We start from the raw sequence: 114633 nt of genomic DNA on the forward strand, positions 1-114633 counted from the left end.
GGGCCTCGTGGGCGCTGGCCGACCAGCTCTTCCACCGCAAGGCGAACGCCCTCGCCGGAAACGTGCTCGTGGCCGAGACGGTGCGCGAGACGCGTCGCCGCATCCAGCGCTTCTGGCTGCGCGCGGCCTCGCTGCAGAGCCGGCTGCTCTCCTGCGCCGAGGAGTACGACGAGCTCTACCAGGCCATCGTCGCCCACGACTACGCGGGCATCGAGCCGGCGGTCAAGAAGCACATCGGTCACATGAGAGAGCGGATGCTCGAGATGATCGCCGCGGCCGCCATCCTCCTCGGCGACGACTGACCGCGGTCGCGCATCCGCTCTGTTCAGTCAACCGCTGTTGACCCAACCGTGGTAGGCAGGACCCGAGGCTGCTTCGGCCCATGAGGTCGGACGGCGAGAGGGCGGTGCCATGACGACGCTGAGGTCGGGACGCATCGCCGCCTGGAACGAGAAGTTCGTCGTCGAGGAGCGCTACCTCCCGGCAGCCACCCGGCGGCAGCTCTACGTCACGGCGGCCGTGCTGATGGTCGTCGGCGCGATCGCGTTCGTCGCCCTGCTCGTCGGCGTGCTGACCCAGAGCGGCTTCGAACGCCTCGACCAGCCCGTCGAGGACTGGTTCGACGCCACGGTTCGCGAGTCGACGACGGCGTTCATGATCGTGCTCGCAGTCGTGTTCGGGCCGGTGGCGCTGCCGATCATCATCCTCGTGGTGCTGATCGGCTGGATCGTCGTCGCCCGGCACCTCTGGCGGCCCTTCCTGCTGGCCATCGGCATGGTCACGGGAGTGGTGCTGGCGCAGGTGATCGCGCCGATCGTGCAGCACCCGAGACCGCCGATCGGTGAGATGCTCTTCGGGCCCGACCGCTCCTTCTCCTTCCCCTCGGGGCATGTGCTGGGCACCTGCGACTTCCTCTTCATCACCGCGTACCTCCTGGCGAGCCGGCTGCAGCGCACCTGGTTCACCGTGGCCGCCTTCTCGGTGGCGGTCGTGGCGATCGCCGCACAGATCGTGAGCCGGCTCTACCTCGGCTACCACTGGATCAGCGACACCACCGCCTCGGTCGCACTCTCCCTCGTCATCCTCGGCGCGATCATCGCCGTCGACACCCACCGCACCGTGCGCATCGCGGGCGAACCCGTCACCGGGCCCGCCTCGCAGCCGCAGCGCGACGGAACCTGACCCGACCCTCCCCGAAAGGACCTCCACCCATGAGCACACGAGCCGGCTCCTCAGCCCGCCGCGCCGCCTCGAGCGCCGGCAACAGCCGGGCCCTGCAGATCCTGGCCCGCGTCGGTTTCGCGGCCAGCGCGCTGGTGCACATCCTGCTCGGCTACCTCGCCATCCGGGTGGCGGTGAACCAGGGCGGCGAGTCGTCCGACCAGTCGGGCGCGATGGCCGAGATCACCAAGCTGCCGGGCGGTGCCATCGTGATCTGGGTGGTCGTCGTCGGGCTGTTCGCGCTCGGCCTCTGGCTGATCGTGCAGGCCGTGCTCGGCATCGGCTCCACCTCGGACAAGCGCTGGGTTCGCAGCCTCATCCCCGCCGGAAAGGCCGTGGCGTACATCGCGCTCGGGGTGACCGCGCTGACGTTCGCGCAGGGCGGCTCGACGAGCAACAGCGACTCGACGCAGCAGGCGAGTGCGAGCATCCTGTCGCTGCCCGGCGGGCCGTTCCTGCTCGGCGTGGTCGGTGCGGGCGCCGCGGCGATCGGTGGATACTTCGTGTTCAAGGGCGTGACGCGCAAGTTCGAGGAGGACCTGCGCATGCCGTCGGGCACGACCGGCAAGGCCGTGCGGGTGCTCGGCGTCGTCGGCTACGTCGCCAAGGGCGTCGCGGTGTTCGTGATGGGCGTCTTGATCGTGGTGGCGGCCGTGACCGTCGACCCGAGCAGCTCGACCGGGCTCGACGGGGCGCTGAAGTCGCTGGCGTCGCTGCCGTTCGGGGTGGTCATCCTCGTGGCGGTGGGCGTGGGGCTGATCGCCTACGGCGTCTACACCTTCGTGCGGGCGCGGTTCGCCCGGCTCTGAGCCACGGCGACGTGCGGGGGGGTGATCGCGTGACAGCGCCGCAGATCGGTTAGGCGCCTCGGCCGTCGAATCCCTCCGGTGCCGAGGCGAGGGCCGCCGCGGCCGCCACGGCGAGAGCGTCGGCCGGCTCGCGCCCGAGCAGCTCGGCCAGGTCAGGACCGGTGCGGGCGAGGAACCCGTGCGCCACCGCGGTGTGGATCGACATCAGCATGGCCGGCTGGAACGGCTTCAGCCCCGCCCCGTCCAGCTGCACGCGCCGCTCGGCCAGCGTGATGTCGCTCAGCGTCGCGCCCAGGCGCTCGGCGACCTCATGCGCCGTGATCGGCCGGCCGACGAGGTCGTAGCTCCGGCCGGCGTGCACCTCGGGTACCGCCGCGACGATGGCGGCGGCCTCCGCGAGGTCGTCGCGCGTCACGGCGGCCAGGGCTCCGTCGCCGAACGCCGACGTCAGCCGCTGCCCCGACCACGGCAGCAACGAGCCGAACAGCTCGGCGTACAGACCATTGCGGAGGATCGTCCACGACGGCGTGCTCCGGCGCAGCCGCCGCTCCGTCCACCGGTGGGCCAGCGCGAAGGCGAGATGGTCGCCGTCACCCGCGAGGCTCGTGTAGACGACGTGGGTCACTCCGTCGCGCTCGGCGGCGGCGATCACCGCCTCGTGCCGGGCGATCACCACGTCGTCCTCCGCCTCGCCGGCCGAGACGAGCAGGAGGGTGTCGACGCCGGTCAGCGTCAGGCCGGCCGGGTCGTCGAAGTCCAGGATGCGCGTGCCGCCCGCGCCGCTGCGGCTGCTCCCGATCGCCGGGGCGCCGCGGCCCGAGAGCTGCGAGAGGATCGCGCGGCCGAGCTGGCCGGTGCTGCCGGTGACGAGGATCATGGTCATGCCTTCCGTGGTTCTCTTCGGTAACTAGGCTGATCGTGTCCCAGCCGCCCGGCACCCCACAAGAAGGCACTCTCATGTCACTCACGCACACGGAGGTAACCGCCGAGCTCGAGCCGTGCGGCGCCGAGGGCCACCCCGACTGCGGCATCCGCGACGTGCTCGACCGCATCGGTGACACCTGGTCGGTGCTCGTCGTCGTCGAGCTGGCCTCGGGCCCCCGCCGCTTCAGCGAGCTGCAGCGCGCCATCGACGGTGTCTCCCAGCGGATGCTCACCCTCACCCTGCGCCGCCTCGAACGCGACGGTCTGCTCTCCCGCTCGGTGCACCCGAGCATCCCGCCGCAGGTGACGTACACGCTCACCGGCCCGGGCCGCAGCCTCACCCACCTCGTCAAGGCGCTCGCGGACTGGTCGCTCGCCCACCGCCCCCTCATCGCGGACGCCCGCGCCGCCTACGACGCCGCGCACCCCGCCCACACCATCCGCTGACCCCTCACCCGCCCCGTCCCACCCCGCCCCGCCCCGCTCCCACCCCGCCCACTTCGCTCGGTCGCGGCAAAGTGTCGCGTTTGGCGCTGAGTCGCGGCAGAACGCCGCCGTTCGCCGCGACTCACCGCCGCCGAGCGCGGGGCGCGACCGACGCGAGCTGCAACAGCAGCGGTCGCGGCGCGCTCAAGTCGCTCGCCGTCACGCGCAGCACTCGCCACCCGAGGTGCTCCAGCTCGCGCGTGCGGCCGATGTCACGACGCCACTGCTGCGCTTGCACCCGGTGGTGGTCGCCCTCGTACTCGATCGCGAGCCGCCGTTCGGGGTAGGCGAGGTCGACCCGCGCGACGAACCGCCCCCGGGCATCCCGCACCTCGTGCTGCAGCTGAGGCGTCGCGAAGCCGGCCTCGACCAGCAGCACCCTGAGGCGCGACTCCTGCGGCGACTCGGCCGGTCCATCCGCGAGTTCGAGGGCGCGCCGCAGCAGTGGCCGCCCCCGCCGCCCCGGCCAGGCGGCCAACGCGTCATCGAGCTCTGAGGGGCCGGCCATCGGCGCGGCCGACACTCGACCGTCCGAGGGCGAATGGATGCGCATCCCCAAGCTCGCGTCGGCCACCCGTGAGGCAGACTCCCAGTCGTCGTCGAAGGGCGAGCGGATGCTCATCCCCTGCATCGCGTCGGCGGGCGGGGCAGACTCCCAGTCGTCGTCGAAGGGCGAGCGGATGCCCGCCCCCAGGATCGCGTCGGCCACCGCCACGAGGTCCCGCAGCTCGAACTGTCCCGACCCCCCGAGGTCGCACAGCGTGGGGGGAGGGCTCGTCACCCGCAGCCCGTTCGCGTGCACGACCTCGGACGGCCCGAGCCGCTGCTGGTGCCCCGACACCCCGGCCGCTTCGAGAGCGCGCCGGGGCCGGGTGACGTGCAGAGTCGTGGCGGGCAGCAGCGCCGCGGGCACCGGCAATCCGTGCAGCAGCGCCGCCGTGACGTGGCTGAAGGCCGCGTCGGACGGCATGATCTGGGCGTACGCACGACACAGCGCCTCGAGCCCGGTCGGCACGACGCGTGCCCGCACCCCGTGGAACGGTCGCGCCAATCCGGGATTGCGCAGCCGCCCGACCGAGACCCCGGAGGCCCGCGCCCGCGCGACGGAGAACTCGGGCCCGAGTGACGCATCCTGACTCATGGGCGACATGCTCGCATCCGCTCGCCCGCTCAGGGCGTTATCCCCAGCCCACCTCGGTGGGTCGCGGCAGAGCGCTGCGTTTTGCCGCGACTCAGCCCGAAACGCGACCCTTTGGCGCGACTCATCGGGCCGCGGCGAGGGTTGGGCGGGAGAGCAGGGGCGCGGCGGGCTACTGCGGCTCGGTGACGAAGTCGATCAGCTGCTCGACGCGGCCGAGCAGCACCGGCTCGAGGTCGGTGTACGTCGACACCTGCGACAGGATGCGCTTCCAGGCCCGCGCGATGTCGGCCTGCGAGTCGTGCGGCCAGCCGAAGGCCTCGCAGATGCCGTGCTTCCACTCGATCGACCGCGGCACCGTCGGCCACGCGCGGATGCCCATCGCCTTCGGCGTCACCGACTGCCAGATGTCGACGAACGGGTGCCCGACCACCAGCACGTGCGCCCCGAACGGCCCGCGCTGCACGGCCTGGGCGATGCGGCTCTCCTTCGACCCGTCCACGAGGTGGTCGACCAGCACGCCGACCCGCCGCTCGCGGTTGGGGGCGAACTCGCGCACGATCGCGTCGAGGTCGTCGACGCCCTCGAGGTACTCCACCACGACGCCCTCGCCGCGCAGGTCGTCGCCCCAGACCTTCTCGACGAGTTCGGCGTCGTGCCGTCCCTCGACGTAGATGCGGCTCGGCCGGGCCACCCGCGCGCGCTCCTCCGGTCCGGCGATGCTCCCCGAGGCGGTGCGCTTCGGGGCGGATGCGCGGCTCGCCACCACCGGATGCACCAGCTCGATCGCCCGCCCCTCGAGCAGGAACCCGGCGCCGAGGGGGAAGACGCGGCGCTTGCCGTGCCGGTCCTCGAGCTCGACCGTGCGGCCCTCGACCCGGGTGACGCTGCCGCAGAAGTCGGTGGCGACCTCCTCCACGACGAGGTCGAACTCGGCCGGCACCGTGGGCAGCACCACGGGCTTCGCGCGGCGCTTGTAGTCGGCGAGAACGTCGGATCCGTAGCGGTCGTAGTCGGGCACCGCCCAAGGCTACGTGCCCGCCTGGCCGCCGCCACGCATCCGCTCAGCGCGCCGCCGGTCTGAGCGTGCCGTCGTCTGAGCGCGCCGCCGGTCTCAGCGGGCTTCGCGCTCGCGCAGCGCCACGGCGACCTCGTCGAGGAAGTCGTCGACCTGATCCTGGTCGTACCCCGCACGGAACTTCGTCTGATCGAAGCGCGAGCGAACCACCTCGTCGGCGGTCACGATCCCACCCGACGCGGCGCGCCCCTCCTCGTAGGCGACCAGCGTCTGCTGCACCCGCGCGAGCAGCGAATCGACCTGGTCGATCTCGTACCCCTCACGCCATTTGGTACCCACGAACGTCTTCTCCTGCACATCCTGCGACTTCATGCGATCCCTCCCCAAGGCCTCGATCCTCCCACGCGGGGCGCTGCAGGAGCGCCCTAGACTGGCGGCGATCGGCGCGAGCGACCGCCTGTCAGAGAGGCCCGCATGTGCGACATTCCGCGTTCCGACGAGACCCCGCAGTCCACCGAGACCCCGCAGTCCACCGAGCAGATCGCCGGTTCGACCGAGATCGTCGCGATCGGCGAGGCCCTGGTCGACGTCGTCGCGCGCCCGGGCGCCGATCCGGTCGAGCATCCGGGCGGCTCGCCGATGAACATCGCCTTCGGGCTGGCCCGCCTGGGGCGTCCGGTGACACTCGTCACCGAGATCGGCACGGATGCCCGGGGTGCCGCCATCGCGGAGCACCTGCGCTCCGCCGGGGTGTCGCTCGCGCCCGGGTCGATCCGCGAGGAGCCGACGTCCTCGGCGACGGCCCACCTCGGTGTGGATGGCTCCGCCTCCTACACGTTCGACCTCCGCTGGTCCCTCCCCGCCGGCCTCACGGCCGCCGACCCCGCGCTGGCCTCCGCGGGCATCGTGCACGCCGGCTCGATCGCGGCCTTCCTCGAGCCCGGCGGCTCGGAGGTGGCTGCGCTGCTCGCCGCGCTCGCCGCGGGCGAGACGCCGCCGCTGGTCACGTTCGACCCGAACATCCGCCCCTCGATCGTGTCCGACCACGCGGCGGTGCTCGCCCGCTTCGAGGAGCTCGCGGCGCTCGCCGCCGTGCTGAAGCTCAGCGACGAGGACGCCTCCTGGCTCTACCCGGGTGCCGACGCCGACGAGGCGGCCGACCGCATCCTGGCGCTCGGTCCGGGGCTCGTGGCGGTCACCCGAGGCGGCGACGGCGCGCTGCTCGCGGCGGCCGAGCACCGGCGCGCGGTCGCGGGCATCGCGGTCGAGGTCGCCGACACCATCGGCGCCGGTGACTCCTTCATGAGCGCGCTGATCGACCGCCTGGCGAGCCTCGTCGACGAGGGCGTCCCCCTCGACTCGCTCCGGGACGGCCACGCCTTCGACTCGGGCCGCCTCGGCCTCCTCGGCGACTTCGCGGTGCGCTGCGCCGCCATCACGGTCTCCCGCCCCGGCGCGAACCCCCCGACCCGCGCCGACATCGCCGACTGACCCGACCCGCGCCGACATCGCCGACTGACCCGACCCGCGCCGACATCGCCGACTGACCCCGCCGCCGCACGCGCCACTGCCCGGCGGGCGGCAACGCCATGCCGCCGTGCGAACGGCTCAGGTGCGCGCCAGCGCCCGACCCATGATCGCCGAGGTGAGCGCCGCGACCGCGTCGGCCGGCGCCGAGGGGTTCGAGAGCAGCGTGAAGTCCACCTCGCCGAGGTCGGGCAGCGAGAACCGGTTGCTCACTTTCACGAGATCGTCGGGGATGAGGGTGTGCGGGTGCGCGGCGACCCCGAGCCCGGCACGCACGGCGGCGAGCATCCCGTTCACCTCGCGGGTGTTGCAGGTGATGCGCCAGGTGCGGCCCGCCGCCTCGAGCGCCTCGATCGCGAGGCGGCGGCTGATCGACGGCGTCTGGTACGTGATCAGCGGCACGGGCTCGCCCGGCTCGATCAGGGTGCGCTCCTCCGCGAGCCAGACGAGGGTGTCCCGGCGCACGATCGTTCCCGTCTCCGGGATGAGGTCGTCGCGCGCATCCGGGATCTTCTTGATGAAGATCAGGTCGAGGTGCCCCGACTTCAGCCGCCGGTACAGCGGCAGGCTCTGGTTCACGGTGAGCTCGAGGTTCACCTGGGGGTGCAGCTGCCGGAAATGCCTCAGGATGCGCGGCAGCTGCGTCGCGGCCAGGTCGTCGGCGGCGCCGAACCGCAGGCGCCCCCGCATCGCGGAGCCCGAGAAGTAGCTCGTGGCCGCCGCTTCGGCCGCGAGGATCGTGCGGGCGAACCCCGCCATCGCGTCGCCGTTGTCGGTGAGCGAGACCCCGTGGGTGTCGCGCGAGAGCAGGATGCGCCCGGCCGCCGTCTCGAGCCGGCGCACCTGCTGGCTCACCGTCGGCTGGCTGAGCCCCAACTGCTCGGCCGCACGGGTGAAGCTGCGGGTCTCGGCGACGGCGAGGAAGGTGGCGAGCAGGGCGGGGTCGAACACGGGGCTCCTGACGACGGCTATTCGAAGAACCAATGGCAGTCATAGCGCTGATCGGCTCGATCAATGACTCTGCCGAGCGTACCGTCGAAGAAGACCCACGACCACAGGAATCTTCATACGTGACTTCGACGCTCGCTTCACCCGCTCCCGCCACCGAACCCATCACCGTCCTCAGCGCCCCGCCGCCCTGGCGCCACACGCTCCTCTCGCTGAGCGTGCGCAACTACCGCATCTTCGCCGGCACCTCGCTGGTCGCCCTCACAGCGCTCTGGATGCAGCGCATCGCTCAGGACTGGCTCGTGCTGCAGCTCTCGGGCAGCGTCGTGACAGTCGGCATCACGACGGCGCTGCAGTTCGCGCCGATGCTCGTGCTCGGTCTCTTCGGGGGGCTGATCGTCGACCGCTACCCCAAGCGGGTGCTGCTGATGATCACGCAGAGCGCCTCGGTGCTGACCAGTGCGGCGCTCGCGATCCTCGCGCTCACGGGCTGGATCGAGGTGTGGCACGTCTACGTCGTCGCCGTGGTGCTCGGGCTGATCACGGTCGTCGACAACCCGGCGCGCCAGGTGTTCACGAACGAGCTCGTCGGTCCGTCGATGCTGCGGAACGCGATCAGCCTCAACTCCTCGACGTTCCAGATCGGGGCGCTGATCGGCCCGGCGCTCAGCGGGGCGCTGCTCGTCGCAGTCGGCGCGGGCTGGTCGTTCGCGATCAACGCGCTGGCCTGCGCGCTCGTGGTCGTGGCCCTCACCCGGATGAACCCGGCCGAGCTGCACCGCGCCCCGCGCTCGCCGCGGGCCAGGGGGCAGCTGCGCGAGGGGGTGCGCTACGCGATCGGGAAGCCGGCCATCCTGTACACGCTCGTGCTGCTGGCCGTGATCGCCGTGTTCGCCCAGAACCTGCCGGTGCTGCTCGCCGCGTACGCCGACGACGTCTTCGCCACCGGGGCGGGCGGCTACGGGCTGTTCAACTCGCTGGTGGCGGTGGGGGCGCTGACGGGAGCGCTGCTGTCGACGCGGCGGCGGGCGGTGCAGCTGCGCACGGTCGTCGTCGCGGCGATCGGGTACAGCGTCGTGCAGGCGCTCTGCGGGCTTATGCCCGGTCAGCTGCCGTTCTCGATCGCGCTGGTGCTGCTCGGATTCGGCTGGCTGCTGTTCATCACGGCGGCGAACTCGCTGGTGCAGATGTCCACGAACATGGGCGTGCGCGGCCGGGTGATGGCGCTGTACATGCTCGTGCTGCTTGGCGGCCAGGCCGTGGGCGGGCCGCTGATGGGCGCCTTCGTCGAGCACGTCGGCCCGCAGCTCGGCATGCTCGTCTCGGGCGGGGTGCCGGCGCTCGTGGCGCTCGCGGTCGCGGCGCTGCTCTGGCGTCGCGGCCTTCTCGCGCCCGCCGCCTGACCCGTCGGCTCGATCCCCGGCCAGGCTCGACGCCGGGCCGGCTCGCCGCCGGGCCGGGCCCGCTCCCGGGCCGGACCCGCTCCCCGGTCAGGGGGCGAGCGTTCGCGCCAGACGGGCGCCGGCCTCGGTGAGCCAGCGCAGGGGGTCGGCGAGCGAGGCGGCGGGGCTGCCCGCGAGCTCGGGGTCGACGAGGGCAGCGGATGCGGCGAAGCCCGCAGGCTCCGCGTCGATCAGACCGGCCACGAGAGCGGGGCGGGCACCGGCCGCCGCGGCGAGATCCCGCACGTGGGTGGGCACCTTGCCGGCCTCCGACTGCCCGTCGAAGCGGCCCTCGCCCGTGATCACGACGTCGGCGCCCGCGATCGCGTCGGCCAGCCCCAGCTCGCGGGCGACGGCCGCGGCGCCGGGCTCGAGGGTCGCGCCCCACACGAGCAGCCCGAACCCGGCGCCGCCCGCGGCCCCGCTCCCGGGGACATCCGCCGCCCCGGCGTGGGTGCCTGCCGCTGAGTCGCGCCGATCGGTCGCACTCTGCCGCGACTCAGCGTCCACAGCGACAGTTTGCCGCGACTCGGCGGCCACGGCGACGGATTGCCGCGAGTGAGCGGCGGTGAGGGCGGGTGCGAGGAGCGCGGGGGCGAGGAGCGCCGCGTAGCGCGCGAGGGAGGCCTCGACCGCGGGGGAGGCGGCGGGGGTGAGGCCCTTCTGGGGGCCGAAGACCGCGACGGCGCCGGCGGGGCCGAGGAGCGGCGAGGTGACGTCGGTGAGCACGACCGCGCCGCCGGGCGGGAGCGGGCGCAGGCCCGAGAGGTCGGCCCGGGAGAGCGACGCGAGACCGCGGGCGCCGGCGGGGATCGGGGTGCCGGCGGCATCCGTCAGCCGGGCGCCGAGTGCGGTGAGCAGCCCGCTGCCGCCGTCGGTGGAGGCGCTGCCGCCGATCGCGAGCACCAGACGGTCGACCCCGGCGTCGAGGGCGGCCGCGATGGCCTCGCCGAAGCCGCGGGTGTGGGCGTCGAGGGGGCGGAGGGTCGTGAGCAGCTCGATCCCACTCGTGCCCGCGAGTTCGACGATGCCGGTGCGGGTGCCGTCGGACGCCGTGACGAGCAGCCAGTGCGCCGCCACCGGGGCGTCGGCGGGGCCGAGCACGGTGACGGGCATCCGCTGGGCTGTCGGGTGCGCGATCGCCAGGGCGTCGAGCGTGCCCTCGCCGCCGTCGGCCATCGGGCGCAGCACCAGGTCGTCGCCCGGGCGCACCGAGCGCCAGCCCGCGGCGAGGGCCGAGGCGACCGCGACCGCGCTCGCCGACCCCTTGAAGGAGTCCGGGGCGATCACGACCCGCAGGGTGCCCCCGCCCGAGACGAGGTGCGGATGCGCGTCGCCCTCCCCGGCCGACAGCACGCCACCTGCCCCGCCGGCCTCGATGGGGTGCGGATGCGCGACACCCTCCGGGGCCGGCGCCATGTGACCTGCCCCGCCGGCATCGACGAGGTGCGGATGCGCGTCGCCCTGACGGGCCGGCACCACGTCACCCGCCGACCCGTCGGGCCCCGACCTCATCAGGCGTCGGCGCCGGTCGCGGCCTCGGCGGCCGTCACGGGCTTCGCCGGCTTGCGCGCGGTGTTCGTGGTCGAGGTGGCGGGCTTCGAGGCTGCCGCCGAAGCGCCCGAGCCCGAGGCGCCAGCACCCGAGGCGCCAGAGCCCGAGGAGCCGGCACTCGAGGCGCCAGCACCAGCACCCGCGGCACCCGACCGCGCCTTGACCGCCCGCGCCCGCTCGGGCGCCGCCGAAGCCGCCGCCGCCACAGCCGGCGACACCGCCCGCGGCGCCAGCCGCTCGAGCTGCGTCACGTGCGACGGGTTCAGCTCCTCGAGCGAGTTCACGCCCAGCAGTCGCATGGTGCGCGAGATCTGCTCGCCGAGGATGCCGATCATCCGGTCGACGCCCTCGCGCCCACCGGCCATCAGCCCGTAGAGGTAGGCCCGCCCCACGAGCGTGAACCGCGCACCGAGCGCCACCGACGCCACGATGTCGGCGCCCGACATGATGCCCGTGTCCAGGTGCACCTCGTACTCCGAGCCGAACTCGCGGGCGACGTCGGGCAGCAGGTGGAACGGGATCGGCGCCCGGTCGAGCTGCCGCCCGCCGTGGTTCGACAGCGTGATGGCGTCGACGCCGAGCTCGGCCAGGCGCTGCGCGTCGCCCATCGACTGCACGCCCTTGACGACGATCTTGCCCGGCCACTGCTCCTTGATCCACTCGAGGTCCTCGAAGGTGACCGTCGGGTCGAACATGGTGTCGAGCAGCTCGCCGACCGTGCCCGACCAGCGGTCGAGCGAGGCGAACGAGAGCGGCTCGGTGGTGAGGAAGTTGATCCACCACTCGGGGCGGGGCAGCGCGTTGATCACGGTGCCGGGCGTCAGCTGCGGAGGGATCGAGAAGCCGTTCCGCTTGTCCCGCAGCCGCGCGCCGGCCACGGGAACGTCGACCGTGACGAGCAGGGTGTCGAAGCCCGCGGCGGCGGCGCGCTCGACGAGCGCCATCGACCGCGGCCGGTCCTTCCACATGTAGAGCTGGAACCAGTTGCGCCCGGTCGGGTTCGCCTTCTTCACGTCCTCGATGGCCGTGGTGCCCATGGTCGACAGCGAGAACGGGATGCCCGCCGCCCCGGCCGCGCCGGCCCCCGCGATCTCGCCCTCGGTCTGCATCATGCGCGTGAACCCGGTGGGCGCGATGCCGAACGGCAGCGACACGGGCGCGCCGAGCACGTCCCACCCGGTCGACACCGTCGACACGTCGCGCAGGATCGCGGGGTTGAACTGGATGTCCTGGAAGGCCTGACGCGCCCGCTGCAGGCTGATCTCCGCCTCGGCCGCGCCCTCGGTGTAGTCGAAGGCGGCCTTCGGCGTGCGGCGCTTCGCGATGGTGCGCAGGTCGTCGATGGTGAGCGCGGCGTTCAGCCGGCGGCGCTTGGCCTGCAGGTCGGGCGCCTTGAACTGCATGAGCGGCGCGAGGTCGCGGACTTTGGGGATGCGGCGCTGGACCATGGGTTTCGCTTTCCTTCGTTCTCGGTGGGCCGGTGTCAGTGGGCCGCGTCAGTGGTCGTGGATGCTCGAGACGTTCGTCTCGGCGTGATAGGTCTCGATGTGGTTCCGGATGCGCGTCCGCGCCCCCTCGGCGTCACCCTCGTCGATGGCGCCGACGATGGCGCGGTGCTCCCGGGCCAGCCGCTGCTGCGTCGCCGCCCAGTCGGGCAGCACCGAGGCGCCGACGCGGATGTACTGCTCGATCGAGTCGCGGAGCCCCGACATCATCGCGGCGATCACCGCGTTGCCCGAGGCGGCGGCGAGGGCGAGGTGGAAGGCCTGGTCGAGGGTGAGGAACTCGTTGCGGCCCATCGGCGCTCCGTCGGCTCCCTCCAGCTCCATCGCGTCGAGCAGCTCGCGCGCCTCCGTGAGGGCCGCCCGGCCGGCGCTCAGCTCGGTGACCACGGCCGACTCCAGCACCACACGGGTCGCCACGACGTCGGGCACGGCGAAGCCCTGCGCGGCTACCTGCAGCCGCACCAGCGCGCTCATGCCGCCGGTCGGCCGGGCGATGATGACGGCGCCCGACTGCGGCCCCGACCCCGCCCGGGTGCTGATCAGCCCGAGCACCTCCAGCACCCGGATGGCCTCGCGCACGCTCGAACGCCCGACTCCGAGCTCCGCGGCGAGGGCCCGTTCGGCCGGCAGGTGGTCGCCCGGCTTCAGGATGCCCGCCACGAGGTCGCCCTCGATCCGACGCAGCACGACCTCCCACGCCCGCCCGCTGTCGGCGGCGGGAGTGACCTCGGCGACGGCGCTCACGCTGTCCTCCTCGACGGCTCGTGTGGTCAGACCATGTGGTCAGACCACACGGTACCAGATGGCGGCGGACCTGTCAGCCCGTGCGGCCAGCCCGCGTTCTCGACTCGCGCCGTCAGCCCGCGCTGTCGGCCGAACCCGCCGAGCCGAGGAGCGCCCGCAGCCGCTCGTCGACCGCCGTCGCGAGCACCCGCTGCCCCGCGGCCGTCGGATGCGTGTCGTCGAACTGCATCAGGTCGAACCGGCCGGCGAGCGGCTCGCCGACGTCGACCCAGCTCGCGCCCTCCGCCTCGGCGGCCGAGTGCACCGCGTCGTTGATCTCGGCGAGCTCGGGTGGCGGCTCCTGGTCGCCCCAGATCGCGCCGAGGCCGACCAGCGCCGTGCCGGGGAAGGCCCGGTGCAGTGCCGTGAACGCCTTCGTCGCGGCGTGCTCGACCTTCCCGGGGTCCCGGCCGAGGTCGTTGCTGCTGGCGGACACGACGATCAGGGCGGGCGCATCCGGGTCGTCGGGGGCGTCGGCGATCGCCTGCGTCACCTGCTCGGCGAAGGTGTGGCCGTCGTCGCCCGGCTGCACGAAGCCCGCCCCGTCCTCGGCGAGGTTCGTGACCTGCCAGCTGTTCGCCCGGGCGAGCACGTCGGGCCAGGCCTGCTCGGCGTCGAGGCCGTTGCCCGACATGATCGAGTCGCCGATCGTGACGATCTCCTGTCGCGCGCCGGGCTGCGGGGCGCCGGCGCCGGAGTCGATGGTCCACGGGCCACCGGGTGCGACACCGGCCGCCCCGAAACCGCTCGTGCCCGTGGCGGGGGCCGAGCATCCGGCCAGCAGCATCGCCGAGGTGAGCGCCCCGGCGAGGGCGAGGCGACGGATGCGCGGCCGGCCGCTCGCCCGTCGGCCGCCCCGACCCCGCTGCACCCGCACAGCCCGAAGTCTCGACCCCGGGCCTGGGAACCGGCGCGGAATCACCCGGGAGCGGACCGCGCAGCACCGGCGGCCGCTCGCGCCGATCCGGGTCAGCACCGCTCCGGGTCAGCACCGCTTCGGGTCAGCAGCGTTTGAGGGCCTGCACCTCCGCGCTGAGCGAGACCGTGCCGCCGACGAGGGTGACGTGCTCGGTGTCGAAGCCGTCGAGGGCGGCCAGCACGTCGTTCGGCACGCACGAGGGCGGCACGACGTACAGCGGGGCGCCGAAGCGGGCGGCGACAGGGCCGCCGGCCAGGGCATCCGCGAACCCGGAGCCGCTCGCCAGCAGCACGCGTGCGGTCGGCGCCGTGAAGTAGGCCGCGTTGATCGCCGAGCTCGTGGCGTAGCGGTCGCCGCCGGCCAGGCGGGTGACGCGCTGCATCGTGGGCACCTGGTAGAGCTGGCCCTCGATCTCGGAGGAGACGGTGAGCAGGCCGCCGACGATCGCGGCGTCGGTCGTGCCGAGCTTCGTCAGGAGCGACGCGGTGGCGCCGTCGAGGCCGGCCGGCCCGTTCACGAGCACCACCGGCATCGCCGATCCGGCACCCGCCGCCCCGGCCGAGAGGGCGTCGGGGAAGTTCGCGCCCGTGGCCAGGAACACCGAGGGCGCGGAGGGGAAGGCGCTGGCGACGATGGCCCGGCCCGTGGCGTAGCGGTCGGCGCCGGCCAACCGGGTGACGGGCGCGATCTTCTTCGCCGCGTCGGCGACGGCGGCCGAGACGCTGTTCAGGCCTCCGACGATGACGATCTTCGCGGGATCGAGCCGCTGGAGCTCGGTGCGCACGGCGGCGGGCAGTGCCGTCGGGGTGGTGAGCAGCAGGGGGCCGCCCTGCTTCGCCGCGGCGGGGCCGGCGGCGAGGGCATCCGGGTAGGTGGTGCCGGTGGCCAGGTAGACGACGGGTGCGCCCGACGGGAAGGCGGCCTTGGACAGCGCGATGGCGGTGCCGTAGCGGTCGGCGCCCGAGAGGCGGTCGCGGGTGGTGACGCCCGACAGGTCGACGGCGCCGAGGCTGATCGAGACCGTCGCCGACGAGGAGGTGAGCGACTTCACCGACACCGTGAAGCCGCCGAGATCCGTCGTCAGGCTGTCGCCAGTCGCCAGGAAGCGATGCCGTTCGGAATCGCTCGCCGCCGTGTCGAGGAGCGCGGCCGACGACTCGTCGAAGCGCTGCGTGCCGTCGAAGTCCTCGTACGGATCGAGCCGCAGCCGGAGCACGCGCACCCCGGGGCCGTAGTCGGGGTAGTACGCCCCGACGGTGCTGTAGAAGGCCTGGGCGTCGCGGCCGTTCGCGACCGAGGTGCCCGTGCCCGAGCGGTACTCGAGGTAGTAGCGGCCGCCCGTCCTGGGGTCGGTGACGACGACGCCCCGGGTGCCGGAGGTCGCCGACGCGGCGGCGAGGGTCGCGGTGACGGTCGCCGTCGACTGGCCGCTCGGCAGGGTCACCGTCTGCAGCCCCTTCCCCGGGGCGAGCACCCCGAGGTGCACGCGATGGGTGACGTTCAGCGCGGCCAGGGCCTCGGTCGTCGCGAGTGCGGCTCCCGATCCGTCGACCAGGCGGAAGCCGCCGGACATCACGTCGTAGTAATCGCCGTACACCGCGTCGTAGCAGGGCGGGGACGTCTCGAGCACTCCCGGGTAGCCGTAACAGCTGACGTCGTTCGAGTGGCCGAGCGAGATGTTGTGGCCGAACTCGTGCGCCATGACCTGGTTCTCGTCCACGCCCGGGTCGACCACCGCCCAGATCTCGCCGCCCTCGCCGACCCCGTTGCCGACCGTGCCGTAGCCCGTGCCCGCACCGCAGGCCTTGCTGGCGATCACGACGAGGTGGGTCGGCGTCGACCGGCTCCCGTCCCAGTACGACTGCTCGGAGGAGCCGAACGCCGAGGCGGCCGTCGACCAGGCCGCGGAGCTGTCGCAGCCGTTCTGGGTGATGCGCTTGTATCCGCCGGTGGCGCCGAGCGAGGCGACCTGGCCGCCCGACTGCTGCACCCAGAAGGCGCCGAGGTTGCTCACGATGCGGTTCACGACGGAGTCGGGGAAGACGCCGGACGAGCTCTCGCCGGGCTGGGTGACGACGGCGACGTTCAGCACGTGCGCCTTGGGGGAGGCCGCCACCTGGGCCTTGGCGGCCAGCGGTGTCCACTCGGCGATCGCCGGTGCCGGAGCGCCGTCGCGGGTGGCCGCCACGACCTCGCCGAGCAGCTCGGGGGAGGGCGCGGTGCCGGCGGAGTCGAGCTCGTCGCGCGCCGGCTCCGAGAGCTGCTCGGCGAGGGCGTCGGGCAGCACCAGCTCGACCTGCACCCGGTCGCCGGTGCTCGTGCCCGTGGGAGCGTCGGGCAGCGGCACCGCGACGCCGCCGTCGGTGAGGATCGCGTAGTCGAAGCCCGTCGGCGCCGGCGGCGGGACCGCCGCGGGGTCGTCGGTGACGAACGGCGGCGCCTCCTTCGGCACCACCCGCACGAGGCCCTCGACGGTGACCGAGACCGATCCGTCCGGCAGGGCGGGCGCCGCGGCGGCGGGGCCGACGACCGTGGTCGCGGCGAGGGAGGCACCGAGCACGAGGGCCGTGCCGAGGGCGAGCGAGCGGAGCGACGTTCTCATGGGCGGTCTCCCGGAGGGACGGGTGCGCGGCACGGCCTCGCGGCGACGGCGCAGCGGGCTGACCCGCATCCTATGGCCCGCCCGCCCGATGGCGCCAGACCGGCCGCCTCGCGGAATCCGCTCAGATCTCGGTGAGCATCTGCTCGAATCGCACGGCGGCGGCCAGTGAGGGGGTGAAGGCGCCGGCCGCGACCGTCAGGCGAGGCGGGCGAGCTCCTCGTCGCCGAGCTCGAGGCGGAACGACTGCACGAGGGCCGGCAGCTGCTCGACCGTGCGGGCGCTCGCGATCGGCGCCGCGACCGTCGGCTGCTGACGCAGCCAGGCGAGCGCCACGGCCGCGACCGGCACGGAGCGCTCGGCCGCGATGGCGTCGAGGGTGCCGAGCAGCTCGACGTTGTGGGGGTCGTCGAGATACGCGGATGCTCCGCCGGCCCGTGCCGAGTCGACGACCTGGCCCGGCCGGTACTTGCCGGTGAGGAACCCGCTCGCGAGGCCCGAGTAGGGCAGCTCGACGATGCCGAGGTTCTGGAGGGTTCCCTGCAGCGCCGTCTCGAAGGAGCGGTCGACGAGGTTGTACTGGTCCTGCGCGACCGTGAAGGCGGTGAGCCCGGCCTCGTTCGCGATCGACACGGCCGAGCGCAGGCGATCGGCCGAGAAGTTCGAGGCACCGGCTTCGACGATCTTGCCGGCCTGCACGAGCTCGTCGAAGACGGCGACGTACTCCGCCTGCTCCACCGACTCGTCGTCACGGTGGGCGTAGTAGAGGTCGATGCGGTCGGTCTGCAGGCGGCGCAGGGAGTCGTCGACGGCGGCGCGCACGTTGGCGGCCGAGAGACCCGGGCGCTCGGCGAGCGAGAACACCTTCGTGGCGATGACGACGTCGTCGCGCCGGCCGCGGCTCGCGAACCACTCGCCGATCACCGTCTCGGACTCGCCGCCCGAGTTGCCGGGAACCCAGGCGGAGTAGACGTCGGCGGTGTCGACGGAGCGTCCGCCGGCATCGACGAAGGCGTCGAGCACCGCGAAGGACTCCTCGCGACTCGACGTCCAGCCGAAGGTGTTGCCGCCGAGCACGAGGGGGCCGAAGTCGAGCGAGGTCATGGTGTCCTTTCGAGGGTGAGCAGTCCCTCCACGCTACGCCCGGGGCCCTCCCCTGGTTCGGGGCTACCGCTCAGGGTGCGGCGTCGGGCAGGGTGGCTGCATGAGCTATGACGACGCCCGCACCTCCCACCTCCGCCTGAGCCACGCCGACCGCGACGCCGCGATCGCCGCGCTCGCCCGCGCCGAGGCGGAGGGCCGCCTGACCGCCGACGAACTCGCCGAGCGCACCGCCGCCGCGGGCCGGGCGGTCGTGCGCGGCGACCTCGCCCCGCTCTTCACCGATCTCCCCGACACCGACGCCGGCCCCCTCGCCGACCCGGCCGCCCCGGCCGCACCCTCCGCTTCCGCTCCCGGTGTCGATTCCGCGCCCGCCGGGCCGCCGGCGAACCCCGCCTTCGCCCAGGCGCCCGGCTACGGCGGCCCGGGCTACGGCGCACCCGGCTACGGCGGCCCGGGTTACGGCGCCGGCTACGATTACTCCGGTCGCAGCACCGGTCCCGCTCCCCTCGGCGGCGCGGCCGGCGTCGTGGCCGTGAGCGTCACGCCGCTGATCGCGCTCGGCCTGTTCCTGGCCTGCGGCTTCCTCATCCCGGGCGGCTTCGCCTGGTCGTGGGTCTTCTGGCTCTTCGTGCCGATCGTCGGCATCGTCGTCTGGGGCCCGGCCGGCCGCGGCCACGACCACCGCTAGCCTCGGGAGCACCGCCCGCCGGAGTGTCGCCCACGCGCATCCGCTACCCTCGCCGCATGCCCCTCGCGACGATCGGTCTCATCCCGCACCCGAGCAAGGACGTCACGCGCTCGATCGGCCTGCTGCGGGAGTGGGACGCCGCGCATCCGGCCACGCTGATCGCCCTCGAGAGCGACGCCGGCCGGGTCGGAGACGGCATCGAGCTGGTGACCGAGGCGGCGTTCCTCGACCGCGCCGAGGCGGTGGTCGCCCTGGGCGGCGACGGCACGATGCTCGGCGCGATGCGGCTGGTGGCGGGCCACGAGCCGGCCATCCCGGTGCTCGGCGTCAACTACGGCAACCTCGGTTTCCTCGTCGAGGTCGAGCCGGCCGAGCTGCCCGAGGCGCTCGATCGGCTGGCAGCCGACGACTTCCAGCTCGAGGGCCACCACGCGCTCGAGGTCGTGGTGCGGGGTGCCGACGGGTCGACGCGCGCCGAGTCGCTCGCCTTCAACGACGTGGCGGTGGCCCGGATGCCCGGGGCCGGCGTCGTGACGGCCGACCTCCGCGTCGACGGCCGGCCCTACGGGTACTACCGGGGCGACGCCGTGGTGGTCGCGACCAGTGCCGGCTCCACCGCCTACAACTACGCGGCCGGTGGGCCCGTGATGTCGCCGTCGCTCGTGGCGGCGGTGATCAGCCCGGTGGCTCCGATGACCGGCATCGACCGCGCCCTGGTGCTGAGCGCACGCGAGCCGATGGAGTTCGAGCTGGGCGACGGCACCCGCGGAGCCGCGGTGGAGATCGACGGGAGGGTGGCGGCCGAGGTGTCGGCGAAGGATCTGGTGCAGGTTCGGCTGCGGGCCGACGCGGCCACGGTCATCCGTTTCGACGCCGAGCGGCACGCGAGCCGCGGGCGGGTGAAGCTGAGCCTGCTCGACCTGCCCCTCAGACAGGACCAGCTGCTGCAGCTCGTGCCCGAGGCCGTGCGCGCCGAAGCGGCCCGCCGCCGCCGCTAGGCGGTCAGAACGGCGCGATCAGAAGGGCCGAGGAGTCAGTCCTCGACCCCCGCCACGACCAGGATCGGCAGGTGGTCGGACTCGCCCTGCGGCAGCGTGTCGATCGAGTCGATGCGGGTGTGGGCCGAGGTCACGAAGTCGAAGTGCCCCTTGAAGTACTTGTACCGCGCGTAGGTGGGCTTGTCGCTGAAGGAGAGCAGGTAGCCCGACTCCTCCATGCGCTCGCTCAGGTTGCTGCGGAACCAGGGGTAGTTGTAGTCGCCCACCATGACGGTCGGCAGACCCGGCCCCATCACCCGCAGCGCGCCGTGCGCGGCCGCGATCTGCTTGCGTCGCAGGGAGTTCGTCGCCGTCAGTGGCGCCGCGTGGAACGAGCCCACGAGGATCTCCTTGCCGAGCGAGTGGTCGTAGAGCTTCGCCGCGAGCAGCCGCTCGTGCGCCGGCGCCATCACGCGGTCGTGCATCGACTTGCGCAGCGCGAAGACTCGGGTGGCGCGCAGCTCGAAGCGCTCGGCGCGGAAGTAGATCGCGAGACCGAGCCGGTTCGTCTTGGTCGAGTCGGCCAGCACGAGGTGCTCGATCACCGGGGGCATGTCCTCGGTGTCGCACTCCTGCAGGCAGAGGATGTCGACGTCGTAGAGCTTCGAGAGGTCGATCAGCTCTCCGCTCGCGTGGTGCTTGCGGAGGTTGTAACTGATGATGTTCAGTTCACGTCGCATGGTCGTCGGGCACGCACCTTCTGTCGCCTCAGCCGATCGGATCGGCGAACGGGTCGCCCGGCTGTGGTCACGATTCTGTCACGGCCGGACGACCTCTAGCCTGAGCGCCGCCCCCGAGCGGGCTCGTAGCGCACCGGGCGGAAGGTGCGTGCCACCAGGGACCGCAGCGCCTCGAGCGAGGAGTCCCCGGCGACCAGGCCCTGGGCGCGCGCCTGCACGAGCACGTTGCCGATCGCGGTCGCCTCGACCGGCCCGGCGAGCACCGGCCGCCCGGTGCGGTCGGCGGTCAGCTGGCAGAGCAGGGTGTTCTGCGACCCCCCGCCCACCACGTGGATGGCCGAGACCGTGCGCCCTGACAGGGCGGTGGCCGCCTCGATCGACTGCGCGTACGCGGCGGCGAGGCTCTCCAGGATGCTGCGCACGAACTCCGCCCGGGACTGCGGTGAGGGCATCCCCCGTGAGCCGAACCAGTCGGCGATCCGTGCGGGCATGTCGCCCGGCGCCACGAACACGGCGTCGCCCGCTTCGAACACGGGCACCTCCGTCGTGACCGCCGCGGCCTCGGCGATCAGCGTCGGCAGGTCGATCGGCACCCCGTCGCGCTCCCAGGTGCGCACCGACTCCGACAGCAGCCACAGCCCCGAGACGTTCTGCAGGTAGCGGATGCGCCCGTCCACCCCGCCCTCGTTGGTGAAACCGGCGAGGCGCCCCTCCTCCGAGACGACCGGATGCTCGAGCTCCACCCCCACGAGCGACCACGTCCCGCTGGAGATGTACGCGATGTCCTCGGCCGTCGACGGCACGGCCACCACCGCCGACGCGGTGTCGTGCGAACCGACCGCGCTCACCGGGAGCGACGCCGGAGCGCCGAGCTCGGCGGCGACCGCGGGCAGCAGCGTGCCGACGGTGGCACCGGGCGACACGAGGGGCGGCAGGATGCCCGCCGGCAGCCCGAGGCGCTCCACGAGTTCCGCGTCCCACGCTCCCGAGTGCACGTCGAGCAGCCCGGTCGTCGACGCGTTCGTGACCTCGGCCCGCCGCTGCCCCGTGAGCCAGAAGTTCACCAGGTCGGGCACGAGCAGCATCCCGTCGGCGAGCTCCAGGGTTCCGGATGCGCGGTCGGCGGCCAGCTGGTACAGCGTGTTGAAGGCGAGGAACTGCAGGCCGTTCGCGGCGTACAGCTCGGCGGGGGAGACGAGGGCATGGGTGGCCTCGACACCGCCGGCCGTGCGGTCGTCGCGGTAGTGGTACGGGGTGCCGAGCATCCGCTCACCTCGCAGCAGCGCGTAGTCGACCGCCCACGAGTCGACCGCGATGCTGCGGATGTCGGGCTCCTCGCGCACCGCCGACGCGAGGCCGGCGATGACGCTGCGGTAGAGCTCGAGGATGTTCCAGTGCAGACCGTCGATCACCCGCACGGGGGTGTTCGGGAAGCGCGCGACGGGCACGAGCCGCAACTCGTCGTGCCCGACGTAGCCGAGCATCACCCGCCCGCTGGTCGCCCCGAGGTCGACCGCGGCCACCGCTGCCGTCATGCCCGGAGCCTAACGGAGGAAGGCCGCGGCGACGCCCGCGTCGACCGGGATGTGCAGGCCGGTGGTGTGCGTGAGGTCGCTGCCGGTGAGCACGGCGACCGCGTTGGCCACGTTCTCGGGGAGCACCTCGCGCTTCAGCAGCGTGCGCTGGGCGTAGTAGGCGCCGAGCTCCTCCTCGGGCACGCCGTAGACCGCGGCGCGCTTGGCGCCCCAGCCGCCGGCGAAGATGCCCGAGCCGCGCACGACGCCGTCGGGGTTGATGCCGTTGACCTTCACGCCGTACTCGCCGAGCTCGGCCGCCAGCAGTCGCACCTGGTGGGCCTGGTCGGCCTTCGTCGCCGAGTAGGCGATGTTGTTCGGGCCGGCGAAGACGGAGTTCTTCGACGAGATGTAGATGATGTCGCCGCCCATCTCCTGCTCGATCAGCACCCTCGCAGCCGCCTTCGAGACGAGGAAGGAGCCCTTGGCCATCACGTCGTGCTGCAGGTCCCAGTCCTTCTCGGTGGTCTCGAGCAGCGGCTTCGAGATCGACAGGCCGGCGTTGTTCACGACGAGGTCGAGCCCGCCGAACTGCAGCAGCGCCGCCTCGATGCCGGCCTGGATCTCGGCCTCGCTGGTGACGTTCGCCTGCACGCCGATCGCGACGTCGGTGCCGCCGAGCTCGGCGGCCGCCGCCTCGGCCTTCTCCAGGTCGAGGTCGGCGATCACGACGCAGGCGCCCTCGGCGGCGAGGCGGGTGGCGATGGCCTTGCCGATGCCGGAGGCGGCACCGGTCACGAGGGCCACCCGGGTGGCGTGCGACTTCGGCTCCGGCAGACGCTGCAGCTTGGCCTCCTCGAGCGCCCAGTACTCGATGCGGAACTTCTCGGCCTCGTCGATCGGCGCGTAGGTGCTGAGGGCCTCGGCGCCCCGCATCACGTTGATCGCGTTGATGTAGAACTCACCGGCGACGCGGGCGGTCTGCTTGTTCGCGCCGTAGCTGAACATGCCGACGCCCGGCACCAGCACGATCGCGGGGTCGGCGCCGCGCATGGCGGGGGAGCCCTCGACGGCGTTGCGGTCGTAGTAGGCGGCGTAGTCCTCGCGGTAGGCGGCGTGCAGCTCCTTCAGCCGGGCGATCGAGTCCTCGACGCTCGCGTCGGCGGGCAGGTCGAGCACGAGCGGCTTCACCTTCGTGCGCAGGAAGTGATCGGGGCAGCTGGTGCCCAGGGCGGCGAGGCGCGGGTGCTCGGCGGAGGCCAGGAAGTCGAGCACGACGTCGGCGTCGGTGAAGGAGCCGACCTGCGCCTTGTCGGTCGAGGCGAGGCCGCGGATGGTCGGCGCGAGCGCGGCCGCCTTGGCGCGGCGCTCGGCGGGCTCGAGGGCTCCGTAGCCGTCGAGGGCGGGGCCGAACGGCTCGGGCCGGCCGTTCGCGGCGATGTACTCGGCGGCGGTGTCGATGATCCAGAGCGAGTTGCGCTCGCTCTCCTCGCTGGTGTCGCCCCACGCGGTGATGCCGTGGCCGCCGAGGATGCAGCCGATGGCCTCGGGGTTCTCGGCCTTGATGGCGGCGATGTCGAGGCCGAGCTGGAAGCCGGGGCGGCGCCACGGCACCCAGACCACCTTGTCGCCGAAGATCGTGCGGGTGAGCTCTTCGCCGTCGGCCGCGGTGGCGATCGCGATGCCGGAGTCGGGGTGCAGGTGGTCGACGTGCGCGGCGTCGACCAGGCCGTGCATCGCCGTGTCGATCGAGGGGGCCGCGCCGCCCTTGCCGTGCAGCGTGTAGTCGAAGGCGGCGACCATCTCGTCCTCGCGGTCGACGCCGGGATAGACGTTGACGAGCGCGCGCAGACGGTCGACGCGGAGCACCGCGAGACCCGACTCGGTCAGGGTGCCGAGATCGCCGCCCGAGCCCTTGACCCACATCAGCTCGACGTCCTCGCCCGTCACGGGGTCGACCTCGAGGCCCTTGGCGGAGGTGTTGCCGCCGGCGTAGTTGGTGTTCTTCGGGTCGGAACCGAGTCGGTTCGAGCGCGCGATCAGATCGGCGGCGGCCTGCGAGGTCATGGATGCTCCATCGGATGTCATGGCGTGTGAACTTCACAAAACATAACACCGAGCCGCGCGACGGTCAACGGCTGCCGCAAAGGAGCGACCGGAGAGCCGCCTCAGCGGAGCTCGACGAGGTCGCGGAGCGGGTCGAGCCGCGCATCCGCCGGATCGAGCTCGGTGATGAGGACGGAGATGCCCGACCACGGGATGGCCACCGCCATCGCGCGCCGGTCGAGCTTCGAGGAGTCGAGCAGCAGCACGGTCTCGCGGGCGGCGCGCACGAGCTCCCGCTTGACCTGCGCCTCCTCGATGATCGTCTCGGTGGTGCCGTGCTCGGCGTCGACGGCGCTCGCGCTGGTGAAGAATCTGTCGTAGGTGAGCATGCCGGCCGCCGCGCAGGCGATCGGGCCGACGAAGCTCTCGGTGCGGGGCTCGAGCTCGCCGCCGAGCAGCACCGCGCGCACGCCGCGCACGGTGCGGGCCCGCGCGTGGTTGTGCGCCGAGTTCGTCGCGAGCACGAGCTCGGTGGCCGGGCGCAACTGGGCGAGCAGGTGACCCGAGGTCGACGAGGCGTCGACGGCGATCGACCCGGTCGCCGGCACGAGGTCGAGCGCCTTCTGCGCGATCGTGGTCTTGGCGGCGTCGCCCGTGCCCTGCCGCTCGGTGAACGAGCGGGCCTTCACGGTCGCGACGGCGCCCCCGCGCACCCGGCTCACGATGCCCTCGTGCTCGAGCGCCTCGAGGTCGCGGCGCACCGTCATGGTCGACACGCCGAGCGCCGAGGCCGACTCCTCCAGCCCGATGATGCCGTGCTCCTCGAGCCGGGCCAGCAGCAGTTCGCGGCGCTCGGCCCCGATCACGACGCCACCCCGATCACCGCGACCACCCGGCGCTCACGCCCACATGCCAGCGGGGTCGGCGAGCAGCTGCTCGAACGCGATCTCGGCCGCGCCCACGACGAGCAGGCGCGAGCGCAGCTGGGCCCGCTCGATGGTGAGCTCGTCGGCGAGCTGGGCGAACGACGCGGCGCGCACGCCGTCGACGATGCGCTCCGGATGCGCGGCGAACAGCGACCCGAGGAAGCCCCCGAGCAGGATGCGCGAGGGGTTGAAGACGCTGACGAAATCGGCCAGTGCCAGCGTCAGCACGTCGAGCTGCCGGGTGATCTCGGCTTCGACGGCCGGGTCGGAGCTGGTCAGCAGCAGCTGGTCGAACTCGTCGGCGTCGAGGTGGTCGCGCCCCATGGCGGCGAGCAGCCCCGCGAGGTGCACCTCGGTCTCGAGGCAGCCGACCCGCCCGCAGTGGCAGTCGATGCCGCTGCCGGCGACGCTGATGTGGCCGAGTTCGGCGGCGTAGCCCTGGGCTCCGCGCAGCGGCACCCCGCCGACGAGCACGCCGCCGCCGATTCCGCTGGCGCTGCCGTTGACGTAGACCAGGTCGTCGATGCCGCGGCCCGCGCCGTAGACGCTCTCGGCGATGATGCCCGCCTTCGCGTCGTTGGTGACGGTGGCGGGGTAGCCGAGCGCCTCGGTCACGAGCTCGGCGAGCGGTTCGTCGTGCCAGTCGAGGTGCGGGGCCAGGGTGACCACGCCGGTGTCGGCGCGCACCAGGCCGGGAACCGCGATGCCGACGCCCGCGATGCGGAAGGAGGTGTCGAGTTCGCTGCGCATCCCGTCGATCACGGCCTTGACGATGTTGACCGTCTCGCGCACGGTGGGCACGCCCGCGGTCTCGTAGCGGATGCGCTTGTGCACCACGCCGCCGAGCCCCACGAGGCCGATGATGATGGCGTCGGTGTCGGGGTTCACCGCGATTGCCGCGACCTGCTCGGAGGGCGTCACGGTGGGGCTCGGCCGGCCGACGCCGCCGTGCTCGGTGCTGGCCGTCTCGTGCGCGAGGCCGAGGTCGACGAGCTCGCCGACGAGGGCGGCGATGGTCGAGCGGTTGAGGCCCAGGCGCCGCGTGAGGTCGGCCCGGGTCTGCGCGCCGCCGTGGTGCAGTGTGGTCAGGATGGTCGACAGGTTGTGCCGGCGGGTCTGGTCGTTGCTGTTGCCGACGCCGGCGCTGACCGGGCGCGGGGTACCGAGGACGGACACGGCGACCTCCTCGGACGGCGGCGATTGGGCGGGCGGATGAGCCGGGACGGGCGGCGGACGGCCGCGGGACGGGATGCGAAGGGGGCGGCCGTACGCGACGACCGCCCCCGAAGCTTAACGCCGGGTGACCGGCGCGCGCGTCAGCGGCCCGACCGCCGCTTGTTGATGATGTCGAACGCCACGGCGAGCAGCAGCACCATTCCCTTGATGGCCTGCTGCCAGGCGGCGTCGACCGAGAGGATCGACAGGCCCATGTTCAGCACGCCCATCACGAGACCACCGATGACGGCGCCGACCACGGTTCCGACACCGCCCTGCACGGCCGCTCCACCGATGAACACGGCGGCGATGGCGTCGAGCTCGTAGCTCTGGCCGGCGCTCGCGACGGCCGACCCCGCGCGGGCGGTGGCGACCACGCCGGCGAGGGCGGCGAGCACGCCCATGTTCACGAAGATGAAGAAGTTCACCCACTGCGTCTTCACGCCGCTCATCTGCGCGGCGAACAGGTTGCCGCCCATCGCGTAGACGTGCCGGCCGAACACCGTGCGGTTGAGCACGAAGGTGTACAGCAGGATGAGCACGGCGAGGATGATCAGGATGATCGGCGTGCCCGAGTAGGCACTCAGCTGCCAGGCCAGCGCCATCACGGCGATGACCAGGATGGCGCTCTTGATGATGGCCGACACGGCCGGCTCCCGCGGCAGCTCCAGCTTGCGGAGGGTGGCGCGGGTGCGCACCTGCTGCACGACGAAGGCCGCGGAGGCCAGCACGCCGAGCACGAGGGTGAGCGTGTCGCGGCCGTCGAGCGCCTCACCGAGGAACGGCGGCAGCCAGCCGGCGCCGATCGCGGTGAACTCGTCGGGCAGGCCGGAGATCGTGCCGCCGGTGAGCAGCACGAGGGTCAGGCCGCGGAAGATCAGCATGCCCGCGAGCGTCACGATGAAGGCCGGGATGCCGACGAAGGCGACCCAGAAGCCCTGCCAGGCGCCGATCACGGCGCCGACGACGAGGGCGAGCAGCACGGCGGCCCACCACGGCAGGCCCCAGCTGTTCATCGCGAGGGCCGCGACCGCTCCCACCAGCGCGACGACCGAGCCGACCGAGAGGTCGATGTGGCCGGCGATGATGACGATCACCATGCCGATCGCGAGGATCAGCACGTAGGAGTTCTGCTGGATCAGGTTGTTGATGTTGCCGGGCATCAGCAGGCGCCCGTTGGTGAGCACCTCGAACAGCAGGATGATGATCGCCAGCGCGGCGAGGATGCCGTACTGACGGAGGTCGACCCGCATCCGGCGGGGCGACTTCACCGGGGCCGGGCCCGAGGGCTCGGTCGGTGCTTCGGTGGCTGTGTTCGTCATCGGGGTCAGTCCCTTCCCGCGGTCATGTAGTGCATGAGTGTTTCCTGCGTCGCGTCCTCACGGACGACCTCGCCGGTGATCCGGCCTTCGGAGATGGTGTAGATGCGGTCGGAGAGACCGATCAGCTCGGGCAGCTCCGAGGAGATGACGATGACCGCCTTGCCCTCGGACGCGAGCTGGTTGATGATGCCGTAGATCTCGTACTTCGCGCCCACGTCGATGCCGCGGGTGGGCTCGTCGAGGATGAGCACGTCGGGCCCGGTGAACATCCACTTCGACAGCACGACCTTCTGCTGGTTGCCGCCCGAGAGCTTGCCCACGATGGACGACACCGAGGGCGCCTTGATGTTCATCGAGGCGCGGTAGCCGTCGGCCACCTTGTTCTCCTGGTTGCGGTCGACCACCCCGCCCTTGGCGAGCTTGTTCAGCGCGGCGGCGGAGATGTTCTCGGAGATGTCGCCGATCAGGTTGAGGCCGAACTTCTTGCGGTCCTCCGTGGCGTACGCCAGGCCGTTCTGGATGGCCTCGCTCACCGTGCGGGTCTGGATCTCCTTGCCCGCCTTGAAGACCCTGCCCGAGATGTTCGTGCCGTAGGAGCGGCCGAAGATGCTCATCGCGAGCTCGGTGCGCCCGGCGCCCATCAGGCCGGCGAAGCCGACGATCTCGCCCGCCTTCACCGTGAAGGAGGCGTCGTCGACGACCTTCCGCTCGGTGTCGACCGGGTGGTACGCCGTCCAGTTCTCGACCCGGAAGTACTCCTCGCCGATGTTCGGCGTGCGGGGCGGGAACTGGTTGTCGAGGGGGCGGCCGACCATCGAGCGGATGATCCGCGACTCCGTCGCATCCGCCTCCTTCATCGAGAAGGACTCGATCGTCTTGCCGTCGCGGATGATCGTGACGGTGTCGGCGATCTTGCGGATCTCCTTCAGCTTGTGGCTGATGATGATGCAGGTGATGCCCTGCTCGCGCAGGTGGTTGATCAGCGTCAGCAGGTGCTCGGAGTCGTCGTCGTTCAGCGCGGCGGTCGGCTCGTCGAGGATGAGCAGCTTCACGCGCTTGGACAGCGCCTTGGCGATCTCGACCAGCTGCTGCTTGCCGACGCCGAGCTCGAGCACCGGCGTGGCCGGGTTCTCGTTCAGCCCGACCCGGGCGAGCAGCACGGCCGCTTCGCGGTTGGTCTTGTTCCAGTCGATGATGCCGCGGCTGGCGTTCTCGTTGCCGAGGAAGATGTTCTCGGCGATCGACAGGTAGGGGCTCAGCGCGAGCTCCTGGTGGATGATCACGATGCCGTCGTGCTCGCTGTCGTTGATGGTCTTGTAGGCGGTCGGGTGGCCTTCGAACTCGATGGATCCGCCGTAGCTGCCGTGCGGGTACACGCCGGACAGGACCTTCATCAGGGTCGATTTTCCGGCGCCGTTCTCACCGCAGATGGCGTGCACCTCACCGCGCTCCACGACGATCGAGACGCCGTCGAGCGCCTTCACACCGTTGAAGTCCTTGGTGATGTCGCGCATCCACAGAATCGCGTTGCTCATGGGTCGCGTCGCTCTCTTCAAGCTAAGGGGGTTGAACAGGGTGATCGGCGGCGGCCTCAGGGAGGCCGCCGCCGATGGTGTCAGCGCTTCAGCGCAGGTCAGAGACCGATGTCCGAGGCCTTCAGGAAGCCGGAGTCGACGAGCTTGGTCTGCACGTCGTCCTTCACGACCACCTCGGGGTCGAGCAGGTAGGCCGGGACGACCTTCTCGCCGTTGTCGTACGTCTCGGTGTCGTTGACCTCGACCTCTTCGCCGGCCGCGATGGACTGGACCATGTCGAAGACGCGGTCACCGAGGGCACGGGTGTCCTTCCAGACGGTCATCGACTGCAGGTCGTTGAGGATGGCCTCGACGTTCGCCTTGTCGGCGTCCTGTCCGGTGATCACCGGGTAGTCGGCGCCGGCGCTGTACCCGGCCGACTTCAGCGAGGCCTCGATGCCGAGGGCCAGGCTGTCGTTCGGGGAGAGCACCACGTTGACCTTCTCGCCGCCCGTGTAGAACGAGGAGAGGCGGTTGTCCATCTCGGCCTGGGCGTCGTCCGAGCCCCAGCCGAGGATGCCGATGGCCTTCCAGCCGTCCTCACCCTCGGGGTTCTTGCCGGAGGGGATGACCAGCTTGCCGCTTTCGACGTACGGCTGCAGCACATCCCACGCGCCGTGGAAGAAGAAGCCGGCGTTGTTGTCGTCGGGGCTTCCGGCGAAGGGCTCGAGGTTGAACGGACCCTTGCCGTCCTTCAGACCCAGCTGCTCCTCGATGTACTGGCCCTGGAGCTGGCCCACCTTGTAGTTGTCGAAGGTCGCGTAGTAGTCGACGTCGGGGGTGCCGTTGATCAGGCGGTCGTAGGCGATGACCGTGATGTCCTGCTTCTTGGCGTCGGCGAGCACCGGGCCGAGGGTCTCGCCGTCGATGGCGGCGACCACGAGGATCTTCGATCCGCCCGCGACCTGGTTCTGGATCTGCGAGATCTGCTGCTCGGTCTTGTTGTCCGCGTACTGCAGGTCGACGGTGCAGCCGGCGTCCTGGAGCTTCTTCTGCAGGCCTTCGCCGTCGTTGATCCAGCGCTCGAGGCTGCGGGTGGGCATCGAGATGCCGACGTTGCAGTCGGCGACCTGGGCGCCGTCGGTGCTGCCGGCATCGGTCGATCCGCCCGAGCTGCAGGCGGCGAGGCTGGCGGCGAGACCGCCGACGACAGCGAGCGCCATCATTTTCTTCGTCATTGACATGGTGGTGTCAGTCCCTTTCGTGATGTGAAGGGGAAGGCATGTAGCCATTACTCCCTTGTAAGGCGTCAACTCTTGGTGCATCTTTGTTGACTCACGAAACATATACCCCTGTCGAGCGCAACGCAAAGCTTTGATAGAGCGCGATCACGCTGTTTCCGAATCGTGATCTTTGACAGACCGCACGACGTCCGAATATGTTGGGACCGATAACTTTTGCGCGCGCTCCTCGCCGGAGCGACTCACCAAAGACGTTGAACTGGAGCTCCGCCATGTCCTACACCCCCACCCGCGACGACAAGTTCTCCTTCGGTCTGTGGACCGTCGGCTACAACGGCGCCGACCCCTTCGGCGGCCCCACCCGCGCCCCCCTCGACGTGGTGCACGCCGTCGAGAAGCTCTCCGAGCTCGGCGCCTACGGCCTCACCTTCCACGACGACGACCTGTTCGCCTTCGGCTCGACGGATGCGGAGCGCCAGACCCAGATCGACCGCCTCAAGCAGGTGCTCGCCGACACCGGCGTGATCGTGCCGATGGTCACCACCAACCTGTTCTCGGCGCCCGTCTTCAAGGACGGCGGCTTCACCTCCAACGACCGCGCCGTGCGCCGCTTCGCGCTCCGCAAGGTGCTGCGGAACCTCGACCTGGCCGCCGAGCTCGGCGCGAAGACCTTCGTCATGTGGGGCGGCCGCGAGGGCGCCGAGTACGACGCCGCGAAGGACATCCGCTCCGCCCTCGAGCGCTACCGCGAGGCCGTCAACCTGCTCGGCGACTACGTCACCGACAAGGGCTACGACATCCGCTTCGCCATCGAGCCGAAGCCCAACGAGCCCCGCGGCGACATCCTGCTGCCGACCGTCGGCCACGCGCTGGCCTTCATCGAGACCCTCGAGCGCCCCGAGCTCGTCGGCGTCAACCCCGAGGTCGGCCACGAGCAGATGGCGGGCCTGAACTTCGCGGCCGGCATCGCCCAGGCCCTCTACCAGGGCAAGCTCTACCACATCGACCTCAACGGGCAGCGCGGCATCAAGTACGACCAGGACCTCGTGTTCGGCCACGGCGACCTGCACAACGCCTTCGCCCTGGTCGACCTGCTCGAGAACGGCGGCCCGAACGGCGGCCCGTCCTACGAGGGCCCGCGCCACTTCGACTACAAGCCCTCGCGCACCGAGGACGAGACGGGTGTCTGGGAGTCGGCCAAGGCCAACATGCGCACCTATCTCATCCTCAAGGAGCGCGCCGCGGCGTTCCGCGCCGACCCCGAGGTGCAGGAGGCGCTCACCGCCGCCCGCGTGCCCGAGCTCTCGGTGCCGACCCTCGGTGAGGGCGAGTCGTACGACGCGTTCCTCGCCGACACCTCGGCCTACGAGGAGTTCGACGCCGACGCGTACTTCAACGGCAAGGGCTTCGGCTTCGTGCGCCTGCAGCAGCTGGCACTCGAGCACCTCACGGGCGCCCGCTCCTAGCGCGCACCTCTCTGATCCCCTCTCCTCCCCGCGAGGAGGGGGGATCAGGCGTCTTCGCCGATGTCCTCGTTCCAGAGGGCCGGTTCGGCCGCGATGAACTCGCGCATCAGCTCGATGCACTCGGGGTCGTCGAGCACGGTCACCTCGACGCCACGCTGGCGCAGGTAGTCCTCGCCGCCATAGAACGTCGTGTTCTCGCCGATGATCACGCGCGGGATGCCGTACAGCAGGATCGCGCCCGTGCACATGTCGCACGGCGAGAGCGTCGTCACCATCGTGGCCCGGGCGTAGACCGAGGCGGGCAGCCGCCCGGCCGCCGCCAGGCAGTCCGTCTCGCCGTGCAGGATCGGCGAGTCGAGCTGCACCCGCTTGTTGTGGCCGGTGGCGAGCACCTCGCCGTCGACGATCAGCGCGGCGCCGATCGGGATGCCGCCGGTCGCCCGCCCGGCGCGCGCCTCGGCGATCGCATGGCTCAGCAGTTCGGTGTCGGTGGGGGCCATCGTTCGCTCCTTGTGAAGATCGGTCGTGGGTGGGTCGGGGGCTCGGAAGGTCTACGCGCGCCGGTACGGCGTCAGGTACGCGCCGGGGTACCGCACCCGTCGTCCCCACACGGCGAGGGCCGCGATGACGACGAGGTACGGCAGCGCGATCAGCAGTTCATTGGGCACGGCGCTGAACAGCGGCGTGATGGCGAGCTGCAGCTGCAGCGCATCCGTGAAGCCGAACAGCAGCGCGCCTGCCACCACCGGCCAGACGCGCCAGCGGCCGAAGATCACCAGGGCGATGCAGATCCAGCCGCGGCCCGACACGATGTCGAGCGTGAAGCTGCCGAGCAGCGACAGCGTCAGGAACGACCCGCCCACCGCCATCAGCACGCTTCCGAGCATCAGCGCGGCGTAGCGGGTGCGGGCCACGGGGATGCCGGCCGCATCCGCCGCCTCGGGGTTCTCGCCCACGGCGTGCAGCCGCAGGCCGAACCCGGTCGAGCGGAGCACCCACCAGAGCGCCGGTGCGAGCACGAGGAACGCCACGAACGTCATCGGGTACTGCGCGAGCATCCCGAGCCCGGGGAACCAGCGGTCGAACTTCTCGGTCACCGACTGCGTGCCGGTCGAGAACAGCAGCCGGTTGGTGAAGTCGCAGGCGGCGACGAGCAGCAGCGTGGTGCCGAGGCCGGCGACGTGCTGGTTCACCCCGAGGGTCACGGTGAGCAGGCCCATCAGGGCGCCCGCCGCCAGCCCGGCGACGACCGCGGTGCCGATGCCGAGGTACGGGTTGCCGGTCGTCACCGCCGTGAGGAAGCCGACGAAGGCGCCGGCGTACATCGTGCCCTCGATGCCGAGGTTCAGGATGCCCGCCCGCTCGTTGATCAGGGCGCCGAGCGCCGCCCAGACGAGCGGGGGTGGCGATGGTGAGGGTCGCCGCGAGCACGGCGAGCACGGGGAAGTCCATCAGCTGCCCTCCCTTCGGGAGCCGGCGCGTCTGGTGAAGGCGAGGCGGTAGCGCCGGGCGGCCAGCAGCGCCACGACCGCGAGGAGCAGCGTCGAGCTGACGATCGCGCCCATCTGGGTGGGCAGCTGCAGCGTGATCGACGCGTTCTGCGCCCCCACCGCGATGTCGCCGAGCAGCAGCGCGACGAGCAGCACGCCGCCGGCGGTCAGGGCACCGAGCGTGGCGACCACGACACCGGTGTAGCCGTAGCCGTTCGAGATGCTCGCGGTGAGCTGGTGCTGCACGCCGAGCACCTGCGAGGCGCCGCCGAGCCCGGCGATCCCGCCCGACACGAGGGCCGAGCGGAACTGCAGCGACGACACCCGGATGCCCGAGAAGCGCGCCGCGGCCGGCGACTGCCCCGCGGCGCGGAGGCGAAGCCCGAGCGGGGTGAACGACATCACGACGAAGGCGACGACGACGAGCAGCAGGCCCACGACGAGCCCCCAGTGCACCCGGGATCCGTCCACCAGGGTGGGCAGCGTGTATCCGGCGCCGTAGCGATCGGAGTCGGGGAAGCCGGTCTCCGAGTTCCGCCAGGGCCCGTTGAGCAGTCCCTGCACGAGCAGCAGCGCGACCGGGTTCAGCAGCAGCGTGGTCACGACCTCGTCGATGTTCGCGTGCCGTTTCAGCAGCGCCGGCACGAGCGCCCAGAGCAGCCCGCCGAGAGCGCCCGCGCCGAGCGCGAGCGGCAGGGCGACGAGCGGGGGGAGACCCGGCAGGGCGAGCCCCGGGACGGTGGCCGCGATCGCGCCGGCGAGGAACTGGCCCTCCGCGCCGATGTTGTAGTAGCCGACGCGGAAGGCGATGGCGACGGCGAGTCCGGTGAAGATGAGGGGCGTGGTGGAGAGCAGCACCTCGCCGATGCCCGACGGCGTGGTGAGGGGGGTGACGAGGTAGCGCTGATAGGCCGCGATCGGGTTCGCGCCGGCGAGGCGGATCGGCCCCGCCGTCAGCAGCAGCGTGAGCACGACGGCGGCCAGCACGGCCGCGGGGGCGAGCCAGCGCGACTCGCTCGCGCGCAGGACGATCTTCACGCGGCCTCCACCGCCGATCCGGTCATCAGCAGTCCGAGCTCGGCGCGGGTCGTGCGTGCCGCCGGCACGTCGCCCACGATCCGGCCGGAGACCATCACGACGATGCGGTCGCAGAGGCCGAGCAGCTCGTCGAGGTCCTCCGAGACGACGAGCACGCCGGCGCCCCCGGCCCGGAGCGCCCGCAGCTGCTCGTAGACGTACGCGCAGGCGCCCACGTCGAGGCCGCGGGTCGGCTGCGACGCCACCAGCGCGCGCGGATCGCGGGCGATCGCGCGGGCGAGCAGCACCTTCTGCATGTTGCCGCCCGACAGGCTGCGGATGGGGTCGCCGGCCGACGCGCGGATGTCGAAGCGCTCGATCAGGGCGGCGACGTGGGCGCGCACCCGGCGCCGCGAGGTGAACGGGCCGACGCGGAAGCGGTCGAGGTCCTCGAGCACGAGGTTCTGCTCGACGGACAGGTTCAGCACGACGCTGCCCCGGCGGTCCTCGGTGAGTCGCCCGAGCCCGGCGCGGATGCGGGCGGTCACGTCGAGGGCGGTGATGTCGGTGCCGCCGACGTGCACGCTGCCGGAGGACGGCTCCGTCATGCCGCAGAGCACCGAGACGAGCTCGGTCTGTCCGTTGCCCGAGACGCCGGCGACTCCGACGATCTCGCCCTCCGCGACGGTCAGGGTGACAGCGTCGAGGAGGGGCCGGCCCCGGCCCGCGAGGGAGAGGGCGGTGATGCCCAGTGCCGCGGGGGCGGCGGATGCCGGAGCGCTCGGGCGGGCATCCGGAACCCCGGCGGGCGCCGTCGTGGGCTCGGCCGGCGTCAGCCCGAGAGGCGCCGTCGGCACGGCCGTGGTCGACCCGCCGACCATCAGCTCGGCGATCCGCGCCGGCACGAGCCCGGCGGCCGGCACGTCGGCGACGATCCGGCCCCGGCGGAGGATGCTGACCCGGTCGGCGATCTCGACGACCTCGTGCAGCTTGTGCGAGATGAAGATCACGCCCATCCCGTCGGCGGTCAGCCGGCGCACGGTGGCGAAGAGCACCTCGACGTCCTGCGGGGTGAGCACGGCGGTCGGCTCGTCGAGGATCAGCAGACGGCAGTCGTGGAAGAGCGCCTTCACGATCTCGACCCGCTGGCACTCGCCGACGGAGAGCCCGCCGACCACCGCATCCGGCTGGATGGGGACGCCGATGCGCTCGGCCGCCTCGAGCACGCGTGCCCGGGCCGCCGGCCGGCTGACACGGCCGAGACCGGAGCCGGCCAGCATCAGGTTCTCGGTCACGGTCATGGTGTCGATCAGCGAGAACTCCTGGGTCACCATGCCGATGCCCGCCGCCATCGCGGCCGCCGGCCCGTTCACCCGCACCACCTCGCCGTTCACGAGGATCACGCCCTCGTCGGCCTGGCTGAGACCGTAGAGGATGCGGGTGAGGGTCGACTTGCCGGCTCCGTTCTCGCCGAGCAGCGCGAGCACTTCGCCCGGCTGCACGGCGAGATCGATGGCGTCGTTGGCGGTGAGGGTTCCGAACCGCTTGGTAATGCCCCTGAGTTCGGCCAGTGGTGCGGAGACGGTCACGCGGAGCTACTCCCCGACGGTCGTGGAGCCCGCGGGCGCCTCTTCGTCGATCGGGGTCTCGAAGCTCCCGTCGAGGATCTCGGCCTGCCGAGCCTCTACCGCCGTGGTGAGCGTGGACGGGATCTCGAAGGCGGTGCCGGTGTTGACCGGCGCGAGCGCGCTGCCGCCGTTCACCATGAAGGAGTACTCCCCGAGGTCCGCGGCCTCGTAGCTGCCGTCCTCGACGGCGGAGACGACGGCCTCGACGGTGGGACGCATGTCCCAAAGCAGCGAGGACACGACGTACTCGGGTGCCTCGGACTGCTGGTCGACCATCATGCCGAACACCGGGAGGCTGTTCTCGGACGCGGCCGCGATCACCCCGGCCCGCTCGGCGAAGAGCACGTCGGCGCCTCCGGCGATCGCGGCCTCGGCGGCCTGCTTCGCGGTGGCGGGGTCGAAGAAGGAGTTGATGAACGAGACCGTCACGGTCGCCGAGGGGTTGGTCTCCTGGGCGCCCGCGATGAAGCCGTTCACGATCCGGTTGACCTCGGGGATCGGCATGGCCGCCACGACGCCGATGGTGCCGCTCTTCGTGAGGCCGCCGGCCATCATGCCGGCGAGGTAGGCCGGGTCCTGCATCCAGTTGTCGAAGACGCTGAAGTTCGGTGCCTGCTCCTCGTCGCCAGAGCCGAACGCGAAGGCGATGTCGGGGAAGTCGGCGGCCACGGCGCGTACCGCGTCCTCGGCGGCGAAGGCGTCGCCGATGATGATGTCGGGCTCCTGGTTGGCGATGATGTCGCGCAGGCCGCTCTCCATCTCGTCGGCCGTGGCGAGGTTGTCGACGTGCTGGTACTCGATCAGCCCGTCCTCGGCTGCGCTCTCGAGCGCGGCGTGGATCGCGCCGTCCCACGGCTCCTCGAGCGGGGTCGCGAACGCGCCGAACACCAGCGGGAGGCCGGAGTCGGCGGTGGCCGCGTCGCCGGCCGGCTCGTCACCCGTGGCACCGCCGCAGCCGCTCAGGCCGACGATCACGGCGGCGGCGAGACCGAGCGCGGCGAAGCCGGTCGCCGAACGGCGGCCGCGTCCGCGGGTGGTGCGGTCGGTGGATCCGGGGGTGGGACCGGTGGTTCGGGTGCTGGGGCCGCGAGTCATCGGGTGCCTCTCAAGGGGGTCGTCGGTGCCGTGTGGTGCAGGATTCACCCGAGGTTACGGGCATCCGGTCGCCGCATTCCAGGGACAGACCGTTATTTCGACGCCGTAAACACTGGACGGTCTGTACGGTGGTCGGATGGTCTTCACCGTGGCGGAGTTGATGGCGCTGCCCGCCGTGGTGCGCGCGCGGCCCGAGGTGGCGGCCGGGGGCGAGGGCTTCGGCCGGCGGCCGGTGCGGTGGGTGCACACCTCCGAGATCTTCGAGATCGCCCCACTGCTGCGCGGCGGCGAGGTGCTGCTGACGACCGGCCTCGGGCTCGTCGCCGTGTCGGCGGATGCCCGGCGGAGCTACATCGCCGACCTCGCCCGCGTGGGCGTGGCCGCCCTGCTCTTCGAACTCGGCCGCACCTTCCCGACGGTGCCGCCCGAGATCGTCGACGAGGCGGAGCGCGCCGGACTGCCCCTCGTGCTGCTGCACGGGGTGGTGCCGTTCATCGAGGTGACGGAGGTCGCGCACGCGCGGATCCTCGGCGGCGAGCTGACCGGCCTGCGCTTCGCGGCGCGCCTCCAGGAGCGCCTGACGCTGGCGCTCGGCGACGATCGCGGTCTGGTGGCGTTCGTCGGCGCGATCAGCACCGGGTCGGGCTTCGCGGCGTCGCTGCACTCGGCGGCCGGTGAGCTGGTGGCCGGTGTCGACCCGGCCGAGGCGGATGCCCGGGCCGCCGTCGAGGTGGAGGCGCCCGTGCTCGTCGGCGGTGAGGCCTGGGGCCGGCTCGTGCTCCGGGAGACGGCGCCGGCCGCGGATGGCGACGGCCCCGACGCGGTGCAGCAGCAGATGCGGCTCGTGCTCGGCGTGGCGGCTCCGCTCGTCGCGCTCGAGGTCGCCCGCTCGGGGGAGGCCCCGGTGAGCCGGCGGCAGGCGGGGGCGGAGCTGCTCCGCGACATGGTCACCGGCCGCTACGTGTCGACCGAGGAGCTGGTGGCGCGGGCCATCGGGGTCGGACTGCGCATCCGGCCCGGGCAGGTCGCGGTCGCCCTCTGCGTGCGCGCCCGGTCGGCCGGGGCGAGTGCGGCCGACGTGCTGATCGCCGCCCGGGCCGTGGCCGGTCGCCTGCTCGGCGCGGCGCTCGTCGCCGAGCACGAGGGCGACGTGCTGATCGGGGCCCTGCTGCGGCCCCGGGAACTGCGCAGCGTGCTCGCCCGCTTCGCCGACGACCTGGGCCGCGAGCTGCGATCGACCGTCGGCGGGGGCGTGCTGGTGAGCGCCGGCCCGCCCGTCGACGACGTGCCGGCCCTCGTCAGCGCCTTCCCGAGCGCGCGCGAGACCGCCCGGCTGGCCGCGCGGCTGACGCCCTCGGCCGTCGTGGTGCTCGCCGCCGACTTCGCGCTCTACCAGCTCCTCGTCTCGCTCGTCGACGACGAGGCGCTGGAGGGATTCGTGGCCGGACAGCTCGGGCCGCTGCTCGAGCACGACGCCCGCACCGGCGCGGGGCTCGTGATGACCCTCGACGCGTTCCTCGCCGCCGGCCTGTCGAAGACGCGCACGGCCGAGGCGCTGGGCATCCGGCGGCAGACCCTCTACGGCCGGCTCGAGCGCATCGAGACGCTGCTCGGCGGTCTCGACCTCGACGACCGCGAGCGCCGTCTGGCCCTCGACCTGGCCCTGGTCAGCTGGCGGCTGCGGCTCTCGGCGACCCGCGCCTGAGGGGGGCCGGCGGTCGCGGTCGAGGCCGGCGCTAGCGCTGGGTGAAGCGGCTCAGGATGCCCGCGAGGTCGTCGGGCTCGCCTGCCTCCTGGGCCAGGGCCCGCTGCTCGACGGCCGCGATGTGTGCGTCGACCAGTCGCTGGGCCTCGTCGCCGTCGCCCGCCCGCAGCGCGTCGACCAGGGCCACGTGCTCCGCCAGGCTGTCGTGCTGCGGGTGCGCCTGCCCGTACACCGCGAGGATCAGCGTCGTGCGCCCCACCACCTCCTCGAGGTAGCGGCGCAGCAGCGCGTTGCCCGTCAGCCCCGCGAGCAGCATGTGGAACTCAGCCCCGAGCCGCACCGAGCGCTTGTGGTCGCCCTCGTCGGCGGCGAGCCGCTCCTCGTCGATCTGGGTGCTCAGGATGCGCTCGCCCTCGTCGCTCCAGCGCAGGGCGACGAGTCGCACCACCTCGCGCTCCAGGGCGCGGCGCACCTCGAAGGCGTCGAGCGCCTCTTCCCGGCTGGGCTGCGCGACCGTGGCCGACTTCGTCTTGCCGATGTCGACGAGCCCCTCGCCGGCGAGTCGCGCGAGAGCGGCGCGGATCAGCGTGCGACTGACGCCGAAGTGCTCGCCGAGGTCGCTCTCGGGCAGCTTCGTGCCGGGCTTCAGGGCGTTCTCCATGATCGCCTCGCGCAGGGCGGCATAGGCGTTCTCGGCGCGGGGCATGCTGCGAGTATACGGCCGGGACGGCGGCGAGACCGGTGTAACGTGCACGAAACATAAAGTTTACGTATACCGAAATGAGAACTACCGCATACTGAATGCATGACCGATCTCCTCACCCGCCTCGAGCTCAGGCTCAATCAGCAGCAGCGCGAGCTGCTCGACCGCAGCCTCTCCGCCGGAGAGGCCGACGACCTGTCCGGCCTCGTGGCACGGGCGCTGCGCGAGAGCGCCGACGACGCGATCGCACCGCTGCCGGTGCCGGCCGTGTCGGGGCGGGTCGACGACTGGACCAGCCGGATCGCGCATCCGGTCGCCGACGAGCGCGAGCTGCTCGAGGAGTTCGTGCTCGAGCCCGGAACCGGCAAGGCCGTCGAGGTGCGGGCCGGGGAACTGCTGCGCGTCGAGCAGCTCGAGGGCGCGCAGTGCGTCGATTTCAACGTGTTCAACCTGCACGACTACCGCGAGTTCTTCCACACCGGCCGCACCCGCACGCTGCACGGCATCAACCCCGGGCCGGGCGACTTCCTCTGGTCGTCGCCACCGCGCGAGCGGGCGATGATGTTCATCCTCACCGACACCGTGCACGTCAACGACGTGGTGTTCCCGCGCTGCAGCGCCAACCTCTACGAGACGGCCTACGGCTTCGCGACGCACACCAACTGCGCCGACATCCAGGCCGAGGCGCAGCGCGAGTACGGGCTCACCCCCGACGACGTGCACGACTCCTTCAACCTCTTCATGAGCACGACGGTCGACGAGGGGATGCCCGCCATCCACCACCAGTCGTCGAAGCCGGGCGACCACGTCGAGCTGCTCGCGGTGATGGACGTGCTGGCGGTGCCGAACATCTGCGGCGCCGACGTGATGAAGACGAGCAACTTCGCGATCAAGCCGGTGCGGGTCACGCGCTGGCGGGCCTCGGCCGCCGATCTCGCCGACGTGCCCGAACTCAGGGCCTACGACACGCAGCGCACGGTGGCGCAGTTCCGGCAGCCGGTGATCCGCACCGAGCGGGCGCTGTCGCGCGACCCGTCCTACGTGCCGGCCTTCGCGAACACGCCGATCCGGTACGAGGCGGTGCCCGTCGTGCTCTCGGACTCGTCGGCCGAGCTGCTCGAGCGGCTGTGGCGGCGCGACCTCTACACCTCGTCGGGCGAGGCGCTGCGCGACGTGCTGCTCGCCTGGTGGGCGGCCGCGCACCGTGCCTGACGTCGACTTCACGGTGCTCGGCGAGTACGAGCGCTACAAGCTGATGGCGAGCCTGATCGTCCCGCGCCCGATCGCGCTCGTCACCACGGTCGACGCGGGCGGGGTGGTGAACGCCGCCCCCTTCAGCATGTTCGGGATGATCGGCGAGGAGCCCCCGCTCGTGATGCTGAGCCTGAATCGCACGAGCCCCACCGGGCGTCGTGACACCGCCCGCAACATCGACGCGAGCGGGGAGTTCGTCGTTCACCTCGTCGACGAGCCGCTGACCGAGGCCGCGGACCGCTGCGGCGAGAACCTGCCGCACGGGGTGAGCGAGCTGATCGCGGTCGGCCTCGCCACGACGCCCTCGCTCGTGGTCGCGCCGCCGACCATCCAGGCCGCCCCGGTCGCGCTGGAGTGCGTGCTGCACGAGAAGCTCGAGACCGCGAGCCGCGAGGTGTTCTTCGGGCGGATCGTCTCGCTGCACACCCGCGACGACCTGATCGACACCGAGACCTGGCGGGTGCGGCTCGCCGGTTACGCGCCCGTCGCGCGGTTCGGCGCCAGCTTCTACACGACCACCCGCGATCGATTCACGGTCGGCGGCGCCACGTCGACCGCGGTCGACGAGCTCTGACCTCTCGCTCCATCTCGTGCTCCACCCACTTCAAGGAGAACCCATGTCCCGCACCCGCACCCGCACCGCCCTCGCCGCCGGCGTGCTCGTCGTCTCGGTCGCCGCACTGACCGCCTGCTCGGCCACCGCATCCGGAACCGACTCGGCGAGCCCCGACCCCTCGCTCACCATCGGCTCGATCGACCTCTCGGCCGACTGCCCCGCGACCGTCGTGATCCAGACCGACTGGAACCCCGAAGCCGAGCAGGGCGACCTCTACCAGCTGATCGGCCCGGATGCCCGAGTCGACGCCGGGGCCAAGTCGGTCTCGGGCCCCCTGTTCACCTCGGGCGAGTACACGGGCGTCGACGTCGAGGTGCGCTCCGGCGGCCCGGCGATCGGTTTCCAGAGCGTGACGAGCCAGCAGTACTCCGACCCGAGCATCACGCTCGGCTACGCCAACACCGATGAGGCCGTGCAGCTCTCGGCCGACATGCCCACGACGGCGGTCTTCGCGCCGTTCGAGGTGGGGCCGCAGATCATCATGTGGGATCCGGCGACCTACCCCGACGTGACGACCATCGCCGAGCTCGGCAAGACGGATGCGGTGGTGCGGTACTTCGGCGGGGCCACGTACATGGACTACCTGACCGGGTCGGGCATCCTGCCCCTCGACCACGTCGACGGGGGCTACGACGGCACACCGGCGAGCTTCGTGGCGGCCGACGGCGCCGACGCGCAGCAGGGCTTCGCGACCGTCGAGCCCTACGTCTACGAGAACGAGCTCGAGGACTGGCGGAAGCCGGTGGCGTACCAGCTGATCCACGATGCGGGCTACCCGATCTACGCCTCGGCGCTCTCGGTGCGGAGCGGTGACCTCGAGTCGCTCTCGCCGTGCCTGACGAAGCTGGTGCCGGTCATCCAGCAGGCGACGGTCGACTACTACGCCGACCCGACGGCGACGAACGCGCTCATCCTGAAGGCGGTCGACGAGTTCGACAACGGGTGGGTCTACACCCAGGGCGTGGCGGACTACTCGGCGGCGACGCAGGTCTCGCTCGGGCTCGTGGGCAACGGAGACGACGACACGGTCGGCAACTTCGACCTCGACCGGGTGCAGAAGATCATCGACATCACGACGCCGCTGTTCGAGAAGCAGGGGGCGACGACCGCGCCCGACGTCTCGCCGGAGACGATCGTGACGAACGAGTTCATCGACCCGTCGATCGGGTTCTGAGTTCGGCGCCCTCGGATCCGGTTCGGCCGGTCAGGGGGTGATCTCGGCCACGCGCTCGAGCGGCGGGCGGGGGCGGTCGCGCTGCGTCGCGATCGCCGTCCCCGCCGCGACGCAGACGATCGTGATCGCGATCACCTCCAGCACGGTGAACCGCTCGTTCAGGATGAGCCAGCCGAACACCGCCGCCACGACGGGGCCGAACGCGGTGATGATCGCGTAGAGCCGCGGGGTGAGCCGGCGCAGGATGAACGTGTCGAGGCTGTAGGGCAGGGCCGACGACAGGATGCCCACCCCGACCAGCAGGGCGACGACGTCCCAGTCGAACGCCGCCGGGTCGAACGTGGCGATCGCGAACGGCAGCAGGAGCACGAGGCTGACGATGCCCGCCACGCTCAGCCCCTCCAGCCCCGGGAGGCCGACGGCCACGCGCCTCGTCAGCACGATGTACGCAGCCCAGGCCGCCGCCGCGGTGAGGGCGAGCAGCACGCCCCAGCCGTCGATCGTGCCGTCGAGCCCCGTCAGCATCACCACGCCGATGCCGGCGGCGACGGCGCAGACGACGTCGAGCAGGCGCCGACTCGTCACCAGGGCGAGCGTCAGCGGCCCGAGGAACTCGATCGTGGCCGCGATGCCGAGGCCGAGAAGGTGCACCGACTGGTAGAACGAGACGTTCATCACCGCGAGGGCGACGCCGAGGGCGAGGGCGGGCCAGAGCCGCGCCCGGGTCAGCCCGGCGCGCTTCGGCCGGTAGAACGGCAGCACCGCGGCCGCCATCACGAGCTGCCGCGCGGCCACGACGACGAACGCCCCCACCACCGGGATCACGAGCCCCGCCAGCGCCGACCCCAGGTTGATGCTCACCTCGGTGCCGAGCTGCGTCGCGGCCCCCACGGCGGTCCGCCCCCGCGTCCCCGCCGCGCTCGTCCCCGCCGCGCCCGTCTCCGGCGCGCTCGTCTCCGCCGCGCCCCCCTCGTCCGTCACCCTCCGACCCTACGGCCTCGCCGAGTCTCGATCCTGAGGGGGCGCGAAAGCGGCCCGGGTCTCCCACCACCGGAGACCCGGGCCGCGGCTCGGGGGTGCGGCGCCGGAGCGCCGCAGCGGGACTGGGGCTACGCGCCCCAGCTGGCCTGGGCGCCGCCGACGCGCTCGGCGACGATGCGCTCCTGGTAGCCGGAGGCCTTGAAGGCCGCGATCGGGTCGCCCGCGAGGCCGCGGGACTCGCGCCAGGCGGCGAGGGAGGGGCGCACGTCGGTGTAGAACGCGTCCATCAGGATGGCGTTCGCCCCCAGCACGTCGTTCGCGTTCTGCGCCTCGAGCAGGGCGGCGCGGTCGACGAGCAGCGCGCGCGCCGTCATCTCCTGCACGTTGAGCACCGAGCGCATCTGGCCCACGATCTTCTCCTCGACGTTGTGGCACTGGTCGAGCATGAAGGCCACGGGGGAGTCGACGTCGTAGCCGCCGCCGCGCACGACCTCGTAGAGGATGCGGAACAGCTGGAACGGATCCGCCGCGCCCACGATCAGGTCGTCGTCGGCGTAGAACCGCGAGTTGAAGTCGAACGAGCCGAGCTTCCCGAGTCGCAGCAGCTGCGCGACGATGAACTCGATGTTCGTGCCGGGGGCGTGGTGGCCGGTGTCGAGGCAGACGAACGCGCGGTCGCCGAGCGCCGCGACGTGGGCGTACGAGGTGCCCCAGTCGGGAACATCCGTGTGGTAGAAAGCCGGCTCGAAGAACTTGTACTCGAGCACGAGCCGCTGCTCCTCGCCGAGCGCACCGTAGATGGTCTCGAGCGACGACGCCAGCAGGTCCTGACGCGAGCGGATGTCGCCCTGCCCCGGGTAGTTCGTGCCGTCGGCGAGCCAGATCTTGAGGTCCTGCGAGCCGGTGAGGTGCATGATCTCGATGCACTCGAGGTGATGGTCGATCGCCTTCTGGCGGGTGGCCGGGTCGCTCGAGGTGAGCGAGCCGAACTTGTAGGCCTCGTCCTGGAAGGTGTTCGAGTTGATAGTGCCGAGCTCGACGCCGAGGTCGTTCGCGTAGGAGCGGAGGGCCGAGTAGTCGGCCACCTTGTCCCACGGGATGTGCAGCGCCACCTTCGGGGCGAGGCCCGTGTAGCGGTTGACCTGTGCCGCATCCGCGATCTTCTCCTCGGGGGTGCGCGGGGTGCCCGGCGTGCCGAACACCTTGAAGCGCGTGCCCGAGTTGCCGAAGGCCCAGGAGGGGAGCTCGATCGCCTGGCGTTCGAGCTCGGAGGCGATGTCGCTGAACTGCACCATGGGAATTCGTCCTTGCTGTCGTCGATGAAGCGGTGAGTGGTGGGTGAAACGATTCACTACCCGGAGGAAGCTTACGCGAGTTGGTCCTCGAGATGGAAGACCTCGCTCAGCCGGAGGAAGCCGGTGTCGGGTGCCCCGTCGAGCGCGACGAAGAACTCGCCCATCTCGGCCTGCCAGCGCGCGTTGACCTCGGTGGCGGCCATGCCGGTCTGCGCCGCGGCGAGCGACGGCGTCTCGAAGTAGCCGATCAGCAGCCCGTCCTCGCGCAGGAACAGCGAGTAGTTGTTCCACCCGGTCGCCTTGAGGGCGGCCGCCATGTCGGGCCAGATCGCGCGGTGGCGCTCGGTGTACTCGGGGATGCGCTCGGGCTTCACCTGCAGCTGGAAGCAGACGCGTTCGCTCGTCTCGGCCGTCATGATCGTGCATCCCCTCATCGTCGAGTGTGTTGAAACGATATAACCATCGATCGGGCCGATGCGCCAGCGCACGCCCTGCGCTACTCTCGTGAAACGTTCTACCCATCGCCGGGACGACGGCGCCGAACCCCACGAGGTGTGCATGACCACGGCCAACGTGCGCGACGTCGCGGCCCTCGCCGGAGTGTCGGTGGGCACCGTCTCGAACGTGCTGAACCAGTCGAAGCCGGTGGCGGCCGACACCGCCAAGCGGGTGATCGACGCGATCGAGAAGCTCGGCTTCGTGCGCAACGACGCCGCCCGCCAGCTGCGGGTCGGGCAGAGCCGCACGGTCGGCATGATGGTGCTCGACGTCTCGAACCCGTTCTTCGCCGACGTCGAGCGCGGCGCAGAGGACCTGCTCGGCGAGCACGGACGGCCGCTCATCCTCGGCAACAGCGGCGAGTCGACCACCCGCGAGCTCGCCTACCTCGACCTGTTCGAGGAGCAGCGCGTCTCGGGGCTCCTGATCACGCCCGTCGGGCAGGTGCAGCGCCGGCTGGAGCGGCTGCGCGAGCGCGGCTCGCCCGTCGTGCTCGTCGACCGGCACGACAACGCGCAGAGCTTCAGCTCGGTCTCGGTCGACGACCTGCGCGGGGGCGAGCTCGCGGCGGGCCACCTGCTCGACCTCGGCCGGCGGAACCTCGCCTTCGTGGGCGGTCCACCCGAGATCCTGCAGGTCTCCCAGCGCGCACGCGGGGCGCAGCAGGCGGTGCTCGAGCGCGATGCGGGGCGCATCCGGATGCTCGAGCTCGACACCATGCGTGCGGAAGCCGGCCGCGCGGCGGGGGAGCAGCTGCTCGCCCTGCCCGCCGCCGACCGCCCCGACGCCGTGTTCGCGGCGAACGACCTGATCGCCATCGGACTGCTGCAGGCCCTCACCCACGCCGGGGTGCGGGTGCCCGACGACATCGCGCTGATCGGCTACGACGACATCTCGTTCGCGGCGAACGCGGCGATCCCACTGTCGTCGATCCGGCAGCCGGCCCGCGAGATGGGACGGGCGGCCGCCGAGCTGCTGCTGGCCGAGATCGAGAACCCGGGCCGGGGCGAGTACCGGCACATCGCCTTCCAGCCCGAGCTCGTCGTGCGCGAGTCGACGGCCGGCCGCTAGGGCCGGCCGCCGCTCGCCCGCTAGGGCCGGCTGCCGCGCATCCGCTCGGGCCGCCCGTTGCGCGGACCGGTACGGCCGCCCGCTGGGGCGGCCCGCCGCTCGGACCGCTACGGCGCCGGAGTCAGCACGAGGTCGCCGGCGCTCGTCTCGAACGAGTACACGCGCTCGGCCCCCGGAGTGCTCGGCAGACCCAGCTGCACCGTGCCGAGCGAGGTGTCGGTGCGGATCTCGTACTCGCCGTCGGGCAGGGCGACCCGCACCGTCCCGGCCGAGCTGTCGACCGAGATCGACGACGGCAGGGTGGCGAAGGAGAGGTCGGTGTCACCGGCCGAGGTCTCGGCGACCACCGGGCCCGAGACGTCGAGGTCGGTCGCGGTGATGCGGCCGGCCGAGGTCTCCAGGTGCAGCGAGTCGGCCGAGCCGCTGAGCTCGACGTCGCCCGCCGAGCTCTCGAGCGACAGGTCGGCGAAGTCGCCGTCCACCCGCACCGAGCCGGCCGAGGAGTCCACGTCGAGGCCGAGCGGCTCGGCGTCGCGCGGCAGGGTCACCGCGAGCGTGGCGTCGCCGAGCGACGTGACGTCGAAGAGGCGGATCGGCCACCAGCCGCGATCGCCGACGGTGACGCGCAGGGTGTCGCCGAGCATCCGCTGGTCGAAGTGCAGCGACGAGCCGCCCGAGTCGAAGTCGAAGCGCGGCTCGGACACGTCGGCGTAGGCCACCGTGACGGCGGCCGCGCTCACGTCGACCTCGAGGGTGTCGAAGGGGCCGGCGGCCGAGTAGCTGCCCGAACCGTCGCCGCGGTTCGCGTCCGCCGCCGACTGCACGAGCTGCAGGATGCCGACGCCGACGAGCAGGAGCACGAGCGCCGAGCCGATGGTGAGCAGGGCGATGCGCAGCGAGCGGTTGCGCGGCGGCGGGGTCGGACCCGAGGCGGGGGAGGGGCCGCCGGTCATCGGAGGCAGGGTGGGGGTCTGGACGCTCATGATTCCTTCTTTCGCAGGGGATGGATGGGGAGTCAGCGCGCGTCCGCGCCGAGGTACTTGAGCACGGCGAGGACACGGCGGTTGCCGTTGTCCTCGGCGGGCAGGCCGAGCTTGCCGAAGATGGCCGAGATGAACTTCTCGACCGCGCCGGGGGTGATGTGCATCCGTTCGGCGATGCTGCTGTTCGAGCGGCCCTCGGCCATCAGCTGCAGCGCCTCGCGTTCGCGGGCGGTGAGGGTGTCGAGCTCGCGCAAGCGCCGGGAGCGGATGACGATCTGCGCCACCACCTCGGGGTCGAGCACGGTGCCGCCGCCGCCCACGGTCTCGACCGCGGCGAGGAAGTCGTCGACCTCGGCCACGCGGTCCTTCAGCAGGTAGCCGAGGCCGGCCGAGTCGCCCGCGATCAGCTCGGCGGCGTAGCGCTCCTCGACGTACTGCGAGAGCACGAGCACGGGCAGCTTCGGGCCGCCGGGGCGGGAGCGCAGCAGCACCGCCGCACGGATGCCCTCGTCGGTGAAGCTCGGCGGCATCCGCACGTCGACGACGGCGAGGTCGGGGCGGTCGGCGTCGACGCTGCGGATGAGCTCCTCGGCGGTCGCGGCCGACGGCAGCACCTCGTGCCCGGCGTCGGCGAGCAGGCGTTCGAGACCGGCGCGCAGCAGCACGTGGTCCTCGGCGATCAGAATGCGCACGGTACCTCCACGGTGAGAACGGTCGGACCGCCGGTGGGGCTGTCCACGGTGAGGGTGCCGCCGGCCGCGCGCACGCGGTCGGCCATGCCGGAGAGTCCGGTGCCGCCGCCGCGCCCGAGGGCGGCCCCGCCGACGCCGTTGTCGAACACGACGGCGCGCACGGCGGTGGGCGTCGCGGTGACGCTGACCGAGCATCCGGATGCCCGCGAGTGCTTGCTCGCGTTGGCCAGGGCCTCGGAGACGGCGAAGTAGAGCACGGCCTCGGTCTCCTTCGAGGGGCGCTGCGGCAGGTCGACGCGCACGCTGGTGGGCACGGTGCAGTGGGAGGCGACGGCCGAGAGGGCCGCGTCGAGGCCGCGGTCGGTGAGCACCGCCGGGTGGATGCCGCGGGCGAGGTGCCGCAGCTCGGTGATCGACTCCTTGGTCTCACGATGCGCCTCGTCGAGCAGCGCCTTCGCGCCCTCGGGGTCGTCGGCGAACTTGGAGCGGGCGAGCCCGAGCGTCATCGCGACCGAGACCAGGCGGGGCTGCACCCCGTCGTGCAGGTCGCGCTCGATGCGCTGCCGCTCGGCCTGGGCGGAGTCGACCGCTCCCTGGCGCGCATCCTGGAGCCTGTCGACGCGCTGCTCGAGCACGGCCTTGGCGCTCGCGCCGAGCAGGGCGACGCTCAGCTGCCGATCGAGCAGGCCGGCGCCGGCCGTGTAGGCCACGAGCACGGCGGCGGCGAGCACGGCGGCGAGGACGACGAGGGCAGGGTTCCCGAGCAGGCTGCCGAAGCGGCCGGCGGCGAGGTCGCCGACGAGGTCGATCGAACCGCCGATCAGGGTGAGGAACAGCAGGCCCAGCAGGGCGGTCGTGAGGTGGTGCAGGATGCCCTTCCACAGGGGCGCGCCGAAGCTCTCGACGAACGTGCCCGCCAGCCAGTCGCCGAACGTGGTGGCGGCGGGGCGCACGGGCGGCGGCACGATGACCACGCCGTACAACGCCTCGGCGCGGCGCCGCTCGACGAAGCGGATGCCCCGCCCCAGCTGCACCGTCAGCCACAGCAGCGCGATGCCGATGCCGAACGCGGGCACCGCGCTCACGCCGGTCGCGAGCAGGCTGAGCATGATCGTCAGCCAGGTGACCCCCAGCACGCCGTCGATGGCCAGATCGGCCGCAGCGGCCCACAGGAACAGCAGTCTCTTTCGCACATCCCCACGTTAGGGCGGGGGTCAGGGGCGGCACGATGGGGCGGCCCGCCCGGTTCCCCCGGGGGTTAACCCCCGGCCCGCCCCTGCCCTCCGCCCTGCTCGCGTGGGAGGCGAGCCGGGCCGGCGGTCGGGGCCGGGGGATCGGGCCGGCGGGCGGGGCCGGCGGTTCAGGATGCGCGTCGGCGCCAGGAGGCGAGAGCGGCGGCCGCGGCACCGAGGCCGACGAGCCCCGCGGCGGCGACGCCGAGCAGGGTGACCTCGGCGGAGGCGACGCCCGTGCTCGCGAGCAGGCCGCTGCCGGGAGCGCCGGGGCCGCTCACCCGGGACGCGCCCGCTGCGCCCGGCCCGGGGCCGTCGCCGGCCTTGGGCACGGAGGTGGGTGTCGGCGACGGCGTCGCGGTGGGGGTCGGCACGGGTGTCGGTGTGACCGCAGCGGCGATCGTCATCCGGTACTCCTTGCTGTCCTTGGCGATTCCGTTGTCGGCCGTGATGGTGAAGGCGTAGCTGCCGGCCTTCGTGGGGGTGCCGGCGAGCTGGTGGGTGCGCTCGTCGAACGAGAGCCCAGGAGGCAGGGTTCCCGACGAGACCGAGAACTCCGGGGCGGGAGTGCCGGTCGCGGTGACCGTGACCGTCGGGTAGCGGTCACCGACCCGGCCGTCGGCCGGCGGAGCGGAGGTGATGTGGGGAACCGACGCAGGGTCGGCTGCGATCACGATCGTGTAGCTGTGGGTGTCGACACCCGAGGCGTTCTCGGCCTTCAGGGTGAAGTCATAGCTCCCGGCCTTCGTGGGGGTGCCGTAGAGGTGGGCCCGACGCTCGTCGAACTCGAGACCGGGCGGGAGGGTGCCGCTCGAGACGGAGAGGGCGGGCTCGGGGCTGCCGCTCGCGACGAGGGTGGTGTCGGGGTAGACCGTGCCGACGGTTCCGTTCGGCACGGTCGCCGTCGTGATCGTCGGCGCGGTCGGCCCCGACGGCGCGACGACGATCTCGAGTGTCGACTCGGCGGCCGGTGCCAGCCCGTTCGAGGCGGCCACGGTGAAGCGGAAGGTGCCGGCGGTCGTCGGCACGCCGTTCAGGATGCCGGTGGGGTCGAGCGCGACCCCGGGCGGCAGGGTGCCGCTCGCGAGCGAGAACGTCATGGCGGTGGGCCGGCCCACGGCGATCACCGCCGCGGTGAAGCTCATGCCCACCCCGGCGCCGTAACTGGCGGGCGACACGATGAGCGGGCTCGCCGTGACGTCGTAGCTCGTGACGGTGCCACCCGTGAGCGCGCTCGTGGTGGTGATCACCCGACGCGTGCTGTCGTCGACCGCGACCGACGACGCCTTCGGCATCGTCATCGGGTCGCCCTGCTCCACCAGGGTGTCGAGACGCAGCGAATGCAGCTGCCCCATCTCGGTGGTGACGAAGAGCGAATAGATGGTGGCGTCGGTCGCGAAGGAGGTCGCCTTCGAGTCGAGGGCGGCCGAGGTGTGGGTCAGCGCGAGGAGGGTGTCGTACATCTCGACCCGGTAGTCGAACGGCCCCGCGCCGGCTCGCGTGCCGATCGAGATTCCGCCGGCACCGATCCCGAGGCTGAGGGGCGTGCCGCCGAGCACGACCGACGAACGCGGCGATCGGGCGTCGATGAGCGTCAGCGTCGAGGCCGCCTCGCTCGTCACCCAGGCCTTGTTCGACCCGGCGAGGGTCACGACGTCGCTCGGTGCGCCGGGAAGCGGGATGCGCGCGACTCCGTGGGTCGACAGGTCGATCACGCTCAGATCGCTCGAGATCGTGTTGGCGACGTACAGCAGCTTCGAGCCGGCGTCGACCGCCAGCCCGGCACCCCCGATGCCGGTCGTCGAGATCGTGTCGACGATGGTGTTCGCCGTCGGGGAGGCCGGGTGGCCGTCGATCTGGAGGACCGTGTTGTCGACCCGGTCGGACACATAGACCTGATGGGTGCCTTCGTCGACCGCCGCCTCCACCGGGTCCGACCCCAGCCCGATGCGGGTGAGGTAGCGCGGAGCCGCTCCGCTGACGTCGTAGACCAGCAGGTCTTCCGACGGGAGGTCGATGACGTAGCCACGACCCATCGAGGCGTCGATCTGCATCTGCCCCAGATTCGCACTGGGGGACGGGGAGTCGCTGCCGGTCGGGCTGAGCACGATCGCGCGGGGCGCGGCGGCATGGGCGGCGGTGGGTGCGGCCACGAGGGTGGCCAGCACCAGCGCCGTGCCCGCCGCGGCGGGAGAAAGGTGACGAAGGCTCATACGCATGTAGTGAGGATAGTTCATCCGGGCGGATCGCGAAACACCCGCGCAACACCCGAGCAGTAGGCTCACCGCATGGTTGACCTGTTCGACGGCTACGGAGCCACCCTGCTCACGCGATCCCGGCGGGCCGGGGCGAGTCCGTGGGACGAGATGTTCCCCGAGCCCAAGTCGCAGGACGGCGTCGAGGCGCGCGCCGCCTACAAGGACATCTACACCGCCCTCGCCCGCATGACGCAGGAGGAGCTGCGCGGCCGCACCGACGCGCTGGCCAGTTCGTACCTCGCCCAGGGAGTGACCTTCGACTTCGCCGGCGAGGAGCGGCCGTTCCCGCTCGACGCCGTGCCGCGCGTGATCGAGCAGAGCGAGTGGGTCGACGTCGAGGCCGGTGTGAAGCAGCGGGTCAAGGCGCTCGAGGCCTTCCTCGCCGACATCTACGGCTCGCAGGCTGCTGTGCGCGACGGGGTCATCCCCGCGGCGCTGATCAGCTCCAGCAACCACTTCCACCGCGAGGCCGCCGGCATCGTGTCGCCCAACAACGTGCGCATCCAGGTCTCGGGCATCGACCTGATCCGCGACGAGAAGGGCGCCTGGCGCGTGCTCGAGGACAACGTGCGGGTGCCGAGCGGCGTCTCCTACGTCATCTCGAACCGCCGGGTCATGGCGCAGACCCTGCCCGAACTGTTCGTCAGCATGCGGGTGCGACCGGTGGGCGACTACCCGAACAAGCTCCTGCAGGCGCTGCGCGCATCCGCCCCCGCCGGTGTCGACGACCCCACGGTCGTCGTGCTCACCCCCGGCGTCTACAACTCGGCCTACTTCGAGCACACCCTGCTGGCCCGCCTGATGGGCGTCGAGCTCGTCGAGGGCCGTGACCTGTTCTGCTCGGGCGGGCGGGTGTGGATGCGCACGACCGCCGGTCCGACCCGCGTCGACGTGATCTACCGCCGGGTCGACGACGAGTTCATCGACCCGCTGCAGTTCCGCGCCGACTCGATGCTCGGCAGCCCGGGCCTCCTGCTGGCTGCCCGGCTCGGGAACGTCACCATCGCGAACGCGGTCGGCAACGGCGTGGCCGACGACAAGCTCGTCTACACCTACCTGCCCGACCTCATCCAGTACTACCTCGGCGAGAAGCCGATCATCCCGAACGTCGACACCTGGCGCCTCGAAGACCCGGGGGCCCTCGAGGAGGTGCTCGACCGCCTCGATGAACTCGTGGTCAAGCCGGTCGACGGCTCGGGCGGCAAGGGCCTCGTGATCGGCCCCGACGCCTCGCCGAAGGAGCTCGAGACCCTGCGCAACCGGCTGATCGCCGACCCGCGCGGCTGGATCGCGCAGCCCGTGGTGCAGCTCTCGACCATCCCCACCCTCGTCGAGGACGGCATGCGCCCCCGCCACGCCGACCTCCGCCCCTTCGCGGTCAACGACGGCAACGACGTCTGGGTGCTGCCCGGCGGCCTCACCCGAGTCGCCCTCCCCGAGGGCCAGCTCGTGGTCAACAGCTCGCAGGGCGGCGGCTCGAAGGACACCTGGGTCGTCGGTCAGGACCCGTTCTCGGCCCTCGCCGCCGTCTCCCGCGACGCCCACGACATCCAGGGCCTCGTCGCCGAGCAGGCCGCGAACACCCAGGCCATCCCGATCATCGGGCACGGGCACACGCCCGACCACTCGCCCGAGGATGCGCCGCGCAGCGATCAGTCGCAGCAGCAGCAGCAGTCCAAGCAGCTGCCGGATGCGCATCCCGCCCCCGCCACGAAGGGAGACGTGTGATGGCCATGCTGTCCCGCATCGCGGAGTCCCTGTTCTGGATCGGCCGCTACATCGAGCGCTCCGACGGCACCGCGCGCATCCTCGACGTGCACCTGCAGCTCCTCCTGGAGGACCCGTGGATCGAGGAGAACCTCGCCTGCCGCTCGCTGCTGTCGGTGATGGGCAGCGACGTGCCCGACGACAACCGCTCCCTCACGCGCGCCGACGTGCTCGCGCTGCTCGCGGTCGACCGCACGCATCCGGCCTCGATCGCCTACTCGCTCGGCGCCGCCCGCGAGAACGCCCGGCGCGCCCGCGAGATCGTCTCGACCGAGCTCTGGGAGTGCCTGAACACCACCCGTGCCCGGATGCCGCGGAAGATCGCCGGCGAGAAGACGCACGAGTTCTTCGGCTGGGTGCGCGACCGCTCGGCGCTCGCCGTGGGCATCATGGAGTCCAGCGCCAGCCGTGACGAGGCCTGGCACTTCTTCACCCTCGGCCGTTCGATCGAGCGCGCCGACATGACCGCGCGCCTGCTCGCCACCCGCAGCCTCACCGAGGCGAGCGGCCCGTCGTGGACGACGATCCTCCGCTCCTGCGGCGCCTACGAGGCCTACCTCCGCACCTATCGCGGGGTGCCCAGCGCACGCAACGCGGCCGAGTTCCTGCTGCTGGACCGCCTGTTCCCCCGCTCCATCCTGTACTCGGTGTCGCGCGCCGAGCAGTGCCTGCGCGACCTCGGCCCCCGCAACGAGCGGCTCGGCGTCACCGACAGTGCGCAGCGGCTGCTCGGGCAGATCCGCTCGCAGCTGGAGTACCGGCCGATCACCGACATCCTGCACGAGCTGCCGCGCCACATGGACAGCGTGCAGGACGCCACGAGCGCCGCCAGCGAGGCCGTCCGGCAGCGCTACTTCCCCACCAACACGGCCCCGAGCTGGATCGGAGAGAGCGCATGAACCGGCTGCGCATCCGGCACATCACCGGGTACCGCTACGAGGGCGAGGTGCAGGCCTCCTACAACGAGGCGCGCATGCTGCCCGTGAGCTCGGAGGCGCAGTTCGTGCTGCACTCCTCGCTCGAGATCGCCCCCGTCTCCTCCAACCACGGGTACATCGACTACTGGGGCACGCGGGTGTCGTCGTTCGAGGTGCTGACGCCGCACAAGGAGCTCTCGCTCACGGCGACCAGCCTCGTGGAGGTGCGCAACCGGCCGCACGCCGCTCATCCGCTCGAATGGTCCGAGCTGGCGTCGCAGGCCGCCACCTCGACCACCTACGTCGAGCAGGCGAAGCAGACGAAGCTCACGGCGCCGGCCGCCGATCTCGTCGAGCTCGCCGAGTCGATCGCGGCGGCCCACACCTCGCCGTGCGACGCGGCGCTCGAGATCTGCACCGAGATCGGCCGCCAGGTCGAGTACGTGCAGGGCGTCACGGGCGTACAGTCGACCGCGCGCGAGTCGTGGAAGGACAAGCGCGGCGTCTGCCAGGACATCACCCACATCGCGATCGGCGCCCTGCGCTCGGTCGGAATCCCGGCGCGCTACGTGTCGGGCTACCTGCACCCGAAGCCCGGCGCCGCCATCGGCGAGACGGTCACGGGCGAGTCGCACGCCTGGGTCGAGTGGTTCTGCGGGGAGTGGCGCGGCTTCGACCCGACGAACCTGATCGACATCGGCGAGCGGCACGTCATCGTCGGGCGCGGGCGCGACTACAACGACATCGCGCCGTTGCGCGGGGTCTACGCGGGCCCCTTCGGCTCGCAGCTCTTCGTGAAGGTGGAAATCACGCGCGAGTCGTGAGGGGCGGATGCGCGGGTGCTCGGTTCGTCGAGAGGGGCGGATGCGCGGGTGCTCCGTAATGGGGGTGCCGGCGGTCCCCTGCTCGTCTGTGCGCAGTGCCACAATGACGTATGCCTGAGCAGCCGCCGCCGAGCGCGCACTTCACCGCCGTGTTCGAGGACGAGCAGGGTATCGCCATCACCTATTACGGCTGGACGGTCGAGCAGCCCCGGGCCGTCGTGCAGATCTCGCACGGTCTCGGCGAGCACGCCCTGCGCTACGCCGCCCTCGCGGCCGAGCTGAACGGGGCCGGCTACAGCGTCTACGCCGCCGACCAGCGCGGACACGGCGCCACGGGCCTCGCCCAGCACGGCGGCGACCGCTCGAAGATGGGCCGGCTCGGGCCGGGCGGGCTGCGGGCGACGGTGGACGACATCCGTCAGCTGGGCGTGCAGGTCGCGCGCGAGCATCCGGAGGTGCCCCTCGTGCTGCTCGGCCACAGCTGGGGCTCGTTGATGGTGCAGATGCTCGTCAACACGCCCGCGCTGGCGCACTACGCGGGCGTCGTGCTCGTCGGCACGGCGTACCGGATGCCCGGGTCGATGGACGGCGGGGACCTCACCCGACGGCACCGCCCTGCGAAGGGCAGCCCGGGCGCACCCGGCAACGGCTTCGAGTGGCTCTCGCGCGACGTCGAGGCGCAGCAGCGCGCCGCCTCCGACGAGCTCATGTTCCCCGCCGAGGTGCTCAAGCTGTTCGGAGTGGCCGACGGTCTGCGCCTGTTCGGCCGGCCGTCCCGGCACCTCGTCGCCGACGTGCCCATGCTCATCATCGTGGGCGACGACGACATCCTCGGTGGGCGGGCGAGCGCCACCAAGCTGCGGCGCGCCTACCTCGAGCGGTCGAAGCTGAGCGACGTCGAGCTGCACGTGTATCCGGATGCGCGGCACGAGATCCTGAACGAGACCAACCGCGACGAGGTGGTGCGCGACCTGCTCGCGTGGCTGGAGCGCCACGTGTCGCCGCCCGGCGCCGCCGGAGGCGCCGGCTCGTCGCTCTCCTCGCCGACGGCAGGGGAGTAGACCGTGGAGGCGCTGCTCGAGCTGCCCATCATCGACGGCCCCCTGATCTGGGTCGTGGTCGCCCTCTCGGCCGTCGTGCTCGTCTACCTGCTCGTGCGCCCGCCGGGCATCCGCTGGCTGCTGACCGTGCTGATCGGCCTGCTCGCCGGGGCGCTCGTCGCCTTCGGCGTGATCGCGTGGGCCGAGCTCACCGACGCCTTCGGCATCGCGCTGCCGATCCAGGTGAAGGCGATCGCCGTCGCGACCTTCGCCGCCGTCGGGGTCGCGGTGGTGAACCTGTGGCGCTCGCGGTGGTGGCGCAAGGTCATCGCCGTTCTGGGCGTGCTGCTGTTCGCGGCGTCGGGCGCCCTCGGCGTCAACGCCTGGTTCGGCCTCAACCCGACGGTGGCGTCGCTCCTCGGCATCACGGTCGAGCATCCGATCGTCATCCCGACGAACTCGCCGCAGCCCACCTCGACCGACGACCCGGATGCGGGCAAGCCCCTCTACGAGACCTGGAAGCCGCCGGCCGGCATGCCGACGGTGGGCACCCAGGGCACGCAGGTCATCCCGCCCACGGCCTCCGGCTTCACGTCCCGCCCCGCGGGCATCTACCTGCCGCCGGCCGCGCTGGTCGAGGGCGCCCCGGCCCTGCCGTTCCTGCTGCTGATGATGGGCCAGCCGGGCAACCCCGAGACCGACTTCGTGGCGGATGCGCTCGACAGCTACGCCGCGTCGCACGACGGCCTGGCACCGATCGTCATCGTCGCCGACCAGCTCGGCGACCCCAACCAGGACCCGGTCTGCGCTGACACCGCGGCCCTCGGCGACGCCGAGACGTTCATCACGCAGGACGTCGTCAACTGGGCGCGCTCGAACCTGAACATCCTGAAGGACCCGGCCCACACGACCATCGCGGGCTACTCCAACGGCGGCGGATGCGCGTTCAAGTACGGCGCGAAGTACCCCGAGATCTTCGGCAACGTCTTCGACATCTCGGGCGAGGAGTACCCCGGATCAGAGGAGCCCGACCAGGTGATCGCCTCGCTCTTCGGCGGGGACGTGGCGGCCTTCGAAGCGGAGAAGCCGGAGAGCATCCTGACGTCGGGGGCGCACGCCTATCCCGACACCTTCGCGGTCTTCACGGTCGGCGGCAACGACCCGGCCTTCCTGCCCGAGGCGGCCTCGGCCTCGGCGGCGGCCACAGCGGCCGGCTGGAAGACGACGTACTACGTCGTCCCCGGCGCCGGCCACGTGCAGGACGCCATCCGCGGCGGCCTCAGCTACGGCTTCGGCCTCCTCTACCCGCGCCTCGGCCTGGCCCCGCCCGCGTAGCCGCTAACTTTGGCGACCCGTGCGGGCGGGCGTAGGGTAACCCGCGCGCGGGGTCAGACGGCTATGTAGGACCGGAGCTGCGCCTCTACAGCCGGGTCGACTGCCTGCGTCCCGCCCAGGATGACGATCCGTCGCGGATCGAGTCGGTCAAGCTCTCGGGCGATGTCGGCCGGAATGCTGGTCGGGCCTACGAGCAGCACGGGTGAGCCCGTTGCGATCGCCGCTGCAGCACCAGAGAGCGCGTCTGCATAGCTGGAACCCGACGCGACGTACACGGTGGAGGTGGGAGTCGGAAAGACCCCCTTGGACACGGCCGCTGACACGGCGAAGCGATCAGCTCCCGCCGTGCGACGGGTGTTCGGCTGGATGGTCTTGAGCGTATCGACGACCGATTCGTTGATTGCCGCAGTGCCGCCGAGAACGACGATCTTGGCAGGGGTCAGTCGCTCGAGTTCCTTCTTCACAGGGTCGGGGATGGTGTCGGGGGTGACGAGGAGCACTGGGCCCCCTAGTGCGCCGGCGGCTGCCGAGCCGGAAAGCGCATCGGGGAAGTTGGTTCCGGACGCTACGTAGGCGACCGGACGCGTGGGGCCGAAGGTCGCGCGGGACACCGCAGCTGACACCTCGAACCGATCTGCTCCGCTGAGGCGGGTCACGTCTGGGGAGTACGACTCCAGCGCCGTCTGAACTGCCGCGCTCACCGCCACCGTTCCACCCATCACGACGATGTGCTGCGGCTTCAAGCGAGAAAGTTCGGCCGCGATCGCCGCCGGAATCTTGTCCCGCTCGGTGAGGAGCACTGGGCCGCCTTGTGCACCTGCGGCCGCGGAGGCACTGAGTGCATCGGCGAACCCCGCACCCGAAGCGACGAACGCCACCAAGGGCGACGAGGCGAATTGCCGCCTTGAGATCGCCGCCGACGTCTCAAACCGATCGGCGCCCCCGACCCGCGTCACCGTGGGCGAGGCCGTGTACAGCTCCACCACCGTCGAGCCTGCTGACACGAGTGTGCCTACGCTGTGGTCCACATCAAGGATGGAGCCCTTCGTGACGACCTTTCCCTCGATCGCCAGGGTGCTGGCATTGAGCATATTCACTTCGCCCGCGCCCCCTGGCACGTAGATCACTTGCCGCTCGAGATCGACCTCGACGTCTCCCGTGTTGGCTAATGCTGGTGCGGTGGCAGTGACACTCCAGGTCTTCGTATCGAACCTGCTCAGACCTGAGCCGCTTGATACGAGGACGTCGCCGGACGCGATGGCCATCCCCGTGGGTTGGAAACCGATGGCGTGCGGAATGCTGGTGCCGTCAGGACGCAATTCCCAGATCGTCTTGTCGTCCAGGATTGCGGCATAGACGATGTGGGACACGGGATCCACCGCCAAGCTCTTCTTCAGACTCCTCGAGCTGGTCCCGTAATAGGACACGGTTCCGTCGGCGATCGACACTCGTGCGACGCGGTCACTGGTGCCGAAATCTCCCGCATAGACGTAGCCATTGTCGATGTCGACGGTCAGAGGAGTGACCGACCCGGTACCGACCGTCGTCAGAAGGGTGTTGACCGACCCCGATGCCCGATCGGTGTCGATGATGGCCACCGAGGGCTTGTTGAGATCAGCCACTGCCAGTCGGTGGGCGTTCTCGTCGAGCGCTGTCGCGACCGGGAACGCGAGCCCCGTCGGGATCGACGTCACGGGGATGAAAGAACTCTCAGACAGGTCATAGACGAGAACGGATTTCGAGGCCTTGTCGACGACGTAGCCGAAATGGCTCGTGCTGTCGATCTTCATGCCCGAGGCGATCGCACCGGGAACGGCGAGTGTGTCCGCAAGCGCGAGATCGAGATCTCGAGACCCGGCGGCGGACGCCGAGGACACTGCGCCCGTCGGGACGGTGAAAGCGCCGACGAGGAGTAGTACGGCTGTACCGACACGGAGAAACCGAGAATTGATCATAACTGCAAACTGTATCAGAATAGTGATGGATAATCAGCTTGGCCGCTGAATTTGCGGATCAGTAGCGGAGCGTGGGCATGGAGGTCAGTCGAAGCCGACGATCGACTCCGGGCCCTCGATGTCGGAGACGATCGTGGGCATGGAGGCGGTGATGACCGAGCCGTCGGCGCGCATCGTGCCCTCGATGTCGGAGGTGGTCGGCGCGCCCTCGATGGTGGGGCGGTCGTCGGCCAGCGGGACGGTGACCGGGGTTCCGGACACGAGGAGCACGCGCTCGCCGCGCACCCATACCTCGACCGAGCGGTTCGACTGCGTCGAGGGGGAGGCGTAGCGCCCGGCAGGGGCGGTGGCGGCAGGGGCGGTGGTCGACCCCGTGTCGCCGGCTCCGCCGCGCCCGCCGCCGCCCGCGGCAGCCGCGACCCCGCCGCCCGCGGCAGCTGCCACCCCGTCGAGCGCCGCCACCGGAGTGGGCGCCGAGGGGCCGAGGATCGTGAAGGTCATCTCGTGCTGCCGCAGGTCGACCTCGATCAGCGAGCCGTGGATGGTCACGTGGAACACCATCGACTCCCACTCCTCGGGCAGCCGCGGGTCGAAGGTGAACTTGCCGAGGTAGTCGCGCATGCCGCCGAAGCCGAACGCCAGCGCGCTCCACACACCGCCCGTCGACGCCACGTGGATGCCGTCGGCCGTGTTGTGGTGCAGGTCGCCGAGGTCGACGAACAGCGCCGCCTGGAAGTAGCCGAGTGCGAGCTCGCGGTAGCCGACCTCGGCCGCGATGATGGCCTGCGTCGAGGCCGACAGGGTCGAGTCACCGGTGGTGAGCGCGTCGTAGTACTCGAAGTTCGCCCGCTTCTCGCGGGTGGTGAACTCGTCGCCCTGCAGGAACAGGGCGAGCACCACGTCGGCCTGCTTGATCACCTGGAAGCGGTAGATCACCAGCGGGTGGAAGTGCAGCAGCAGCGGCCGCTTCGAGGCGGGCGTGTTCTCGAGGTCCCACAGCTCCTTCTCGAGGAACTGCGCGTCCTGCGGGTGGATGCCGAGGTCGGCGTCGAAGAGGATGTGCATGGCCTCCGCCGCCTCCGACCACTCCTCGATCTCGTCCTCGGTGAGGTCGAGGCGCTTGGCCATCGCGGCGTAGTCGTCGGGGGACTCGTGTCGCAGCCGCCGGGCCTGACGCACGGCGGCACGGAGGTTCGCCCGCGCCATCACGTTGGTGAAGAGGTTGTCGTTGACGACGGTGGTGTACTCGTCGGGCCCGGTGACGCCGTGGATGTGGAAGGTCTGCGGCCCGTGGTCGCCCTCGCGCCCGCGCCAGAAGCCGAGGTCGGCCCACATTCGCGCCGTCTCGACCAGGATGTCGATGGCGCCGCGGCGCAGGAAGTCGTCGTCGCCGGTGGCCGCCACGTACTGCGAGAGTGCGTGGGAGATGTCGGCGTCGATGTGGTACTGCGCCGTGCCGGCCGCGTAGTAGGCCGAGGACTCGAGGCCGTTGATCGTGCGCCAGGGGAACAGCGCCCCGCGCTGGTTCAGCTCGACCGCGCGGTCGCGGGCGGCGGGCAGCATGCCCTGCCGGAAGCGCAGCGCGTTGCGCGCCACCTGCGGCGAGGTGTACGTGAGGAAGGGGAGCACGTAGATCTCCGTGTCCCAGAAGTAGTGGCCGCCGTAGCCCGAGCCCGAGACGCCCTTCGCGGCGATGCCGCCGCCGTCGGTGCGCGCGGTCGACTGGGCGAGCTGGAAGATGTTCCAGCGCACGGCCTGCTGCACGGCCGGCTGCCCCGGGATGACGACGTCGGAGCGCCGCCAGAAGTCGGCCAGCCACTCCTCCTGCCGCGCGAACACCTCTTCGATCGGCGTCTCGCGGATGCGGTCGAGCGTGCGGTTCGCCCGGTCGGCGAGCTCGGACGTGGGCACCGTGGAGGAGGTGTGGTACGCGATGGTCTTGACCAGACGGATGCGCTGCCCGGCCTTCGCGCGCACGCGGTAGACCTGCTTGGCGATGTCGTCGTCGATCTGCGCCGACTCGTCCCACTCGTTGGCGGTCTCGAGGTGGTGCTCGGCGCCGACCGCCAGGGTCATGCCCGAGTTCGCCGCGCGGTAGCCGAGCACGTAGCGGCCCTCGTGGATCCACTTGAAGCGCGGGAGCAGCACCCGCTCGCTGAACGAGGACGCCTTGCGCGGGTCGCCGATGCCGGCTCCGCCCGCTCCCGCCACGGGGGTGTACTCGTCGACCCTGTCTTGCCGGTTGAGGATCTGGCTCGAGATGAGCACCGAGGCGTCGGAGTCGAGCATGGTGACCTCGTAGTCGATGACGGCGAGGTGCCGGTCGGTGAACGAGACCAGCCGGCGCGAACGGATGAGCACCCGCTTGCCCGAGGGCGTGCGCCACTCCACGACCCGCTCGAGCACGCCCGTCCTGAAGTCGAGCCGGCGCGAGTACTCGATGGTGTCGGCATCGGCCACCACGAACGGCTCGTCGTCGACGTAGAGGCGGATGACCCGTGCGTCGGGCACGTTCACGATCGTCTGCCCCACCCGGGCGAAGCCGTACGCCTCCTCGGCGTGCTTGATCTGCCAGGTGTCGTGGAAGCCGTTGATGAAGGTGCCCTCGGCGTAGGCCTTGTGGCCCTCCTCGAAGTTGCCGCGGAGGCCCAGGTAGCCGTTGCCGACCGCGAACAGCGTCTCGGTGCGGCCCTGCGTGGCCGTGTGGAACTCGGCTTCGGTGAGCGCCCACTCGTCGAGCGGGAACTGGGTGCGGTCGAGCGGATCGGAGGCGATGGGGTTCATCGGATGCTTTCTCGGGGAGGGAACGCGGTGACGGGTCGATCGATGCTAGCGAACAGCGGATGCGCGGTGCAGCGCCTGGGCACGGAAAGCACCGCAGGCGAAGAAGTGCAGGAGAGGACGCGCGGTCAGCGCAGCGACGGCAGCAGCTCGTCGAGGTCGTCGACCACGATGTCCGCCCCGGAGTCGAGCAGCTCCTGGGCCCCGACCCCGCGGTCGACGCCGATGACGAGGGCGAAGTCGCCGTCGCGGCCGGCCTGCACGCCCGAGTGCGCATCCTCGACCACGATGCACTCGCTCGTCGGGAGGCCGAGCAGTGTGGCCGCGCGCTGGTAGGTGTCGGGCGCCGGCTTGCCCGAGATGCCCTCGGCCGCGGCGACCATCCCGTCGACGATCACGTCGAAGCGGTCGCGGATGCCGGCCGTCGTCAGCACGGCCTCCGCGTTGCGGGAGCTCGACACCACGGCCACCTCGTAGCCGGCCGCGATGGCCCGGTCGAGCATGACGGCCGAGCCCGGATAGGGGGCGATCCCGTCCTCGCGGAGGGCGGCGGCGAAGGCGTCGTTCTTGCGGTTGCCGAGTGCCCAGACGGTGCCCTCGCCCGCCGGGTCGTCCGGCGTGCCGTCGGGCAGCGAGAGGCCGCGCGAGTCGAGCAGCGACTTCACGCCGTCGAAGCGCGGCTTGCCGTCGATGTGGAGGTAGTAGTCGTCGTCGCTGTAGGGCGCGGCACCGTGCGCCTCGAGGTACGGCGTGAAGAGGCGGGACCAGGCGCGCATGTGCACGTCGACGGTGGGCGTGAGCACTCCGTCGAGGTCGAACAGGAACGCTTTCGAGGAGGCGATGCGCGTCTGGTCGCGGACTGCGGTTTCGGTCATGGTCAAACGGTACGCGCTCGACGTGAACGACATGTAATCGCCGTGTTTCGATCACGGGCGCGGTGAGCCGCGAGCCGGCATCGGCCGAGGGGATGCGCCGGTGCCGGCCCGGGCATCAGCCGATGCCGATCGCGCCGATGCCGACGCCCACCGCGAGCATCACCAGCGCGACCACGACGGCCCGCCAGAGCACCTTCTTGTGGTGGTCGCCCAGGTTCACCCCGGCGAGCGAGACGAGCAGCAGGATGGCCGGAACCAGCGGGCTCTGCATGTGCACGACCTGGCCGGTGATCGAGGCCCGGGCCATGTCGACCGGGTCGATGCCGAAGGCCGAGGCGCTCTCGGCCAGCACCGGCAGGATGCCGAAGTAGAAGGCGTCGTTGGACAGGAAGAAGGTCATCGGGATGCTCAGCAGCCCCGTGATCACGGCCGAGAACGCGCCCAGCGAGGCGGGGATGGAGGAGGCGACCCAGGCGGCCATGGCGTCGACCATGCCGGTGCCCTCGAGCACGCCGATCAGCACGCCGGCCGCCAGCACCATCGACACGACGCCGACGATGGAGGGGGCGTGGGCGACGATGCGCTCGGCCTGCTGCGAGACCCGCGGGAAGTTCACCAGGATCGCGACCGCGCTGCCCGCCATGAAGACGTAGGCGAGCGGGAGCACGTCGGCGACGAGCAGCACCATCACGGCGACGGTCAGCACGAGGTTGAACCAGAACAGCTTGGGGCGGAGCGTGGGGCGGTTCGGGTCGAGCATCGTGTCGGCCATCGCGGTGTCGGCCGGGTTGACGAGGGCCTGCAGGGCACCGGTCGAGATGCGTTCGACCTGCGTGGCGGTGCGCGCCGAACCCGAGCCGCCACGACCGCCGCGAGCCGCCGAACCCGAGCCGGGACGGGGCGAGGCCGGGCGCCGGAACAGTCCGCCGCGCGACGAGCCGGCACGGGCATCCGGGACCTCGCTCTCTTCACCCGGCAGCGCCAGCGACCCGAGCCGCTTGCGCTCAAGCCGGCCCAGGTGCCACGCGAACAGGAAGATCACGGCCAGCCCGGCCAGCATCGACGGGATCATCGGGGTGAACACGTCGCTCGGCGAGAGTTCGAGCGCCGCTGCGGCCCTGGCGGTGGGCCCGCCCCAGGGCAGGATGTTCATGGTGCCGTTGGCGAGGCCGGCGACGCAGGTCAGCACGACCGGGCTGAGGCCGAGGCGCAGGTAGATCGGCAGCAGGGCGCTGGTGACGACGATGAAGGTGGTCGATCCGTCGCCGTCGAGCGAGATGACCGCGGCCAGCAGGGCCGTGCCCACCACGACCTTCACGGGGTCGTTGCCGACGAGCCTCAGGATCAGGCGCACCAGCGGGTCGAACAGCCCCACGTCGATCATCAGGCCGAAGTAGATGATGGCGAACATCAACAGCGCCGCGGTGGGGGCGAGCCCGCCGATCGCGTCGAGCGCCATGTCGCCGATGCCGAGCCCGGCTCCCGCGAACAGGCCGAAGATGGTCGGCACAATGATCAGGGCGAGCACGGGCGTCATGCGCTTGGTCATGATCAGCACCATGAAGGCGGCGACCATTCCGAATCCGAGTAGTACGAGCACGGGAGACTCCTTCGTCTGTTTCCGGAAGACTAGGAAGAGGGCCCGGTGCGGCGCGCGCTACTGCGCATTTGCCGCGAAGAGCGCGTTGAGCGCGTTCTGCGCATTCTGCTCACGGGGCGCCCGGTCGCCGGGTTAGCATTCCGGCATGGCGACGAGGCTGCAGACGGGCGAGCGGATGCGCGGCCGCACCCTGCCGCGACGCGCCCCCTTCACCACCCAGGTCAACCGCTCCATCGTGGCGGCGATGATCCTCGTCTCGCTCATCACGGTCGCCCTCTTCGCCCTCACCGGCTTCAACCGGCTCGTGCAGCAGACCCAGGAGTCGGCGCTCCGGGTCGCGCAGAGCGTCGCCGAGACGCCGTCGGTGCGCCAGGCGGCGGAGGCCGAGAGCGACCGGCCGACGCCGTCCACGGATGCCGAGCTGGTCGACGGCACGGTCGACGACTACGCCCGCGCGATCGAGCAGCGCACCGGAGCGCTGTTCGTGGTGGTCACCGACGACACGGGGCGGCGGCTCGCGCATCCGAACCCCGACGAGATCGGCGACCCGGTCTCGACCAGCCCCGACGCGGCGCTGGCCGGGCAGGAGACCGTCAGCTGGGAGAGCGGCACCCTCGGCGACTCGGCCCGCGCGAAGGTGCCGATCTACGGGCTGGCCGACCCCACGCGGGTCGTCGGCGAGGTGAGCGTGGGACTGCCGCCGCTCGAGGTGTGGTCGACGGTGCTGACGGATGCGCTTCCCGTGGGTCTCTCGACCGCCCTCGCCCTCGGCGTCGGAGCGGTGCTCGCCGCGTTCATCACCCGGCGGTTGCGCGCGACCACCCTCGGCCTCGAGCCCGAGGAGCTGCTCAGCCTCGTGCAGGATCAGCAGGCCGTGCTGCAGGGCGTCGACGACGGGGTGGTGGGGCTGTCAGTCGACGGGGTGGTGACGGTGTGCAACGACCGGGCCGCCTCGCTGCTGGGGATCTCGCTGCCGGGCGCGGTGGGGCGGGCGTTCGACTCCGTGGTGACGGATGCGGGGGTGCGGGAGAGGGTGGCGGGTGGCGCGTCGTCGTCGCCTGCGCCGTCGTCGTCGGCTTCGTCCTCGGCCCTCGCCGAGCCGCTGCTCGTCGCCGGGCACCTGCTCTACGTCGACGTGCACGAGGTGCGGCGGGATGCGCGGCTGCTCGGCCGCGTCGTGATCGTGCGCGACGTCACCGACGTCGAGGACCTGACCCGGCGGCTCAGCGCCGTCGGCACGCTCGCCGGCGCGCTGCGGGAGCAGCGGCACGAGTTCGCGAACCGCATCCACGTGGTGTCGGGGCTCGTGCGGGCCGGTGACACGGCGCAGGCGCTGGAGTACCTCGACCAGGTCGCGGGGCACGGGCCGGTGCGGTTCCCGGTCGAGAACGCGCAGCTCGTGCGGGAGCCGTACCTGCAGGCCTTCCTCGGCGCCAAGGCGGCCGAGGCCGAGGCGCGCGGGGTGATGCTGCGGGTGGGGCCGGACGCCGACGTGGTGGGTTCGCTCGTGCATCCGGAGGACGTGACGACCGTGCTCGGCAACCTCGTCGACAACGGGATCGACGCGGCGGCGCGATCGGCGCGGACGCCCCGGTGGGTTGAGGTCGAGGCCCTGCGGCACGGGGACGAGCTGCACCTGTCGGTGATGGACTCGGGGGACGGTGCGGGGGAGCCCTCGTCGACCGCGCCGGCCGCTCCGCCGGAGGGCCCCGAGGCGGTGCACGGGCACGGCATCGGCCTGCGCCTCTCGGCCGACGTGGCCCGGCGCCACGGGGGGCGGCTGTGGCTGGCGATGGCCGGGGCATCCGACCACGGAGCCGTGTTCTGCGCCGAGCTGCACGGCCAGTTCGAGAAGGAGGACGGCTCATGAGCGAGCTGCGCGTCGTCATCGTGGACGACGACTTCCACGTCGCCCGGCTGCACACCCGCATCGTCGAGGCGACCGGCGGCTACACCGTGGTCGCGACCGCCGGCTCGATCGCCGAGGCCCGCACCGCGATCGAGGCGGCGCGGCCCGAGCTGCTGCTCGCTGACATCTACCTGCCCGACGGCTCGGGCCTCGACCTCGTGCGCGGCTACGACCTCGACGCGATCGTGCTGAGCGCCGCGGTGACGGCCGCGGCCGTGCGCACCTCGTTCCAGCGCGGCGCCTTCGCCTACCTCGTGAAGCCCTTCGCCGACGAGGCGCTCGCCGAGGTGCTGCGCGGCTACACCCGCTACCGCAACCTGCTCGACGCCCAGCCAGAGCTCGACCAGGAGACCATCGACCGCGCCCGCCGGGTGCTGCACGGCTCGGCCACCCGTGATGCAGCGGCGCGGCGCTCTCCGACCGAGCAGTCGGTGCTCGAGGCGTTGGCTCAGTCTCCGGATGCGCTGTCGGCGCCCGTGGTGGCGGCGCAGCTCGGCATCTCGCGTGCGACGGCGCAGCGGTACCTGTCGGCGCTCGCGCACGACGGCCAGCTGCTCGTCGAGCTGCGGTACGGAAGCACCGGGCGGCCCGAGCACCGGTATCGGCTGCCTCGCTGAGCGGCCGCGCATCCGCTCGTCTGCTCTGCTCACCTCCACCCCGCCGCTGGCGGAGTTCGCCAAGCGTGCGCGCGACCACCGCTCTATAGGTGGCGGTTCGGGCCAGGGCTGGTGTTGTTCGCGTACGCTGAACGCATGCACGGTGAATACAAGGTGCCCGGCGGCAAGCTGGTGGTGGTCGATCTCGACGAGGTCGACGGCCGCATCCAGAACTTCCGGCTGGCCGGCGACTTCTTCCTCGAACCCGACGACGCCCTGCCGCTGATCGACGAGGCGGTGAACGGGCTGCCCGCCGATAGCGACGCGGCCACCATCGCGGCCGCCGTGCGCAGGGCGCTGCCCGAGGGGGCCGTGCTGCTCGGCTTCACGCCCGAGGCGGTGGCGGTCGCGGTGCGGCGCTCGCTCGCGCGGGCGACGAGCTGGGACGCGTACGAGTGGCAGCTCATCCACACCGGCCCCGAGACGCCGCAGATGCAGCTCGCGCTCGACGAGGTGCTGACGAACGAGGTCGGCGAGGGCCGCCGCAAGCCGACGCTGCGCATCTGGGAGTGGAACGAGCCCGCCGTCGTGATCGGCAGCTTCCAATCGCTGAAGAACGAGGTCGACCCTGACAATGCCGCGAAGTACGGCTTCGAGGTCGTGCGGCGCATCTCGGGCGGCGGCGCCATGTTCATGGACGCGAACTCGGTCGTCACCTACTCCATCTACGCTCCGGCGGCGCTCGTGCAGGGCATGAGCTTCGCGGATTCCTACGCCTTCCTCGACGAGTGGGTGATCACCGCGCTAAAGTCGCTCGGCATCGAGGCGTTCTACCAGCCGCTGAACGACATCTCCTCGGTCAAGGGCAAGATCGGCGGCGCCGCGCAGAAGCGCCTCGGCAACGGCGCCGTGCTGCACCACGCCACCATGAGCTACGACATGGACGGCGAGAAGATGACTCAGGTCTTGAGAATCGGCCGCGAGAAGATGAGCGACAAGGGCACCACCTCGGCCGCCAAGCGCGTCGACCCGCTGCGCAGCCAGACCGGGCTCTCGCGCGCCGAGATCATCGACCGGCTGATCGCGACGTTCACCGGCCTGTACGGAGCGGTGCCCGACTCGATCACCGCCTCGGAGCGGGCGGCCGCCGAGGAGCTGGTGCGCACGAAGTTCGCGACGCCCGAGTGGATCGGGCGGGTGCCGTGAGCGCCGCCGACTCCCTCCCGTCTCTGCCCGTCTTCACCGTCGACGACCTCGAGGTGGCGCCGGTGTTCGACGTCGAGTCCTTCTCGAAGTCGGATGCTCTCGACCTCGGTGTGATCGCCGCCGACCTCGTGCGCTCCCGCGGCCTCGACCTCGCGGTCGACATCGTGCTCGCGGGCGACCTGGTGTTCCGGTCGAAACTCGGAGCGACCGGACCGGAGAACGACTTCTGGCTCGCGGGCAAGGCCGCTGTGGCGGTCTACTTCGGTGTGCCGTCGTTGCTGGTGCGCCGTCGGCACGAGGCGGCCGGCACCCGCTTCGACGAGCTCGATGAGCCCGCGGTCGACCACGCGGTGATGCGGGCTCACGGCGGAGCGATCCCGCTCTTCGTGCGCGGGGAGCTGCTCGGCACCCTCACGGCCTCGGGCGAGCCCGACGTGGTCGACCACAAGCTTGCGGCGGACGCCCTCGCGGCCTACCTGGCCCGCTAGCCCTCTGCAACCCGGCCATGTCCATCTCGGGCAAGCGCGTCAGCGCGCGGCAGCCGTGTGTGCTGCCGCGCGCTTCGCGCTTGCCTACGGATGCGATGGTTGGCTAGGCGGCGGGTCGCTGGATGGTGCGTCGCCGGGTGGTCGGGATCGGTGTCTGTTCCGTGTCGACCCATCTCGGCGGGATGAGATGCGGCACCCCGTCGTGCATGGTCAGTTTCCATGGCGATTTGTGCAGGTGGGAGTGGTGGAAGTGGCAGAGGAGGACGCCGTTGTCGATGTCGGTTCTTCCGGGCGGATGATCGTCTGAAACCCACTCGTTCGCATGATGTGTCTCGCAGTATGAGGGTGGCCTGTCGCAGCTGGGCCACACGCATCCGCCGTCTCGGGCCGCTAGTGCCCTGTTCTGCGCCGCAGTGAAGAGCCGCTTGGCCTTGCCGTGGTACAGGACCTCGCCCTTGTCGCCGAACAGGGTCGCCGCGACCGGCGATGAGCACCGGAGCTGCTCGACGGTGGAGGCGGGAACGGGCTGGTCGATGCCGTCGATCCAGCCGACTCCGCGTCCCTTTTCGAGGTCGTCGAGGGTCATGTGCACGTTGACGGTGGCGGTGGCTCCGTTGATGCGCGGCATGTCCTCGGCGCCAGCAGCGCGGGCGATCAACTCAGTCACGGTGTCGGCGTTCTTCTGCGCCTGCGTGCGGCCATCCGCGGTCGCGTATTCGTCTCCATCGACGAATCGCGGCCCGGTCACGCGCGGGCTCTGCAACGCTCGGATGCTCGCAAACCAGACCCCGCCCTGCTCGGGCGTGAGCGCGAACTTGCCCCGGTACATCCCATCCGGGGCCAGCGCGATCGTGAGCGAGCGCCGCATCTGCAGCACCTCGTCACGCGGTTCGGCGCCGTCGGGGTCGAGCACCTCGCGCAGGTGAATTGCGGCTCGAAAGGTCTCGTCGGCGGTCAGCCGGCACGAGAGGGTCTGATCGACCAGGGTCTCCTCGGCGAGGGTCACGACGTCGGGCGAGCATCCGCGGTCGGCGAGCGCACTGCACTGCTTCACGATGGCCGACGCCGCCTCGACGCCGAGCACGCCTTCATCGAGCACGCGGGCGACCGCCGGGAAGGGCGCCGGCCCTTCGCCACCACCCAGCAGCATCGACCCGCGAAGCTTCCGCCCGAGCTCGAGCCGCGCCTTGCACGCCCGCGCCGACGCCCCGGTGACCTTCGCGACCAGCGCGACCGGTGTCGTGAAGTTCTGCGACCGGCTGAGCCCCTCGTCGCCGAGCTCGGTGCGTGACCGCACCGCGACCTCACCGGCGGCGTGCACCTGCCCTGCCGAGGCCAGCCGCGCGATCGCCTCGAAGTCGGCCATGACCTCGAGAAGTGCCTCGTCGGTGAGACCCGCCATCCCGCTGATCGCTGCGCCCAGAGCGACGCGGAGATCGTCGGCGATCCCCTTGAGCTGGCCCTCTGATTCCATGCTGAGATTCTATCAGAAATACCTGATGAAAGCTCGGTTCATGTATTTGCATGTGCCCGAGATTCTTGCGCTCGGCTACTCGTTCAGCGCGGCGAGGAGCTCGGGCCAGACGTCGGCCTGCACCGGGTAGGGCGTCGAGAACGAGAGGCGCTGCACGACGCCGGCGAAGCGGTCCCGCAGCTGCGCCGCGACCTCGGTGGGGGAGCCTACGACGGCGAACTCCGCCAGCACCTCGTCGGTGACCAGGGACGTCATGGCGTCCCACTCGCCCTTAACCGACCCCGCGTGCATCCGCTCGTGCAGCTCGCCCCAGCCGTGCAGCTCGAGCACGCCCTTGTAGGCGGGCGTCGAGCCGTAGAAGGCGATCTGCTTCTTGATGGCGGTGGTCGCGGTGTCGAGTTCGGCATCCGTGCGGCCGACGGCGACCAGCGCGGGCAGGCTGACCTCGACCGGCTCACCGGCACGGTCAGCGGATGCCCGCCCGCGCTCGAGCGCCGGCAACGACACCTCGCGGAGGTACCGTGCCGTGGTGAAGCTGTGGCTGAGGAACCCGTCGGCGACCGCCCCCGCCGTCTCGGTCATCAGCGTGCCGACGGCCGCGAGCGCGATCCGCGGATTGCCGTGCGGGTTCGGCCCGGGGCTGAACACGGGCGACATCAGCGTGTGGGAGTAGAACTCACCCTCGAAGCGCAGGCGATCGCCGGTCTCCCAGCTGGCCCAGATGGCGCGGATCGCCTCGACGTACTCGCGCATGCGCTTGGCCGGGTGCGACCACGGCATGGAGAACCGGCGCTCGATGTGCGGTTTCACCTGAGACCCGAGTCCGAGCACGAACCGCCCGCCCGACACGAGCTGCAGATCGTTCGCGAGCATGGCCGTATTCATGGGGTTGCGCGCGAACGCGACGGCGATGGCACTCGACAGCCGCACCCGCTCGGTCGCCCGCGCGGCCAGCGTCAGCGCCACGAACGGATCGTGCCGCGTCTCGGTGACGAGCACGCCGTCGAACCCCTCGCGCTCGGCGACGCGCGCGGCCTCCTCGAGCTGCAGGGGGGTGCTGGCGATGTCGCCCCCGGCGTCGACGGCGAACCGCTTGCCGCCGCCGGTCGCGCCGGTCGCGCCGATCACGCCGGTCGACTCGGCATCAGCGGCATCAGCGGCATCAGCGGCATCAGCGGCATCAGCCGCGTCAGCGCCGTCGGCGGGCGTCGTGGCGGCGGTGGCTTCGGGGGTCTCGTCGGTGAGCATGCCCACATCTCACCACGACCAGCGGATGCACGCCCCTCGCCTGTCGGGTGACGACAACCCACCGCCCCCTCACCTGCCCGCCCGCGGGTCGCGCCCTCCAATCGCTGCCGACGTCTCCGGCATGCGAAGGTGCTGCGCGAAGCGGTGGGCGGGGCGTTCGACGAGGCGGTGGAAGGCGGTGGCGGTCGCGAGGGAGAGCGCGATCGCCCCGATCGCCATGGCGACGATGCCGAACGGGCCGAGAGCGGCCAGGGCCGAGCCCGCCACTATCTCGTCGGCCGTCTCCGGGGTCGAGAGGCAGAGGCCGGCTGCGCAGACGGCGTCCGACAGCGGCACCGAGAGGCGCACCACCGCGAGCAGCACGGGCTCGTGCACGAGGTAGAGGCTGAACGAGACGAGGCCGAGCCACTCCAGCGGCCTCGACGAGAAGGCGCGGCGGACGGGCGGCCACAGGCCGGCCAGCGCGATCAGCAGCATCGACGCGAGCAGGTGCCCGGTGGTCTCGACAACCGAGCGCACCGGAGGCGGAAGACCCGACGCCGACAGCTGCCAGCCCACGAGCGCCAGCTCTCCGGCGTCCGCCAGCGCGAGCACCGTCGCGACCGTCAGTGCACCCGGACGCCGTCGCGCCGCGGCCTCGAGGGCCCCCAGTATCCGGGCGAGAGCGGCCCAGTGGAGCGCGAGCACCACGCCCAGCCCGAACATCGGCAAGTAGAGCAGCGTCGGGTTGCCGAGCACGCCGCCGAGCGCCGCGGACGCGAGCAGCAGGGGCAGCGACAGGAGCGCCGGCACCCGCCGCAGCACGGCGAGATACAGCACGAGGAGCAGGGAGAAGAGCACCTCCCACTGCAGCGTCCAGAGCGGGGAGAGTGCGCCACTCGTCCCGGTGAGCAGTGTGGCGTCGTTCAGCAGCGCCCATGGGTCGAGGTGCGTCGGATGCCCGTCGGCCCACGCCCCGAACCCGCTGCTCGTGCGCCGCACCAACAGCGCCGTGATCACCACGAACGCCAGCGCCGCCCACACCGGCAGATACAGGCGGGCGAGCCGCGACAGCGTGTAGCGCCCGTAGTCGAAGCCGCCCGGCGGCCCGCGCGTCGCGAGCTTCGTCAGCACCACTCCCGAGAGCACGAAGAACAGCCAGACCGCGTGCGAGGCCGCGATGCTGAACGCGTTCGTCGTCAGCCCGAACGGCGACGGCCCCCACCAGTCGGCGACGACGTTCTCGCGCACCACGAGCAGCCCGTGCCCCACCGCCACGGCCAGCGCCGCGAGCCCGCGGAGACCGTCGAGTGCCGGCAGCCGTGCCGATGCGACGGGTGGCGGGAGGGTGGGCGAGCGCGGCACCGGGCCACCCTACAGCTTAATGAGAAAAGATCAAGAAGCGGTTTCGAAGTCAGTGAGACGCTCCAGCGCCCTGTCGAAACGCGCAAGACCCTCGTCGAGCGACGGCGCCGCCGACGCCCCGTGCCGGGCGACCTCGTCGAGGTCGGCGGCGAGGTTCGTGCGGGCACCGGTGAGCGCCGCGCGCAGAGCCGCCGCCGCCACTGCGACGTCGGGTCGCAGGAAGGCCGGCGCGAGCGGCGCCAGCGCCTCCAGGTCGTCGAGCGCCTCGAGTGCGAGCTCGGCGAGGTCGGCCGAGGTGCGGGCGGCGGCGGACCCGGCGGAGCGCACCGCCTCGTCCCGGGGCTCGCCGCGCGGCTCGTGGTAGGCGGCCCCGAACTCGGCCGACTCCCGCGCGTCGACGTCGGCGAGATCGAGGGCGCGTTCGCGGCGGGCATCCGCTCTCTCGGCGATCGCCCTGGCGGCCAGCGGATGCTCGTGCCGCGAGTACCCCGCCACCATCGCCGTCAGCGCGCACGCCATGCCCAGCATCACGCCCGACGCCGCCCCGCCGCCCGGGTCGCCCACGGGCTCGGCCAGGCGGCCCAGCCACGCGCGGACCGACGCCCCGCCGGTGGTCGCGCCGATCTCGTCGCCCATCGGCATCCGCCTCTCGTATCGTGCGTCGCCGCCGGAGGGCGATCGCGGTGCGGGTGGTTCGGCTGCTGCCGGTGCGAGGTGAGGCGGCCCCGGGTTAACCGCGGTCGACGAGCTCCTGGTAGTCGGGGTGGGCGTCGATGAAGTGGGCCACGAAGGTGCACTGCGGCACCACGGTGAGGGCGCTCGAGGTGCGCACGTCGTCGAGGGCGTACTCGACCAGGGCTCCCGCGAGGCCGGCCTTGCGGCGGCGGGGGTCGACCTCGGTGCGGGTGAAGACGATGCGGGAGCCTTCGAGCCGGTAGTCGGCGAACCCGGCGACCTGATCGTCGAGGGCGATCGTGTAGCGGTTCTGCCCGGGCTCGTTGCGGATCATGGTGCTCATCGGGGGCGACGATACGCCGCCGACCTTGGAACTGCCAGAATTGCACAATGCCTGTCGCCGGATCGCCCGAAGCCGGATCATCCGATACCGACGCGCCCGCCGCCCGATCGCCCCTCGACGAATTCGCCGACGACGCCCGGGGCGAGGGGCTCGTCGTCCACGCCGACAACCTGCCCGTGCTCGGCGCCTTCCCCGACGGCTCGTTCACGCTGATCTACCTCGACCCGCCCTTCAACACCGGGCGCGCGCAGGCGCGTCGCTCGACCACGGTCAAGCGGGTGCCGCTGCCTGAGGCGGTGGGCGAGCATCCGGATGCCGCAGCCCCCGTCGAGACCTCGGTCACCGAGACGGGCGCACCCGCCGGAGACCCCGCGACCGTCACCGCGGCAGAGCCGGTGGCCGGCCCCGTGCCCGAATCAGCGGCCGACCCCGCGCCCGACCCGGTACCCGGCCGCTACGCCGGCTTCAAGGGGCGCCTCTACGACCGCATCAAGGGCGACCTGCTGCAGTACGACGACCGCTTCGACGACTACTGGTCGTTCCTCGAGCCGCGGCTGGTCGAGGCGTGGCGGCTGCTCGCCGACGACGGCACGCTCTACCTGCACCTCGACTACCGCGAGGCGCACTACGCGAAGGTGCTGCTGGATGCGCTGTTCGGGCGCGAGAGCTTCCTGAACGAGATCATCTGGGCCTACGACTACGGCGCCAAGTCGAAGAACCGGTGGCCGACGAAGCACGACACGATCCTGGTCTACGTGAAGAACCCCTCCACGTACTACTTCGACTCGGAGACCGTCGACCGCGAGCCGTACATGGCGCCCGGGCTCGTGACGCCCGAGCGGGCCGCGCGCGGGAAGCTGCCGACGGACGTCTGGTGGCACACGATCGTGTCGCCGACGGGGCGGGAGAAGACGGGGTACCCGACCCAGAAGCCGGAGGGGGTGCTGCGGCGGATCGTGCAGGCGTCCAGCCGCGAGGGCGACTGGGTGCTCGACTTCTTCGCGGGCAGCGGCACGACGGGGGCGGTCGCGGCGGCGCTCGGGCGCAACTACGTGCTGGTCGACCGGAACGAGGCGGCGATCGACGTCATCCGCCGCCGCCTGCCCGCGGCCCGCGTGGTGGAGGTACCGGCAGCGCCGTGATCGATACCGTCGGCGCGGGCGTCACCACCCCGTCGTCAGCACGCGGTCGAGCTCGTCCGCGAAGCGGTCGGCGTCGGCCGTGGTCAGCGTCAGTGGCGGCTTGATCTTCAGCACGTTCTGCCGGTCGGAGGTGGGCTGCACGATGATGCCGCGGGTGAGCATCCGCTCGCACACCGCCGCGGTCTCGAGCGGCGCCGGCTCGAGCGTCACGCGGTCGCGCACGAACTCGACGCCGAGATAGAGGCCGAGGCCGTGCACCGCCCCGATCAGCGCGTGCCGCTCGCCGAGTGCCTGCAGGCGGGCCTTGAGGTGGGCGCCCACGACCCGCGCGTTCTCCTGCAGCCCCTCGTCGCGGATGATGTCGAGCACCGCCAGCCCCACCACCGAGCTCACCGGGCTGCCGCCCGCCGACGAGAAGAAGTAGCCCTGCGAGCGGTAGGCGTCGGCGATCTCCCGCGTGGTGACGACCGCACCGAGCGGATGCCCGTTCCCGGCCGCCTTGGCCACCGTGACGATGTCGGGCACGACGCCCTGCTCCTCGAAGCCCCAGAAGTGTTCGCCCAGGCGGCCGTAGCCGACCTGCACCTCGTCGGCGATGCAGAGGCCCCCGGCGGCGCGGACCGCGGGGTAGATCGCACGGAGGTAGCCGTCGGGCAGGGGCAGGCCGCCCGCGTTGCCGTAGAAGGGCTCGGCGATGAAGGCGGCCGGGGCGCGGCCGTCGCGGGCGAGCTGCTCGATGCGGGCCACGGCCTCGGGCCCGTAACGGGCCGCGTCGGTGCCGCGGTGGCGGCCGCGGTAGGAGTTGGGGGTGTCGAGGGCGTGGATCCACGGCGGCCGCGACTCGAGCGCCCCCGGGTTGTCGGCGACGGAGGTCGAGACGGCGTCGGACGCGAAGGTCCACCCGTGGTAGGCCTCGCGCAGCGCGACCGTGTGCTGGTGACCGGCCCGCGCCCAGGCGATGCGCAGCGCCAGATCGACGGCCTCGCTGCCGCTGTTCACGAGGAAGACGGTGTCGAGCGGGTCGGGCAGCAGCCCCGCCAGCCGCTCGGAGAACTCGACGATGCTCGCGTAGTTGAACCGCGAGTTCGTGTTGAGCAGCTCGAGCTGGGCGCTCACCGCATCGGCGATGCGGGGGTGGGCGTGACCGACGGACGCCACGTTGTTGACCATGTCGAGGTAGGCGCGCGCGTGGGTGTCGACGAGGTGGTGCCGCCAGCCACGCTCGATCTGCGGCGGGTGGGCGTAGTAGTGCTCCTGCACCTCGGCGAGCGACCGCTCCCGCCGCGCGAGCAGCCCCTCGCCCTCGTGCGGGCCGGCGGATGCGCGCGCCGCCGCGTCGGGGAGCAGCGACGTCGGGTCGCCGACGAGGGCGCCCCACGCCTCGGCCAGCTCGGGTGTGGCGAACCAGGGCGTGGTGGCCGGGTCGGCATCGGGGTGGAGGACGCGGATCGCGAGGTGCGTGGCGGCGCTGCCGAGCAGGTCGCCCGCGGTCACCGCGGCCGGTGCGGCTGGGGTGGTGCCGGCCGGGCCGAGGGTGGATGGGGTGAGGCCGGTGAGCTCGAGGGTGGCGGTGGGGCTGCGGAGGAGCATCCGCTCGCCGTCGACGGTGACGGTGCCGGCCCAGGGGGCGTGCACGCCCTGGGGCTCGGCGAGGTGGAGCTCGACGCCGAGGGCCGCGGTGGGCGCGTGCGGGTCGTCGAGCCGGGTGCGGGTGAGACGGCGCTCGCCGAAACGCGTGGCCACGGCGGGTGCCTCGGCCGCCAGGGTCGCGGCGGCCAGGGCGCGCTCGGCGTCGGGGTCGAGGAAGCGGCCGCGGGCGAGTGCGGGGGACGTGGTGGAGAGGTCGAGAGTCGCGAGCGGGCGGCCCACGAGGCCCGGGAGGAGGGGCGACGTGGCCGCGGGCACCGGCAGCGACGGTGCCAGGAGCCCGGGCGCCCGGAGCCCGAGCGCCAGGGACCCGGGCGCCGGGAGGCCGAGCGCCGCGCGGAGGGCCGCCGTGACGACCGGCGCCGGCACCGAGGTCGCCACCTCGAGGATGCGGTGCTCGTGCGCCGCGTTCGCCGCCGTGTACTCGTTGCCCGGGTCGATCGCGGCCGCGTGGTGGGCGCTCGCCACGAGGGTGGCCGCCCGGGCCACGACGAGCGGCCAGAGCGCATCGACCTCGGCGGCCTCGAGCGGCACCAGCGCGTGGAACGCCGTCACCGCCGGCAGCACCGACAGCACCGTCGCGTCGGAGTGGTGCAGCACCGACGAGCACGTCACCGCCAGCTCGGCGATGCGCCACGAGTGCATCACGTCGCCGATGTCGATGACGCCGAACGGCTGCAGGCGCCCGGCCTCGTCGCGCTGCGCCACCACGTTGTCGTCGGTGATGTCACCGTGGACGACCTGCCGCCGCAGCCCGGGGTCGAGCCCCTCGACGACCGGCCACACGGTGTCCATCGCCGCCCGCAGCGATGCGCCCGTGGCGGCGTCGGCGAAGGGCAGCAGGTCGTCGACGAGGTGGCGGGCGTTCCGCAGATCCCACTCCAGGTCGCGGTCGGCTCCCGGATGCGCGAACGCCGCCAGCGCCTGCACCGAACGGGCGGCGAGCGTTCCCAGCCGGGCCACGACCGATGGCGCGAGGTAGCCGGGGCCCGACAGCGTCGACCCCTCGAGGAAGTCGAGCAGGCGCACGGGCAGCCCGGCGCCGTCGACGACGGCGGTGCCGACCTGTTCGCCGGTGAGTGCCGGGTGGGTGCGAGGGGTGGCGACGTCGCCCGGGGACGCGCGCACCGCATCCGCCGCGGCCGACTGCGCCTCGAGCTCGGCGAGCGACGTCGACGGGTTCGCGACCTTGAGCAGCAGCGGCGCGGCACCAGGACCCGGACGCAGCCGGAAGTTCGCGTCGGTCTGACTGCCGAGCGACGTCGCCTCGAGGCCCTCGCGCGCCAGCCCGAACACCTCCGCGGCGATCTCGGCGGCCTGCCCCTCGGACACGTCGGGCGCCGCCGTGACGGTCTCGGCGAACGATCGGCGCGGGGCAGAAGGCTGGTGCATGCCCTCAGTATCTCGAAGGCGGCCCAGGCCCCGCGCCCACCTGACCCACGTTGTGGACAGTCGCGTCGACCTGACGCACGGTGTGGAAACTCGACGGGACGGTCGGGTCAGTCGGCCCAGCCGCCGAGGTGGGCCGCGAGTTCGGGTTCGGGCGGGAGGGCACGGAGGGCCGCCGGGCGGCGCTCGGTCGTGAACTCGTGCGCGTCGGGGCGACGCTCGCGGCGGTGCTCGGCGCGTGCTGCGGCCACGGAGACGATGAGGGCGGGGCCGGCGGGGGCGGGGTCGTGGAGCTCCACCCATCCGAGGTCGGCGGTGCCGACGTCGTCGGTCGCCCGGGACAGGGCGGTGCAGACGGCCGCGCGGTCGGCACGGGGGACGGTGAAGAGGGTGTCGGTCGTGACGGTGACGCGGGCATCCGCTCTGCTGGTGGTGGCGGAGCTTCGCCCCAGCACACGGTCGTCACCCGGGAAGAGGGCGGCGAGGGCGTCGTCGACCACGACGCGGGCGGTGGGGAGGGCCTCGAGGATGAGATCGGCGCAGACGGCGGTCGCCGCGGGGGTGCCCGACGGGAGCGTGACGACGATGTCGGGGGCGGCGCTGCGGAGGCCGCGGCCGACCGACCCGGGCACGCCGATGCGGTTGAGGAGGAGGAGGGTCTCGCGGTTCATCCGGCGGCGGAGCTCGTCGGGGTCGTCGCTGCGTCCGCTGACGTCGGGGCCGTTGTGCCAGGCCACCGCGGTGGGCACGTGGGCGAGGACGGCGCCGCGGGTGAAGGCGCGATGGGCCCACTCCCAGTCCTCGCCGCCGTACTCGTCGAAGCTCTCGTCGAAGCCGCCGGTCGCGGCGAAGAAGGCGCGGGAGCAGGCGAGCACCGAGGAGATGACGTAGCGGTACGAGCGGTGGTCGGCGTCGAGGAGGTCGTGCGAGCGGGCATAGGCGTCGCGCAGCCACGCGGGTTCGGGCAGCTCGGCCGCGGGGCCGGCGAGCTCGACGGGAGAGGCGACGGCAGGCGGCGAGAAGGCCGCGTGCCGCCTCCGCCCCACCGTCACGGCGTCGTCGCGCACCGCCGGCAGCCGCGTCAGCTCGGTGACGTACGAGGGCTCGGGCGCGGTGTCGGCGTCGAGGAAGCACAGCACCGACCCCCGGGCGACGGCGGCGCCCCGATTGCGCGCGGTGGCGGCCCGGAAACCGCGATCCGGCAGCCGGATCAGCCGCACCCCCGGCGGCACCTCGGGCGCCGAGGCCGAGCCGTCGTCGACCACGATCACCTCGAGCAGATCCTGCGGGTGGGTCTGCCGCGCCAGCGCGCCGAGCGTGCGCGCGAGATCGCCCGGCTGCTCGTAGTGCACGACGACCACCGACACGAACGGCGGATGCTCGGGCCGCACCCCGTCGAGCACCGTCCAGTCGTTCCCCGGCACCCGCACCGCGCCGCTCTCGACCCCGCTCACCACGCGACCCCCCGCCAGAACTCCCGGTACAGCGCCGCGACCCTCCCCGTGTCGGGCCCGAGCCGCCCGCGGGCGGCGTCGTCGAGCCACGTGCTCGAAGGGTCCTCGAGCGCCGCCGCGATGGCCGCCGGCAATTCGTCGGCGGTCGTCAGCGTGAGCGATCCGCCGTGCAGCTCGGCCATCTCCTCCATGTACGGGCTCGAGACGACGACCGGCCGCCGCCCCGCGCTCAGCCACGACGCGAGCGACCCCGAGGCCGAGACGTGCTCGTGCGCGATGACGGGCACCGTGGTCTGCCGGCTGCGGGCCAGCAGCTCGTCATCCGAGAGGTAGCCCGTCACGGTGAAGCCCACACCGAGCGACCCGGCGAGCGTCGCGAGCGCCGAGAGGTCGCCCTCGTGACCGGCGGATGCCCGTCCCAGCACCTCCACGCCCGCCGAGCCCGCCAGTGCCGCGACCGCGCGGATGACCCGGTCGTGCCCCTTACCCGGGTACACGAATCCCAGCACGCCGACCGTGGGGTCGGCGACCCGCACGGTGTCCGCGGCCGGATGCGGATCCACCGGCAACGGGATGACCGCCGCCCGCGCCGCCCGCGAGGTGTGCCGCCGCAGCAGCCGCAGCTCGTGCTCGCTGTTCACCACGACCCCTGCGGCGGCGTCGATCACGCGGCGGTACGCGTCCGAGCGCAGCCGCAGCCCCTCGTCGCCGTCGGAGGGCTGCGGCACGTCGTGAAGCGTCACCGAGAACGGGCCGCCCGAGGCGAGCAGCTCCACGGCGGCCGCGGCGGCGTCGGGGTCGGGCCCGAAGAGCCGGTCGGTGAAGTGCAGATGCCGACGGTGCGGATGCGCGGCCGCACCCGCACCGGCACCGCCCTCCGGCTGTCCGACGCCGGCGCCGAGCGCGTCGGCCAGCTGCTGCGCGTACCGCGTCACCCCGTGCCGCGGGTCGCCTCCGATGTGGAGGCGGGGGAGAGCCCCGGTCACGAGGCGAGCCCGAGCAGGCCCAGTGTGGAGGCGTGCCGGGCGAGCCCGGCGGTGACGGCTCCCGGGTGCTCGGCGTACCAGGCCAGGTGCGCCGAGCGCACGTCCTCCGCCGACAGCGACCGCCCGTCGACGATCCAGTCCACGGTCGGCTCCTCGGGCAGGTCGAAGGCCTCGATCACCACGGCCTCGCGCGGCGCGTGCACCGAGTCGAGCAGCGGCCCGCCCGGGTCGGCCGCGGGCCCCGGCAGTCCCAGCTGCGAGAGCACGCGCTCGCCGAGCGCCGCCCAGACGGGATTGCCCGGGTGGTTGATCGTGCGCATGAGCGCAAACGTGGGCGCGGCGAAGAGGTCGGAGGCGACGACCGATCCGTGCCGCTCCTCCCGCGAGCGGAGCGCGGCGATCGACTCGGCGGCGACCGCGCGCACCGCGTCGACGGTCAGGGCGGGCAGCCGCAGCCCGGCCGCCTCGGCCAGCACGGCGGCGTCGTGGTACGCCACGAGCGGCGGGGATGCCGAGGGGTCCTCCGGCGGCCGGATGATGAGGTGCCGCGGGTAGAGCCCGGCGAAGCGGATGACCGGCAGCACCGCGTGCCGCGTGCCCGGCCGGGTCTGCGCGAGCAGCTCGCGCGTGCCGAGCGGCAGCCCGCGGTAGCCGTCGCGGATCGGCTGGGCGACCACCGCATCCGCCCGCTCGAGCCAGGCCCCGAGGAAGGGCAGGTCGTCGTCGGTCAGCTCGTGCACGGGCGGGATGCGCACGGTCGTCGCGGCCGAGGGCGGCACCACGAGGCGCAGCGACTCGGCCTGGCAGTTGCCCAGCGCGAGCAGCACGGTCTCGCCGGCACCGACCGCGGGCCGGGAGTAGAACGCGCTGTAGTGCCGACGGCGCGCGTCGTCAGGGGTCGGGGTCACTCTCCCCAGTCTCGTCCGAAAGCGGGAGACCCGCACGAGCGGAACCCCCCGCTTCGGCCTAGCCTCGAACCGACATGAGTGCGCGCCCGAACCCGATCCGCGTGGCCAGCGTCCCGGCAGGGCATCCGTACGTGCGGGCCGTCACCCCGGGCCCCGGGCTCACCCGCCTGCTGCCCGACCCCGAGCTCGGCCGCCCGCCCGGTCAGTGGTGGCCGCCCGCCCTCTTCGACCCGTCCTACCTGCGCGAGAACCTCGACGGCTTCGACCTGCTGCACGTGCACTTCGGTCTCGAGTCGGTGCCCACCGCTCAGCTGGTCGAGGCGCTCGGACTCGTGCGTGCCGCCGGGCATCCGATCGTCTTCACCGTGCACGACCTCGAGAACCCGCAGCTCGTCGACCAGGCCGAGCACCTCGTGCGGCTCGACGCCGTGATCGCCGCCGCCGACGAGCTCATCACGCTCAGCCCGGGGGCCGCCGCCGTCGTCGCGGAGCGCTGGGGCCGCCCGGCCACAGTCGTGCCGCACCCCCGTATCGCCGAGCACTACCCGTCGGTCGAGCGGGTTCCGGATGCGCGCCCGCGCCTCGGCGCGCACCTCCGCGACCTCCGGCCGAACATCGACGCGCTCGCGGTGGCACGCTCGCTGGCCGCCGGCGCCCGGGCGCTCGCCGCAGCGGGGCGACCGGTCGACGCCGTGCTGCGGCTCGACGAGCGGGTGCGCGACGAGGCGACGGCCGCCGAGCTCGAGCGGTTCGTGCAGGACGAGGGCGGCCTCACCCTCGAGGGCGGCACCAGCCTCGAGGGCGGCCTCACCCTCGAGCGCGGCCTCAACCTCGAGGGCGGCCTCACCCTCGAGCGCGGCCCGCGGCAGAGCGATGTCGAGCTCGAACGCTGGATCGCGGGGCTCGACGTCGCCGTGATGCCCTACTCCCACGGCACCCACTCCGGCTGGGCGGAGCTCTGCTGGGACCTCGGCGCCGTCGTGGTCGACGACGGCCACGGCTTCATCGCCGAGCAGCTGCCCGACGGGGTCGTGAGAGGCGGCGCCGGGGAGGCTCCGGAGGCGCTGCTCGCCCGGGCGCTCGAGCTCGCGACCTCTCCGGGCTCGCCCGAGCGCGCCGCCGTCGTCGCGGCCCGCCGGGCCCGGCGAGACGCGGAGCACGACGGCATCACCCGGGCGCACACCGCGGTCTACCGTCGCGCCCTCGGGGACGTGCGTGCATAATTAGGTAATGCTTACCTATGTGCCCCGCACGGAATCGGATCGCGACGGGCGTCCCTCGTACCGCCCGTTCCGGGCCGAGGTCGTGCGCGTCGTCGAGCTCAGCCCGTGCTTTCGCCGGGTGACCTTCACCGGCCCCGACTTCGGCGACTTCGGCACCGCGGGCCTCGACCAGCGCATCAAGCTCGTTCTCCCGCACGCCGACGGCAGCTTCGGCGACTGCGGCTGGGACGACCCCGCCGTGCTCTCCGACGGCACCTGGTACGAGCGCTGGCGCATGCTGCCGGCCGAGGCGCAGAACCCCATCCGCACCTACACGGTGCGCGCCATCCGCTCCGCCGAGCGGGAGCTCGACGTCGACTTCGTCGTGCACACGGCACCGGATGCCGCCGGCCGGGACGCGACGGAGGCGGCGGACGGGGCCGCGCCGGCCGCGCATCCGCCCCTCGACGGCGCAGCCACCGGAACCGCCGACGGCCCCGCCGCCGCTTGGCTCGCGGGCGCCCGGGCGGGTGACGAGCTGATCATCGTGGGGCCCGACGACCGCAGCCGCGACTACGCCCTGGGTCTCGACTGGCGGCCCGGCGAGGCCATCGACTACCTGCTCGCCGGCGACGAGACGGCGGCTCCGGCCATCTGCGCGATCCTCGAGTCGCTGCCGGCCGGCACCCGGGCGCACGCCTTCATCGAGGTGCCCTGCTCCGACGACGCGCAGCCGGTGCAGACCGCCGCCGAGGGCTCGGTGACCTGGCTCGCCCGCGACGAGGGCGGCGTGCTGCAGGATGCGGTGCGCGGCTGGCTCGACACCCATCGCGAGGCCATCGCCCCGGCCCTGGCCGACGGCGCTCAGGAGCTCGCCGACATCGACGTGGACGTCGACATGCTCTGGGACTCGCCCGTCGACGTGCACGGCCGGTTCTACGCCTGGCTCGCCGGGGAGTCCGCCGCGATCAAGGCCCTCCGGCGGCTGCTGGTGAGCGAGGTCGGCGTCGACCGCCGCAAGGTCGCCTTCATGGGCTACTGGAGACGCGGCAAGGCCGAGGGGTCATGACGCGGGCCGCTCCGGCGGCAGCATCCGCTCGCCTCGCCCGGCAGGGGTCGCGGGGCCGGCCGGCACGCCTGCTCGGGCTGGTCGGGCTGCTGCTGGGGGTCGTCGTCGCGGTGGCGCTGAGCCTGCTGCTCGGGTCACGGGCGATCGACTTCGGCACGGTCGTCGGCGCACTGACGGGTGCGGGCGGCGGCGGCGCCGCGAGCGGTGACGGCGCCTCGACCGAGCAGATGGTCGTGCTCGACCTGCGCGTGCCGCGCACGGTGATCGGGCTCGTCGCGGGCGCCGCGCTGGGGCTCGCCGGGGCGCTCATGCAGGGGCTGACCCGCAACCCGCTGGCCGACCCCGGGCTGCTCGGCGTGAACTCGGGGGCATCGCTGGCCGTCGTGGTCGCGATCTCCGTGTTCGGCGTCACGAGCCCGATCGGCTACATCTGGTTCGCCTTCGCGGGTGCGGCGCTCGCGGCGATCGTCGTCTACGTCGTGGCCTCGGGGCGCACCGGGCCCACGCCGCTCAGTCTCACGCTCGCCGGAGCGGCGGTGACCGCGGTGCTCACCTCGCTGATCACGCTCGTGCTGCTCCGCGACCTCGACACCCTCGGCCAGTACCGCTTCTGGTCGGTCGGCTCGCTGGTCGGCCGCGACGCCTCGACGGTGCTGCCGCTGGTGCCCTTCCTCGTGGTCGGCGCGGTGCTCGCGCTGGTGCTCGGCCGCGGGCTGAACGGCCTGGCGCTCGGCGACGACGTCGCGCGCGGGCTCGGGCAGCGGGTCGGGCTGACCCGCGTCGTGGCGGGGGTCGCGATCATCCTGCTCTGCGGCTCGGCGACCTCGCTCGCGGGGCCGCTGGTCTTCGTCGGGCTGGTCGTGCCGCACCTGGCGAGACGGATGATCGGCACCGACTACCGCTGGATCCTGCTGTACTCGGTGCCGCTCGGCGCCATGCTGCTCGTGCTCGCCGACACCGTCGGGCGCCTGATCGCGCAGCCCGCGGAGCTCGAGGCCGGCATCGTGGTGGCCCTGATCGGGGCGCCCGTGCTGATCGCGCTCGTGCGCCGCGACCGGGCGGTGACGCGGTGAGCGGCGTGGGCGTGGGCGCGGTGAGCGCGGTGGCGGGTGAGGCCGCTCCGAGCGTCGCGCCTGCACCGCCGCCGTCGGGCGGAGGCGCACTGCGCCGAGTGCGGGCCGCGGGACTCCACCGTCTCGTCGTGGTGTGCGGGCTGCTCGCCCTGCTGCTCGGGGTGATCGCCGTGCTGGCGCTGATGCTCGGCGACCGCGTGGTGGCTCCGCAGGACGTGCTCGCCGCCGCCGTCGGACAGGGCTCGGGAGGCGACCGCTTCGTCGTCCTAGGCCTGCGCGCGCCGCGGCTCGCCCTGTCCCTGCTCGTCGGCGCCTGCTTCGGGCTGGCCGGCGCCGTCTTCCAGAGCCTGCTCGGCAACCCGCTGGCGAGCCCCGACATCATCGGCATCTCGCAGGGGGCGAGCGCGGCGGCGGTCACCGCGGTGCTGCTGTTCGGCGCGAGCGGCCTCGCCGTCTCGGGCGCGGCGTTCGCCGGGGCCGTGCTCGCGGCGGCGCTCATCCTGCTGCTGGCCGGCCGGGTCGGCCGCTCGGGCGCCGTCGGATCGGGCGGCGCCGCCGGCTCGCGCTTCGTGCTGATCGGCATCGCCCTCGCCTTCCTCGCCCAGGCCCTGATCGGCTACCTCCTCACCCGCGCCGACGTGCGTGACGCCCAGGGCGCCCTGCTCTGGCTGGTCGGCAGCATCGGCACGGTGCAGGTGCCCGAGCTCGTCGTCACCGGGGTCGCGGCCCTCGTGCTGGCGGCGGCCCTCGTCGTGCTCGCTCCGCGGCTCAGGATGCTCCAGCTGGGCGACGAGGCCGCCACCGCCCTCGGGGTGCGCGTGACCCCGGTGCGCCTGCTGCTGCTGCTCGTCGCGGTGGCGTTCGCGGCGGTGGCGACGGCGGCCGCAGGCCCGGTGGCGTTCGTGGCGTTCGTCTCGGCGCCGATCGCGCGGCGCCTCGTCGGCGGACTCGGCCCCGCCCTCGTCGCCAGCGCCCTCGTCGGCGCCGTGGTCGTCGGTGGCGCCGACGTGCTCGCCCAGCACGCCGTCGCCGGGCTGCAGGTGCCCGTCGGCATCGTGACCGGCCTCGTCGGCGCGCCCATCCTGCTCACCCTGCTCGCGCGGGGCAACCGCACCCGAGGAGCCGCATGACCTCCCACCCACCCGACCGCGCCGCCGCCGTCACCGGGCCCGGCCCCGACACCACCGGCCCCGACGCCACCGGCCTCGACGCCACCGGCCACGACGCCACCGGCCCCGATCGCGCCGCCGCGCATCCGTCGCCCGAGCCGCACGAGTTGCGGGCCGACGCCCTCACGCTCGCCTACGACGGGCGGCGGGTGGTCGAGGGCCTCGACGTCGTCATCCCCGACGGGCGGGTCACCGTCGTCGTCGGACCGAACGCGTGCGGCAAGTCGACCCTGCTGCGCTCGTTCGCCCGGCTGCTGCGCCCCGAGAGCGGAACCGTGACCCTCGACGGCACCGAGGTGCACCGCTTCCCCAGCCGCCGCCTCGCGACGCAGCTCGGCCTGCTGCCGCAGCAGCCGGTCGCGCCCGAGGGCATCACGGTCGCCGACCTCGTCGGCCGCGGCCGCTTCCCGCGCCAGGGCCTGTTCCGCCAGTGGACGGGCGACGACGACCGCGCCGTCGACGACGCGCTCCGCGCCACCGACACGCTCGCCATCGCCGAGCGCCGCGTCGAGGAGCTCTCGGGCGGCCAGCGCCAGCGCGTCTGGATCGCCATGGCCCTCGCCCAGCAGACCGACGTGCTGCTGCTCGACGAGCCCACGACCTTCCTCGACGTGACGCACCAGATCGAGGTGCTCGACCTGCTGCACGAGCGCAACCGGGTGCAGGGCATCACGGTCGTGATGGTGCTGCACGACCTCAACCTCGCGGCCCGGTACGCCGATCACCTGATCGTGATGTCGGCCGGCCGCATCGTCGCCGAGGGCGCACCCGCCGACGTCATCACGCCCGAGACGGTGCGCACGGCGTTCGGCCTCGAGTCGCTCGTGGTGGCCGATCCGGTGAGCGGGTCGCCGATGGTCGTGCCCAAGGGCCGGTTCCATGGCGGCGGGGCGAGCTCGGCGGTGTGACCGCCTGGTTGTGTGACCGCCCGGCTGTTTGACCGCGCGGCCGGATGCCCTATGGTTGTTAGGTAAGCCAAGCCTTACTCCACAGCATCCTGAAGACCCCGACTGGAGACACCCGTGCCCCGCCGACTGAAGCTCGCAGCCCTCACCGCATCCGCCCTCGCCACAGCCCTGGTGCTGGCCGGATGCTCGACCGGCGCCTCGGGCGACGCCCCCGCCACCGACTCCGCCGCGACCGGCGGCGACGTCACCATCGAGCACGCCTTCGGCGAGACCACGGTGCCGGCCGACCCGCAGAACGTGGTCACCCTGGGCTGGGGCAGCACCGACGCGGCGATCGCGCTCGGCACCATCCCTGTCGCCATCCCCTTCGACTCCTACGCGGGCGACGACGACGGAGTTCTGCCCTGGGTGAAGGAGGCCGTCGAGACGGCCGGCGCCGAGCTGCCCGAGATCCTCCCCGAGACCATCGACGACGAGCCGCCCTACGAGGCGATCGCGGCCGCCGACCCCGACGTGATCCTCGCCGTCTACTCGGGCATCACCGAGGAGCAGTACGAGACCCTCAGCCAGATCGCCCCCACGGTCGCTTACCCCGACCAGGCGTGGAGCACCCCGTGGCGCGACGTCGTGACCACGGTCGGCAAGGCGCTCGGCAAGGACGAGCAGGCCACCGAGGTGCTGCAGGGCATCGACGACCAGCTCGCCGAGGCCGCCGCCGCGCATCCGGAGTTCGAGGGCAAGACCATCGCCGCCGTCTGGGACGTCGCCGGCACCTTCTACGTCTACAAGAAGGAGGACCCGCGCGTCGAGTTCATGCTCGACCTCGGTTTCGAGAGCGCCCCGGCGGTCGACGAGCTGGCGAACGGCGACTCGACCTTCTTCTACACGCTGAGCTACGAGCAGCTCGACCAGCTGCAGGCCGACGTGGTGCTGAGCTACTCCGACACGCAGGCCGAGGCCGACGCGTTCCTGACCGCGCCGCAGACCTCGGTCATCCCCGCCGTGCAGGCCGGGAACGTGGCGCAGCTCGTGGGCACGCAGTACATCGCCGCCGTGTCGCCGCCCACCGCGCTGTCGCTGCCCTGGGGCCTCGACCAGCTCGTCGACGCGCTGGCCGCCGCGACGAAGTAGCGCTCGGCGGTGCGGCCGTGCCGCCGCACCGCGTGCGCTCGGAAGACGCCGGCGCCGGGGGCCCCACACCCTCGGCGCCGGTCCTGCCGTGCCGCGGGGCGGCGCGGGTCTCGTCGTCGGCGCCCCGGCATCGCACCGCGCGCTACAGGAGCTGGTGCATCCGTCGCCCGAGCAGCTCGCGCAGCACGATCGCGGTCGAGGTGCGGCGGATGCCCCGGCACTCCATCAGCGCCTGCGTGATGCGGTACACGTCGTCGGCGTCGACCGCGATCACCTCGATCTGCAGGTCGCTCTCGCCCGAGATGCCGAGGCAGCCCACCACCTCGGGGATGCGCGCGATCTCGTCGATCAGCCCCTCGAACCGCGCCTGGTCGATCTCGGCGGTCACGAACGCGCGCAGCGGCCGGCCCACCGCGGCGGCGGGCACCTTCGTCGTCTCGGGCAGCAGAACGCCGTCATACAGGCGACGGATGCGCGCCTGCACGGTGCCGCGCGCGAGGTTCAGGCGCTCGGCGAGGTGCGCCACGGTCGCGCGCGGCACCCGGTCGAGCTCCCTCAGGATGCGCCGGTCGGTCGCATCCAGGAGCGGATCGGTGTCTCGCGGGGCGGCCGGGGTCGCGGTCGGGTCGGTGGTCATCGGTCATTCCGATCAGTCTCGGCGGCTTGAGCTGGGCGTGATTGGGCGTTCTGACCACTCAGAGTAGTCACTCTTGTGGTCAGCGAGGCGCGATCTCATCATGGTGACCATGACGATCACCGCCGACCACGCCGCCACACACGCCACCGCAGCCCCGACCGCGCCCGCCGCCTCGCTGCTGTCCGCCCGCCCGCATCCCGCGGGGCACGAGCGGGTGGAGGTCGTCCGCGGAGCGCGCTCCGGCCTCGTGATGATGGTGGCCGTGCACTCGACGCGACTCGGGCCGGCCCTCGGCGGCTGCCGCCTCTGGCACTACGACACGGTCGACGACGCGGTCGCCGACGCGCTGCGCCTCTCGGCCGGCATGACCGCGAAGAACGCCCTGGCCGGCCTCGCCCACGGCGGCGGCAAGGCCGTGATCATGGCACCCGACGAGCCTCTCGACGCCGACCGGCGCGAGGCGGCCTTCCTCGACCTCGGCGACCTCGTCGCGTCGTTCGACGGCTCCTACGTCACCGCCGAGGACGTGGCGACCGGCTCGGCCGACATGGCGGTCGTCGCGAGGCAGACCTCCGCGGTCGTGGGGCTGCCCGAGGCCGACGGCGGCCACGGCGACCCGGGGGAGTACACGGCTCGCGGGGTGCACAGCGCTCTGCTCGCGGTGCTGCCGCGCATCCGCTTCGCTTCGCCGGAGGGCCTGCGGGTCACCATCGTGGGCTTCGGGCAGGTCGGCAGCCGGCTCGCCCGCATGCTCGTCGAGGCCGGTGCCGTGGTCAGCGCGACCGACGTGAACCCGGCGCGCCGAGCGGCCGTCGAGGAGCTCGGCGCCACGTGGGTGTCGCCGGCGGACGCGCACCGCCTCGACACCGACGTCTTCGTGCCGGCCGGTGTCGGAGGCATGCTCAGCGGCACCGTCATCGACGAGCTGCGCTGCCTCGCCGTGGTGGGCCCGGCGAACAACCAGCTCGCCGAGGCCGACGGCGGCGACCGGCTGGCGGCGCGCGGCATCCTGTACGCACCCGACTACGTGGTGAACGCGGGTGGCGTCATCCACCTCGGCTCGCCCGGCTCGTCGCGCGAAGAGGTGCTGGCGCAGATCGACGCCCTCGGCGCCCGCCTCGACGAGGTGCTGGCGCTGGCCGAGGCCGAGGCGCTCACGCCGTCCCGCGCGGCCGACCTCCTGGTGGCCCGCCGCCTCGCGGCCTGACCCCTGTCGCCGATCGGCGAGCGCAGGTGAGCGGCGGCTGTGAGTCGGTTGCGCGCCGGCCCGAGAGGTCCACAGTGGTGGGTGAGGGCGATCAGCCCCCACCGACGAGAGAGGAGCCCACCCATGAGTGCAGGCGACAAGATCGAGAACGCGGCGGAGAAGCTGGGCGGCAAGGCCAAGGAGGCCTTCGGCAAGGCGACCGACGACGACTCGAAGGTGGCGGAAGGCCGCGCCGACCAGTCGAAGGCCGACCTGAAGAACGCCGGCGAGAACGTCAAGGACGCGTTCAAGAACTGACCGCGCGATCGCAGCAGCCGACACGGCCCTCCACCCTCCGGGGCGGGGGGCCGTTCGCGTTCAGGCCGAGCCGCGCCGCACGAGCGACGTCGGGATGACCGTGCGCCGCGGCACGTCCTCGCCCGCGATGAGCGCGATCAGCACCTCGGCCATCGCCTCGCCGAACTCCATCGCGGGCTGCCGCACGGTCGTCAGCGGTGGGCTCAACGTCGCCGCGAAGGTGTCGTCGTCGAAGCCGATCACCGCCACGTCGTCGGGAACGCGCCGCCCGTGTGCCGCCAGCACCCGCATCGCGCCGGCCGCCATCTGGTCGTTCGCCACGAACAGGGCGTCGAGCCCGGGCTCGCGGGCGAGCATCCGCTCGGCTGCCTCGGCCCCGGAGTCCTGCGTGAAGTCGCCGAACTCCACGAGGTCGACGGATGCGCGTCCCGCCCCCGAGGCCGCCACGGCCTCCCGCCAGCCGACCAGCCGGTCGAGCCCCGCGGGCATGTCCTGCCGCCCGGCGATCGTGCCGATGCGCGTGCGGCCGAGGCCGAGCAGGTGGGCGACGGCTCGGCGGGCGCTGTCGACGTTGTCGACGTCGACGTGGTGCCGGTCGGTCAGGCCGGGGATGAGCGGCCGCCCGCCGAAGACCATCGGCAGGGCCGAGCCCAGGCCGACGTAGGAGTGGTCCTCGGCGTGGTGCGAGACCACGAGGGCGCCGTCGACGTTGCCGCCCTGCAGGTAGCGGCGGGTCTTCTCGGGGCGCGACTCCGACGCGATCAGCAGGTTCAGCGTGTAGTCGGTGTCGCCGAGCACCCGTGCGACGCCGCGCACGACGGGCGCGAAGAACGGGTCGGCGAACACCGTCGACGCCGACTCCGGCACGATCAGGGCGATCACGTCGGCCCGCCGGCTCGCGAGCGAGCGGGCGACGCGGTTCGGCACGTAGTCGAGCCGCGCGACCGCCGCCTGCACCTGCGCGATGATGTCGGGCGCGACCGAGGTCGATCCGTTCACCACCCGCGACACCGTGGCACGCGAGACGCCGGCCTCGGCGGCCACCATCTCGAGCGTCGGCGTGCGTGCGCCCCGATTCACCGGCTAGCCGAGCACGCCGGCCGACGCCGGGTCGACGGCCCGAGCATCCGTCGCCCCGTCGGAGACGCCCGAAGCCGAAGCCGCAGCCGAAGCCGCAGCCGCAGCTGAAGCCGCGCCCGCGCCCGAACCCGCGCCCGCCGCAGCGGAGGCCGAGGCCGCCGCGATCTGCGCCGCGTACGCCAGCGCGCTGTCCTTCGGCATGCGCTCGAGCGTCTCGTAGTCGACCCGCACGATGCCGAAGCGCTTGCCGTAGCCCCAGCCCCACTCGAAGTTGTCGAGCAGCGACCAGACGAAGTAGCCGCGCACGTCGGCGCCGGCGGCGATCGCATCCGACACCGCCCGGATGTGGTCGACGATGTACTTCGTGCGCAGCTCGTCGTGGATCGCGCCGTCGGCCGACACCTCGTCGTCGTAGGCGGCGCCGTTCTCGGTGACGTAGAGCGGCGGAAGCGTCGGGTACTCCTCGCCGAGGCGCACGAGCAGACGGGTCAGCCCGCTCGGGTTGACCTCCCAGCCCATGCCCGTCAGCGGCAGGCCGCGCAGCGGGAAGGTCACGTACTCCGAGCCGACGAACGGCGAGCCCACCGAGCGGATGCCCCCGGCCACCGCGTGCGGATCGGCCGGCACGAGCGACGGATCGGCCGGCACCTCGAGCGGGTGCCCGCTGACCATGTCGTCGTGGTAGTGGTTCACGCCGAGGAAGTCGAGCGGCTGCGCGATGATCTCGAGGTCGCCCGGGCGCACCAGGGCGTCGTCGCCGAAGGTCAGGCCGAGGTCGGCGAGGTCGGTGCGGATGTCGTCGGGGTACTCCCCGCGCAGCAGCGGGTCGAGGAAGATGCGGTTGTTCAGCGCGTCGACGCGGCGGGCGGCCTCGAGGTCGACCGGGTCGCCGGCGTCTTTCGGGATGGCGTTGGTGAGGTTCAGCGTGATGCCGATGTGCTGGGCGCCGAGCTCGCGCAGGCGCTGCACGGCGAGACCGTGGCCGAGGTGCTGGTGGTGCACGGCGGCGATCGCGGCGGCGGGCTCCTGGCGGCCGGGGGCGTGCACGCCCGAGGCGTAGCCGAGCAGCGAGGAGCAGAACGGCTCGTTGAAGGTGGTCCAGTTGGCGACGCGGTCGCCGAGGGCGCCGTGCACGATCTCGGCGTACTCGGCGAAGCGGTAGGCGGTGTCGCGGTTCGCCCAGCCGCCCTTCTCCTCGACGGCCTGCGGCAGGTCCCAGTGGTAGAGCGTCAGCCAGGGCAGCACGCCCGCCTCGAGCAGCTCGTCGACGAGCCGCGAGTAGAAGTCGAGCCCCGCGGGGTTCACGTCGCGGTCACCGGGGCGGATGCGCGCCCAGCTCGTCGAGAAGCGGTACGACTGCAGGCCGAGCCGCTTCATCAGCGCGACGTCCTCCGGCATGCGGTGGTAGTGGTCGACGGCGACGTCGGGGGTGTCGCCGTTCAGCACGGCACCGGGAACGCGGGAGAAGGTGTCCCAGACCGAGGCCTCCTTGCCGTCCTCGAAGGCGGCGCCCTCGATCTGCGCGGCGGCGGTCGCCGATCCCCAGAGGAATCCGGGCGGGAATGAGGTGGTCATGCGGGGCACTGCTCCTTTGCCTGGTGCTGCACGCTCGCTCCGGGTGCGAGAGAGCGCTCTCTGCAGTGTACAGGGCCGCCTCCGTCGTAACAGAACTTCGCATAGGGCGAGGCATCCGGATGCGCGTGCGACCCTGGTTCATCATGACCGACGACTCCCGCACCCCCCGCCACGGTTTCGCCACCCGCCAGGTTCACGCCGGTGACGTGCGGGGCGACGGCATCAACTCCCGCGTCACACCGGTTCACCTCACCGCCGGCTTCGTGTTCGACGACTTCGCGCAGGCAGAGGACCGGTTCTCGGGCGCCGACGACGGCTTCAGCTACACGCGCCTCGCCAACCCGACGAACGCCGCGGTCGAACGCCGCATCGCCGCCCTCGAGGGCGGCACCGAGGCGGTGCTCGTGGGCAGCGGGCAGGCCGCGGTCACCGTCGCCGTGCTCGGGCTGCTGCAGGCGGGCGACCACCTCGTCTCGGCCAACAGCATCTACGAGGGCTCGCGCGGGCTCTTCCTCGACAACTTCGCCCGGCTCGGCATCGAGACCGACTTCGTGGTCGACGCGAACGACCCGCTGGCGTGGGAGCTCGCGGTGCGGCCGACCACCCGGGCGTTCTTCGTCGAGTCGATCCCCAACCCGAAGAACGACATCGTCGACCTCGCGCTGGTGGCCGAGGTCGCGCACCGGCATGGCATCCCGCTGATCGTCGACAACACCTTCGCGACGCCCTACCTGCTGCGTCCGCTCGAGCACGGGGGCGACGTCGTGGTTCACTCGGCAAGCAAGTTCCTCGCGGGGCACGGGGCGGTGCTCGGCGGCGTGGTGGTCGCGGGCTCGACCTTCGACTGGGACGGTACTGCGGCGGATGGCACGGCCCGCTTCCCGCACCTGACGAACCCGGTGCGCTCGCTGGGCGACCGTTCGTTCGCCCAGCGCTTCGGCCGGGGCGCGTTCCTCGCCTACGCGCGCGACGTGGTGGCCGCACGACTCGGGCCGACGCCCTCGCCGCTGAACGCGTTCCTGATCCAGCAGGGCATCGAGACGCTGTCGCTCCGGGTCGACCGGCAGTCGTCGTCGGCGCTGGCGATCGCGAGCTGGCTCGAACAGCGGCCCGAGGTGGCGAGCGTGGACCACGCCGGGCTGCCCTCGAGCGCGTACCACGAGCTGGCGCAGCGCTACCTGCCCGACGGCCAGGGCGCCGTGTTCGCGTTCACGCTGCACGGCGGGCTCGAGGCGGCGAAGACCTTCTACGACCGGCTCGAGCTCTTCACCCGCATGACGCACCTCGGCGACGTGCGCTCGCTCGTGCTGCACCCGGCGACGACCACGCACGCCTGGCGCACGCCCGAGCAGCGTGCGGAGGCGGGCATCGCGCCAGGACTCCTGCGCCTGTCCATCGGCGTCGAGGACCCGGCCGACCTCACGGCCGACCTCGCCCAGGCGCTCGCGGGACTGCCGAGGGCCGCGGCGGCACCGGCTCCTGACGCCGCCGCGACCGCCGACGCCGCGACCGCCGACGTCGCGTCGGCCGGCTCGGGCGCCACCGCTCCCGCCCCCACCTCCGCCTCCGCGCGAAGCGGCGTACCCGCGTGAGCCGCCTCCAGCACTTCGGCTGGTTCCTCTCGCGCGGCTTCGGACCGCACGGCTGGGGCCACCCGTACTGGGACTGGAACGACCGCTGGACGAGCCCGAAGCTCTACCAGCAGTCCGCCCGCGACCTCGAGCGCGCCGGCTTCGACCTCGTCATCATCGAGGACGCCCTCTCCCTCGGCAACGCCGACACCCTCGACCTCCGCATCCGGTCCGCGTACGGCGGCCCCAAGCACGACCCACTGCTGCTCGCGCCCTACCTCTTCGCCGCGACGGAGCACCTCGGCATCGCGCCGACCGTGAATCCGCTCGCCTACCCGCCCTACCAGGCGGCCCGGCAGTTCGCGACGCTGCAGCACCTGAGCGACGCGCGCTTCGGCATCAACGTGGTGACCGACGTCGGCTCCAGCCGGCACTTCGGCGCCGCGCCGCTCGGCCACGACCAGGCGTACGACCGGGCCGAGGAGTGGCTCACGGGCATCCGCGACCTCTGGCACAGCTGGGGGCCGGATGCTCTCATCGCCGACCCCGCGACCGGCCGTTTCGCCGACGGCACCCGCCTCGACCCCGTGCAGCACCGCGGCGAGCACTTCACCTTCGACGGCCCGCTGAACGCCCTGCCCTTCCCGCCCCTTGGCCCGGAGACGCTGAGCGGCGACCCCGTGGTGGTCTCGCCCGGCGGATCGGGCCGCGGCCTGGGCTTCGCCGGCGCCCACTCCGAGGTGCAGCTCGCCCTGGCCTCGCTCGACCTCGACACGGTGCGGGCGTACCGCGCGAAGGTGCACGAGGCGGTCAGGGCGGCGGGGCGCACCCCGGCCGACATCGACATCCTGTTCGTGTTCAAGCCGATCGTCGCGGCGAGCCCGGAGGAGGCGCAGCGCATCGTCGACGCCTCCCTGCACCCCGACGACCAGGCCCTGCACACGGTGGCCGCCGCCTGGTCGAGCGACCTCGAGACCGATCTCACCGGGCTCGACCTCGACCGCCCGGTCGACCCCGCGATCTTCGGCGACCACGTCTCGAAGGGCAGCATCAAGGGCCTGCTCGGCCGCTACGACTCCTTCGCCGACGCCACCCTGCGCGACCTGCTGACCGCCAAGGCCAGGCTCGGCCGCATCGCCTCGCGCGAGGGCTACGTCGGCACCGCCGAGGAGATCGCCGACTTCATCGAGGAGTTCGGCGAGGAGGCCGGCAACGACGGCTTCATCTTCTCGGGCGACCTGCACCCGGTCACCGTGCACCGGATGCTCGACGAGCTCGTGCCCGTGCTCCGCCGCCGCGGCATCCTCCGCTCGAGCTACGGCGACGCCGGCCTCCGCGGCAACCTCCGCTCCTTCTGACGCGCCCGTCCCTCGTGGGCGCGGCGCTGAGTCGCGGCAGAGTGTCGCTCCAGCGCCTGAGTCGCGCCGAAATGCGACACTTTGGCGCGACTCAGCGGGAGGTCAGCGGTCCGCGGGGCGTTGGACGGGGGTGGAGGAGGTGTCGGGGAGGACGAGGGCGCCCATCTCCTCGGCCGCGAGCTGCGCGCGCACCGCGGTGTCGTCGTGCGCCGCGGCCTCGGCGTCGACTCCGCGGGACGTGGCGTCGGCCGCGTCGGCCGCCGCGCTCTCCTCGAGCGCCGACTTCTGGCGCAGCGGGGTCGCCTTGAGGAAGAAGCTCAGCACGAACGCGACGAGCACCACCGCGAGGCAGACCCAGAACACCGTCGAGGTCGCGTTCGCCCAGGCGTCCACGAACGGCAGCGTGAGGCGCGGGTCGGCGCCGACGAGGAACGAGGTGTCCCCGCTCAGGGCGTCGCCGAGGCTCGACGGGTCGGCCTGCGCGGCGGTCAGAACCTGCAGGATGCCGGCGTTCGCCGGGTCGGCCTGCACCGCGGGATCGGCGGCCGCGGCCTGCGTGCCGGCGATGATCGCGGGGTCGGTGAAGGAGGCGGCCAGCGTGGATCCGAGGCGGGAGAACAGCACCGAGAAGACGACGGCCGTGCCCAGCGTCCCGCCGATGGAACGGAAGAACGTCGAGGACGAGGTGGCCACGCCGATGTCCCGCGGTCCGGCGGAGTTCTGCGCGGCGATCGTGAGGGTCTGCATGAGCTGGCCGAGCCCGAGGCCGACCACGAGCATCCCGATCAGCACGAACCAGACGGGCTTGTCGGCCGAGACGAAGGTCAGGTAGAAGAACGCGGCGCTGAGGAGGCCGGTGCCGAGGATGGGGAAGATGCGGTAGCGGCCGGTGCGCGAGATGAGCTGGCCCGAGACGATCGAGGAGATCATGAGGCCGAGAACCATCGGGATCATCAGCAGGCCGGCCTCGGTCGGGGTGGCGCCCGTGGCGATCTGCAGGTAGTTCGGGATGGTCATCATGGCGCCGAACATGCCGAAGCCGACGAGCACACCGAGGATGGTCGCCATCGAGAAGGTGGGGCTCTTGAACAGCTTGAGCGGGATGATCGCGTCGTCGCCCATCCGGCGCTCGACCACGATGAACAGCACGAGACCGAGCGGCGCGAGCACGTAGCAGAGGATGGAGCCCCACGAGCCCCAGCCCCACTCGCGGCCCTGCTCGGCGACCAGCAGGAGCGGCACGACGGTGAGGATGACCGCCGCCACGCCCCACCAGTCGATGCGCACGGCGCGCTTGGTGTGCGGGATGTGCAGGAACAGCAGCACGATCACCATCGCGACGGCGCCGATCGGCAGGTTGATCAGGAAGATCCACCGCCAGCCGGTGATGCCGAGGATCTGGTCGGCGCCCGAGAGGAGGCCGCCGAGCAGGGGGCCGATGACGCTGGAGATGCCGAAGGTGGCGAGGAAGTAGCCCTGGTACTTGGCGCGCTCGCGGGGGGCGAGGATGTCGCCCATCACCGTGAGGGCGAGCGACATCAGGCCGCCGGCGCCGAGGCCCTGGATGGCGCGGTAGACCGCGAGCTCGTACATGTTCGTGGCGAGACCGGCGAGCAGCGAGCCGACGAGGAAGATCGCGATCGCGATGATGTAGAGCGGGCGACGGCCGAAGATGTCCGAGAGCTTGCCGTAGAGCGGGGTCGAGATGGTCGACAGGATGAGGTAGCCGGTGGTCACCCACGCCTGCAGGCTGATGCCGTCGAGGTCGTCGCCGATGGTGCGCATCGACGTGCCGACGATCGTCTGGTCGAGCGAGGCGAGGAACATGCCGGCCATCAGGCCGAAGATGATGAACAGGATCTGGCGGTGCGTCATGCGCCCGCCAGACTCGGCGAACGCCTGGTTGCGGGCGTCCGTCTTGGCCTGACGGTTCGTGGGTTGTGCGGCGGATTCGGCGCGAGACATGGGCGTCCTCGGGGGCGGAGAAGGCGGACCGCGCAGAAATTTGCGCAGACTGCAAAGTTACACCTTCTGCACCCCACTGCCAACCACACCCCCAGCCCGAGGGCTGCCGCGGGTCAGCCGCCGAAGAGCTTGCCGAAGAAGCCCTGCTTCTTCGGGGCGTAGCCGGCCGCGGTGAGGGCCTCGATGAGCGGCGTCTTCACTTCGTCGGTCGTGAACGAGTACCCGTAGGTGTTGCCGACGTGGGTGCCCTGGCGGTCGGTCGACTCGGCCGCCACCGGGGTGGCGCCGAACTCGAACGAGAACGACTTCTTCCGGCCCGAGAACGTCGAGGTGCCCCCCGAGATGCCGATACCGCCCGGACGAGCCCGCGCGGTCACGTCGGACGAGGTGTCGGTCTCATGGAAGGTCCAGGTGCCCTCGGCCGGGTCGAGCTCGACCCGCAGCTCGTAGGCCCGGTCGATCAGGCCGGCCGCCGTGAAGGAGGCCCACTTGATGTCGGCGTACTTCCAGATCGCGCGGAGGCCGTCGGGCTCCGCCGTGTAGACGAAGGGCAGCTCGTCGCTGTTCAGCGCGAGCACGGCGTTCTGGGCGTCGGCGAGCGGGGCGGCCATCAGACGGTCGTCACCGCGCTCGACTGGATCTCGCGCAGCTCGCCCCAGAGCGACAGCGCCTGCGATCCGGTCGCCGTGGCCGTGATCTGCACGAGGTCGGCGACGGGCCCGTTCTCGACGACCACGATGCGCACACCCTGCATCAGGGTGCCGACGCGCTCGTCGGGGTAGCTGAACTCGATGCGGTAGCCGTCGCGGCCGAGCACCTCCTGAGCCTCGCGACCGCCCTCGACGACGCCCGGCAGGGCCTCGACGCGCGCGGTCACCTCGTCGATCGCAGTCTGCAGCGCGTAGCCCGCCGTGAAGCGGGTGATCGCCACCACGACGTTCGGGCGGAATGTGCCGGGCTCGACGGTCTTGCCGGTCGCGAGCACGGCGCCCGGGGCGGCGAGCGGGGCCCAGTCGTCGGGCACCGTGAGGCCGATCGAGGGGAAGCCGGGAGCGGCGTCACCGGGGAAGGTCAGGGAGTGGGACATGGTTCGAGCCTTTCTGAAGTCGGGGAGGAGGGCAAGCCGGGTCACAGCCCGAACAGGTTGCCGATCGAGTCGATGGTGTCGGAGGCGTCGATCTCGAAGTCGAAGCTCACGCCGCCGCCGATGCCGAGGGCGGCTCCGACGTCGATGGTGCCGTTGAAGGTGTCACCGTCGACGCCCACGTCGATGTTCGCGTGACCGCCGATGCCGGCGTAGACCTCACCGCCGACCGTGGCGGTCGCGCCGGCCACCGACACCGAACCCTCGGCCTCGGCCTTGGCGCCCGCGAAGGCGTCGACACCGGCGGTCACGCCGATGCTGTCCGGGCCGATCGTGCCGCCGACGGTGGCGTTGGCCTCGGCGCCCGCCATGACGGATGCGCTGCCCTCCGCCTCGGCGAAACCGTTCAGTGCCGAGACGGAGCCCTCGGCCTCGGCCTTGGCCCCGGCGAAGCCGCCGACGGACGCCTCACCCGCGAATCCCTCGTCCCATTCGAACGAGCCCTCGGCGGCGGCGTTGCCCTCGACCCCGACGATCGCGTCGGCCGAGCCCTCGCCGCCGAACGTGTCGTCGCCGAACGAGCCGGAGGTCCCGGCGCCGGCTCCCCACTGCCACTTCGCGTCGGCGTCGCCGTGCGCGGTGCCGATGCCGATGTCACCGTCGGAGTTCGTGTCGGTGTGCACGCCGGGGAGCATCGTCCAGGGGCCCTCGTCGTCGTCACCGCGGCCGTCCCCGCCGCCCCCGCCGCCTCCGCCTCCCGCGGAGCCGCCACCATCCGAGCCGCCGCCCCCGCCCGAGCCGCCGCCGGCCCCGCCCGCGGAGCCGCCGCCGGACCCGCCGGCCCCCGCGCCCCCGCCGATCGAGTCGGTCGATGCCGCGTTCTGCTCGTCGGCGTTCTTCAGCAGCCCCGTGCTACCGGAGGTGAGCGCGGCCACGGCGGCCTTCAGCTGCGCCGTGTGCGTCCCGTTCCAGTCGGTGCGGAACTGCGACGCATCCGGGCCCTGCCAGGCCTGCGTCTGATTGACGCTCGAGGTGAGGGTCGTGCCGACCGTCTCGAGCTGCGAGGCGGCCGTGTCGAACTGCTTCGCGAGCGTGCGGAGCTCGTCGACATCGGCGCCGTAGAAACCACCAGGCATGACACCCTCTCAGCGTGTGCGGGGTTGGAGAACAGGGGGAGACGGCGAAGGGGCGGGAGCCGAAGCTCCCGCCCCCGTGAACGCTAGGCGTTCGAGGTCGACTCCTGGTCGCTGGCGTTCTTCGACGCCTTCTGCGACGCGTCCTCGAGAGCGGTGATGACCTGCTTCAGCGCGGCGGTGTGGGTGGTGTTCCACTCGTTGCGGAAGCCCTCCGCGTCCGGACCGGTCCACTGCACGTTCTGCAGTGCGCTGGTCAGCGTGGTCAGGATCTGCTGCACCTGCTGCGACTGGGTGTTGAGCTGCTTGCTGAGCCCACGAACCTGCTCGACATCGAGACCCCAAACGGCCATGATTCTCTCCTTCATCTCCGCGGTCCGGACTGTCCGGATCCGCTACTTCCTGTGAGTGCTTCTCACAAGGAAGACACTATTGACACCTGTCGCTGACGGCGATGGGGAGAAGTCCCCATCAGTCGTCCCTGGTCGCCACCTGCAGCTTCACGACCCGGCCGCCCTGCACGTAGAACCCCCGGCCAGGCGGCAGATCCGCGCGCTTGAACCGGCCGAGCGAAGTACCCAGAAGAGAGTCGCCGTCGAGGTCGCCGGGCACCAGCAGGAGCCCCCGTTTGGAGTTCTTGAAGGCTCCGCCGAGCGTCCAGGCCGCCGACCAGGTCGACGACTCGCTCTCCCCGATCACGAACACGTCGTCCCGCAGCGCCCGCTTCACCAACCGATCCACGTCGGCCTCGGCCGGGCTGCCGTTCAGCTCGCCGACGTTCTCGACGAACACCGCGAACTGCGTCGGCTTCAGCGTCTCGGCGTCGAGCTGCGCGGTCACGTCGTCGGCGAAGGCCGCGATCTGCGCCGGGTCGCTCAGCGAGAGGCTCCAGAGCGGCAGCGGCGTGAGGCTCGTCTTGCGCGGCGAGATGTGCACGAGACGGATGCCCGGGTCGGCCCGTCGCAGCGCCGTCGCGATGGTCGCGAGCGCCGTCGACCGCCCGCTGCCCGCGGTTCCGGCGACGAGCATCGCTCCCGAGGGCGAGATGCCGAGGGCGCCGAGGGTGTCGTCGCGCACGCCGATCACCGGCTGTCCCGCCGCGACGGCGGGGAGCGTGCTGAGCGGGATGGCGTCACCGAGGGTCTGGATCGGCGGAGCATCCGTCACCCCCTGCCGGCGCATGGCCTCGGCGAGCTTGGAGATCTCGCGGGACTGGATGGCCACGTTCGAATCGGCCCCGAGCACCGCCATCTGCACCTCGTCGCCGTCCATCACGCCGCGGCCGGGCGGGGAGACGGCGCTCAGCGTGTCCTTCGGGGCGCCGAGCAGCGCGTAGTCGTCGTCGTTGGCCATGCGCAGCACGAGGCGCCGCTGGATGGTCGAGCCGAGCGACGCCGGCACCGAGTTCGGCCGGTCGCCCGCCACGACGATGTGCACGCCGACCTGACGGCCGTCGGTGGCGATCTGGGCGAAGGTGGTGAACCAGGCCGAGTGCCCGCCGAACTCGTACTGCTCCCGGAAGGCGCCGATGCCGTCGACGAGCACCAGGATGCGCGGCTCCTGCGGGGCGTCGGCGATCCGCCGGTAGTCCCCGATCGATCCCGCGCGCACGGCCGAGTAGCGGATGGAGCGGTCGTCGACCACGTCGCGGAGCCTCCGCAGCAGCCGGATCACCCGCTCCTCGTCGTCGCCGGAGATGATCGCGCCGACGTGCGGCAGCTCCTCGAGCATGCTCAGGCCGCTCGAGCCGAAGTCGAGGCCGTAGACGTGCACCGGGCCGCCGCGCGGCGTGACCGCGGCCGACACGGCGATGGTGCGGAGCGTGGCGCTCTTGCCCGAGCCTCCGGTGCCGAGCACGGCCATGTTGCCGTCGCGGTCGGGCTCGTAGAACACGGTGGGCTGGCTCTGGCTCGCCGGGTCGTCGATCACGCCGAGGAGCAGCCGCTCATCCGTTCTCGGGTTGGGCAGCAGCGAGAAGTCGTAGACCGCCGCGAGCTCGTCGAGCCAGGGCTTGCGCGGTTCGGGGATCTTCGCCATCGACGCGGCGTGACGGATGCTCGTCACGAGCCGCGCGATGTCGGTCGGCCCCTGCTCGACCGACTCGGGCGTCTCCTCGTCCTCGGGCACCTCCCAGGCGGCGCCGGCACCGAAGTCCATCTCGACGAGGTCGATCCGGGGGCGGGGCGGGGTGCTGGTCGTCCAGCCGCCCGCGTAGCCGGTCTGGAACGGTGCGAGCCGCCCCGGGCCGGTCTTCGCGGCGCCGCGGCCGGGGATCGACTGGTCGAAGTAGGCGGCCATCGGATCGCCCAGGATGTCGCTGGAGTCGTCGGCGTCGGCCATCCGGAGTGCGATGCGGAGGTTGGTGTTGGCGCGCAGGTTGTCCTTGATCACGCCGGCCGGGCGCTGCGTGGCGAGGATGAGGTGGAGGCCGAGCGAACGGCCGCGCTGGGCGACGTCGACGACCCCGTCGACGAACTCGGGCACCTCGTTCACGAGCGCCGCGAACTCGTCGACCACGATCAGGAGGCTCGGCGGGGTGTCGGGGTCGCCCGTCTTCTCGAGCGAGACGAGGTCCTTCGCCTTCTTGCGGTTGAGCAGGTGCTCGCGGTAGCGCAGCTCGGCGCGGAGGCTCGTCAGCGCGCGGCGCACGAGGTGCGGCGACAGGTCGGTGACGAGCCCGACGGTGTGCGGCAGGCCGACGCACTCGGCGAAGGCCGCCCCGCCCTTGTAGTCGACGAACAGGAAGGTGGCCCGGTCGGGGCTGTGCGCCGCTGCCATGCCGAGCACCCACGACTGCAGGAACTCGGACTTGCCGGCGCCCGTGGTGCCGCCGACGAGGGCGTGCGGCCCCTGGTTGCGGATGTCGAGGTAGAACGGCTCGGTGCCCGAGTGCCCGACCAGCGCGCGCAGCGATCCGGCCTGCTTGCGGCGCACGGGCGGCGACCCGTCGCGGAGGGCGATCGAGTTGCTCTCGCGCCAGCGGTCGATCACGGCCTCGGGCTCGTCGGCGAGCTCGGAGCCGACGAGCGTCAGGTAGGAGACCTGGCGCGGCAGGTCGGAGTCGTCGTCGACCGGCGCTCCGACGTCGGTCACCGGCGAGAGCTGGCGGGACAGCCGGTGGGCCGTGTCGGCGTCGACGGTCTCACAGACCAGCGGGAAGGTGTGCTCGCCGAGGCGCACCTGGCCCGCGGTCGCACCGGCGGCGTCCTGGTCGACGCTGACGAAGCTGCGGCAGGCGGCCGGCAGGGCGGCGATCGAGGGCGCCGACCAGATCACGTGCACGTTCGCGTCGGCGCCGCGCTCGACGAGCCGGGTGAGGCGGCCGCGGTCCAGCGGTGCGTCGTCCTCGATCACGACGAGGACGGCGGGGGTGATCGGATGCACGAGCTCGTCCTCGCCGCTCTTGCCGCTGGTGTCGATCGGCCCGCGGGGGGAGGGCGCGCCCTTCGTGCGACGCGAGATGAGGTCCTCGAGGCGGGCGAGCAGCGCGGATCCCGAGCCGGGGTTGTCGGCCAGGTGGTCGCCGGCCAGCGGGCTGTGCGGCGAGCTGGTGTGGGGCAGCCACTCCAGCCACTCCCAGGTGCTCCGCGAGGTGGGGGAGACGACGGCGGCGACGACGAGCTCGGCGGGGGAGTGCAGCCCGACGAGCTGCGTCACGATGCCGCGGGCGACCCCGTGCCGCTGCTCGGCGGGGCCGGCGACGCCGAGGGCGCCGGCCTTGCGGAACTCGACCACGATCGGCACGCCGTCGATCCGCGAGAAGCGGTCGGCGGTCTGCTCGACCTGCGCGTAGTACTCGGGCAGGGCGTCGTTCTCGTTCGGGGTGGTCACCACGTCTCGGCTGAGCGAGGTGCCGAGGCCGAGCCGGGCGGTCAGGAACGACGGATGCTCGGGCCGGTGCGTCCACATCAGCTGACCCAGTCGCTGCACCGCGTCGATCGTCGCGGCCACCGCCGGGGCCTCGGTGAGCCGCACGGCCCGCTGCACCCGCTGGCGCTCGTGCATGGACGCGACGAAGGCGTCGAGCGACTCGTTGAACTGCTTGATGGCGGCCTTCAGCTGCGCGCGGGTCTGCAGCTTGTGGTCGAGCCAGGTGCCGATCATCAGGATCGGGCTCAGCGCGATGAAGACGAGGCTCAGCGCGTTGCCGGTCGCGGCGAACAGAATGGGGCCCATGATCAGCGGGGCGATCAGCGCCACCAGCGGGAAGCGCAGCGACTGGGGCTGCTTCGGCGGGGTGGGGGCCGGGAACTCGGAGCCGGGGTAGCGCGCGACGACCCGCGGCGAGCGGTTGAACTCGATCACCGGCGTCGACGGCGCGGCGCCGCCGAGGCGCTGCAGCGGCACGACGCAGATCGCGGTGTCGCCCAGCACGACGACGTCGGCGGAGCTGAGGGTGGTGCGGGCGACCTGCTCGCCGCCCATCAGCAGGCCGTTCGCCGACTTCATGTCGACGATCTCCACCTGCTCGCCGATGTTGATGCGGGCGTGCCGCTTGGAGACCAGACCGTCGCTCAACCGCACGTCGATGCCGCGCTCGCGGCCGATGTAGCTGGAGCCGAAGGGGAGCGAGAACTCGGCCCCCGCATCCGGCCCGCTGAGCACCCGGAGCGTCGCCGCCGCCGGGCCGTGGCTGCCGGAGCTGAAGCCGTCGCTGTGCCGGGCGAGCTCGAGCACGGAGCCGGAGCGCACGCCCGCCTCGATCAGGTTCGAGGCCGGGTCGACCACGCGCTGCTCGCCGCTCGTGCCGGTGACCTGCAGGGTGAGGCCGGCGGGCACCTGGGCGCGCTGGTACTCGCTCAGCTGCGGGTCGGCGAGGTGGATCGCCTCGGCGATGTCGCCGACGCTCGCCGTGGCGTCGGCGGTGATCTGGAGGTTCGACGCCGATCCCCCGGGGCGTCGGAGGGTGGCTTTGATGCGCATCCGGTGCTACCTGTCGTCGGTGTCGTCGTGGGGCTGGTCGAGCAGCGGGAGGTCGTTCTTGGTGACGAGGCGCGAGAGCACCGCGTACTCCACGAGCCGCGCCCGGCGATTGGTGGCGAGAGCGCCGACGCCGCCGCGCAGGCCCTCGACGCCGGTGCGGCTGAGCTTGTCGCAGACGTTGTCGAGCTTGCGGTTGAAGCGGCTGAGCGCCCAACCGAGCCGTTCGGCCGCAAGCTGGCTCGAGGGGATCTCGCTCGTGCCGGTGCCGTCGCGCTTCAGCATCGGCTCGGCCAGGGCCAGGATGAGCAGCTTCTGCGAGGCGGTGAAGGTGACGGCGCCGACGGTGGTCGCCCCGCTGCCGTCGGGTACCGGGGTGGAGTCGAAGAAGGTCGGAGTGCTCGTGTGCACGGTGAACTCGTAGCTCGTGGGGCCCGCGGTGAAGACCACGGTGGTGAGACCGAAGACGATGGGCATGCGGGCGCCCGGGGCGAGCCAGGCCTGCATGGTGCGGCTGGCGTCGGAGACGGTGGCGCTCAGCCGGGAGCCGACGTTCGAGAGCCACCACATGCCGTCGACGTTCGCGATCTGCAGGAAGCGGCGGTGCAGGTACTGGTTGTCGTCGATGTCGAGATCGGCGTCGCGGCCGATCTCGAACGGCTTCGCCGGGTCGAGGGCGAACCACTCGCCGCAGAACTCGACGTTCGCGTCGGAGCGCGTCGCCGGAGCGGTGGGCGGGGGAGCGGTGGTCTCGTCGGGGGTGCTCATTCCGCGCATCCCGCCGCCGCGTCGGAGCCTCGGCCGTCACTGCGCACCACGCTCACCTCGATGCACACGGCCTGTCCTCCTTCGGGCTCCACCGTGACGGTGGGCTGGTCGATCGTGCGGGCCTGCTGCTCGGTTCCGGGGGTCGTGGGCACCCAGCGGTAGGTGTCGCCGTCCTGGGGGTCGGGGTTGGTCCAGGTGAAGACCACGCCGTCGGGGGTTGTGGTGCCGGTGACGTCGACGGGGGCCTCGATGTCGGCGTCGTCGATCTGAACGGTGTCGACGGGCTCGTCGGTGGCCTCGGCGTTCTGCTCGGCCGGGCTGCCGGCTCCGCCGTTCAGCGCGAACACGAGCACGCCGACGCCGACGAGCAGCACGAGGGCGGCGCTGCCGACGATCCACGGCACGCGGCTGCGGCGCGCGGGCGCGGGCGCGGGCGCGGGCGCGGCGCCGGCGTCGCCCGGGCCGCTGCTCGCTCGGTGGACGGTCTCCTCGAGCTCGTCGTCCGTCTGAACCTGAGCGCGAGGCGTCGAGGGCACGGGGGTTCGGGCGGGAGGCGTCGCGCGGGGGCGGGGAGCGGAGGCGGGCGCGGGCGGCGGGGTCGCGCGGCGGCTGCGGGCCGGGGCCGGGGCGGTGGGGTCGATCGTGACGATGCCGCGGATGCGCGTGTTGCCGTCGTCCTCCTCCTCGAAGTCGTCGGAGGGCAGGGCGTCGTCGAGCACGTCGGCCGGGGTGACCGACATGGCCAGCTCGAGCTGGATCTTCTGCAGCGCCCGGGCGAACTCGAGCGCGGAGGAATAGCGGGCATCCGCTCTCTTGGCCATCGCCGTGGCGAGCACCTGCTCGAGCGAGGCGGGCACGTCGGGCCGCCCCGTCGGGGCGAGCGGGGCCGACTGGATGCGCGCGATCAGGTCGAGGCCCGAGTTCGAGCCGCCCGGCACCTCGAAGGGCGAGCGCCCGGCGAGGATCGTGTAGACCGTGGCCCCGAGCGCGTAGATGTCGGCGGCCGCCCCGCTCTGCGGGACCGCGCCGAACACCTCGGGTGGCGACCACGGGATGGACATGCCGACCGATTCCTGCTCGGCCCCCGACTCGCCCGCCGAGCCGGCGCCGCCGACGAGCGCCACCGAGATGCCGAAGTCGGTCAGTGCCGGACGGTTGTATTCCGTCACGAGAATATTGGCCGGCTTGATGTCGCGGTGCAGGATGCCCGCGCGGTGCGAGGTCTCCACCGCACCCGCGACCTGCACCCCGATGCGGAGCGCCTCGGCCACGCTGATCTTCTCGCGCCGGTACCGGGCGCCGAGGTTCGGCTTGGGGCAGTACTCCATGGCGAGGTAGGGGCGGCCGTCGCCCGCGATGTCCGCCTGGTAGATCGTGACGATCGAGGGATGCGTCGAGAGCTGCGCCATCAGGTTCGCCTCGGCGTCGAAGCTCTCGCGGGCACCCTCGGTGAGGGCCTCGGCGAGCAGCACCTTGATTGCGACGCGGCGGCGGGGCATCCGCTGCTCGTAGAGGAAGACGTCGGCGAAGCCGCCCGAGCCGAGCAGCTCGACGAACGAGAAGCCGGGGATCTCGGGCGGGGCCGAGGGGGGCCTGCGGGCGCTCACGGGATCTCCTCGAACGCCACGGTCACGCCGTCGCCGAGGTCGATCACGTCGCCGCTCAGCACCAGCTCGGGCTCGTTCGGGCCGAGGCGCTTGGGCGGGGTGCCCTCGCGGTGCAGCACGCTGCCGTTCGTGGTGGCGAGGTCGACGGCGAGCACGTGCCGGCCCTCGAGGCGGATCTCGAGGTGGTTGCGCGAGATGTCCTGCTCGGGGCTCGCGACCGTGACGAGCACGGGCACCGCGTCGGCCTGCACGCGGTTGGCGCGGGGCCGGCGGCCGATGATGACGGGGCGGTCGAGGTCGTAGCTCTCGCCGGTCGACAGCACGATGCGGCCGAGTGCGTCGGCGGGCAGGCCTGCTGCGGCGGGCGCGGCGTCGGCATCGGCGAGGCGGCGCATGGCCTCGAGTTCGGAGACCGTGACGGTGAGGCCGTCGTGGTCGTCGTCGGCGGGGCCGGCCGCGGGGGCTGCAGGGGCTGCAGAGGCCACGGTGCTATGCGGCGGCTTGGGCGCGGCGGGCGGCACGGTGGTGCCGAGCAGGGCGGGGCTTCCGGATGCTGCGCCGACGCTCCCGAAGCCGGGAACGCTGTCGATCAGCCCGGTGCCCTGCACCGCGGGCGCCGGAGTGGAGGCGGGCGGCGTCTGCGGCGCAGGTTCCGGGGCCGGCGTCGGAGGCGTCGGGGCCGCGACCGGTACCGCCGCGCTCTCGGCCTCCGCCTCCTCGTCGTCGAGCTCGCGCACGGCGGCGTCCTCGACGGACTTCACGACGGTCGCGCCCCACAGGTGGTCGTACGCGTCGTCGGGCAGCTCGGCCTGGGTGCTCTCGAGCTCCTCGGCCTGGGAGTTCTCGAGCTCGCTTGCGACATCCTGGGTCAGCTCGACGTCGGGGGCGGGCTCGGGGACGGGATCCGGCTCGGGTTCGGATACCGCCTCAGGGGCAGCAGCCGGTTCCGGTGTCACCGCGGGTGCGGGCGCGGGCGACGGTGCGGGCGCCGCTTCGGGCTCGGGCGCGGCGACAGCGGTGGGCGCAGCCGCCGGCGGCGAGGCGATCGCCGCCCCCGAAGCCACCTCCACCTCGCTCACCAGCACGACCCCCGACACGATGGCGAAGCGCTCGCCACCGGCCGAGGTCTCGGGCGTGCTCACCACGAACCCGGCCGCCGAAGCCACCGCCCGCTCGCTCCACGTGCTCACGCCGGCCCCCGACACCACGACCGGCCCGGCGTCCTCGGAGATCGACACCGAGACCTCGCCGCGCACCGCGAGCCGGGACTCCCCGTCGCCGAACGCCACCACGGCGAACGGCGGCAGGGCGCTGAACCCTCCGCCGACCGCCTCGGCGAGCGACGAGAGCACCGCACCGAGGCCGGCACCCGAGTCGAGCACCGCCCGGATGCGCCCGAGGAGCTCCGCGTCGACGGTCGGCGGCAGCACCGCGACCCCACCGGCCGCGACCACCGCGCGCCAGGCTCCGGGGCTGTACAGGATCTCGCTCATGTCAGTTCCTTCCGCCCACGTCGACCGGAGGCCGGGGGATGGTGTCCTCACCGTGCGGGTCGCGCCGGCGGCCGCCGGGCCCCTCGGCCGAACCGGCGGCATGCGCCTCGGCGCCGGCGCGGTCGTACGCGTCGACCACCACGGCGGTGAGGTTGTCGCGCCCGCCGTGCAGCAGCCCTTCGTGCACCAGGCGGCTCGCGGCCTCCTGGCTCTCGTGCTCCTCGAGCAGGATGCGCTCGATCAGCTCGTCGTCGAGCTCGCCCGAAACGCCGTCCGAGCAGATCAGGATGCGGTCCCCCGACTCCACCGGAACCAGCCAGTAGTCCGCCTGGTACGGTCCGCCCGCCCCGAGCGCGCGGGTGATGACGTTCCGCTCGGGATGCGTCGCGGCCGCCGCCCGGGAGAGCGTGCCGCCGTCGAGCATCTCCTGCACGACGGAGTGGTCGACGCTGATCTGCTCCAGCTCGCCGTCGGCCAGCCGGTAGGTGCGCGAGTCGCCGAGGTTGAACACGAGCCAGTGCGCCCGCCCGTCGCTCTCGGCGATGGCGACGCCCGAGACGGTGGTGCCGGCCCGCCGGAGCCCGGTCGAGACGATCGCCGCGATCGACTCGTGCGCGCGTCCGAAGGCGTCGCGGAGGTCGGCGGCGGCGACGCTCGCCGTGCCGGTCAGCGTGGCGAAGGCATCGACGGCCAGGGCGCTGGCGACCTCGCCGGCCTCGTGCCCGCCCATCCCGTCGGCGACGAGGAAGAGCGGCTCGGCGGCCAGGAACGCGTCCTCGTTCGCCCGCCGGCGCAGCCCGGTGTGCGTCGCGGTGCCGACCTGCAGCCGCAGCTCCGCGAGGGTGACGCCGGGCGCCGCGGTGTCGTCGCTCATGCCGAGCCCTCCACCTGCAGCACGCGCGTGCCGACGCGGATTCGGTCACCCGACTCCACCCGCACGCGCTCGCCCGCGTCGAGCTCCAACTCCACGCCGTCGCCGCGCACGAGCGCCGTGCCGTTGGTCGAGCCGCGGTCGCTCACCCAGACCCGGCCGTCCTCCAGCCCGAACTCCAGATGCGTCTTCGAGACCGAGAGGGTGTCGCCCTGCAGCGCGATCAGCAGGTCCGACGCGTCGCCGCCCGGAGCCACCGGGTCGCGCCCGAGCACACCGTGCCGCGTGATCGGCACGACCTCGCCCGTGTCGAGCCGGAACACGATCACGCCCGCCGGCACCGAGACCGGCCCCGAGCCCGACAGTCGCGTGCTCTCGAAGTCGTCGGCGGGCGGGGCGGATGCGCGTGCGCCCCCCGCACCCTCCGGCGCGAACCCGGGCACGCGGTCGATGGGCGCGAACGACTCGGTCGCGGGCGGCACGGCGGACGGTGCCACAGGCGCGGGCGCGGTGGCCGGAGCCACGGGAGCGGCGTTCCGCGGCCCGCTCGCGCGAGCATCCGGAACCGGAGCCGGCTCGGACTCCTCGAGCACCAGCTGCCCCGGCCGCGCCTTGAGCGGGTTCGGCCCCGCCTTGACGTCGATGACCCAGGTGCCCGCGAGCTTGTCGTGCCAGCCGCGGCTCATCTTGGAGGCATCCCAGAGCGGGGACAGCCAGACGACGTACTGGCCGATCAGGAAGACGAGCGAGGCGGCCGCGACCACGAGCCAGCGCAGCAGCATGTGCAGGATGCCGACCCGGCCGAGCGTGTCGAGCCGCACGATGCGGAGACCCATCAGCGCCTTGCCGGGCGAGAAGCCGGGCAGGGCCTGCATCAGCAGCGAGACGATCGGGTAGAGCACGGAGGCGACGAGCAGCAGCACAGCGCTCGGGCCGGTGAACGCGATGGCGGTCTCCTCGACCTGAAACGCGATCACGCCGAGCGCCATCAGGGGCAGCACGATGACGAGCCAGAGCACGGTGCCGAAGACGCCGTCGAGCAGGAACGCGAGCACGCGACGGCCGTAGCCCGCGGGGAGCAGGTCGCCCTCGCGGATCGGCTCGACCGCCGGGTCGGGCCGCCAGCCGTCGATCGGGGCCGAACCCGGGCCGGCGGCGGGCGCCTGGCCCGCGACGGAGCCGAGGGCCGCCGACTGGCTGCGTGCCGCGGAGGCGGGGGTGCCGCAGACGAGGCAGAACTGCGCGTTGCGCGGCACGGGGGAGCCGCACTGCACGCAGGGATGGCCGGCATCGGTCATGGGGTGTCTCCTCCAGGCGTCGTCGCTCGGTCTGCGGGGCCAGTGTCCACCGTACGGCCTCGTCCGGCCGCAGGCGTGACGTCCGGCTCGGCGGCGGCCGCCCGGCCCGGCCCGGAGGCGGCGTCGCCCGCTCGCGCGGTGCCGGGTGCCTTGCGCCCGCGCAGCAGCGACCGCACCGACCAGCGCGCCTTGAACCGCGTCCACCACGACACCGACGCGGCCATCGTGCTGACCACGGCGTCGACCTCAGTCCAGTACCGCTCCACCTCGTCGTCGGCGGGCTCGCCCGGGCCGAACACGCTCGAGTCGGCCTTCGTGGCCACGTCGAGAACGGGGGCGGACGGATACGCGGTCGCGAGCACCCGGGCGCCGTCCCGGCGGGTCACGCCCGCGGGCACCGGGGTGCCGAGGTCGCCGGCGCGGTCGACGATCTCGTCCCACCCGCCGCTCACGCGGTCGGCCGGGCGCGGGGCCAGGCGCCGGCGCTTCCGCCGCCGCAGCTTCAGGAGGGCGATCGCGAGCAGCGGGCCCAGGATCAGGATCAGCAGCAGCAGTCCGCCGCCCACCGCGAGGGCCACGGGGAGGAAGTCGAAGCCGTCCTTCTCCGCGTCCTCCTGCTCGGTGTCCTCGGTGCGGATGTCCGGCGGCAGCTCCGCGGGAGCCTGCGGCGGGGGTGGCGGCTGCAGCACCTGCGCCTTCGGATCCGACTTCGGCTTCGGGGCCTCCTCGAGCGGAACCTGGTCCTCGGGCGGCGTCGGGTCGAACGCGACCCAGCCGGCCCCCTCGAACGGCACCTCGACCCACGCGTGCAGGTCGTCTCCGGTGATCTCCTGGGTCGCATCCGGCCCCGCGTACTCGTCGGGGTGGAAGCCCATCACGACCCGGGCGGGCATGCCGAGCGAGCGCACCATGAGCGCCATGGCGACCGAGTACTGCTCGTCGTCGCCCACCATCTGCTCGGCCGCGAGCATGCTCGCGATGCGCTCGGCGCCGTGTCCGGCCCGCGAGACGGCCTCGCCCTCGAGGCCGTGGCTGAAGAAGCCGTTCTGGCTGAGGTTCGCCGCAAGGTTGCGCACCTCCTCGATGGGGGTGTCGGCGTCGCCCACGTACTCCGAGGCCAGCGAGCTCACGACGTCGGGGACGCCGGACGCCCGAGGCAGCGCGACCGAGTCGATCGAGCGACTGGCGAGCTGCTCGTCCGTGAAGGTCGGGGGCAGCACCGCGTCGACGGTGTAGCTGTCGCCGTCCCGCACGCCGAGGGTGTCGAGCGCCACGCCGGTGGCCGCGTTGTAGTGCAGCGCGCCTTCGAGCGAGTCGGCGCGGTCACCCGTGAAGCGCAGGCCGTCGAGGTAGCCGAGGTCGGGCATCCAGACCCCGGTCAGGCCCGTGACGCCGATGTCGACGCTCACCGGTTCGCCGGCGACGTCGTTGGCGATCTCGCTCGAGACGCGGGTGAAGGTGCCCGAGCCCTCGGTGCCGTCGCCGGCCACGTCGTAGACGATGCCGTCGTAGCTGTCGAGCGTGGCGAGGCGGATGCGCGCATCCGTCGGAAGGCCCTTCACGGTGAAGAGCGACTCGTCCTTGAAGTCGCGCACGTAGCTGCGGAAGCCCACCAAAGGGCTCGCGTAGTCGTGCAGGTCGAGTGGCGGCACGACGTTGTCGCGCAGCACTTCCCGGGCCGACGCGGGCACGAGCAGGCCGCCGGTGACGGCGCCCACGACGAGCGCGCCGACCACGAGACCGGCGCCCGCGGCGAGCCGGGTCGTGCGCAGGGCCTTGGCGGTCGCGGGGTCGAGCGAGCTGCCGCCCCCGAGGTCGGTGCCGCGGGAGGCGCGGGCGCGCGACTCCTGTCGGCGCCAAGCCGTCCAGACCAGGGCGATGCCGGCGAAGGCGAGCCCCAGCACGACGGGGAACGCGGCCTCGCGGGTGCCGAAGGCAATACCCAGCACGAACAGCAGAGTCAGCGGCAGCAGGGCCCAGCCGGCGTGCTTGAGGCGCAGCGCGAAACTCGTCGCCAGCACGGTCGCGACCAGTGCCGAGAGGAAGGGCACCACGAGTGTGCCGTCGAACTGGCCGACGGGCACCACGAGGGTGAGTGCGTCCTTCCACGAGAACACGATGCCGAGCACGAGGGTGCGCAGGGTGTCGAGCGTCGGGACGACGCCGAGGATCGTGGTGCCGGGCGCCGCGAGCGGGCCGCCGAACAGCAGGTAGACGACGACGGTGGCCGCCGCGACGATCAGCAGGTTCCACGACAGGCGCCAGCCGGCCGCGCCGATCAGGATGCCGAGCACGGCGCCTCCGATGCCGGCGACGAGGTAGCCGACGCCGCCGAACGCGGGGCCGAGCGTCAGCACCGAGACGATCGCGAGCAGCAGCACGACGCCGGCGTCGGTCGCGATCGACCAGGCCGGGCGGGCGGCCGCGGGAAGCGGCGGGAGCAGCGGGGTGGAGGCGCGGGCGGCCCGGCGCGGACTCGCCGCGCTGGCCCGCCGGGGGCTGGAGGCCGTGGTCATCAGCTGTTTGCCCTCCGGAGTGCGCGCGGCAGGTCGGTCAGATCGCCGACGGTCAGCAGGGTGATGTCCCCGAGCGTGCGCAGCGACATCCGCTCGCCTGGCCGCGAAGCGATCGCGATCACGCGCACCCCGAGCGGGATGTGCATCGACGACGCCTGGATCTGGGTGGGAGTCACGCCGCTGCCGAACAGCAGGAACGCCACCGACGCCTGCGGCACCGCGGTGCCGGTGGTCTTGGCGAGCTGCACGACGGTCTCGCGGCTGGTCTCGTTCTGCTCGACGGCCGAGAGCTCGTCGAGCAGGCGCCGGCCGGTCTCGGCATGCAGGGTGCTCCCGGGGGTGAGCACGGTGATCTCCCGCTCCTCCATCAGCGCCTGCACGGCGAGCGAGCCGCAGACCGAGACCGCGAGCTCGAACTCCTCGTCGCCTCGCTCGCCGTCGGCGTAGTCGGCGCGGTTCGTCGAGAGCGCGATGGCGAGGTGCGAGCGTCGGGTCTCCTCGAACTGGCGCACCATCAGCTTGCCCGTGCGGGCGGAGGTCTTCCAGTGGATGTACCGCCGGTCATCCCCCGGCACGTACTCGCGCAGCGCGTGGAACGAGACGTCGTTGTCCGACAGCACCCGGCTCTCGACGCCCTCGAGGTCGCGCAGGAATCCCGACGACGAGCCGCCGAGCGAGACGGTCCTCGGATGCACGAACAGGTCGACCGGGTCGGTCCACCGCAGCTCCCGCCGCAGCAGGCCCAGCGGATCGCCGCGAACCGATCGCACGGGCCCGACCACGATCACGGCACGACGGCCGGTCGGGATGCCGAACAGCTCGTCGTGCTCGGCCTCCGGAGCGAGGCGCGGCAGCTGGAAGGATGCGAAGGCCGAGCCGACGGGCAGCTCGATGCGGGCGGGCAGGAGGGTGCGGGCCGAGGTGTTCGAGACGGCGAGCCGGCCGACGGCCCGCTCACCCACCACCACGCGGGTGAGGGCGAGGTCGAGCCGCACCGCGTAGGCCGAGCGCCCCACGGCGAAGCCGATCGCGATCAGCAGCGCGGCGAGCAGCACGAAGCCGATCACCAGCAGCTCCCGCCAGCCCAGCGCCAGGCCGGCGACGATCGCGACGACCGTCACGCCGAGCACGGCCCAGCCGAACCCCGACACGGTGCCGAGCACCGGGCCGACGGCGGGCGCGACGGCGGACCCGGCGCGCCGTGCCGTCGTCGACACCGCGGGCCAGCCCGTCTCCGTCACCCAGCGCGCGGGCGCCGATCCGCGGATCGCGCGCGCGCCCTCCCCCGCCCGGCTCATGCAGCGGGTTGCCTCGACTGCGGTGCGGCGACGTCGGCCAGCACGCGGGCGAGCACGCCCTCGGCCGTCGCCCCCGAGAACTCGGCTTCGGCGTCGAGCACGAAGCGGTGGGTCCAGACGGGCCCGGCGAGCTCCTTGATGTCGTCGGGCAGCACGAAGTGCCGGCCCTGCGAGGCCGCCCA

General features: G+C 72.4%; 95 protein-coding genes and 1 pseudogene (2 of these 96 only partly in view). 34 read left to right on the plus strand and 62 right to left on the minus strand.

Annotated features, from left to right (window positions below; genetic code table 11):
* The 3 genes from BJ984_RS04260 to BJ984_RS04270 all read left to right on the plus strand — a co-directional run.
* Positions 1-302, plus strand: partial view of a GntR family transcriptional regulator gene (locus BJ984_RS04260; protein WP_173182021.1) — the end only. Its footprint begins 376 nt before the window's first position; only the last 302 of its 678 coding nucleotides appear in the window; its start codon lies off the left edge, out of view; the stop codon is at positions 300-302.
* Between the two features lie 109 nt (positions 303-411).
* Positions 412-1182 (plus strand): phosphatase PAP2 family protein, encoded by a 771-nt coding sequence (locus BJ984_RS04265; RefSeq protein WP_179546971.1) that lies wholly within the window; start codon positions 412-414, stop codon positions 1180-1182.
* Positions 1183-1211: 29 nt separating this feature from the next.
* Entirely contained in the window at positions 1212-2030 is an 819-nt protein-coding gene (locus tag BJ984_RS04270) for a DUF1206 domain-containing protein (protein WP_179546972.1), read from the plus strand.
* Positions 2031-2079: 49 nt separating this feature from the next.
* Here the strand turns inward: BJ984_RS04270 and BJ984_RS04275 are convergent, their stop codons facing one another.
* The gene (locus BJ984_RS04275; protein ID WP_246306429.1) at positions 2080-2913 is read right to left on the minus strand and encodes a Rossmann-fold NAD(P)-binding domain-containing protein; all 834 of its coding nucleotides are present in this window, start codon (positions 2911-2913) and stop codon (positions 2080-2082) included.
* A 74-nt stretch (positions 2914-2987) separates the two neighbouring features.
* On the opposite strand from BJ984_RS04275, the gene BJ984_RS04280 reads away from it, so the two are divergent.
* Positions 2988-3401 carry a winged helix-turn-helix transcriptional regulator gene (locus BJ984_RS04280; RefSeq protein ID WP_179546973.1) on the plus strand — a complete coding sequence of 138 codons (414 nt, stop codon included), beginning with the start codon at positions 2988-2990 and terminating at the stop codon, positions 3399-3401.
* 121 nt (positions 3402-3522) lie between these two features.
* On the opposite strand, the gene BJ984_RS04285 is transcribed toward BJ984_RS04280, so the two are convergent.
* From BJ984_RS04285 to BJ984_RS19040, 3 genes are all read right to left on the minus strand, one after another.
* Complete coding sequence (locus tag BJ984_RS04285; protein ID WP_179546974.1) at positions 3523-4590, minus strand: endonuclease domain-containing protein; 1068 nt, start codon at positions 4588-4590, stop codon at positions 3523-3525.
* A 160-nt stretch (positions 4591-4750) separates the two neighbouring features.
* On the minus strand, positions 4751-5599 hold the full coding sequence (locus tag BJ984_RS04290; protein WP_179546975.1) for a DUF3097 domain-containing protein: 849 nt from the start codon (positions 5597-5599) through the stop codon (positions 4751-4753).
* A 93-nt stretch (positions 5600-5692) separates the two neighbouring features.
* Positions 5693-5968, minus strand: a complete 276-nt coding sequence (locus BJ984_RS19040) for a DivIVA domain-containing protein (RefSeq protein WP_179546976.1) — start codon at positions 5966-5968, stop codon at positions 5693-5695.
* A gap of 102 nt (positions 5969-6070) precedes the next feature.
* Between BJ984_RS19040 and BJ984_RS04300 the strand changes: the two genes are divergently transcribed.
* Complete coding sequence (locus tag BJ984_RS04300; protein ID WP_179546977.1) at positions 6071-7087, plus strand: carbohydrate kinase family protein; 1017 nt, start codon at positions 6071-6073, stop codon at positions 7085-7087.
* Between the two features lie 117 nt (positions 7088-7204).
* On the opposite strand, the gene BJ984_RS04305 is transcribed toward BJ984_RS04300, so the two are convergent.
* The gene (locus BJ984_RS04305; protein WP_173182867.1) at positions 7205-8074 is read right to left on the minus strand and encodes a LysR substrate-binding domain-containing protein; all 870 of its coding nucleotides are present in this window, start codon (positions 8072-8074) and stop codon (positions 7205-7207) included.
* Between the two features lie 119 nt (positions 8075-8193).
* Here BJ984_RS04305 and BJ984_RS04310 point away from each other — a divergent pair, with 119 nt between their 5' ends.
* Positions 8194-9474, plus strand: coding sequence for an MFS transporter (locus BJ984_RS04310; RefSeq protein ID WP_271206392.1), 1281 nt, complete (start codon positions 8194-8196; stop codon positions 9472-9474).
* Positions 9475-9561: 87 nt separating this feature from the next.
* Here the strand turns inward: BJ984_RS04310 and BJ984_RS04315 are convergent, their stop codons facing one another.
* The 6 genes from BJ984_RS04315 to BJ984_RS04340 all read right to left on the minus strand — a co-directional run bounded on the left by BJ984_RS04315 (position 9562) and on the right by BJ984_RS04340 (position 17977).
* On the minus strand, positions 9562-10812 hold the full coding sequence (locus BJ984_RS04315; RefSeq protein ID WP_246306571.1) for a glycerate kinase: 1251 nt from the start codon (positions 10810-10812) through the stop codon (positions 9562-9564).
* A gap of 215 nt (positions 10813-11027) precedes the next feature.
* Positions 11028-12515, minus strand: a complete 1488-nt coding sequence (locus BJ984_RS04320) for an alpha-hydroxy acid oxidase (RefSeq protein WP_179546979.1) — start codon at positions 12513-12515, stop codon at positions 11028-11030.
* Between the two features lie 48 nt (positions 12516-12563).
* Positions 12564-13316, minus strand: coding sequence for a FadR/GntR family transcriptional regulator (locus BJ984_RS04325; RefSeq protein WP_271206393.1), 753 nt, complete (start codon positions 13314-13316; stop codon positions 12564-12566).
* A 112-nt stretch (positions 13317-13428) separates the two neighbouring features.
* Positions 13429-14226, minus strand: a complete 798-nt coding sequence (locus BJ984_RS04330; protein WP_179546980.1) for a GDSL-type esterase/lipase family protein — start codon at positions 14224-14226, stop codon at positions 13429-13431.
* A 130-nt stretch (positions 14227-14356) separates the two neighbouring features.
* Entirely contained in the window at positions 14357-16876 is a 2520-nt protein-coding gene (locus BJ984_RS04335; protein ID WP_179546981.1) for a cell wall-binding repeat-containing protein, read from the minus strand.
* A gap of 195 nt (positions 16877-17071) precedes the next feature.
* Positions 17072-17977: an aldo/keto reductase gene (locus BJ984_RS04340; protein WP_179546982.1), complete on the minus strand. Its 906-nt coding sequence runs from the start codon at positions 17975-17977 to the stop codon at positions 17072-17074.
* A gap of 100 nt (positions 17978-18077) precedes the next feature.
* Here BJ984_RS04340 and BJ984_RS04345 point away from each other — a divergent pair, with 100 nt between their 5' ends.
* Both BJ984_RS04345 and BJ984_RS04350 read left to right on the plus strand, forming a co-directional pair.
* Complete coding sequence (locus tag BJ984_RS04345) at positions 18078-18665, plus strand: DUF1707 SHOCT-like domain-containing protein (protein ID WP_179546983.1); 588 nt, start codon at positions 18078-18080, stop codon at positions 18663-18665.
* A gap of 56 nt (positions 18666-18721) precedes the next feature.
* A complete protein-coding gene (locus BJ984_RS04350; RefSeq protein ID WP_179546984.1) occupies positions 18722-19663 on the plus strand; it encodes an NAD(+)/NADH kinase in 942 nt (313 codons plus the stop codon).
* Between the two features lie 35 nt (positions 19664-19698).
* Here BJ984_RS04350 and BJ984_RS04355 read toward each other — a convergent pair whose 3' ends face one another.
* The 8 genes from BJ984_RS04355 to chvE form a co-directional block, all read right to left on the minus strand.
* Complete coding sequence (locus BJ984_RS04355) at positions 19699-20382, minus strand: endonuclease/exonuclease/phosphatase family protein (protein ID WP_246306430.1); 684 nt, start codon at positions 20380-20382, stop codon at positions 19699-19701.
* A gap of 95 nt (positions 20383-20477) precedes the next feature.
* The gene (locus BJ984_RS04360; protein WP_179546985.1) at positions 20478-21917 is read right to left on the minus strand and encodes a rhamnulokinase; all 1440 of its coding nucleotides are present in this window, start codon (positions 21915-21917) and stop codon (positions 20478-20480) included.
* A gap of 9 nt (positions 21918-21926) precedes the next feature.
* Entirely contained in the window at positions 21927-23963 is a 2037-nt protein-coding gene (locus tag BJ984_RS04365; RefSeq protein WP_179546986.1) for a bifunctional aldolase/short-chain dehydrogenase, read from the minus strand.
* Between the two features lie 101 nt (positions 23964-24064).
* The gene (locus tag BJ984_RS04370) at positions 24065-24808 is read right to left on the minus strand and encodes a DeoR/GlpR family DNA-binding transcription regulator (RefSeq protein ID WP_179546987.1); all 744 of its coding nucleotides are present in this window, start codon (positions 24806-24808) and stop codon (positions 24065-24067) included.
* A 33-nt stretch (positions 24809-24841) separates the two neighbouring features.
* Positions 24842-26044 carry an ROK family transcriptional regulator gene (locus BJ984_RS04375; RefSeq protein ID WP_179546988.1) on the minus strand — a complete coding sequence of 401 codons (1203 nt, stop codon included), beginning with the start codon at positions 26042-26044 and terminating at the stop codon, positions 24842-24844.
* Positions 26045-26184: 140 nt separating this feature from the next.
* Positions 26185-27405: a multiple monosaccharide ABC transporter permease gene (gene mmsB / locus BJ984_RS04380; RefSeq protein WP_173181977.1), complete on the minus strand. Its 1221-nt coding sequence runs from the start codon at positions 27403-27405 to the stop codon at positions 26185-26187.
* Between the two features lie 5 nt (positions 27406-27410).
* On the minus strand, positions 27411-28940 hold the full coding sequence (gene mmsA / locus BJ984_RS04385; RefSeq protein WP_179546989.1) for a multiple monosaccharide ABC transporter ATP-binding protein: 1530 nt from the start codon (positions 28938-28940) through the stop codon (positions 27411-27413).
* Between the two features lie 98 nt (positions 28941-29038).
* Positions 29039-30163, minus strand: a complete 1125-nt coding sequence (chvE, locus tag BJ984_RS04390; protein WP_179546990.1) for a multiple monosaccharide ABC transporter substrate-binding protein — start codon at positions 30161-30163, stop codon at positions 29039-29041.
* A 269-nt stretch (positions 30164-30432) separates the two neighbouring features.
* Here chvE and xylA point away from each other — a divergent pair, with 269 nt between their 5' ends.
* Positions 30433-31626 (plus strand): xylose isomerase, encoded by a 1194-nt coding sequence (gene xylA / locus BJ984_RS04395; RefSeq protein ID WP_173181974.1) that lies wholly within the window; start codon positions 30433-30435, stop codon positions 31624-31626.
* Between the two features lie 44 nt (positions 31627-31670).
* On the opposite strand, the gene BJ984_RS04400 is transcribed toward xylA, so the two are convergent.
* The 5 genes and pseudogenes from BJ984_RS04400 to BJ984_RS04420 form a co-directional block, all read right to left on the minus strand.
* On the minus strand, positions 31671-32126 hold the full coding sequence (locus BJ984_RS04400) for a nucleoside deaminase (protein WP_179546991.1): 456 nt from the start codon (positions 32124-32126) through the stop codon (positions 31671-31673).
* Positions 32127-32177: 51 nt separating this feature from the next.
* Positions 32178-33014 (minus strand): annotated as a pseudogene (locus tag BJ984_RS04405) (ABC transporter permease); the annotation flags it as partial.
* 63 nt (positions 33015-33077) lie between these two features.
* Positions 33078-34154 carry an ABC transporter permease gene (locus tag BJ984_RS04410; RefSeq protein ID WP_179546992.1) on the minus strand — a complete coding sequence of 359 codons (1077 nt, stop codon included), beginning with the start codon at positions 34152-34154 and terminating at the stop codon, positions 33078-33080.
* Positions 34151-35722, minus strand: a complete 1572-nt coding sequence (locus tag BJ984_RS04415; RefSeq protein ID WP_179546993.1) for an ABC transporter ATP-binding protein — start codon at positions 35720-35722, stop codon at positions 34151-34153. The genes BJ984_RS04410 and BJ984_RS04415 overlap by 4 nt, the downstream gene beginning before the upstream one ends.
* Positions 35723-35728: 6 nt before the next feature.
* Positions 35729-36856: a BMP family protein gene (locus tag BJ984_RS04420; protein ID WP_179546994.1), complete on the minus strand. Its 1128-nt coding sequence runs from the start codon at positions 36854-36856 to the stop codon at positions 35729-35731.
* Between the two features lie 136 nt (positions 36857-36992).
* Between BJ984_RS04420 and BJ984_RS04425 the strand changes: the two genes are divergently transcribed.
* Positions 36993-38561, plus strand: a complete 1569-nt coding sequence (locus BJ984_RS04425) for a PucR family transcriptional regulator (protein WP_179546995.1) — start codon at positions 36993-36995, stop codon at positions 38559-38561.
* Positions 38562-38592: 31 nt separating this feature from the next.
* On the opposite strand, the gene BJ984_RS04430 is transcribed toward BJ984_RS04425, so the two are convergent.
* On the minus strand, positions 38593-39267 hold the full coding sequence (locus tag BJ984_RS04430) for a GntR family transcriptional regulator (RefSeq protein WP_179546996.1): 675 nt from the start codon (positions 39265-39267) through the stop codon (positions 38593-38595).
* A 99-nt stretch (positions 39268-39366) separates the two neighbouring features.
* On the opposite strand from BJ984_RS04430, the gene BJ984_RS04435 reads away from it, so the two are divergent.
* The 3 genes from BJ984_RS04435 to BJ984_RS04445 are packed head-to-tail and all read left to right on the plus strand — an operon-like array spanning position 39367 to position 42308.
* A complete protein-coding gene (locus BJ984_RS04435; protein WP_179546997.1) occupies positions 39367-40476 on the plus strand; it encodes a DUF1989 domain-containing protein in 1110 nt (369 codons plus the stop codon).
* The gene (locus tag BJ984_RS04440) at positions 40469-41092 is read left to right on the plus strand and encodes a flavin reductase family protein (RefSeq protein ID WP_218869971.1); all 624 of its coding nucleotides are present in this window, start codon (positions 40469-40471) and stop codon (positions 41090-41092) included. The genes BJ984_RS04435 and BJ984_RS04440 overlap by 8 nt, the downstream gene beginning before the upstream one ends.
* 43 nt (positions 41093-41135) lie before the next feature.
* The gene (locus tag BJ984_RS04445) at positions 41136-42308 is read left to right on the plus strand and encodes an ABC transporter substrate-binding protein (protein WP_179546998.1); all 1173 of its coding nucleotides are present in this window, start codon (positions 41136-41138) and stop codon (positions 42306-42308) included.
* Positions 42309-42338: 30 nt separating this feature from the next.
* On the opposite strand, the gene BJ984_RS04450 is transcribed toward BJ984_RS04445, so the two are convergent.
* The 3 genes from BJ984_RS04450 to BJ984_RS04460 form a co-directional block, all read right to left on the minus strand.
* Complete coding sequence (locus tag BJ984_RS04450; protein WP_271206397.1) at positions 42339-43289, minus strand: EamA family transporter; 951 nt, start codon at positions 43287-43289, stop codon at positions 42339-42341.
* 128 nt (positions 43290-43417) lie between these two features.
* Positions 43418-44584, minus strand: a complete 1167-nt coding sequence (rhaI, locus tag BJ984_RS04455) for an L-rhamnose isomerase (RefSeq protein WP_179546999.1) — start codon at positions 44582-44584, stop codon at positions 43418-43420.
* 71 nt (positions 44585-44655) lie between these two features.
* A complete protein-coding gene (locus BJ984_RS04460; protein ID WP_179547000.1) occupies positions 44656-45000 on the minus strand; it encodes an L-rhamnose mutarotase in 345 nt (114 codons plus the stop codon).
* A gap of 142 nt (positions 45001-45142) precedes the next feature.
* Here BJ984_RS04460 and BJ984_RS04465 point away from each other — a divergent pair, with 142 nt between their 5' ends.
* Entirely contained in the window at positions 45143-46153 is a 1011-nt protein-coding gene (locus tag BJ984_RS04465) for a LacI family DNA-binding transcriptional regulator (protein ID WP_179547001.1), read from the plus strand.
* Between the two features lie 107 nt (positions 46154-46260).
* Here the strand turns inward: BJ984_RS04465 and BJ984_RS04470 are convergent, their stop codons facing one another.
* From BJ984_RS04470 to BJ984_RS04485, 4 genes are all read right to left on the minus strand, one after another.
* Positions 46261-47136, minus strand: a complete 876-nt coding sequence (locus BJ984_RS04470; protein WP_179547002.1) for a DUF4097 family beta strand repeat-containing protein — start codon at positions 47134-47136, stop codon at positions 46261-46263.
* A gap of 32 nt (positions 47137-47168) precedes the next feature.
* A complete protein-coding gene (locus BJ984_RS04475) occupies positions 47169-47828 on the minus strand; it encodes a response regulator transcription factor (protein WP_179547003.1) in 660 nt (219 codons plus the stop codon).
* Entirely contained in the window at positions 47816-49021 is a 1206-nt protein-coding gene (locus tag BJ984_RS18545) for a sensor histidine kinase (protein WP_179547004.1), read from the minus strand. Before BJ984_RS18545 ends, BJ984_RS04475 begins: the two co-directional genes overlap by 13 nt.
* Positions 49022-49188: 167 nt before the next feature.
* Positions 49189-51279 carry a YncE family protein gene (locus tag BJ984_RS04485; protein WP_179547005.1) on the minus strand — a complete coding sequence of 697 codons (2091 nt, stop codon included), beginning with the start codon at positions 51277-51279 and terminating at the stop codon, positions 49189-49191.
* Positions 51280-51348: 69 nt separating this feature from the next.
* Here BJ984_RS04485 and BJ984_RS04490 point away from each other — a divergent pair, with 69 nt between their 5' ends.
* The 5 genes from BJ984_RS04490 to BJ984_RS04510 all read left to right on the plus strand — a co-directional run bounded on the left by BJ984_RS04490 (position 51349) and on the right by BJ984_RS04510 (position 57201).
* A complete protein-coding gene (locus BJ984_RS04490) occupies positions 51349-53046 on the plus strand; it encodes a circularly permuted type 2 ATP-grasp protein (protein ID WP_179547006.1) in 1698 nt (565 codons plus the stop codon).
* Between the two features lie 5 nt (positions 53047-53051).
* The gene (locus BJ984_RS04495) at positions 53052-53984 is read left to right on the plus strand and encodes an alpha-E domain-containing protein (RefSeq protein WP_173182862.1); all 933 of its coding nucleotides are present in this window, start codon (positions 53052-53054) and stop codon (positions 53982-53984) included.
* Positions 53981-54826, plus strand: coding sequence for a transglutaminase family protein (locus BJ984_RS04500; protein ID WP_173181955.1), 846 nt, complete (start codon positions 53981-53983; stop codon positions 54824-54826). Before BJ984_RS04495 ends, BJ984_RS04500 begins: the two co-directional genes overlap by 4 nt.
* A gap of 110 nt (positions 54827-54936) precedes the next feature.
* Entirely contained in the window at positions 54937-55887 is a 951-nt protein-coding gene (locus BJ984_RS04505; protein ID WP_179547007.1) for an alpha/beta fold hydrolase, read from the plus strand.
* A gap of 3 nt (positions 55888-55890) precedes the next feature.
* Entirely contained in the window at positions 55891-57201 is a 1311-nt protein-coding gene (locus BJ984_RS04510) for an alpha/beta hydrolase (RefSeq protein WP_179547008.1), read from the plus strand.
* Between the two features lie 53 nt (positions 57202-57254).
* Here the strand turns inward: BJ984_RS04510 and BJ984_RS04515 are convergent, their stop codons facing one another.
* The 4 genes from BJ984_RS04515 to BJ984_RS04530 form a co-directional block, all read right to left on the minus strand.
* Complete coding sequence (locus BJ984_RS04515) at positions 57255-58991, minus strand: cell wall-binding repeat-containing protein (protein ID WP_179547009.1); 1737 nt, start codon at positions 58989-58991, stop codon at positions 57255-57257.
* Positions 58992-59240: 249 nt separating this feature from the next.
* Positions 59241-61940: a glycoside hydrolase family 65 protein gene (locus BJ984_RS04520; RefSeq protein WP_218869973.1), complete on the minus strand. Its 2700-nt coding sequence runs from the start codon at positions 61938-61940 to the stop codon at positions 59241-59243.
* Positions 61941-62065: 125 nt separating this feature from the next.
* Positions 62066-62812 carry an HAD family hydrolase gene (locus tag BJ984_RS04525; RefSeq protein WP_179547010.1) on the minus strand — a complete coding sequence of 249 codons (747 nt, stop codon included), beginning with the start codon at positions 62810-62812 and terminating at the stop codon, positions 62066-62068.
* 115 nt (positions 62813-62927) lie between these two features.
* Positions 62928-64388, minus strand: coding sequence for a CitMHS family transporter (locus BJ984_RS04530; RefSeq protein WP_218870251.1), 1461 nt, complete (start codon positions 64386-64388; stop codon positions 62928-62930).
* A gap of 169 nt (positions 64389-64557) precedes the next feature.
* Here BJ984_RS04530 and BJ984_RS04535 point away from each other — a divergent pair, with 169 nt between their 5' ends.
* The 4 genes from BJ984_RS04535 (at position 64558) to BJ984_RS04550 (ending at position 68611) form a co-directional block, all read left to right on the plus strand.
* Positions 64558-66282, plus strand: a complete 1725-nt coding sequence (locus BJ984_RS04535; protein ID WP_179547012.1) for a sensor histidine kinase — start codon at positions 64558-64560, stop codon at positions 66280-66282.
* Positions 66279-66938: a response regulator gene (locus BJ984_RS04540; RefSeq protein WP_179547013.1), complete on the plus strand. Its 660-nt coding sequence runs from the start codon at positions 66279-66281 to the stop codon at positions 66936-66938. The genes BJ984_RS04535 and BJ984_RS04540 overlap by 4 nt, the downstream gene beginning before the upstream one ends.
* Before the next feature lie 135 nt (positions 66939-67073).
* Positions 67074-68123, plus strand: a complete 1050-nt coding sequence (locus BJ984_RS04545) for a lipoate-protein ligase LplAB (RefSeq protein ID WP_179547014.1) — start codon at positions 67074-67076, stop codon at positions 68121-68123.
* Positions 68120-68611: a heme-binding protein gene (locus BJ984_RS04550; RefSeq protein ID WP_179547015.1), complete on the plus strand. Its 492-nt coding sequence runs from the start codon at positions 68120-68122 to the stop codon at positions 68609-68611. Before BJ984_RS04545 ends, BJ984_RS04550 begins: the two co-directional genes overlap by 4 nt.
* A gap of 103 nt (positions 68612-68714) precedes the next feature.
* Here the strand turns inward: BJ984_RS04550 and BJ984_RS04555 are convergent, their stop codons facing one another.
* The 5 genes from BJ984_RS04555 to BJ984_RS04575 form a co-directional block, all read right to left on the minus strand.
* Complete coding sequence (locus BJ984_RS04555; RefSeq protein WP_179547016.1) at positions 68715-70085, minus strand: HNH endonuclease signature motif containing protein; 1371 nt, start codon at positions 70083-70085, stop codon at positions 68715-68717.
* 75 nt (positions 70086-70160) lie between these two features.
* Positions 70161-71333: a TIGR03617 family F420-dependent LLM class oxidoreductase gene (locus BJ984_RS04560; protein WP_179547017.1), complete on the minus strand. Its 1173-nt coding sequence runs from the start codon at positions 71331-71333 to the stop codon at positions 70161-70163.
* Positions 71334-71402: 69 nt separating this feature from the next.
* Positions 71403-72677 carry an acyltransferase family protein gene (locus BJ984_RS04565; protein WP_179547018.1) on the minus strand — a complete coding sequence of 425 codons (1275 nt, stop codon included), beginning with the start codon at positions 72675-72677 and terminating at the stop codon, positions 71403-71405.
* Positions 72678-72707: 30 nt separating this feature from the next.
* Positions 72708-73313 (minus strand): cyclodeaminase/cyclohydrolase family protein, encoded by a 606-nt coding sequence (locus BJ984_RS04570; protein ID WP_179547019.1) that lies wholly within the window; start codon positions 73311-73313, stop codon positions 72708-72710.
* A 94-nt stretch (positions 73314-73407) separates the two neighbouring features.
* Positions 73408-73695, minus strand: coding sequence for a GNAT family N-acetyltransferase (locus BJ984_RS04575; RefSeq protein ID WP_173181938.1), 288 nt, complete (start codon positions 73693-73695; stop codon positions 73408-73410).
* A 47-nt stretch (positions 73696-73742) separates the two neighbouring features.
* Between BJ984_RS04575 and BJ984_RS04580 the strand changes: the two genes are divergently transcribed.
* On the plus strand, positions 73743-74837 hold the full coding sequence (locus BJ984_RS04580; protein WP_179547020.1) for a DNA-methyltransferase: 1095 nt from the start codon (positions 73743-73745) through the stop codon (positions 74835-74837).
* A 21-nt stretch (positions 74838-74858) separates the two neighbouring features.
* Here BJ984_RS04580 and BJ984_RS04585 read toward each other — a convergent pair whose 3' ends face one another.
* The 4 genes from BJ984_RS04585 to BJ984_RS04600 form a co-directional block, all read right to left on the minus strand.
* Positions 74859-77876, minus strand: coding sequence for an aminotransferase (locus tag BJ984_RS04585; protein ID WP_179547021.1), 3018 nt, complete (start codon positions 77874-77876; stop codon positions 74859-74861).
* A gap of 107 nt (positions 77877-77983) precedes the next feature.
* Positions 77984-79327, minus strand: coding sequence for a glycosyltransferase family 2 protein (locus BJ984_RS18890; RefSeq protein ID WP_271206399.1), 1344 nt, complete (start codon positions 79325-79327; stop codon positions 77984-77986).
* Complete coding sequence (locus BJ984_RS04595; RefSeq protein WP_179547023.1) at positions 79324-80313, minus strand: glycosyltransferase; 990 nt, start codon at positions 80311-80313, stop codon at positions 79324-79326. Before BJ984_RS04595 ends, BJ984_RS18890 begins: the two co-directional genes overlap by 4 nt.
* Complete coding sequence (locus BJ984_RS04600) at positions 80310-81221, minus strand: WcbI family polysaccharide biosynthesis putative acetyltransferase (RefSeq protein ID WP_179547024.1); 912 nt, start codon at positions 81219-81221, stop codon at positions 80310-80312. Before BJ984_RS04600 ends, BJ984_RS04595 begins: the two co-directional genes overlap by 4 nt.
* Positions 81222-81295: 74 nt before the next feature.
* On the opposite strand from BJ984_RS04600, the gene BJ984_RS04605 reads away from it, so the two are divergent.
* The 6 genes from BJ984_RS04605 to BJ984_RS04630 all read left to right on the plus strand — a co-directional run bounded on the left by BJ984_RS04605 (position 81296) and on the right by BJ984_RS04630 (position 87773).
* Positions 81296-82444: a glycosyltransferase gene (locus BJ984_RS04605; RefSeq protein WP_179547025.1), complete on the plus strand. Its 1149-nt coding sequence runs from the start codon at positions 81296-81298 to the stop codon at positions 82442-82444.
* 7 nt (positions 82445-82451) lie between these two features.
* Positions 82452-83492, plus strand: coding sequence for a siderophore-interacting protein (locus tag BJ984_RS04610; RefSeq protein WP_179547026.1), 1041 nt, complete (start codon positions 82452-82454; stop codon positions 83490-83492).
* Positions 83489-84565 (plus strand): FecCD family ABC transporter permease, encoded by a 1077-nt coding sequence (locus tag BJ984_RS04615; protein WP_179547027.1) that lies wholly within the window; start codon positions 83489-83491, stop codon positions 84563-84565. Before BJ984_RS04610 ends, BJ984_RS04615 begins: the two co-directional genes overlap by 4 nt.
* Entirely contained in the window at positions 84562-85695 is a 1134-nt protein-coding gene (locus tag BJ984_RS04620; RefSeq protein WP_271206400.1) for a FecCD family ABC transporter permease, read from the plus strand. The genes BJ984_RS04615 and BJ984_RS04620 overlap by 4 nt, the downstream gene beginning before the upstream one ends.
* Positions 85692-86642, plus strand: a complete 951-nt coding sequence (locus BJ984_RS04625) for an ABC transporter ATP-binding protein (RefSeq protein ID WP_179547028.1) — start codon at positions 85692-85694, stop codon at positions 86640-86642. The genes BJ984_RS04620 and BJ984_RS04625 overlap by 4 nt, the downstream gene beginning before the upstream one ends.
* Positions 86643-86756: 114 nt before the next feature.
* On the plus strand, positions 86757-87773 hold the full coding sequence (locus BJ984_RS04630; RefSeq protein ID WP_179547029.1) for an iron-siderophore ABC transporter substrate-binding protein: 1017 nt from the start codon (positions 86757-86759) through the stop codon (positions 87771-87773).
* Positions 87774-87915: 142 nt separating this feature from the next.
* Here BJ984_RS04630 and BJ984_RS04635 read toward each other — a convergent pair whose 3' ends face one another.
* Complete coding sequence (locus BJ984_RS04635; RefSeq protein WP_179547030.1) at positions 87916-88410, minus strand: Lrp/AsnC family transcriptional regulator; 495 nt, start codon at positions 88408-88410, stop codon at positions 87916-87918.
* A gap of 109 nt (positions 88411-88519) precedes the next feature.
* Between BJ984_RS04635 and BJ984_RS04640 the strand changes: the two genes are divergently transcribed.
* The gene (locus tag BJ984_RS04640) at positions 88520-89617 is read left to right on the plus strand and encodes a Glu/Leu/Phe/Val dehydrogenase (RefSeq protein WP_179547031.1); all 1098 of its coding nucleotides are present in this window, start codon (positions 88520-88522) and stop codon (positions 89615-89617) included.
* Positions 89618-89740: 123 nt separating this feature from the next.
* Positions 89741-89914: a CsbD family protein gene (locus BJ984_RS04645; protein WP_179547032.1), complete on the plus strand. Its 174-nt coding sequence runs from the start codon at positions 89741-89743 to the stop codon at positions 89912-89914.
* A gap of 60 nt (positions 89915-89974) precedes the next feature.
* Here the strand turns inward: BJ984_RS04645 and BJ984_RS04650 are convergent, their stop codons facing one another.
* Together BJ984_RS04650 and BJ984_RS04655 are read right to left on the minus strand one after the other, a co-directional pair.
* Positions 89975-90961: a LacI family DNA-binding transcriptional regulator gene (locus BJ984_RS04650; RefSeq protein WP_179549311.1), complete on the minus strand. Its 987-nt coding sequence runs from the start codon at positions 90959-90961 to the stop codon at positions 89975-89977.
* 36 nt (positions 90962-90997) lie between these two features.
* Positions 90998-92569 (minus strand): glycoside hydrolase family 1 protein, encoded by a 1572-nt coding sequence (locus BJ984_RS04655; protein WP_179547033.1) that lies wholly within the window; start codon positions 92567-92569, stop codon positions 90998-91000.
* A 143-nt stretch (positions 92570-92712) separates the two neighbouring features.
* Between BJ984_RS04655 and BJ984_RS04660 the strand changes: the two genes are divergently transcribed.
* A complete protein-coding gene (locus BJ984_RS04660) occupies positions 92713-94161 on the plus strand; it encodes an O-acetylhomoserine aminocarboxypropyltransferase/cysteine synthase family protein (RefSeq protein WP_179547034.1) in 1449 nt (482 codons plus the stop codon).
* Positions 94158-95498: an LLM class flavin-dependent oxidoreductase gene (locus BJ984_RS04665; protein WP_179547035.1), complete on the plus strand. Its 1341-nt coding sequence runs from the start codon at positions 94158-94160 to the stop codon at positions 95496-95498. The genes BJ984_RS04660 and BJ984_RS04665 overlap by 4 nt, the downstream gene beginning before the upstream one ends.
* Before the next feature lie 102 nt (positions 95499-95600).
* Here the strand turns inward: BJ984_RS04665 and BJ984_RS04670 are convergent, their stop codons facing one another.
* The 14 genes from BJ984_RS04670 to BJ984_RS04735 form a co-directional block, all read right to left on the minus strand.
* Positions 95601-97373, minus strand: coding sequence for an MDR family MFS transporter (locus tag BJ984_RS04670; protein WP_179549312.1), 1773 nt, complete (start codon positions 97371-97373; stop codon positions 95601-95603).
* A 203-nt stretch (positions 97374-97576) separates the two neighbouring features.
* The gene (locus BJ984_RS04675) at positions 97577-98074 is read right to left on the minus strand and encodes a hypothetical protein (RefSeq protein WP_179547036.1); all 498 of its coding nucleotides are present in this window, start codon (positions 98072-98074) and stop codon (positions 97577-97579) included.
* Positions 98074-98550 (minus strand): LpqN/LpqT family lipoprotein, encoded by a 477-nt coding sequence (locus BJ984_RS04680; protein WP_179547037.1) that lies wholly within the window; start codon positions 98548-98550, stop codon positions 98074-98076. Before BJ984_RS04680 ends, BJ984_RS04675 begins: the two co-directional genes overlap by 1 nt.
* Before the next feature lie 41 nt (positions 98551-98591).
* Complete coding sequence (locus BJ984_RS04685) at positions 98592-99683, minus strand: WXG100 family type VII secretion target (RefSeq protein ID WP_179547038.1); 1092 nt, start codon at positions 99681-99683, stop codon at positions 98592-98594.
* Positions 99684-99766: 83 nt separating this feature from the next.
* On the minus strand, positions 99767-100033 hold the full coding sequence (locus tag BJ984_RS04690) for a WXG100 family type VII secretion target (RefSeq protein ID WP_173181915.1): 267 nt from the start codon (positions 100031-100033) through the stop codon (positions 99767-99769).
* Between the two features lie 118 nt (positions 100034-100151).
* On the minus strand, positions 100152-104603 hold the full coding sequence (locus BJ984_RS04695) for an FtsK/SpoIIIE domain-containing protein (protein ID WP_179547039.1): 4452 nt from the start codon (positions 104601-104603) through the stop codon (positions 100152-100154).
* A gap of 6 nt (positions 104604-104609) precedes the next feature.
* Complete coding sequence (locus tag BJ984_RS04700) at positions 104610-105368, minus strand: FHA domain-containing protein (RefSeq protein WP_179547040.1); 759 nt, start codon at positions 105366-105368, stop codon at positions 104610-104612.
* Positions 105365-106975, minus strand: a complete 1611-nt coding sequence (locus BJ984_RS04705) for a serine/threonine-protein kinase (RefSeq protein ID WP_179547041.1) — start codon at positions 106973-106975, stop codon at positions 105365-105367. The genes BJ984_RS04700 and BJ984_RS04705 overlap by 4 nt, the downstream gene beginning before the upstream one ends.
* The gene (locus tag BJ984_RS04710) at positions 106972-108468 is read right to left on the minus strand and encodes an FHA domain-containing protein (protein ID WP_179547042.1); all 1497 of its coding nucleotides are present in this window, start codon (positions 108466-108468) and stop codon (positions 106972-106974) included. The genes BJ984_RS04705 and BJ984_RS04710 overlap by 4 nt, the downstream gene beginning before the upstream one ends.
* A gap of 1 nt (position 108469) precedes the next feature.
* On the minus strand, positions 108470-109342 hold the full coding sequence (locus BJ984_RS04715) for a PP2C family protein-serine/threonine phosphatase (protein WP_179547043.1): 873 nt from the start codon (positions 109340-109342) through the stop codon (positions 108470-108472).
* The gene (locus BJ984_RS04720; protein ID WP_179547044.1) at positions 109339-110637 is read right to left on the minus strand and encodes an RDD family protein; all 1299 of its coding nucleotides are present in this window, start codon (positions 110635-110637) and stop codon (positions 109339-109341) included. The genes BJ984_RS04715 and BJ984_RS04720 overlap by 4 nt, the downstream gene beginning before the upstream one ends.
* Positions 110634-113153, minus strand: coding sequence for a transglutaminase-like domain-containing protein (locus BJ984_RS04725; protein WP_179547045.1), 2520 nt, complete (start codon positions 113151-113153; stop codon positions 110634-110636). Before BJ984_RS04725 ends, BJ984_RS04720 begins: the two co-directional genes overlap by 4 nt.
* Positions 113153-114451, minus strand: coding sequence for a DUF58 domain-containing protein (locus BJ984_RS04730; RefSeq protein WP_179547046.1), 1299 nt, complete (start codon positions 114449-114451; stop codon positions 113153-113155). The genes BJ984_RS04725 and BJ984_RS04730 overlap by 1 nt, the downstream gene beginning before the upstream one ends.
* Positions 114448-114633: the end of an AAA family ATPase gene (locus BJ984_RS04735; RefSeq protein WP_179547047.1), read on the minus strand. The gene runs 789 nt beyond the window's last position; the window shows 186 of its 975 coding nt (coding positions 790-975); the start codon falls outside the window, past its right edge; it ends in the stop codon at positions 114448-114450. The genes BJ984_RS04730 and BJ984_RS04735 overlap by 4 nt, the downstream gene beginning before the upstream one ends.

The sequence above is a fragment of the Herbiconiux flava genome, from assembly GCF_013409865.1.
GTDB lineage: Bacteria > Actinomycetota > Actinomycetes > Actinomycetales > Microbacteriaceae > Herbiconiux > Herbiconiux flava.

Excerpts from the sequence above, each read along its gene's own strand:
- BJ984_RS04530 (WP_218870251.1), bottom strand. The coding sequence starts at position 64,388 with ATGGTCGCCGCCTTCATGGTGCTGATCATGACCAAGCGCATGACGCCC.
- BJ984_RS04495 (WP_173182862.1), top strand. The coding sequence starts at position 53,052 with ATGCTGTCCCGCATCGCGGAGTCCCTGTTCTGGATCGGCCGCTACATC.
- BJ984_RS04275 (WP_246306429.1), bottom strand. The coding sequence starts at position 2,913 with ATGACCATGATCCTCGTCACCGGCAGCACCGGCCAGCTCGGCCGCGCG.
- BJ984_RS04685 (WP_179547038.1), bottom strand. The coding sequence starts at position 99,683 with ATGCCTGGTGGTTTCTACGGCGCCGATGTCGACGAGCTCCGCACGCTC.
- BJ984_RS04320 (WP_179546979.1), bottom strand. The coding sequence starts at position 12,515 with ATGGTCCAGCGCCGCATCCCCAAAGTCCGCGACCTCGCGCCGCTCATG.
- chvE (WP_179546990.1), bottom strand. The coding sequence starts at position 30,163 with ATGTCAATGACGAAGAAAATGATGGCGCTCGCTGTCGTCGGCGGTCTC.
- BJ984_RS04570 (WP_179547019.1), bottom strand. The coding sequence starts at position 73,313 with ATGGGCGACGAGATCGGCGCGACCACCGGCGGGGCGTCGGTCCGCGCG.
- BJ984_RS04625 (WP_179547028.1), top strand. The coding sequence starts at position 85,692 with ATGACCTCCCACCCACCCGACCGCGCCGCCGCCGTCACCGGGCCCGGC.
- BJ984_RS04515 (WP_179547009.1), bottom strand. The coding sequence starts at position 58,991 with ATGAAGATCGACAGCACGAGCCATTTCGGCTACGTCGTCGACAAGGCC.
- BJ984_RS04525 (WP_179547010.1), bottom strand. The coding sequence starts at position 62,812 with ATGACCGAAACCGCAGTCCGCGACCAGACGCGCATCGCCTCCTCGAAA.
- BJ984_RS04545 (WP_179547014.1), top strand. The coding sequence starts at position 67,074 with ATGCACGGTGAATACAAGGTGCCCGGCGGCAAGCTGGTGGTGGTCGAT.
- BJ984_RS04505 (WP_179547007.1), top strand. The coding sequence starts at position 54,937 with ATGCCTGAGCAGCCGCCGCCGAGCGCGCACTTCACCGCCGTGTTCGAG.
- BJ984_RS04675 (WP_179547036.1), bottom strand. The coding sequence starts at position 98,074 with ATGGCCGCCCCGCTCGCCGACGCCCAGAACGCCGTGCTCGCGCTGAAC.
- BJ984_RS04425 (WP_179546995.1), top strand. The coding sequence starts at position 36,993 with ATGGTCTTCACCGTGGCGGAGTTGATGGCGCTGCCCGCCGTGGTGCGC.
- BJ984_RS04650 (WP_179549311.1), bottom strand. The coding sequence starts at position 90,961 with ATGGTGGCCGCCGAGGCCGGCGTCTCGCGTGCCACGGTGTCGCGGGTG.
- BJ984_RS04605 (WP_179547025.1), top strand. The coding sequence starts at position 81,296 with ATGAGTGCGCGCCCGAACCCGATCCGCGTGGCCAGCGTCCCGGCAGGG.
- BJ984_RS04560 (WP_179547017.1), bottom strand. The coding sequence starts at position 71,333 with ATGCTCACCGACGAGACCCCCGAAGCCACCGCCGCCACGACGCCCGCC.
- BJ984_RS04355 (WP_246306430.1), bottom strand. The coding sequence starts at position 20,382 with ATGCGACGTGAACTGAACATCATCAGTTACAACCTCCGCAAGCACCAC.
- xylA (WP_173181974.1), top strand. The coding sequence starts at position 30,433 with ATGTCCTACACCCCCACCCGCGACGACAAGTTCTCCTTCGGTCTGTGG.
- BJ984_RS04365 (WP_179546986.1), bottom strand. The coding sequence starts at position 23,963 with ATGACCTCGCAGGCCGCCGCCGATCTGATCGCGCGCTCGAACCGACTC.
- BJ984_RS04485 (WP_179547005.1), bottom strand. The coding sequence starts at position 51,279 with ATGCGTATGAGCCTTCGTCACCTTTCTCCCGCCGCGGCGGGCACGGCG.
- BJ984_RS04690 (WP_173181915.1), bottom strand. The coding sequence starts at position 100,033 with ATGGCCGTTTGGGGTCTCGATGTCGAGCAGGTTCGTGGGCTCAGCAAG.
- BJ984_RS04270 (WP_179546972.1), top strand. The coding sequence starts at position 1,212 with ATGAGCACACGAGCCGGCTCCTCAGCCCGCCGCGCCGCCTCGAGCGCC.
- BJ984_RS04670 (WP_179549312.1), bottom strand. The coding sequence starts at position 97,373 with ATGACGCACCGCCAGATCCTGTTCATCATCTTCGGCCTGATGGCCGGC.
- BJ984_RS04280 (WP_179546973.1), top strand. The coding sequence starts at position 2,988 with ATGTCACTCACGCACACGGAGGTAACCGCCGAGCTCGAGCCGTGCGGC.
- BJ984_RS04700 (WP_179547040.1), bottom strand. The coding sequence starts at position 105,368 with ATGAGCACCCCCGACGAGACCACCGCTCCCCCGCCCACCGCTCCGGCG.
- BJ984_RS04655 (WP_179547033.1), bottom strand. The coding sequence starts at position 92,569 with ATGACCACCTCATTCCCGCCCGGATTCCTCTGGGGATCGGCGACCGCC.
- BJ984_RS04580 (WP_179547020.1), top strand. The coding sequence starts at position 73,743 with ATGCCTGTCGCCGGATCGCCCGAAGCCGGATCATCCGATACCGACGCG.
- BJ984_RS04575 (WP_173181938.1), bottom strand. The coding sequence starts at position 73,695 with ATGAGCACCATGATCCGCAACGAGCCCGGGCAGAACCGCTACACGATC.
- BJ984_RS04335 (WP_179546981.1), bottom strand. The coding sequence starts at position 16,876 with ATGAGAACGTCGCTCCGCTCGCTCGCCCTCGGCACGGCCCTCGTGCTC.
- BJ984_RS04555 (WP_179547016.1), bottom strand. The coding sequence starts at position 70,085 with ATGGAATCAGAGGGCCAGCTCAAGGGGATCGCCGACGATCTCCGCGTC.
- BJ984_RS04470 (WP_179547002.1), bottom strand. The coding sequence starts at position 47,136 with ATGAGCGTCCAGACCCCCACCCTGCCTCCGATGACCGGCGGCCCCTCC.
- BJ984_RS04500 (WP_173181955.1), top strand. The coding sequence starts at position 53,981 with ATGAACCGGCTGCGCATCCGGCACATCACCGGGTACCGCTACGAGGGC.
- rhaI (WP_179546999.1), bottom strand. The coding sequence starts at position 44,584 with ATGGTGCAGTTCAGCGACATCGCCTCCGAGCTCGAACGCCAGGCGATC.
- BJ984_RS04350 (WP_179546984.1), top strand. The coding sequence starts at position 18,722 with ATGCCCCTCGCGACGATCGGTCTCATCCCGCACCCGAGCAAGGACGTC.
- BJ984_RS04715 (WP_179547043.1), bottom strand. The coding sequence starts at position 109,342 with ATGAGCGACGACACCGCGGCGCCCGGCGTCACCCTCGCGGAGCTGCGG.
- mmsA (WP_179546989.1), bottom strand. The coding sequence starts at position 28,940 with ATGAGCAACGCGATTCTGTGGATGCGCGACATCACCAAGGACTTCAAC.
- BJ984_RS04660 (WP_179547034.1), top strand. The coding sequence starts at position 92,713 with ATGACCGACGACTCCCGCACCCCCCGCCACGGTTTCGCCACCCGCCAG.
- BJ984_RS04435 (WP_179546997.1), top strand. The coding sequence starts at position 39,367 with ATGACCGATCTCCTCACCCGCCTCGAGCTCAGGCTCAATCAGCAGCAG.
- BJ984_RS04285 (WP_179546974.1), bottom strand. The coding sequence starts at position 4,590 with ATGTCGCCCATGAGTCAGGATGCGTCACTCGGGCCCGAGTTCTCCGTC.
- BJ984_RS04610 (WP_179547026.1), top strand. The coding sequence starts at position 82,452 with ATGCTTACCTATGTGCCCCGCACGGAATCGGATCGCGACGGGCGTCCC.
- BJ984_RS04725 (WP_179547045.1), bottom strand. The coding sequence starts at position 113,153 with ATGACCACGGCCTCCAGCCCCCGGCGGGCCAGCGCGGCGAGTCCGCGC.
- BJ984_RS04360 (WP_179546985.1), bottom strand. The coding sequence starts at position 21,917 with ATGACGGCAGCGGTGGCCGCGGTCGACCTCGGGGCGACCAGCGGGCGG.
- BJ984_RS04420 (WP_179546994.1), bottom strand. The coding sequence starts at position 36,856 with ATGACTCGCGGCCCCAGCACCCGAACCACCGGTCCCACCCCCGGATCC.
- BJ984_RS04460 (WP_179547000.1), bottom strand. The coding sequence starts at position 45,000 with ATGACGGCCGAGACGAGCGAACGCGTCTGCTTCCAGCTGCAGGTGAAG.
- BJ984_RS04340 (WP_179546982.1), bottom strand. The coding sequence starts at position 17,977 with ATGACCTCGCTCGACTTCGGCCCCCTCGTGCTCGGCGGCAACACCTTC.
- BJ984_RS04345 (WP_179546983.1), top strand. The coding sequence starts at position 18,078 with ATGAGCTATGACGACGCCCGCACCTCCCACCTCCGCCTGAGCCACGCC.
- BJ984_RS04520 (WP_218869973.1), bottom strand. The coding sequence starts at position 61,940 with ATGAACCCCATCGCCTCCGATCCGCTCGACCGCACCCAGTTCCCGCTC.
- mmsB (WP_173181977.1), bottom strand. The coding sequence starts at position 27,405 with ATGACGAACACAGCCACCGAAGCACCGACCGAGCCCTCGGGCCCGGCC.
- BJ984_RS04710 (WP_179547042.1), bottom strand. The coding sequence starts at position 108,468 with ATGAGCGAGATCCTGTACAGCCCCGGAGCCTGGCGCGCGGTGGTCGCG.
- BJ984_RS04265 (WP_179546971.1), top strand. The coding sequence starts at position 412 with ATGACGACGCTGAGGTCGGGACGCATCGCCGCCTGGAACGAGAAGTTC.
- BJ984_RS04540 (WP_179547013.1), top strand. The coding sequence starts at position 66,279 with ATGAGCGAGCTGCGCGTCGTCATCGTGGACGACGACTTCCACGTCGCC.
- BJ984_RS04585 (WP_179547021.1), bottom strand. The coding sequence starts at position 77,876 with ATGCACCAGCCTTCTGCCCCGCGCCGATCGTTCGCCGAGACCGTCACG.
- BJ984_RS04400 (WP_179546991.1), bottom strand. The coding sequence starts at position 32,126 with ATGGCCCCCACCGACACCGAACTGCTGAGCCATGCGATCGCCGAGGCG.
- BJ984_RS04645 (WP_179547032.1), top strand. The coding sequence starts at position 89,741 with ATGAGTGCAGGCGACAAGATCGAGAACGCGGCGGAGAAGCTGGGCGGC.
- BJ984_RS04615 (WP_179547027.1), top strand. The coding sequence starts at position 83,489 with ATGACGCGGGCCGCTCCGGCGGCAGCATCCGCTCGCCTCGCCCGGCAG.
- BJ984_RS04695 (WP_179547039.1), bottom strand. The coding sequence starts at position 104,603 with ATGCGCATCAAAGCCACCCTCCGACGCCCCGGGGGATCGGCGTCGAAC.
- BJ984_RS04490 (WP_179547006.1), top strand. The coding sequence starts at position 51,349 with ATGGTTGACCTGTTCGACGGCTACGGAGCCACCCTGCTCACGCGATCC.
- BJ984_RS04535 (WP_179547012.1), top strand. The coding sequence starts at position 64,558 with ATGGCGACGAGGCTGCAGACGGGCGAGCGGATGCGCGGCCGCACCCTG.
- BJ984_RS04720 (WP_179547044.1), bottom strand. The coding sequence starts at position 110,637 with ATGACCGATGCCGGCCATCCCTGCGTGCAGTGCGGCTCCCCCGTGCCG.
- BJ984_RS04640 (WP_179547031.1), top strand. The coding sequence starts at position 88,520 with ATGACGATCACCGCCGACCACGCCGCCACACACGCCACCGCAGCCCCG.
- BJ984_RS04445 (WP_179546998.1), top strand. The coding sequence starts at position 41,136 with ATGTCCCGCACCCGCACCCGCACCGCCCTCGCCGCCGGCGTGCTCGTC.
- BJ984_RS04730 (WP_179547046.1), bottom strand. The coding sequence starts at position 114,451 with ATGAGCCGGGCGGGGGAGGGCGCGCGCGCGATCCGCGGATCGGCGCCC.
- BJ984_RS04635 (WP_179547030.1), bottom strand. The coding sequence starts at position 88,410 with ATGACCACCGACCCGACCGCGACCCCGGCCGCCCCGCGAGACACCGAT.
- BJ984_RS19040 (WP_179546976.1), bottom strand. The coding sequence starts at position 5,968 with ATGAAGTCGCAGGATGTGCAGGAGAAGACGTTCGTGGGTACCAAATGG.
- BJ984_RS04465 (WP_179547001.1), top strand. The coding sequence starts at position 45,143 with ATGACCACGGCCAACGTGCGCGACGTCGCGGCCCTCGCCGGAGTGTCG.
- BJ984_RS04300 (WP_179546977.1), top strand. The coding sequence starts at position 6,071 with ATGTGCGACATTCCGCGTTCCGACGAGACCCCGCAGTCCACCGAGACC.
- BJ984_RS04680 (WP_179547037.1), bottom strand. The coding sequence starts at position 98,550 with ATGTCCCACTCCCTGACCTTCCCCGGTGACGCCGCTCCCGGCTTCCCC.
- BJ984_RS04430 (WP_179546996.1), bottom strand. The coding sequence starts at position 39,267 with ATGCCCCGCGCCGAGAACGCCTATGCCGCCCTGCGCGAGGCGATCATG.